We start from the raw sequence: 113,173 nt of genomic DNA, 5'->3' as shown, positions 1-113,173 counted from the left end.
TTTCCGTGACGGCCGCGATGTGAAGGCAACCGACGAAACCCGCTGGCGCGGCGAAGGCGGCGCGCCTGAACCCCAGAACATCCCCGGCAACGAAGGGCATCACCAGCACGGTTTCGTCCTGACCGAGGACAGCCATTACCAGATGCATGACGGCTCGGTGGTGATCGCCTCGATCACCTCCTGCACCAACACCTCGAACCCCTACGTGATGATCGGTGCCGGGCTGGTGGCGCGCAAGGCCCGCGAACTGGGCCTGAACCGCAAGCCCTGGGTCAAGACCTCGCTGGCGCCCGGTTCGCAGGTGGTCAGCGAATATCTCGAAGCCGCCGGCCTGCAGGACGATCTGGACGCCATCGGCTTCAACCTCGTGGGCTATGGCTGCACCACCTGTATCGGCAACTCGGGGCCCTTGGCGCCGGAGATCTCGAAATGTATCAACGAGAATGACCTGATCGGTGTTTCCGTCCTCAGCGGCAACCGCAACTTCGAGGGCCGGATCAGCCCCGATGTGCGCGCCAATTACCTGGCCTCGCCGCCGCTGGTGGTGGCCTACGCGCTGGCCGGTGACATGAATGTCGACATCACCAAGGAACCGCTGGGACAGGACAAGAACGGCAACGATGTCTATCTGAAGGATATCTGGCCCTCGACCAGCGAAATCGCCGATCTGGTACAGAAAACCGTGACCCGCGCGGCGTTTCAGGAGAAATACGCCGACGTCTTCAAGGGTGACGAGAAATGGCAGGCCGTCGAAACCTCGACCGGCGAGACCTATGACTGGCCGCCGCAATCGACCTATGTCCAGAACCCGCCCTATTTCCAGGGCATGTCGAAGGAACCGGGCACGATCGAGAATATCGAAGGGGCCCGCGTCCTGGCCCTGCTGGGCGACATGGTCACCACCGACCACATCAGCCCCGCCGGGTCGTTCAAGGATACCACCCCTGCCGGGCAATACCTGACCGATCGCCAGGTGCCGGTGCGCGAGTTCAACTCGTACGGGTCGCGGCGCGGCAACCACGAGGTGATGATGCGCGGCACCTTCGCCAATATCCGCATCAAGAACGAGATGCTGGATGGCGTCGAGGGCGGCTATACCAAGGGCCCCGACGGCAAGCAGACCTCGATCTACGAGGCGGCGATGGCGCATCAGGCCAACGGCACGCCGCTGGTCGTGTTCGGCGGCGAGCAATATGGCGCGGGATCGTCGCGCGACTGGGCGGCCAAGGGCACGGCCCTGCTGGGCGTCAAGGCCGTAATCGCCGAGAATTTCGAGCGTATCCACCGCTCGAACCTGGTCGGCATGGGGGTGATCCCGTTTGAATTCACCGGCGGCGACACCCGCAAATCGCTGGGGCTGACCGGCGAGGAACAGGTCTCTATCTCGGGGCTCGACACGATCAAGCCGCTGCAGGAAGTGCCCTGCACGATCAAGATGGCCGATGGCTCGGTCAAGGAGATCACGCTGAAATGCCGGATCGATACGGCGATCGAGATCGACTACATCAAGCATGGCGGCGTGTTGCATTACGTCTTGCGCAACCTGGCCAAAGCCGCCTGAACCGGCCAGCAGACCTGATGAAAGCCCCGCCGAACGCGGGGCTTTTTAAGTGAACATCTGCGCCCTGCCCGGTCCGTCCGCGCTACGGGCGCTTTGTTTCGCGCCAGAGGGCAACGGCGATCAGCCCCCACCCCATCAGCCCCTTGCCGTGGTTCGACAGGCTGGCTGTATCGGTGAATGTCAGCAGCGACAGCACGTTACTCAAGCCAGGTGGTGTCTTGACCACGTTCTGCCATGGCAGCCCGTCGAAAAGGGTCATGTAGTAGACGTAGTAGATCTGCGGAGAGCACCAGAGGAAGATCCAGAAGGCCGATAGCGCCACACCGGCCCGCAGCGCCCGCGACCGTCCGCGCCCAAGGCGCCTCACCAGCCATGCCAGCCCGAGCGCCAACGCGCCCGACAGCATCAGCAACCCGACACGCCCCACCTGGCCGAGCGTCAGAAATGAATCCCCCTCATACATCAGACATCGCAGTCAAACCTCGTTCAAATGCGCGGGTGTCAGCCTCCCTGACCGCGTTCCGGCATGTCTTTGCCTATGACGCTTTTGTGAGCCAATTGCGCCGATCCAAACCTTTGATCAGCGCCCGAAACCCCCATGTCGTGTCAGAGCACAACGATAAAGAGCAGAAAAATGCGCACGACACTCATAGTCCTTCAGGCCATCGCCCTATCCCTCTTTGCGGTTCTGGGCGCGCAGGGCGACACGGCGGATGCCGCGAAATGCCCCGTCAACACAGCCATCGCCGATCGGAATTGCGGCGACTAGGCCCGCTCAGCGGGCGGCCTCGATCGCCGGTCTGATCGTGGCCTCCAGCGCACGCTGCGTGATCGGCCCGGCAAACCGCAAAACGATGTTGCCGTCACCGTCGATCACATAGGTTTCGGGCACGCCGTAGACACCCCAATTCAGCGCCATGCGGCCGCTCTCATCCGCTCCGATAGCGGCGTAGGGATCGCCCAGCTCTTGCAGAAACCCCAGGGCCTGGGCGGGCTTGTCCTTGTAATTCGCGCCGTAGATGGTGATGCCCTCTTCGGCCAGCGCTTCGAGATTGGGATGCTCGGCCCGGCAGGGCCCGCACCAGCTGGCCCAGTAATTGACCAGTTTCACGCTGCCATCGCGCAGATCCGCGTCGGTGAAGGGCTGCCCGTTGCCAAGCTGGACTAAATTAACCGAGGGCGCAGTCTTTCCCTCCAACACCGATGGTATCGTGTTGTTGGTCTCTCCACGTGAAGTCGTCAGATTATCTTGGTACATTTTGAATCCGAACAAACCAAAAAACACCCCAGCAGCAACGACGGGGATTAACAAAAAATAGTTAAAGCCTGCTTCTCTACTTTCCATTTTTCATTTTCTCTTCAACGTCCTGCAGTTGTTTCTTCACCTGGGCGGCGCGGATCATGCTAAGCGCCACGAGGCCCAGGATCAGCACGATCGACACGCCATAGGCCGAAAGCACCGTCGCGGCGTATTTTCCCAGTTCGGGCATCATCCCATCCTTTCGCGGGCCAGCAGTGCGCGCGTCCGGCGGGCGCGTATCTCGGTGCGGGTGCGCAACAGGACCAGGGCGACAAAAAGCAACACGAACCCGGCGATGCAAATCAAAAGCGGGTGATAAAAGACATCGGCCACGTTTTCCTCCTTGTCGAGGCTCAGCGACGCGCCCTGATGCAGCCCCTGGTTCCAGAAATTCACCGCGTAGCGGCTGAGCAGCGCGAAAACCGACCCCACCAGGCACAGAACGCTGGTCAGATCGGCGGCGGTATCGTCATTTTCGACCGCTGCCCACAGCGCGATGTAGCCCAGATAGAACAGGAACAGGATCAGGAAAGAGGTCAGGCGCGGATCCCAGGCCCACCAGGTGCCCCACATCGGCTGGCCCCAGATTGCGCCGGTCAGCAGGGCAATCAGCGTCATCACCATCCCCACCGGCGCCGCCGCCCGCGCCGCCAGCGCGCTGACATGGTGCCGGCGGACCAGCCAGATCAGCGAGGCCACCAGCATCATCAGCCAGGCATTGATCGCCATCAGGGCGCTTGGCACATGCAGGTAGATGATCTTGACGGTCGATCCCTGCCGGTAATCATCCGGCGTGAAGAAGAACCCCCAGACCAGCCCTACCAGCAGCGCCAGGGCCGCCAGCATCGACAGCCCCGGCAGCACCCTGTCGGTGGTCTGGATGAATTTCTTGGGGTTGGCATATTCCCAGATCGACCTCACCGGGTTTCCTTCCATTGATCGTGGGCCCGTTTCACCGCAGGTTGACCCTGAGCGCCGCGGCCGAGGCAAAGGGCAGCAGGGCGATGGTAGCACAGGTAATCCCTGCCAACATTGCCATTGGCACGCCAATGTCCAGCCCCGCGACACCACGCCGCGCCATTTCCGCCCCGAAGATCAGCGTCGGCACATAAAGCGGAAGCACCAGCAGGCTCAGCAACAGCCCGCCGCGTTTCAGGCCCACGGTCAGGGCCGCCCCGAAAGTGCCGATCACGCTGAGCGCCGGCGTGCCCAGTACCAGCGAGAGGATCAGCGGTTTGAACCCGGCGGCGGGCAGGTTCAGCAGCAGGCCAAAGAGCGGCGACGCCAGAACCAGCGGCAGACCGGTTGTCAGCCAGTGGGCCAGCGCCTTGACGCTGACGATCGCCTCCATCGGCAGGGGCGCGGTGGCCAGCAGGTCCAGGCTGCCATCTTCCCAGTCCAGGGCAAAGATCCGGTCAAGTGACAGCAGGCAGGCCAGAAGCGCCCCCAGCCACAGGATGCCCGGCGCAATTGCGGCCAGCAGCGTGGCCTGCGGCCCCACCCCGAACGGCACCAGCGTCACCACGATCAGGAAAAACGCGAGCCCCAGGCCAAATCCGCCCCCGGCGCGCATCGCCAGTTTTAGGTCGCGGATCAGCAGCGCGATCACAGGAACACCCCGTCGAAATCCTCGGGCGCTGGCGCCTTGGCGCGATAGGCGGCAATGTCGAGGATATCGGCCTCCTCAAGCCCCAGGTCGATATGCGTGGCCATCAGCGCCGAACCGCCCGCGCCCAGATGCGCCCGGACGGCACGGGCGAACATCGCAACCGCCTGGCTGTCAAGCGATACGGTCGGCTCGTCCAGCACCCAGACCGGCCGCCCCGTGACCAGCAGCCGCGCCAGTCCGAGCCGACGCTTTTGCCCCGCCGACAGCTCACCCGCCGGCCGCGCCGCAAGCGCGCCCAGGTCAAAGGCATTCAAGGCGTCCGAGATATCCCTCTTGCCAAATACCTGCGCCCAGAACACCAGGTTCTCGGCAACACTCAGCGTGGGTTTCAGCCCGTCCGCATGGCCGGCATAGACAAGGCAGTCCGGCGTGGCCTCGACCCGGCCGGAAAGGGGCGGCTGCAGCCCCGCAACGGTGCGCAGCAGCGTGGTCTTGCCAATCCCGTTCGGCCCACGCAGGACCAGCGCCTGACCCGCCTCAAGCGCAAAGGAAACCCCGTCGAGCACCCGGACGCCGCCACGGGCCACGGAAAGATCGGAAACACGTATCCCCATGCCCCGTCCTTAGCCTAATCGCAAACGGGGGAAAAGCGCGATAACCCCACCCCGGCAGGCGCGGATCAGACCGGCAACAGCGCGGCGGCCACGCGCCGGCCTTCGGACAGAAGGACATTGAAGGTGCGGCAGGCCGCGGGTGAATTCATCGCCTCGATCCCCACGCCCGCAGCCTCCAGCCCGCTGCGCAGCTCCGCCGGGACATGCGCGGTGTCGGCCCCGGTGCCGACAAAGACCACGTCGATGTCTTCCGCCAGCGCCAGCAAGGTCTCGGCATCCTCATATCCGCCCCAGGATCGCGCGCCCGACGCGGTGACGCAGACCGGCCCCTCGAAGACCTGCCCGCCGACGCGGAAAAACCCGGGGCCGTAGCCATCAATTGGCGTGGCCTGCGAAAAGGTGATCTCGTTCAGCTGCATCCTGTCCGTTCCTAAGCCCAAAGCGGCAAACCGCTGACCACGGCAAGGGCGATCACACCATAGGCCACCCAACGATAGAGTTTCTCATGCCTGGGATCAAACAATGCCTGGCCGATCATCGTGGTGGTGAAATAGGGCACCGCCAGCGTCACGGCCAGGGCGACCTCGTCCCAGCCGACCGCGCCGCCGAAAATCAGGTTGCCCACGATCGCGATGTCCAGCGCCGCCAGGAACAGGATCGTGTTGGCCCTGACCCGCTGCGCCACCGCCTGCCCCGCCAGGTAAAACAGGATCACCACGGGCCCGGTCAGACCGGTCATGCCGCCGATGACCCCTGCCGCCGCGCCGATGGCCAGCAACCCGGGCAGGTTCACCTGCCCCGAAAACCGCCAGCCCGCCACCAGCACGGCCAGGGTGCCGCCGGCGATGACGGCGACGCACCAGCGCACGGTGGTTTCGTCCAGCACGTTCATGATCCACAGGCCCAGTGGCACGGTGACGATGGCCGCCAGCGCCAGCAGGCCCACCTCGGCCCGTGCCGCCTGCCGCCAGGCCCGCGGGATCAGCGCCGCCATGCTGGCGACCCCGGTCATCGTCATCAGCGCGATCACCGTTTCCGGCGGCAGGAAGATACCCGCCACCGGCACAAAGATCAGCGCCGTACCAAACCCGGAGAAGCCGCGCACGATCCCGGCGATGCTGATCACCAGAATCAGCCAGAACAGGCCGGGCGTGGCCCAGACCTGCGCCAGGATGTCAGGCATCTACATTGGCGAACTGGTTGCCGGCATTGGCGTCCGGCTTGCTCCAGTCACGTTTGACGCCCAGCCACAGCAGGATCGAGCTGGCCACGAAAACCGATGAATAGGTCCCCACGATCACGCCCCAGATCATCGCAAAGACGAAGCCCCGGATCACGTCGCCGCCCAGCACGTAAAGCGCCAGCAGCGCCAGGAGCGTCGTGACCGAGGTCATGATCGTCCGGCTGAGGGTCTCGTTGATCGAGATGTTCAGCACCTCCGACAGCGGCTTTTTCTTGTATTTGCGCAGGTTCTCGCGCACCCGGTCAAAGACCACCACCGTGTCGTTCAGCGAATAGCCGACGATGGTCAGCAGTGCCGCGATGATCGCCAGGTCGAACTGGATCTGCAATTCCGAGAAAATGCCGATGGTCAGCACCACGTCATGAACCAGCGCCGCCACCGCGCCCACGGCAAACTGCCATTCGAAGCGCAGCCAGATATAGATCAGCACCGCGGTGATCGCGAGGGTGACGGCAATGATCGCCGCCGTGATCAACTCGCCCGAGACCTTGGGGCCGACACTTTCGACCGCGGTGAATTTCAGGTCTGCGATGGCCGCCTGCAACGTGTCCTCGATCTGCAGGATCACGTCGTTGGATACGCTTTCCTCGCCTTCCTGCGCCTGCACCTTGATCATGGCGACATTTTCATCCGGGCCGAAGGTCGGATCGAACACCTCGGTGATCGACACATCGCCCAGATCAAGCTGCCCGATGGCGTCGCGGTATTGGCCCACATCGACCGGCTGCGTACTTTCGGTCCGGATGGTGGTGCCGCCGCGGAAATCGATGCCGAAATTCAACCCCTGGAAGGCGAAGGAAGCGAAGGAGATCACGATCAGCACCGCCGAGATGCCCAGCGAGACCCGCCAGCGGCGGAAGAAATCCCAATTGGTTTCCTTGGGCACCAGCCGCAGCGCACGGCCCTGCAGCACCGTCTTGGGGCGCTTGCGCTCGTACCAGATCACCACCATCAGCCGGGTCACGAAGATCGCCGTGAAGACCGAGGTGATGATGCCCAGCCCCAGGGTGATGGCAAAGCCGCGCACCGGACCCGATCCCATCGCATAGAGGATCAGCGCGGTGATGAAGGTGGTGATGTTGGCGTCGGTGATGGCGCTCAGCGCCTTTTCATAACCCAGCTCGATGGCGCGGGCCGGGCCCTTGGCGGTCTTGATCTCCTCTCGGATCCGCTCGAAGACCAGCACGTTGGCGTCAACCGCCATCCCGATGGTCAGCACAATGCCGGCGATCCCGGGCAGTGTCAGCGTGGCCCCGATCAGGCTGAGCAGGCCAAAGATCAGGCCCACGTTGACGATGAGCGCGATATTGGCAAAAATCCCGAACGTGCCATAGCTGAGGAACATGAAGACCAGCACCAGCGCGAAGGCCACGATACAGGCAATCTTGCCCGCCTCGATACTGTCCGCACCCAGTTCCGGCCCGATGGTCCGCTCTTCGAGGAATTTAAGCCCCGCCGGCAGCGCACCGGCGCGCAGCAGCACCGCCAGATTGGTCGATTCCTCGACGGTGAACCGCCCGGTGATGATGCCGGATCCGCCGGGAATATGGCTCTGGATCACCGGCGCGCTGATCACCTCGCCATCCAGCACGATGGCAAAGGGATTGCCGATATTCTCGGCGGTGTAATCGCCGAATTTGCGCGCGCCTGTCGGGTTGAACCGGAACGAGACCGCCGGACGGCCGTTCTGGTCGAAATCCGGTTGCGCGTCGACCAGCTCCTCGCCGGTCACGACAGCGGCTTTTTCGAGGATGTAGAACGTTCCCTCCTCGTCCAGCGAGGGCAGGATTTCATTGCTGGCGCCCGGATTCTCATTCTCGTTGGTCGTGCGGCTGACCACGGGTTGAAAGGTCAGCTGCGCTGTGGTGCCGATGATTTCCTTCAACTCCGCCGCGCTGCCCACGCCCGGCACCTGGATCAGGATCCGGTCGGCACCCTGCCGCTGGATCGTCGGTTCACGGGTGCCGACCTCGTCGATCCGGCGGCGGATGATTTCCAGCGCCTGGCGCACGGTGCGCTCATCGGTGGCCAGTTGCTCGGCCTCGCTGAGGCGCACGACCACCTCGTCGCCCTCGGTGGTGACGTCGATATCGCTGGCGCCCACGCCAGTCAGCGTGGTGACCGGGCGGGCAAGGCCGCGCACAAGCGCGGCGGCCTCTTCGACCTGGTCGGGGTTTTCAACCAGCCGGACGCGCAGTTCAGCCGCCTCGGTAGGCTGCAGCCGGATCGGCCCGATGGTGGCACGTTCCTCGCGCAGCAGATCACGCACCTCGGGCCACATCCCCTCGACCCGGGCCTGGTAGACATCCGCCACCTGCACCTCGGCCAACAGATGCGCGCCGCCCCGCAGATCAAGCCCCAGATTGACCAGCCCCGAGGGCATCCAGCCGGGCCAAAGCGCAATGTCCTGCGCCAGGTTGGCGTCATCCTGCCCGGCCTCGAACGCCGCGACGGCGTCGTTATGGGTTTCGACGCGGGTATAGAATCCGTTTGGCAGGGCCAGCAGCAGGCCAAGCGCGACAAGGCCCCAGATCAGAACGCGTTTCCACAGGTCGATTTGAAGCATTTCCGTGCCTTTTCAGCGAGTTGTGATGCGGATTGAAACTCAGCTATCGGCCGGTTCGGTTTTCGACAGAACCTGCGCGATGGTCGACCGAACCAGGCGCACCTTGACGCCCGTGGCGATCTCGACCTCGACCTCATCCGCGTCCTTCACCCGGGTGATCTTGCCGATCAGCCCGCCTTGGGTGATCACCTGGTCGCCCTTGCGTACCGCATCGACCATTGCCTTGTGTTCCTTGATCTTTTTCTGCTGCGGCCGGATCAGCAGGAACCACATGATGGCAAAAATCAGAATCAGGGGAATGAATTGTCCAAGCCCGTCCATGGGATGATTTCCTTCTTGTCAGAGGGCGGGGACGCCCCCGCGAATTTTGACGGAACCTATGGCCGGAACCACCCATTTGCAAGGCGAGAAACCTTGTATGGCCGACGTATGGCTTTGGTATGGCTTTCGGCCATACGCTCATGAGAATTGGCACCGCAGCCAATTCGCGGTTAGGTTGCCGAAAGAGGCAGATTTCGGGCAAGGCATTTTCAATGAGCACAAACAACAAAACTGACCTGCTGGACTGGTTGGGGCTTCGGCGGCGGCCAGAATATAGCAAAGCCCGCTGGCTGGGTCCGATTATCAGCGGCGCAGTCATAGTGATCATTTTAATGCTCGTAGTGCCCACGGCGCTGGAATTTTTTAAGGCGGTAACCGGCATCGACCAATTTGACGATGACGCGGACCAAAGTGCGGCCATTCGAAACACAGGACTCGTTCTGGCTGCCGTCATCGGTGTGCCCTTCGTCGTCTGGCGATCCGTCGTCGCCCAGAAACAGGTAGATGTCGCCGAACAGGGCCACATCACCGACCGGATCAACAAGGCGGTAGAGGGGCTCGGGGCGACAAAGCTCACCAAGACTGTTTACGAAACGCCGCGCTATCAAAAAAAGGCTGGAGAATGGATTCGCGACGATGACGGCAATCCTGTTCCCGCCTTGCGCCCCGATGGTCAGGAGATCATCGAGCGCGAAGTTATTGAGACGTCAGAACCCAATTTGGAAGTGCGCATTGGCGCGATCTACGCGCTGGAACGGATCGCGCAGGACAGCGACCGGGACCATATACAGATCATGGAGATTCTCTGCGCCTATATTCGCGGAAACGCACCGGCACATCTGTCAGTAATAGTCCCCACCGATTGGGATAACTTTGTAGGTTTCTTAAGGCAATTCGCTGAAATAACTCCAGGTGCTTTCGTAGACCTGAATACTGCTGTAAAAATTGCAATCAATAGAGCAGTGACACCGCGACCAGACATCCAAGTAGCAATTGATGTAATTGGCAGAAGAACTCAAGAACAAATTGAAATTGAGCGGAACTACAAAAAAGAACCAAGCCACATTGGCTATAGACTCAATCTAATGGATTGCAATCTGCAGGGCATCGAAATGCTACAGGGCAACTTTGACTTTGCTTTATTCGAGAACTCCCATCTTGAGTTTTGCGGAATGAGGTGCGGGAGCTTTGAGAGTGCGTCATTTAACGGCGCAAGATTACAGGGCGCGCAAGCACAAGAAGCAAAATTCGGCGGAGCTTTCCTAAGGCAATCTAACTTGATAGCTGCTGATTTCAGTAAATCTGAATTCTCCTCACCGAGAACTACCATCCTACATCTGTGCCAAACAAACGAGAGTATCTTCTCAGGCTGTCTAGTCGAGAATGCGCGGATTTTGTTTCTTTCTGGAAATGTACCGCCGTTACTGGATTTCGCTGCGTTTCGGAATCTTAGTCTCTCTAAATCGGGGGTGTCTACCGATATGATCCAAAAATCTTTTGCGGACGCTTCGGTTACTTTGCCGAATGGGAATGGGCCGGATCATCCAGACTGGCCGTCTCACTGGCCAAAATTTGACCTCGGTTTCGATTTCTATAGCGAATGGCGCAAGTGGCAGGCGGATCCGGAGGGGTATGTGCCGCCGGAGCCTCCGGACGATCCGGGGTGAGCCGCGCCGGGGATGGTGGGTTGGCACCCACCCTACGCGACGGGGAATGCAGCCCTACACCCTGCCGGAAAACTGGGGCATAACACCTCTGCGACTCAAATGATTCAAAGGACGCCCCAAGATGCATGACATCCGCGCCATCCGCGAAAACCCTGCCGCCTTCGATGCCGCCATGGCCCGTCGCGGGGTTGAGGCACCGTCGGGCGAGATTTTGCAGATCGACGAGGCGCGGCGGTCGCATATCCACGCGGCGGAAACCGCGCAGGCTGACCAGAACAGGGCCAGCAAGGAAGTGGGCGCCGCCAAGGCCAAGGGCGACGAGGCCGAGTTTGAACGGCTGCGCGGCCTCGTGGCCGAGAAAAAGGCCGAGGTCGCCGCCATGCAGGCCGAGGCCAAGAAGCTGGACGGGCAACTGACCGAATTGCTGATGGGCCTGCCGAACCTGGCCTATGACGACACGCCCGACGGCGCGGACGAAGACGATAACGTCGAAATCCACCGCTGGGGCACGCCCAGGACATTCGATTTCACGCCGAAAGAGCATTACGATATCGAGGGCGTGAAGCCGGGCATGGATTTCGAGGTGGCCGCCAAGCTGAGCGGGGCGCGCTTTGTGGTCATGTCCGGGGCCGTGGCGCGCATTCACCGGGCGCTGGCGCAATTCATGCTGAACACGCATATCGACGAAAACGGGCTGACCGAGACCTGGACGCCGGTGCTGGTACGCCCCGAGATGATGTTTGGCACCGGGCAATTGCCGAAATTCGGCGAGGACAGCTATGAGACCACCAATGGCTGGTGGCTGGTGCCGACCGCCGAGGTGACGCTGACCAATATCGTGAACGGCCTGACGGTCGAGGAAAGCTACCTGCCGCGCCGCTACGTGGCGCATACCCAGTGCTTCCGCTCCGAGGCTGGCAGCGCGGGCAAGGACACGGCGGGGATGCTGCGCCAGCACCAGTTCGAAAAGGTCGAGATGGTCAGCGTGACCCACCCGGACAAGTCCCGCGAAGAGCTGGACCGGATGACCGGCTGTGCCCAGGGCATCCTGGAGAAGCTGGGCCTGCCCTACCGCACCGTGGTGCTGTGCACCGGCGACATGGGGTTTGGCGCGCGGCGCACCCACGACATCGAGGTCTGGCTGCCCGGGCAGGACAAGTATCGCGAGATCAGTTCGGTCTCGGTCTGCGGCGATTTCCAGGCGCGGCGGATGAACGCGCGGTTCAAGTCCAAGGATGGCGGCAAGCCGCAATTCCTGCACACGCTCAATGGTTCTGGCCTGGCCGTGGGCCGTTGCCTGATCGCGGTGCTGGAAAACGGCCAGCAGGCCGATGGCTCGGTCGCTCTGCCCGAGGTGCTGCACCCCTATCTGGGCGGCAACACCAGCCTGGGGGCGGACGGCGAGCTGCGCTGAGTCTTTCCCCGGCCTTTGCCGGCGGCGCGGGTTATGCCGGCGCCATAGGCGCGGGTGGCAATACCGTCATTGCGGTGTCGATATAGCGACACAGTTCCGGGAAATCGCTGCCGCTGCTGGCCAGGGCGCCGAGCGCCAGCGCCTGGGCCGAGAAAAACGCCGACAATGCGTCAGGATCGGCATCCTGACCCAGCTCTCCTGCGGCTGCTGCGCGGTGAAACCGCTCTGACAGGGCGCGGTTGCGTCTTTCATTCAGCTGGCGGCCAAGCGCCGCGATTTCCGAGGGTTTGTCCGAGTTTTCCACCAGCGTGTTGGTCAGGAAACACCCGCAAGGCGTACCCGCGTCGGTGACGGACCGGGCCACCGCCAGCAGAAATTCCCGCAACGCGTGTTCTAGCGGACCGGCGGAGGCGGCAAGTTCGGCGACCGACACGCCGAATACATTGATATACCGGTCAAGCGCCTTGGCGTACAACGCCTCCTTGTTTCCGAAGCAATTGTAGAGACCTGGCTTGGCCATGCCGGTTTCGGCGGTGATATCGTTCATCGACGTCGCCTCGAACCCGTTTTTCCAAAACAATTTCATCGCCCTGTCGAGCACCGTGTCGATATCGGTTTTCCGGGGCCTGCCGCGGGTCATCGTCGCTCTCTCAGAATAAAGGTACCAATCGGTATTTAAACCTCTTGACTTCACCCGGCAAGCCCGCATTTAAATACCACTCGGTACTATTTTTAATCCCCTGAAAGGAAGTCAGAAAAATGAGCAAGATCGAAGGAAACGTGGCCCTCGTCACCGGTGCGAACCGCGGCATCGGCAAGGCCTTTGTCGAGGAGTTGCTGAACGCCGGCATCGCCAAGGTCTATGCGGCGGCCCGCAACCCCGACAGCCTGGCTGATCTGGTCAAGGCCGGTGCCGGGCGCGTCGTTCCGGTGACGCTGGATGTCACCGACGCGGCGGCAAGCGAAGCCCTGGCAAAGGCCCATCCCGATGTGGGGATCTTGATCAACAATGCCGGTGTCGCAAGCTATGCCGGGATCCTGTCGACCAGCGACACGGCCCCTGCCCGGCACGAGATGGAAACAAACTATTTCGGCGTCATCAACACGATACGGGCGTTTTCCGACGTACTGGCCGGAAATGGCGGCGGCATTATCATCAACATTGCCTCGATCGCCGCGCACGTGAATTTCCCGGTTCTCGGCTCTTACAGCGCGTCAAAGGCCGCGGTTCATTCCCTGACCCAATGCGTCCGGGCGGAACTGGCGGCACAGAAGACACTGGTCGTCGGCGTCTATCCCGGCCCGGTTGATACCGAACTGGCTGAATCGTTCCCGCTGGACAAGACCGCCCCGAACGATGTGGCCCGGCAGGTGCTGGAATCGGTCGATGACGGGCAGGAAGACATCTTTCCCGATCCGGCCGCTGTCCAGATGTTCCAGGGGCTACGTGCCGATCCCAAGGCGGTCGAAAAGGAAGCCGGGCAGATGCTGCCGGCCTAATCGCCGCGCCTGAAATCAAGCGGGTCCGCGCGGCACATGGCGGCGCGGGCCGGTTCAGTCACGCGGCGGCTTTCCCAGGTGTTTGCGCAGGCGTGACGGCGTCGATTTCTTCTTGGCCTTGTAGGGGTTCTTGTCGGACTGGCTGCGCATGTGCAGGCGGATGGGGGTGCCGGGCATGTCGAAGTCCTCGCGCAACCCGTTGACCAGGTAGCGCGAATAGCTGTCGGGCAGCTTGTCGGGATGCGAGCACATCACCACGAATCCCGGCGGCCTCGTCTTGGCCTGGGTCATGTAGCGCAGCTTGATGCGTTTGCCGCCTGGTGCGGGGGGCGGGTGTTGTTCCAGCATGCCGGTCAGCCAGCGGTTCAGCTGCGCGGTCGTGACCCGGCGGTTCCAGACCTCGTTGGCCTTTTCCACCGCCGCGCGCAACCGGTCGAGCCCCTTGCCCGTTTTCGCCGAGACCGTCACCAGAGGCGCGCCGCGAAGCTGCGGCAGAAGGCGTTCGAACGCCTCGCGCAGATCGCGCAGTTTCTGCTGCTTCTCCGGCTCCACGTCCCATTTGTTGACCGCCACCACCACCGCGCGGCCCTCGCGCTCGGCCAGGTCGGCGATGCGCAGATCCTGCTGCTCGAACGGGATCGCAGCATCCAGCAGGACCACCACCACCTCGGCGAACTTGACCGCGCGCAGCCCGTCCCCGACCGACAGCTTTTCGAGCTTGTCCTGCACCTTGGCCTTCTTGCGCATCCCGGCGGTGTCGAAGATGCGCACCGGCATCCCGTCCCAGTCAAGCTGCAGGGAAATCGCATCGCGGGTGATCCCGGCCTCGGGGCCGGTCAGCAGGCGATCCTCGCCCAGTATCTTGTTGATAAGGGTTGATTTTCCGGCGTTCGGGCGCCCCACCACAGCCACCTGCAGGGGTCGTGCCTTGGTCGGGACGCGGATACCGCCATCGCCATCCTCATCCAGCGCCACATCGGTTTCAGGGGCCTCGGCGCGGGCGCGCTCCTCGTACCTGTCGGCCAGCGGCATCAGCTGCGCATAGAGGTCGTTCAGCCCCTCGCCATGCTCGGCCGACAGGCGAATGGGCTCGCCCAGTCCCAGGCCATAGGCCTCGATCACCCCGGCATCCGCCGCCGCCCCTTCGGCCTTGTTGGCGGCCAGGATCACATGCTCGGATCGTTTGCGCAGTATATCGGTGAACATCTCGTCCGTGGGGGTCACCCCGGCACGGGCATCAATCATGAAGAGGCACACATCCGCCATGTCCACCGCCCGTTCGGTCAGCTTGCGCATCCGGCCCTGCAGTGATTCATCCGTGGCCTCTTCAAGCCCGGCGGTGTCGACCACTGTAAAGCGCAGATCGCCCAGGCGCGCCTCGCCCTCGCGCAGGTCACGCGTCACGCCGGGCTGGTCATCGACCAGCGCCAGGCGCTTACCGACAAGGCGGTTGAACAGCGTGGATTTGCCCACGTTCGGGCGTCCCACGATGGCAAGGGTGAAACTCATGACCTAGAGGCTCCGGCAAGGATCAGGCCGCCCTGTTACAGCATTCAACGCCTAACGGAAAGCGGCCAATTGCCCCTTGGTCGTCACGACATAGAGCGTGCGCCCGGCCACTACCGGGTTGGTGGTGGCGCCACCCGGCATCGACACACTCCGCCGCAGCGCGCCCGAGGCCGGATCAAACAGTCTCAGTTGCCCGTCGCTGGAGGCCACGATCAGGTTGCCACCGGCAATGATCGGCCCGTGATGGGCAAAGATCTCGGCCTGGCGCCGCGGGCGGTCCTTGGTAAAGAACGGCAGTTCCTCGCCCCAGATCTTGGTGCCGTCCTCGGCGCTGAGCCGCATCAGCTCGTTCCGGTCGGATATCATGAACACGGAATCGCCCGCCGGCCAGACCGGATTGAGCGCACCGTCGCGCGCGGTCCAGATGCGTTTGCCATTGCCGATATTCATCGCCACCGTGCGGCCGGAATGGCTACCGACATAAAGCCTGTCACCGTCGACGACCGGATCGCCGGTGATGTCGCCGATCCGCGCGGCGGCATAGCCGGGGCGCTGCCCCGCCACCTGCGCATCCCACAGACGCAGCCCCCCCTTGCGGAACGCCCCCTGCAATTCACCCGAGCCGAAGGCGAAAATCGCGTATTTTTCGGTGATCGCCGGGGCCGGGCCGCCCAGTACGTTGTTGATGTCGGGGGTTGCCGACAATTGCCAGCGAATGCGCCCTTCCTTGGTATCAAGCGCCCAGGCGATCTCGTCCCCGGCCACCAGATAGACCAGATCGCCAACAACCGTTGGCGCGCCCGACCCGGTTGCGCGCAGGTTCTGCTGCCATAGCTGCGCGCCGGTTGCCGCATCAAGCGCCGTCATCAGTCCGAACCCGGACGACACGTATAGCGCGCCGTTGGCATAGGCGAGGCCGCCGCCGGTGGCATCCTTGGCGGAATCATTGGCGGGCACCAGATCGGTTGACCACAGCACCTGGCCGCTGGTGGACACGGCGGTTACCCGCGCCTCGGCGTCCAGGGTATAGATCCGGCCATCCCCCACCACCGGATCGGCGGTGATGCGATTCTTCTTGCCGTCACCGGCGCCGATCGAAACCGACCAGGCCAGCGCGGGCGCGGCGGAAAGCGCCGGATGCGCCGTGCGCGTCGCCGGTGTGCTGATGCTCTGGGTCCAGTTGGCATTCGCGGTCGCCGGCGGCAGCGACAGCGGCAAATTGCGGTTCTGGGCGACCTCTGCGGCCGGCAGCTCGGCCGGGTCGGCGATCACGTCGCGAATGGCCTCGCGCTTGCCCGGCAGGATCGGCTCTTTCTTGGTACAGGCTGCAAGGGCAACGGCGCCCGCAAGCGCCAGCAAGATACCATTTTGTTTCAACACGTTACGCCCCCACTTGTCCCCTGTTTCCATTGCGTCCGGCCACCTGGCGGCGCAATGACAGCGTCTATTCGTTCGCCGGTTCCCCCGAAGGATTGCCCGGCATTTCACCACCAAGTGCCACAATCACCTGCGACGCGCGCGTGCGCAAGCCTGTCGTGGCTTCGGCATCGACAACAAGCTGCTGCAACCGTTCGATCGCAGCCCCCGTGTCGCCCAGTTCGACCTCGATCATCGCCAGCTGCTCCTCGGCCAGCAGACGCGCAACCCCGCTGCCGAGGGCAAGGCCCTCCATCCGGTTGCGGCGTTCATCAATCGACAGGCCTGAGCCGGGAATGCTGACCGCCTTGAGCATGGCGATCTGGCGGTAGACAGTGTCGATCCCTTCGCGATCCGCCAACGCCAGAAGGCGTTCTGCCGCCTCGGCGGGCGCATCGGCAGAGAGTTCCCCCGCGGCCAGAAGGTCAATCATCGCCTGGCTTGCATCACCGGGCGCCTCGACATCGCTAAGTGCAGCGACACGCATCCCCCCGTCGGGGGCCGAAAGCGCCGCCAGCATGTCGTCGCCAAAGGCTTCTGCCGACGCGCGCGCCTGCGCCTTGGTCCATTCGTTCCAAGCCGCGCCGCCGACAATCGCGATCACCGCCAGGACGGCGATCCAGCCATAGCGCCGCATCGCCTTGAACAGGCGGTCCCGGCGCACTTCTTCGGTGACCTCATCAATAAAACTGTCGGTATCGCTCACGCTGCTTGCCTCTTTGACATTCCGACCCCTCTTACCCTGTCGATCAGGCCCTGCCAAGAGGCCCAGGTTGTGACCGCAATGCACCACCTTGCAGGGGGGACACGAAAAGTTTAAATTGAACCGGATAGTTTAGTGTATAGGCCAATTGAAACTTCTGCCCGGGACTACATCTCTTTACGAGTGGTAGTCTTTCAAGACCCGTGCGCAATGGAACTTAGAAGGCTTTGAGATGCGATTTTTCCCGATTCTGGTGGCCGTTCTGGTATCCGCGCTGATCTATGTGTTCATCTTTCAGCGTGATGCACTGACCACCCAGGATGAACAGGCTGCGCAGGATACCGCCGACGCTGGGACCGCCAGCGGCGACGACAGCAATGCCGACGGGATCGGCGTGGTTGCCATACGTTCCGTCGCCCGCACGATCGACAGCGCCGTGGTGCTGCGCGGCCAGACCGAAGCCGACCGGCAGGTGGTGCTGCGCGCCGAAACCTCTGGACAGGTAATTTCGGACCCGCTGCGCAAGGGCGCGTTCGTGGAAAAAGGTCAGCTTCTGTGCCGGCTTGACCCCGCCGCGCGCGAGGCGACGCTGGCCGAGGCCCGCGCCCGCCTGCAAGAGGCCAGATCACGCATCCCCGAGGCGCAGGCGCGCCTGGACGAGGCCATCGCGCGCCTGGAGGAGGCCCGGATCAACGATAATGCCGCCGCCCGCCTGTCCGAGGGTGGCTTCGCCTCGGAAACGCGCGTGGCCGCGACCAAGGCCGCCGTCAGCGCCGCAATGGCCGGGGTGGAAACGGCACGCTCGGGCCTTGAAAGCACGCAATCGGGCATCCAGTCCGCCGAGGCCGCCGTGGCGGCGGCCGACACCGAGATCGCGCGCCTGTCGATCAAGGCACCTTTCGCCGGGTTGCTGGAATCCGACACGGCCGAACTGGGCAGCTTGCTGCAGCCGGGCGATCTCTGTGCCACTGTGCTGCAGCTCGATCCGGTGATTCTGGTCGGTTTCGTCCCCGAGACCGAGGTGAACCGTGTCGACCTGGGCGCGCCCGCCAACGGCCGCCTGGCCACGGGTGACAAGATCCAGGGCGAAGTGACCTTCCTGTCACGCGCGGCCGATCCCGAAACCCGCACCTTCCGCGTGGAAATCGAGGTACCGAACCCGGACCTGATCCTGCGCGACGGTCAGACTGCCGAGATCGTGATCGCTGCCGACGGTACCAGCGCGCACCTGCTGCCGCAATCGGCGCTGACGTTGAACGATCACGGGGATCTTGGCGTGCGCCTCGTGACCGAGGAGTTGACCGCGAAATTCACCCCCGTGACCCTGCTGCGCGACACGATCAACGGCGTCTGGCTGGCCGGTTTGCCCGAGCGCGCCGATGTCATCATAATCGGCCAGGAATTTGTCTCTGACGGGGTACGCGTAGCGCCCGCCTACCAGGAGATCGGTCAATGACGGGTCTTGTCGATTGGGCCGCCGCCCGCGCGCGGATGGTCATCGCGTTTATCGTGCTGTCGCTGCTGGCCGGCGGCCTGGCCTATACCGGCCTGCCGAAAGAGGGCGAGCCGGACATTGAAATCCCCGCCCTCTTCGTCTCGGTCCCCTTCCCCGGCATTTCCGCCGAGGACAGTGAAAAGCTGCTGGTCAAGGTCATGGAGACCGAGCTCAGTGACCTCGACGGGCTGAAGAAGATGTCAGGCACCGCGGCCGAGAACTATGCCGGCGTGGCGCTGGAGTTCGAATTCGGCTGGGACAAGACCAAGATCATGGCCGACGTGCGCGACGCCATGAGCACGGCCGAGGCGGATTTCCCCGAAGGGGCCGAGCGATACACGATCAACGAGATCAATTTCAGCGAATTCCCGATCATCATCGTCAACCTTTCGGGCGCCGTGCCGGAACGTACGATGGCGCGCCTGGCCAAGGATCTGCAGGACCGGCTGGAATCGCTGGAGCCGGTGCTGGAGGCCGGGATTGCCGGCAACCGCGACGAGATGGTCGAAGTGGTGATCGATCCGCTGCGGTTGGAGGCCTATAACGTCACCGCGATCGAGCTGATCAACGTGGTGCGCAACAACAACCAGCTGATCGCGGCGGGCGAGGTGGAAACCGAACAGGGCACATTCGCGGTCAAGATCCCCTCGTCATTCGACGAGGCCCGCGACATCTATGACCTGCCGGTCAAGACCAATGGAGACCGCGTGGTGACGCTGGGTGATCTGGCGACGATAAACCTGACCTTCGAGGATCGCCTTGGCACCGCGCGTTTCAACGGTGAAAACACCGTGGCCCTGCAGGTGGTCAAGCGCAAGGGTTACAACGTGATCGACACCGCCCAGCTGGTGCGCGACACCGTGGCCGCGGCGGAAAAGACCTGGCCGGCCGAGCTGCAGGCGGCGGTCAATGTCGGCACGTCGAACGACCAGTCGCGGATCATCGCCTCGATGGTCCGGCAGCTCGAAGGGTCGGTCCTGACGGCGATTGCGCTGGTGATGATCGTGATGCTGGCGACGCTGGGCATCCGTCCCTCGCTGCTGGTGGGTTTCGCGATTCCCACCTCTTTCCTTCTGTGTTTCGCGCTTCTGGCACTGATGGGTGTGGCGGTGTCGAACATGGTGATGTTCGGGCTGATCCTGGCCGTGGGCATGCTGGTGGATGGCGCCATCGTGGTGGTGGAATACGCCGACAAGCGCATCCGCGAAGGATCGGGGCCGATGCACGCCTATGTCGAGGCCGCCAAGCGCATGTTCTGGCCCATCGTCAGTTCCACCGCGACCACGCTCTGCGCCTTTCTGCCGATGCTGTTCTGGCCCGGTGTGCCGGGGCAGTTCATGCGGATGCTGCCGGTGACGCTGATTTTCGTTCTGTCGGCCTCGCTGCTGGTGGCGCTGGTCTATCTGCCGGTGGTGGGCGGGGTGACCGGGCGGACCGAGCGCTGGTTCAACGAGCGTATCGAGCAAATCGCCGGGGCCAAGTGGTATTGGCACCTGCTGCTGTTTCCGCTGGCGATTGTCGCGGGGCTGGGCGCCTCCAGCGTCGTGCCGGTGCTGCTAGAGGCGGTGGGCGGACAGTTCGCCGCCATGGACGGCACCCGCATCCTGGGATCGGTGGTGCCGGCGCTGATCCTCAGCTTTGCCCTGCTGGTCTGCGTTTCGGCCTTCGCGGCGGCCGGGCTTGCCGCGGTCGTCGCCACGCTTCTGGGTCTGCTGGCCCTTGTCCGGCGCGGCCGCAACCTGATCAGCCGGCTGCGTGAACGCTACTTCCCGCACCATCGCGATCGCGTCAAGGCCGGGTACCGGCGCACGCCCTTCGGCTGGTTCATCCACCTGATCGCCGCCAACCCGATCGCGCCGCTTCTGTCCTTCTGCGCGATCTTCGTGCTGGTCGGGTCGGTCATGATGTATTTTATCAACAACAACCGCGGCGTCGAATTCTTCGTCGACAGCCAGCCCGAAAACGCGCTGGTCTATGTCAAGGCGCGCGGCAACCTGTCGCTCGATCAGAAAGACGCGCTGGTGGACCAGGCCGAAGAGATCGTGATGGCCCATCCCAATATCAAGAGCGCCTTTGCCTTCGCGGGTGACGGCGGGCTCAATAACAATACCGGCGGGGCCGAGGCGCCGCTGGATACCGTGGGCCAGATCCAGATCGAGCTTTATCCCTGGGAGGAACGCCCCACCGCCTATGAAACCTGGTTCACCATCCCGATCCTGGGCTACGAGGTTCAGCGACAGATCTCGAGCCCCGAGACCGACGGCAACAAGACCATTGATGAACTGACCGCCGCGCTGAAGAAAATCCCCGGCATCCAGATCGAGATCCTCGCGCTGGAACAGGGCCCAGCCTCGGCCAAGCCCGTGCATCTGCGGATCAAGGGCGATGACTGGAACACACTGACCGCCTTTACCGAGCAAGCCCGCGCCCAGTTCGACAAGACCTACGGGCTGAAACTGGTCGAGGATACCCTGCCCCTGCCCGGCATCGACTGGCAGATCGACGTCGATGTGGAAAAGGCCGGGCGCTATGGCGCGGATGTGGCCACCGTGGGCGCGATGGTGCAGCTGGTCACGCGCGGCATCCTGCTGGACACGATGCGGGTGGACAGCAGCGACGAGGAAATCGACATCCGCATCCGCCTGCCCGAGGAAGACCGCGTGCTGAGCACGCTGGATACGCTGAAACTACGCACCGACAAGGGGCTGGTGCCGCTGTCGAACTTCATCAGCCGCAAACCGGTCCCGCAACTGGCCCAGATCAACCGCGTCGACCAGACCCGTTACTTCGACGTGAAAGCAGGTATCGTTGACGGGCTGATGTCCACCACGAACGACGAGAACGGCAATCAGGTCGAGGTGCCGCTGACGGCGAATGAACGCATCGCGGAGCTGACCAAATGGCTCGATAGCGGTGTGCTGCCTGCCGGGCTGGAATATGAATGGACCGGCGATGCCGAGGACCAGGAGGAATCCGGGGCCTTCCTGCAACAGGCTTTCCTGGGCGCCTTGGGGCTGATGTTCATCATCCTGCTGGCGCAGTTCAACAGCGTCTACAACGCCATCCTCGTGCTGCTGGCGGTGGTGCTGTCAACCACCGGCGTGCTGATCGGGATGCTGGTGATGGATCAGCCATTCTCGATCATCATGACCGGCACCGGGATCGTGGCGCTGGCCGGGATCGTGGTGAACAACAATATCGTTCTTATTGACACCTATCAGGATTTCTCGCGCTACATGCCGCGGATCGAGGCCATCACCCGCACCGCCGAGGCGCGCATCCGCCCTGTCCTGCTGACCACGATCACGACGATGGCGGGCCTGGCACCGATGATGTTCGGCCTCAGCCTGAACTTCGTCGATGGCGGCTATACGTTCAACGCGCCGACCGCGCTCTGGTGGAAGCAACTGGCGACGGCGGTCGTGTTCGGGCTGGGCATCGCCACGGTGCTGACGCTGATCTTCACCCCGTCGATGCTGGCGCTCAGGATCTGGGCCGGGGTCTATGTGAAATGGGTGTCGAAAGGGCTGGCGAAACTATCGCTGGGCCGCGGCAGCCGGGTCGCGCGCGACTGGGCCCTGAACATCGAGGCCCGCCGCGTCAGGGCGCCCGAGATCATCTGGGATATCGACCCCGCACCTGACGCGGCGCCTCGGCCCGACAGGACCGACGAAAAACCGGCCGGCAAGCCGCTGCGCGCGGCGGAATGATCCCGCTTCTACGGTCAACTCAATCCGGCGGCTTCGACGGAAAACGGCCTTAGCTCGAACGCGCGCATCAGTTCGCCGAAAGGGCGGGCGCGCAACTGTACCCGTGATCCGACCTGAAGAGTGCGCCACAGCTTCGGAAAATCCTCACGGTAAGCCACGCATAGCGGCACCTCGCTGAGCACACACCAGATATGCGCAACCCTGCCACCCGGCGAGAAAAACAGAACGACACCTTCGATCATCCTACCTGCTCCAAAATATCGACGTCCCGGCTGGTTCATCCCCAACCGATGCCCGGCGGCCAATTCACCGGGATCACGAAATTAATGTGATGGCATTTGTCATGCCTGCTCCGGGGCCCACTCCTAAGGGGAAAAATTCGCGTGTCATGTCAGATCGCCCGATTTTCACCGGGTCCGCAGGATGACGTCGCGTTACTCTGCCGCCTCGCTGCGGACCCGCTCGCTGGCCTGACGCTCCCACAGGCTGGCGTAGCGGCCCTGCCGCGCCAGCAGCTCGGCATGGGTGCCTTGCTCGGCGATCCGGCCGTCTTCCAGCACCACGATCCGGCCGGCATCGGCCACCGTGCTCAGCCGGTGGGCGATGGTGATCACGGTGCGCCCCTGCCCGGCAAGCGACAGCGCCTCCTGAATGCCCTGCTCGGTTTCACTGTCAAGCGCGCTTGTCGCTTCGTCCAGCAGCAGAATGGGCGGGTTCTTGAGCAAGGTGCGGGCGATCCCCACGCGCTGCTTTTCACCACCCGAAAGCTTCAGGCCACGTTCCCCCACCAGCGTGTCATAGCCTTCGGGCAGACCGGCGATGAAGCCGTGGATCTGCGCGGCGCGCGCGGCGTCTTCGATCTGTTCCTGAGTGGCCCCGTCCAGCCCGTAGCCGATATTGTAGCCGATCGTGTCGTTGAACAGCACCGTGTCCTGCGGCACCACGCCGATGGCCGCGTGCAGGCTGGACTGGGTCACGTCGCGCACATCCTGCCCGTCGATCGTCAGCGCCCCGCCCTGCACGTCGTAGAACCGGAACAGAAGCCGCCCGATGGTGGACTTGCCCGAACCCGACGGCCCGACCACGGCAACGGTCTGCCCCGGGCGGACCGTCAGCGTGACCCCTTTCAGGATCGGGCGGTCGGCCTCGTAGCCGAAATGCACATCCCGCAGGCGCAGCTCTCCGCCCGTGACCTGCAACTGCCGGGCATCGGGCCGGTCCGTCACATCGGGGGCCTGTTCCAGCAGGTCGAACATCTCGCCCATATCCACCAGTGACTGACGGATCTCGCGATAGACCGTCCCGAGGAAATTCAGCGGCATGGTGATCTGGATCATGTAGGCATTGACCATGACGAAATCGCCCACGGTCAATGTACCCGCCTGCACGCCGATGGCCGCCATCACCATGACGATGACCAGCCCGCCGGTGATCAGGAAGGATTGCCCGAAATTCAGCAGCGCCAGCGAGTAGGAAGAATGCAGCGCCGCGTGTTCATAGCCCGCCATAGCGGCGTCATAGCGCGCGGCCTCGCGCCCCTCGGCGTTGAAATACTTGACGGTTTCGAAATTCAACAGGCTGTCGATCGCCTTCTGATTGGCATCGGTATCCTGGTCGTTCATCCGCTTGCGCAGTTTGACCCGCCATTCGGTCACCTTGAAGGTGAACAGCGTATAGGCCGCGATCACGGCCATCACCACGGCCACATAGCGGAAATCGAACAGCGTCCACAGCACTACCGCGATCATCAACAGCTCAAGGATCAGCGGCCCGATGGAGAAAAGCAGGAAACGCAGCAGGAATTCCACCCCCTTGACCCCGCGTTCGATGATCCGGCTCAGCCCGCCGGTCTTGCGGCTGATGTGATAGCGCAGCGACATCGCGTGGATATGGCGAAATGTCTTGAGCGCGAGCGCCCGCAGCGCCCGTTGCCCGACCCGGGCGAAAATCGCATCGCGCAACTGCTGGAAACCCACCACCGTCAGCCGGGCGACGCCATAGGCCACCGTCAGCCCGATCGCACCGAGCGCCAGCATCCAGGCGGCGGTTTCGCCCTCGCCCGCCAGCGCATCGACCGCCGCCTTGTAGAAAAGCGGCGTGCCGACCGCGACCAGCTTGGACAGGAACAGCGCCAGCAGGGCCAGTACCACGCGGCGTTTGACCCATCCCTGGCCCTCGGGCCACAGATACGGGGCCACCCGGCGGATGGTGCGCCACCCGTTCTTGGGCGCGTCGGTGGTGGTCAGGCTGGTTCGGCGCATCTGGACGTTCGTTCGGATATCATCGCCCAGACATAGGCCGCGAACCAGGTGATTGCCAGCCCCGCCGCCCTATTGGGGAATGGTAAAGACCTGACCGGGATAGATAAGATCGGGATCGCGGATGCGGTCCCTGTTGGCCTCGAAAACCCGGACATACAGGATACCTTCGCCGTAGGCCGCGCGCGAGATCGCCCACAGGGTCGACCCCTTGACCACGGTCACGGCGGTGATTTGGGTTTCCTGATCCTCCGATTGCAGTTCGGTCAGGACGATATCCCCCTCGCGCTTGAACGGCGTTTCGACGCGCGAGGTGACGTTGCCCTCGGCGTCCAGCTCGTCGATGCGCAGCGTATAGACACCGGTATCGACCTGGGGCAGGTCGGATTGCCAGTTTCCGTCTTCCGCGACCTGAGAGGTGGTGATCGGCGTATTGTCCAGATAGACCCTTACATGTCCGTCACCCTGCGCCCGGCCTGAAATCTGCACCTGCCCCTCGTCCGAATAGGCGATGGCGTCCAGCGCCACGGTCGACATCAGCGCCGGCCCGCCTTCCTCAGCGGGTTCGGGCGCCTGCAGGACGCGCACCCCGCTTTCGTCGCTCAGCAAGACGGTCTGCGCAGCGCCATCGGTTGCCGTGTCCTGCCCTGTGTCCTGCCCTGTGTCCTGCACGATTTCCTGCACTGCGCCCTGCCCCGTGTCCTGTCCGGTCTCGGCCGCACCGGCCCCGGTTTCCGGAAGCGTTTCGGCCATCTGGGTCGGCGACGGGGCGATGATGATCTCTTCGACCGAGGTAACGACCCTGTCGCCGTCGCGCATCGACAGGCTCAACACGCGCGGCTGATCGCTGGCAACGAGATCGACGAATTCGGCAAACTGGCCCCCCGCATCCGCATCCGCCATATGGATCGCCTCACCGTCCAGCAGGATCGATGTCTCCCACTCGGGGTGGGTCCGGCCCGAGATCAGCATCCGCCCCCCCGCATCCAGGCGGAAGGTGTCGATGGTCGGCGGGTTGGGCAACTCGGCGGCCGCAGGTGCCGCCGGTTCGGTGGTCGCGCCCGCGCTCTCGGCGGCATCGCCCGGCGGCGAGGCGGGCGCGGTCTGCCCGGCCGCGACGCTATCGGAATCGGGCGCTTTCTCAGGGGTCAGGAACCCGCCCAGATAGACGGACGCCACAGCGGCCATCACGACTGCCGCCGCCAGAAACCCCAGGGTTGCCCCTTGGGACAAGCCGTTGCCTTCGCTCATCTTTTCCCTTCCATGATCCGTGCCGGACGTCCTGCACGGTTGTCGGACGATAACAACAAGGGTATCACTGGTCAAAACAACGCTGCGCGAAACAGGGGGTATTTCATGGTAGCACGCTCAGTCTGTGTCTTTTGCGGCGCACGTTCGGGCGTGCAACCGATTTTCGAGGAAGAAGCCAGGGCGGTGGGCCAGATGCTGGCCGATCACGGCTGGCGGCTGGTTTACGGCGCCGGCGATGTCGGGCTGATGGGCGCCACCGCGCGTGCCGCCCAGGAGGCCGGCGGCAAGACCTTTGGCGTCATCCCGGAACATCTGATACAGGCCGAGGCCGGCAACCAGGATCCAAGCGAGCTGATCGTGACCGCCACGATGCACGAACGCAAGGAGCTGATGTTCAAGAATTCCAGCGCCATCGTCGTGCTGCCGGGCGGCGCGGGCACGCTGGACGAATTTTTCGAGGTGCTGACCTGGCGCCAGCTTGGCCTGCATGAAAAACCCATCTTCCTGCTGAATACCGAGGATTTCTGGCAACCCCTCATCCAGATGCTGGGGCATCTGATCGCCGAGGGTTTCGCCGAGGCATCGCTGTTGGACTATGTGCAGGTCGTGGCGTCCGTCAAGGAGCTGTCGGTCGACCTGCGCAAGGCGCTGAAACCGGCCTGAGCCTGCCCGGCCGGGTTTTCCTCCGGATCGCCCGCCCATTTCCAGCAGGACGGATCGTGTCGCCGGTTGACCCTATTCAGTGACAATTACAGCAAGTGTCCCGATTTTTTCGCCTTGGTGGCCAGATACGCGCGGTTATGTGCATTCTCGCCCACCTGTAGCGGCACGCGCTCGGACACGGCAACGCCGCAATCCTCCATCATCGCGATCTTGGAGGGGTTGTTGGTCAGCAGACGCACCTCGGAAAACCCCATCGACCTGAGGATATGGGCGCCGATGCGGAAATCGCGCTCATCATCCTCGAAACCCAGCCGGTGATTGGCATCGACCGTGTCGAACCCCTGATCCTGCAGGGAATAGGCGCGCATCTTGTTGGCCAGGCCGATGCCGCGCCCCTCCTGGTTGAGATACAGCAGCACGCCGGCGCCCTCGGCCCCCATCTGCGCCAGCGCGCCGCGCAGTTGCGGCCCGCAATCGCATTTCAGACTGCCCATCAGATCGCCCGTGAAACAGGCCGAATGCAGCCGCGCCAGAACCGGCCTGTCGCGCGTGGGCCTGCCGATCTCGATCGCGTAATGCTCTTCGCCACCATCCTCCGGGCGAAAAATGTGCAGCCGCCCCGCCTCGCTGACCTCCAGCGGCAGGCGCGCGCTGACGACAGGGTTCAGCGGGCTGGTCTCGTCCAGCAAGGATCCCGCCTGCGCCGCCTCCACGATGGTCAGCCCGTTGCGGACGGCAAAATCAGCCGCATCCGCCAGCGGCAGAACCAGTGCCGCGGGCAGCAGCCGCGCCGCCTTGATCAACCGCAATGCCAGCCGGTGCAGATCGGCCCCGCCGCCGCGCTGCGAAATCAGCGGGCCCTTCATCGGGGTCTTCAGGTCATCGGCCGGATCAGCCACCCCCAAGACCCAGGCCAGCGTGGCGTCGGGCGGCAACTCGACCCGCGCCAGATCACCGTCATAGGCGCGCGCCTTGAGCGTTTCGGCCCGCCGCGCGGTGATCGCCAGGACCGAGCCGCCGCCCAGTGCCCGCACATCCGCCAGCCTTTGCGCATCCAGCGTTTCCGCCGCCAGCACAAGCACCGCTTCGCCATCGCCGGACAATATGACAGGCACGCCCATCCGCAAATCGGCACGGGCGCGGGCAATGATTTCGGTCGTGTCAGGGGCCAGGCTCATAGGGGCGGCGATCCTTGGTAAACTTTCGCCAGATGTACAGGTATTTGAAACGGATTGAAACATTCGCTCGCTAGGTAACACGTGGCCGTGAAAAGACTGTAGCACATCTTGTCGCCGCGGCGCCCCTGCCGCATCTTTCACGAAACAACGCAGGGAATATTCCTATGGGACAACTGAAAAAAATCTTGCTGGTCGATGACGATGACGACCTGCGCGAAGCGCTGAGCGAACAGCTGGTCATGACCGAGGATTTCGACGTGTTCGAGGCCGCCAACGGCGCCGAGGCGATGAGCAAGGCCAAGGACGGCATTTATGATCTGGTTATCCTGGACGTGGGCCTGCCCGACACTGACGGCCGCGAACTGTGCAGGCTGATGCGCAAGCAGGGCGTGAAATCTCCGATCATGATGCTGACCGGCCATGACGGCGATGCCGATACGATCCTGGGCCTGGATGCCGGGGCCAACGATTACGTCACCAAACCGTTCAAGTTCCCTGTCCTGCTGGCCCGTGTCCGCGCGCAGCTTCGCCAGCACGAACAATCCGAGGACGCGGTGTTCCAGTTGGGGCCCTACACGTTCAAGCCGGCGATGAAGATGCTGGAGACACAGGACGACAAGAAGGTCCGCCTGACCGAGAAGGAAACCAACATTCTCAAGTTCCTCTACCGCTCGACCGAGGGCGTGGTGCCGCGCGATGTGCTGCTGCACGAGGTCTGGGGATATAACGCCGGCGTGACCACCCACACGCTGGAGACCCATATCTATCGCCTGCGCCAGAAGATCGAGCCCGACCCGTCGAACGCCCGCCTGCTGGTCACCGAATCCGGTGGATACCGCCTGCTGGCGTAAGGAAAACCTGACTGTTCAGGTCATTGTCTGAACGGTAGATTGATTGCACTACCCGTCGCATATGCGGGCACTCATATGTACCTCCCTGTTGGACTGACCCCGGCATTGTCCGGGGTCTTTTTTTCGTGGGTTGGCAGCGCCGCTGCAAGCGCAGGGCGCAACCTACGGGCAACCTCCCGTCGTGCCTTAGACCGGCGCGAAACTACCGGCAAAGGCGGTCAGCAATGGGGATCCGGTGGCGATCAGGGCCTGGATCGCCTCTGTCATGCTGATCTGAAGCCCGTGCGTGGCCTTCCATTTCTCCAGCCGTGTCACCGTCGGCGCCAGGTCATCGGCCGCCGCTTCGGGCAGGCTTTCCTCTTTCACCAGGCTCTCCATCGCCAGTTCGTCCGACCGGCGCGAGGCCAGATACATCACCGGCCCGAACCCGGTGACAATCAGCAGCGTGTAGAACACACCATAGTAGAACAGCGTCGCGTTGATCGTCTCGCCATAGCTCGGATGCGTCGCCGTATCGACCAGCGGCATCGGCCATTGCATCCACGACATCTGCTGGAACATCCCGGCGCTCAGCATCAGCCCCGCCAGGTACAGGAATCGCCGCGCCGCCCGCTGGTTGCGCCCATGATCGAAGGCGCGGACCTCAAGCGGCGTGGACGCGGGCGGACAGGCAAGCGAGAGGATCATCCCCAGCACCAGCGCCGCCACCCCGAACCCCGACATAACCGAGGTGTAATCCAGCAATATCCGCAACAGCGCAAGGGTGGGGTTTTCCGTGCAGGGCCGGCCCAGCAACAAGGTCTTTTCGGGGATCGTTCGATAGGCCGGCACCCCGCCTTCCCAGACCAGTTCCTGACAGCGGCGCACCTCGCCGCGGGCCAGCACCTGTTGCATCACGTCGCTGCCCAGCTGGTGATAGGAACGCCAGCTCCAGATCGCCTCTTCCTGATGGCCCAGCACGCTCGCCAGCACCGGCAGCTGCACCAGCAGCAGTACGGCGATGGCCAGAACCCGTGCCTGAACGGTCAGCGGCTTGGCCAGTTCCCCCAGGAACATCACCATCGCAATGACCACGAGCACGCTGTAGAACAGCAAAGCCCCCAGATAGCGGTTGCGCCCCCCGGCCTCCAGATATCCCTTGCCGTCGATCAACAGCTCGTCGGCGGTGATGTCCAGCATTGGCACGCCCAGATTGGGCACCAGCCAGTCACTCAGCAGGAAAATCAGCACCGGCAACGCCAGGATCAGGAAACAGGCTGGCGGTACCCGCCGCTTCTCGGTCAGGAAATTGCGCATGTCTCAATCCGTCAGGTCGCGGAGGCCGCGGGTAATACCGGCACTCTACCACATCGCCTTAAACGCGCAAATCTGCCTGGTTTATTCCCGTGGCAGTACGCCCGAGGCCATGAAACCACCATCGACGTTCAGGATGTGGCCGTTGATGAACCCCGCCTCCCCGGAGGCCAGGTAACATACGGCCGAAGCCACCTCTTCGGGTTCGGCATAGCGCTGGATCGGGGTCTGCGCGTACCACAATTCGCGATCCTTGGGGCCGTGCACCTGCCGGATCATCGGTGTGTTCACCGGAATCGGCGCAACCGCATTGGCGGTCACCCCGCTGCCGCCCAGTTCCGCCGCCAGAAGCCGCGTCAGCATGTCCACTCCGCCCTTCGAACAGGAGTAGGCGCCGCGCCCCGTATTGGCGATCTGACCGTTGACCGAGCTCAGCGTTATGATCCGGCCCCAGCCCTTTGCCACCATCTGGCGCCCGGCCAACTGGCAGCAGTGGAATGTCCCGTTAAGGTTCACGTCGATGATCCGGGCCCAGTCATCGGGGTCAAAATCCAGCAGGCGCGCGGCCTTCACAATGGCCGCACAGGTCACCAGGATATCCACGCCGCCCCGCTCTTCGAGCGTTGCGAACCCGGCCTCCACCGCCGCCCGGTCGCTCACGTCAAAGGCAAGCCACTCCGCGCCCGCCGGCAGCGCCGCCACGGCGCGTTCGCAGGCCGCCTCGGTAACGTCGGTGATCGTCACCTGCGCGCCTGCCTTCAGCAGCCCCTCGGCACAGGCCATGCCGATCCCCCCGGCCCCGCCGGTGACCAGCGCCCTTTTCCCGGCCAGATCACGCACGTTGCCGCCCCCCTACCGGGAAGATGAAACACCGGTCGCGGCGGATCATCAGCCATAGCGGCTTGCCGCGCGCGGGCAGAAAGACATTGGGCACGGTGGCCTTCAGGATCGACCCGTCATGATCCATCCTGAATTCCACCAGGCTTTCGCTGCCCATGAACCGTGCTCGCTGCACGATCCCGCGCGCCGCGGCCCCGTCCGTGATCGTGGGGTGTGGCCCGCGGCCGTTGCGGTCAAAGTCGATCTTGATGTGCTGCGGACGAATAACGATCTCGACGGCCTGGCCCTCCATCGCGCCGGGCGCCAGGAACTGACCAAATGGCGTTTCCACCAAAGCCCCTTGAACCGTGCCTCGTATCACGTTGATATCGCTGAAAAATGCAACGGAGTCCCGATCTGCGGGCGCATTGTAGATATTATAGGGCGCGCCCTGCTGCACAATTCGCCCGTCGCGCATCAGCGCGATCTCGTCGGCCATGCGCATCGCCTCTTCGGGCTCGTGGGTGACCAGCAGCACGGCGGTATCCTGTTCGCGCAGGATGTCCAGGGTTTCATCCCGGATACCATCGCGCAAACGGTTATCGAGACCCGAGAACGGCTCGTCCATCAGCATGATCCGGGGGCGCGGCGCCAGCGCGCGGGCCAGCGCCACCCGCTGCTGCTCGCCGCCCGATAGCTCGTGCGGATAGGCATCGACATACCGCCCCATACCTACACGGTTGAGCAATTTCTCGATCCGGGCGGCTTTCTGCGCCTTGTCGCCTTCAAGCCCGAAGGCCACGTTCTCGCCCACCCGCAAATGCGGAAACAGGGCGAAATCCTGGAACATCAGGCCGATATGGCGCCGTTCGGGCGGAACACGGGTGACGGTGTCGCAAACCAGATTGCCATCCACCCAGATCTCACCCGCGTCCTGCATCTCGACGCCGGCAATCATCCGCAGGGTTGTCGATTTGCCGCATCCGGACGGCCCCAGCAGGCAGGTCACCTGCCCCGGCATGACCCTGAGCGAGACATCGTCCACCACGACGCGGCCATCATAGCAGCGCCGAAGGTTCCGGATTTCAAGTCTTGGGGGGGTCTCGTCCACGGGGCCTCACGTTTTTCCGATCAAATTGATCGGACATTCAACAGGCCAGATAACAACCAAGCTGCCCCGAGGCAATAGAAACCGCGTGTGCGCCTTACCCGCGCCGGCGCGCCCCCGACAGGACAGCCGCGAATCCGACGGCCAGGACGACCAGGCAAATCACCAGCAATTGCTCGTATTTGTGGGCGTCGGGCAGCAGGGCCGCAAACCAGTCGTCACGGGCGAAATAGGCAATCGCGCCGGTCAGTGCCGCCCCGAAGGCCACAACATAGGACCAGAGCGCGATCTTGCGCCCCAGGATCAGCCCGACAAACAACACAGGGGTCAGGAACATGCTTGCGGTACCGCTGACCGCCACCGCGTCGAACAGGGTCTGGTTGCCCCACAGCGTCAGCAGCGCGCCGAACAGCATGAACACCGTCATGGCAAGACGGCCACCGTTCAGGGTGCGCGGGCTGAGCCCAAGCTCGTCCACCACCAGCCGCGCGGCGCTGGCCAGGGCCGAATCCAAGGTGCTGAGCGCCGAGATCAGCAACGACAGCAGCAGCGCGACAAAAAGCCAGGTTGGGAACATATCCATCCAGGTGCCGATCAGTTGGTTCTCGTATCCGGCGCCCTGAAGCCCCGCCTGAATGCCGAAGAAACCGAAACCGATGATGCAGAGCGTCGAAATCCAGAACGCGTGCAGAAAGGACCGGCGCGTGGTTTCCGGGTCGGCGATGAAACCGCGGTCCATCATCACCGGATCATGCGCCGGGTAGGAAAACACCTGAAGCAGGGCCACCAGCAACAGCACCTGTCCGTTCCAGGCGCCGCTTGTGCCCGTTGCCGTCAGCACCGCGCCCAGATCGAACCCAGGGCTGGTCACCAGCGCGCCGAAGGCAAGGCCGAATATCATCAGGAAAACCATCATCTGAAGCACATCCGTGCGCAACGCGGCGCTGAGCCCGCCCCAGGCGCTGTAGCCCAGCCCCAGGACCGCCACCAGCACAATGGAATATTCGCGCGCCATGGCCACCTCTGGCAGGGCCGCGGCAAAGATCAGCCCGACGACAAGCAGATTGGCAAAAACCTCCGACAGCAGGCGCAACGCGATCACCATGTTATAGCAACCCGCGCCCACGGCGCCGAACCGCATCTTCAGCCAGTCCTGCATCGAGCCCGCCCCGCTGGCGCGCAGCCGTCCGACGATAAACCCGCCGGTCAGGAAAGACCCGTAATAGGCCGCATAGGCCAATGTGCCCCAGATGCCGTAGTAATACCCCAGAATGGCGGAATTCATCAGCGACCGGGCAAAGATCCATGTCGTGACCTGGCTCAGCACCAGCACCCACAGCCCCGGCGCACGCCCGGCCGGGTTGGCACCGCTGAAAAACCCGTCGATCGTGGCGCGGCGCGGCGCCACGGCGACGCTTGCACAGATAACGAGCCCGAATAGGGCAATGATGGTCGTTGCTTGCATGTCGGGAATTCCTGTTTCCGCTTGGGGGTTTACACCGGCCTAGCAGCCGCAATCGCCCCTGGCCAGAACCTGTTACAGGGACCGACGCGAATGTGATACCTGTTCAGATCACCGTGCCGGCGCCGCCTGCAGATCGAACGTCGCTTCGGCCACGATCCGGCCGTTCACCTGAAGCTCGATCCGGTGCGGTCCGGGATGCAGGGTGAAGGTGGTGGCGTTGCCTTTCAGCAGGTGTTTCTTGCGCAGCGCAAGCGGCCTGCCCGCCTGTGTCCGCCCCTGTTTCAGCTTGAAGACCTTGCGGCCAGCCCGCCCGGTGGGCCGGTGCAGATGCAGGACATAGTCAATCAGCACATTCGCCGGCTCTTGCGTCTGGACAGAGCCCGTGAACTCCACCGCGTCGCCGATGCGAACCGGCCCCGGCATGATCGTGATGCCCGCAATCATCTCGAGATCATCGCGGTACCCCAGCATGCGCAACGCATCCGGATGTCCGTTCTTGACCAGCGTCCGTAGCGCGTGGCGGGTCATCCAATCCAGCTCCTTGCTGGCCTGGCGGCCCTCGTTTTGCCAGGCCTCCAGCCGGCCGATGACCACAGACGGATCAATCTTGGCGAGATCATTAAGATGGTTGGCCACCGATCTTGTCACGTAACGCGTCGGATCGGCGTGAAGCCTGTCCAACAGGGGCAGCGGCATCATCGGGTCGGTTGCAAGCTTTGCCGCCCAAGGCAGTTTCGGCCGCGTCCCCTCGCTGACCAGCCGCCGGACATGATAGTTCTGGTCCTCGGCCCATGCCGTCAGCCGCGCCATGGTTTCCGCGGGCCAGCGGTTCAGAAACGGGCGGATGTAGAACTCCATCGAAAACCGTTTGGTCGCCTCGTACAGCAGGTCCAGGGCCCTCTCGCGATGATTTTCCAGGCCGTGGCGCACCGCCAGAATACCCGGCACCGCATGGATGAACCGGCCGAAATCATCATCCTGCAAACCGGGATCCAGCGGCGGCGGCATGCAGGCTTCCAGCTGATCGGCCATCGTGGCGAAATCCGGGGCCAGGTACGGCTCAAGGCAATCAGCGATCCAGTCGAGCCGCGCCAGCAATTCACGCGGCGCCAGACCGGCCATCACCGCTGCGTGGAACCGCGCCGCATCGAAGCCCGGCAAGATGGCGAATTCACCGGCCAGATCACCGATACTGTCCGCGTTAAACAGCTGATCTTTCAGCGAAAAACCCTGAGCCACGGCTACATTGTCGAATTCGTGGCACCGCCATCCAGCAGGATGTTCTGCCCGATCATGTAGCCTGCATATTGCGAACACATGAAGGCGCAAGTGGCGCCAAATTCCTCGATCGTGCCATAGCGGCCCGCCGGGATGGTGGCGTTGCGGTTGGCCTTGGCCTCCTCGACCGAGATACCGGCCGCCTTGGCCGCGCCCTCATCCAGCGAAACGGCCCGGTCAGTTGCGTGAATACCCGGCTGCAAGTTGTTGATAACAACACCAGAACCGGCCACCTGCCGCGAGGTTCCAGCGACATAGCCCGTCAGGCCCGCGCGGGCCGAATTGCTGAGACCCAGCACCGGCACCGGCGCCTTGACGCTGACCGAGGTGACGTTGACCACCCGGCCCCAGCCGCGTTCCATCATCCCCGGCAGCAGTGCTTTCATCAGCGCAATCGGCGTCAGCATGTTGGCATCGAGCGCCTTGATGAAATCATCCCGGTCCCAGTCGCTCCACAAGCCCGGAGGCGGGCCACCGGCATTGGTCACAAGGATGTCCGCGCCCTCTGCCGCCGCCAGCACCTGCGCCTGTCCCTCGGGCGTGGTCACATCGCAGGCCACGGTCGTGACCTTGACCCCGAACTCGTCGCGAATCGCGGCGGCGGACGCCTCCAGCGCCTCGGCCCCCCGGGCATTCATCACCAGATCGACACCGGCCTCGGCGAGGGCACGCGCGCACCCCAGCCCCAGCCCCTTGGACGACGCACAGACCAGCGCCCGTTTTCCCTTGATTCCCAGATCCATGAGTTCAGTCCTCCGATTTTCCCCATGACGCATAGCATCCATGCGCGCAGGATTGCCAGCAAAAGCCCCGCGGATTGACCCCCTGACCGCACAATTCTAGTCTGACCCACCAGCCGCCCGGCTGAGCGTATCCGGTGAGCCGAAACAGTATGACCAAATCTCCGTCGAAACCCACGCAATCCATCCCGGTTTACCGGTCCGGAGACGTGACCGTGGTCAATGGCGCCAACCTGGGCGACCCGGTATCCTTCGCCGCCGAACTTGACCTTGACGACACCTACGAACTGCGCCGCGACGCGACACCGCATCTGCTGACGCTGCACACCGATCGCAAGGATGGGTTCACCATCGCCGACATGTCCGAGGTCGGCACACCGGGGGCCACGCTCTATCTGGACAGCTGCCTGACACTGATGTCCGGCAACGGCGTGACGACCGAGGTTCTGGTTCTTGTCGAGGTCGATGATGAATGCGATGTCGAGGCCGTCTATGCCCTGCCGCTGGCGCCGCTGACACCGCGCCTCGGCTATGCGCTGGTGGGAATCAGCCACGACGATGCCCGCACCAAATTCGCCGAGGTCGCCTGCGTGTCCTTTACCCGTGGCACGCATATCACCATGGCCTCGGGCGCGCAGCGCAAGATCGAGGAACTGCAGATTGGCGATACGGTTCTGACCCGCGATGACGGGCCGCAGAAGATCCGCTGGATCGGGCACGCCACCGTGCGCGCACTGGGGGATTTCGCCCCGGTGCGCATCAAGGCCGGAACGCTGCACAACGAAAACGATCTGTTGGTCAGCCCCGACCACCGTCTGTTCATCTACCAGCGGTCCGATGCGCTTGGCGCCGGGCGCAAGGAGGTGCTGGTGCGCGCCCGCCACCTGCTGAACGGCGACACGGTCGTGCGGCAGGATGGCGGGTTTGTCGATTACTACCAGTTGCTGTTCGACGATCACCAGATCATCTATGCCGAGGGGATCGCCGCCGAGACCCTGCTGGTCGACACCCGCACAAGCCCGGTCCTGCCCCCGGAGCTGAGCCGGCAGATGGCGCAATCGCTGGCCAGCCACGATTCCCGCGACCACCAGAAATTCGAGGTCAGTGAAAAGCTGCTGAAACACCCGGACATGGCCAAGCTGTTGAAACGCGCGTCGACCCGGTGACGGGTGCCGGTTAGGCACCCTCCATCGCATAGAAGAATTCCTCCCGGACGATCTTGCCGCCGACGACGGAATAGAGCGCCACCTCCTCCATATCCATCATCTTGCCGCTGCCTTTCTCGCCCGCCCGCATGCGAAAGATCACCGCAAAACGGTCATCGCCATGGGGCATCGGGTCCGAGACTTGTGCCTCTTCCACCTCCATCGTGCTCTCCCACCAGTCGTGCTTGGCCTTGATCGCCTCGATGCCCCGGACCTCGCGCCCCTGCCCCATATCCACGGCCTCGACGGATACGGCGTCGGAAGCATAGAGCTTGTCCAGGTTGTCGCGGGCACGGTTCTGACGGCATCCGGCAACGAGTTCATCTGCAATTTCATTCAAGTCCATAGTCAGGTCCTCCGGGCGTTCACTAAATGTTCCCAACACTTCGTTGAAATCAGACACCAAGTCTACTGACAATTTCGGGAGGTGGCACGATCGTGCTGAAGCCGAGCCAAGAAGGCCGCGGTCGCGTACTGGCAGCGGCCTCCTTGAACTTATGGTGTTGACCTATTTCTTGTGATTCTTGGCCAGTTCATCGGTCACGTCATCGTCGGCGCCCCCGAATGAGGGCTTGCGCGCTTTCATCGCGATCGCCTCACGCGACCACGCGTTGTCTTTTTTCGGCGCACCGAACGGATCTTTTGCGGCCACGTCATTGCCTGGCTTGGCGTTTTCGCCGGGTTCGCGTTCGGCGGCGGGTTTTCCCGGTTCGCGCTGACTGTCGAGGACGCGTGTTTCCGAGATTTTCTTCTTGGATGTCATCATGTTCCTCCTTTTGTGCTGACAGATCAACGCGTGACCATCGCCTCAGTTCCTGAGAATATCGGGATATTGCACAGCAACTCGGTGCACTCTATACGGCGGCTATGCTCGACACCGCCCATAACCGCCCCGATCTGCCGCCCGAAATCGCGCGCCGCCGCACCTTTGCGATCATCTCGCATCCGGATGCGGGCAAGACGACGCTGACTGAGAAATTCCTGCTGTTCGGTGGCGCGATCCAGATGGCCGGCCAGGTCCGCGCCAAGGGCGAGGCGCGGCGCACGCGGTCGGATTTCATGCAGATGGAAAAAGATCGCGGCATCTCCGTATCGGCCTCTGCAATGTCGTTTGATTTCAAGACATTCCGGTTCAATCTTGTTGACACGCCGGGCCACTCTGATTTCTCCGAGGACACCTATCGCACGCTGACGGCGGTCGATGCTGCCGTCATGGTGATCGACGGCGCCAAGGGCGTCGAATCCCAGACCCAGAAACTGTTCGAGGTCTGCCGGTTGCGCGACCTGCCGATCCTGACTTTTTGCAACAAGATGGACCGTGAAAGCCGCGACACGTTCGACATCATCGACGAGATCCAGGAAAACCTGGCCATCGACGTGACCCCCGCGAGCTGGCCCATCGGGGTCGGGGCCGATTTCCTGGGCTGCTACGACATGCTCAATGACCGTCTGGAACTGATGGACCGCGCTGATCGCAACCGGGTCGCGGAAAGCATTCAGATCAACGGGCTGGACGATCCGGCACTGGCCGATCACGTGCCCGCCAACCTGCTCGAAAAGCTGCGCGAAGAGGTCGAGATGGCCCGCGAATTGCTGCCCCAGCTGAACCCGCAATCGGTGCTTGAAGGGCACATGACGCCGATCTGGTTCGGATCTGCGATCAACTCTTTCGGGGTCAAGGAACTGATGGATGGGATCGGCACCTACGGGCCGGAACCACAGCCGCAACGGGCAGAGCCGCGCCAGATTTCCCCTGACGAATCAAAGGTTTCCGGCTTTGTTTTCAAGGTGCAGGCCAACATGGACCCCAAGCATCGCGACCGCGTGGCCTTTGTCCGCATGGCCTCGGGGCATTTCAAGCGCGGCATGAAGCTGACTCATGTGCGCACGAAAAAGCCGATGGCAGTCAGCAACCCGGTGCTGTTCCTGGCTTCCGACCGCGAGCTGGCCGAGGAAGCCTGGGCCGGTGACATCATCGGCATCCCGAACCACGGGCAGCTCAGGATCGGCGATACCCTGACCGAGGGAGAGGCCCTGCGCGTGACCGGCATCCCCTCTTTCGCACCGGAACTGCTGCAGCAGGCCCGCGCCGGCGACCCGATGAAGGCCAAACACCTGGAAAAGGCACTGATGCAATTTGCCGAGGAAGGCGCCGCCAAGGTGTTCAAACCCGCCTTCGGCTCGGGTTTTATCGTCGGCGTCGTCGGTGCGCTGCAATTCGAGGTTCTGGGATCCCGGATCGAGTTGGAATACGGCCTGCCCGTGCGCTTCGAGGCCAGCCAGTTCACCTCGGCCAGATGGGTGAAGGGCGACAGGCAGGCAATTGACAAATTCACCGAATCCAACAAGCAGCACATCGCCCATGACCATGACGGCGATGTTGTCTACCTGACCCGCCTGCAGTGGGATATCGACCGGGTGGAACGCGACTATCCGGAAGTGACGCTGACAGCCACCAAGGAAATGATGGTTTAGCGAACCGGCCGCGGTTCCGGGCGGCGGCGACTAGACCGCCTTCAGGCCGTCCCTGAACCTGCGCATCCGCGCCTGGTAGTGCAGTGCGCTTTTCTTCAGGCCCTCGATGGCCTCGGCATCCAGTTCACGCACCACCTTGCCCGGCACGCCCATCACCAGCGATCCGTCGGGGATTTCCTTGCCTTCGGTGATCAGCGCGCCCGCGCCGATCAGGCAGTTATTGCCGATCCTGGCACCGTTCAGGACGGTGGCCCCCATGCCGATCAGGGTGTTATCGCCCAGAACGCAGCCATGCAGCATCGCCTTGTGTCCGATGGTGCAACCCTGCCCAATGACCAGCGGATAGCCCATATCGGTGTGCATCACCGTGTTTTCCTGTACATTGGTACCGGCGCCGATATGGATAACCTCGTTATCGCCGCGCAGGGTGCTGCCGAACCAGACCGATGTGGCGCTTTCCAGAACCACGTGGCCGATCACATGCGCGCCGGGCGCCACCCAGAAATCACCATCCTCGGGGGTCTCGGGGGACCGGCCTTCCAGCGTGTATAACGTCATTGCATCGCCTCGAATTCACTGTGCAGCATCTTGACATGGGCGTTCAGCCCCGGCTGCTGGATGCGCTTGAGCCGGGCCGCTTCGACGATGCTTTTCAGCCGGGCGCCGGTCTGGTCCAGATCGTCATTGATCAGCACATAGTCATATTCCGCCCAGTGGCTGATCTCATCCCAGCTCTTGCGCATCCGCTTGGCGATCACCTCGGGGCTGTCTTTGCCGCGTGTCTCAAGCCGGCGGTGCAGTTCCCTGATCGACGGCGGCAGGATGAAGATCGACAGCGTATGCTGCCCCAACACCGAGTTCTGGATCTGCTGCGCGCCCTGCCAGTCGATGTCGAACAGCACGTCGCGCCCGGTGTCGATGGCCGCCTGCACCGGTCCGCGCGGCGAGCCGTAGAAATTGCCGAAGACATGCGCGTGCTCCAGCATCTCGCCATTGGCCACATCGCGCTGAAACGCCTGTTCGGTCAGGAAATGATAGTCCTCGCCATCCACCTCGCCTTCGCGCGGGGTCCGTGTCGTGGCCGAGACGGAAAAGGCGATCGTCGGATCCCAGTCTCGCAACTGTCGCGACAGGGTGGATTTGCCGGCCCCGGACGGGGACGAGAGAATGATGAGAAGTCCGCGTCGTTTGGTCATTGCCGTCCCTTATTCCACATTCTGCACCTGTTCGCGCATCTGATCGATCACCGTCTTCAGCTCCAGCCCAACGCCCGTCAGCGCCACTGACTGTGCCTTGGAACAGATGGTGTTGGCCTCGCGGTTGAATTCCTGGCTGAGGAAGTCCAGCTTGCGGCCGATGGGCGACCCGGCAGCCAGCAGATCCCGCGCCGCGGCGACATGGGCGCCCAAGCGGTCGATCTCTTCGGTGACATCGGCCTTGACCGCCAGCATCGCCAGTTCCTGCGCCACCCGCGTTTCGTCCGCGCCATCGCTGTTTTCTAGCACCCGTGCCAGCTGCGTACGCAGGTTTTCGGCCACCTCGTTCTTGCGTTCCTCGGCGATTTCCGCGGCCCTGGCGGTCAGATCCTCGATCACCGCCAGCTGATCCGTCAGCACGGTTTCAAGCGCGCGCCCCTCGGCACCGCGCATGTCCAGGAAACTTTCGACCAGCGGGTCCAGGTCGGCCAGCAGCGCCTTGCACAGCGCCGCGGTATCCTGATCGTTATTGCCCGCTTCCAGCACGCCGCGAATGCCCAGGATTTCGGCGGCATTGGCCGGTGCCAGCGACAGACCCACATCCATCGCGCGGGATTCGACATGCGCCATGGCCCGCAGCACATCCTCGAGCTGCGCGGGATTGACCGACAGCCCCCCGGCCTGATCTTCGGACAACACGCGCAGCGAGAGGGCCAGGTTCCCACGGGAAACCGCCTTGCCCAGACGCGCACGTATGCCGGCCTCAAGCCCCTCGATCCAGTCCGGCACACGCAGCCGAACGTCCAGACCCTTGCCGTTCACGCTGCGCAGTTCCCATGTCCAGGAATAGGTCTCGAACGCTCCCTTCCCGGAAGCGAAAGACGTCATCGAGTATATCACCGCGCTCTCCACTTGACTGTCCGCCCGTCCTAGCCATTCAGCCTGAGGCTGGCAAGCGGCCCGGCGCGGCAGCAGCGCACACACGGTTAACCAAGTGCATAATTTTTGTAAGCAATAACCCTAAAAATGAGTCATAATTGTACCGAACCGGGCGACAGGGCCCAACGGGCGACTGAACCGAGCGCCGTATTCCAGGATTAGGTGAACCATGCAGGAAGACATCAACCACGTGAAGACAACGCTGATCCACAGCGGTATGCGCGGGAAAGAGAAGAACCTTGCGGCCTTCATCACCTACTGGTCAAGCATGCGCAAAGGTCAGGTCGTGCCCCGCCGGACCGATATCGACCCGCGCGGGATCGAGGCACTGCTGGAAAACGCCTTCATCGCGGAAAAGATCGCACCGGGTCTGGCCCGGCTCAGGATCGCCGGCACGCATCTGAGCGATCTGATGGGCATGGAAGTCCGTGGAATGCCGATCAGCGCCTTCATCGCGCCGGAACATCGCACGACGCTGTCGGAACTGCTGGTCGAGGTGTTCGACCGCCCGGCCATCGTCAAGATCAACGTCGAATCCCCGGCGGGTATCGGCCACCGGGCGCTGAAGGGTACGCTGCTGATGCTGCCGCTGCGTAGCGATCTGGGCGATACATCCCGTGCCCTGGGCTGTTTCCTGACCGATGGGCTGATCGGGCGCACCCCGCGCCGGTTCAACATCGTCAGCCACAGCGTCGAAAACCTGGCCGCGCCCGCGGAGACCGCCCCGGCGCCCACCGTTGAAAAAGCACCCGAGGCAGGCTTTGCCGATCCGGCCACACCTTATGACGCAACCCCGCAGAAACACCCCAGCGAGAGGCCGTATCTGCGCCTTGTACAGAATTCAGAACAAAGTGATTGAAGCCACGGCGCCCCAACGGGCGCCGCTTTTTTTAGACCGCCTGTGCCTCGGCGCGGGCTTCACGCAGCGCCGATAGCTCCTGTGCCACGAGGAAGGCAAGCTCAAGCGACTGGCTGGCGTTCAGCCGCGGGTCGCAGGCGGTGTGGTAGCGATCCGACAGATCCTCTTCGCTGACCGCGCGGACGCCGCCGGTGCATTCGGTCACGTCCTGGCCGGTCATCTCGAAATGCACACCGCCGGGGATCGTGCCCTCGGCCTTGTGCACACCGAAGAATTCGCGCACCTCGCGCAGCACGCTTTCGAACGGCCGCGTCTTGTAGCCGGTGGCCGACTTGATCGTGTTGCCGTGCATCGCGTCGCAGACCCAGACCACGTTGGCGCCCTCTTCCCGCACGGTCTTGATCAGGCGCGGCAGATGTTCCGCCACGTTGCCCGCACCGAAACGCGCGATCAGCGTCAGGCGGCCGGCCTCGTTATTCGGGTTCAGCGTCGCCATCAGCCGCTTGAGGTCATCCGAGGTCATCGACGGGCCGCATTTCAGCCCGATCGGGTTCAGCACGCCACGGCAGAATTCCACATGCGCCCCGTCCGGTTGGCGGGTACGGTCGCCGATCCAGATCATGTGACCGGAGCCCGCCAGCCATTTTCCGGAGGTGGAATCAAGCCGCGTCAGCGCCTCTTCGTATTCCAGAAGCAGGCTTTCATGGCTGGTGTAGAAATCCACCGTCTGCAGGGTATGCGCGCGATCGCTGTCGACGCCGGCGGCGGTCATGAAATCCAGCGCCGCACTGATATTGTTCGCCATGTCGCGGTACCGCGCGGCCTTTTCCCCTTCGGTGAATCCCAGCGTCCAGGAATGCACCTGATGCACGTCGGCATAGCCGCCGGTCGAAAACGCCCTGAGCAGGTTCAGCGTGGCCGCGGCCTGCGTATAGGCCTGCAGCATCTTCTCCGGGTCGGGAATGCGCGCCTCGGGGGTGAAGGCCAGGTCATTGATGATGTCGCCGCGGTAGCTGGGCAGCTCGACGCCATTCACGGTCTCGGTGGGCGCGCTACGGGGCTTGGCGAATTGCCCGGCCATCCGGCCCACTTTCACCACCGGCACCTTGGCGCCATAGGTCAAGACCATCGCCATCTGCAACATCACCTTGAACGTGTCACGGATCGCATCGGCGCTGAACTGCTCGAAGCTTTCGGCGCAGTCGCCGCCCTGCAGCAGGAAGGCCTCGCCCCGGGATGCAGCGCCAAGTGCGGCCTTCAAGCGCCGAGCCTCGCCTGCAAAAACCAGCGGAGGATACTGCGAGAGTTTCGATTCAACCCGGTTCAGTGCCGCGCCGTCGGTATACTCGGGCATCTGAACCCGCGGTTTCGCACGCCAGTCAGATTTTTGCCACTCAGTCATCGTCTTTCTCCGCTTTCAGACTTCGAGACCCGTCTATACTAAACGGGCTCCCGGGACGCCATATATGTATTCAACGAAACTACGCAATTTTGCCCTCTGCCTATTGCCATTTGCAACAGTTTCCTAAAAGAGGCCAGAATGGCCCAAACCTGCAAGGGATTCGAGCGCAATGAACTGGGGTACCACCGGCAAGCCTGACGCTGCTGCGGGAAAGCCGCGGCGGTTCGTGTTCGTCTTGCTGGACAACTTCACTCTGCTCTGCTTCGCGGCAGCCGTCGAAAGCCTGCGGATCGCCAACCGCATGGCCGATGAAACGCTCTATGATTGGGTGCTGGCCGGCGAAGGCGGCGAGGCGGTTTCCTGCTCGGCGGGTGCCACGTTCAACGTCGATATCGACCTGGAAGAGCTCAGGCGCGACGACGTGGTGATGATCTGCGGCGGCATATTCGTTCAGGAAGCGACCACCAAGAAAGTGCTCAACTGGCTGCGCCGCGAGGCACGGCGCGGGCTGACCGTGGGCGGATTGTGCACGGCCGCCTACACGGTCGCCAAGGCGGGTCTACTGGATGGCAAGCGCGCCACGATCCACTGGGAAAACCACGACAGTTTCCTGGAGGAATTCGAAGAGGTCAACCTGACCAAATCCGTCTTTGTCATTGACGGCAACCGGATGACCACCGCCGGTGGCACCTCGTCGATTGACCTGATGCTCAAGATCATCGCCGAGGACCACGGCGAGAAGCTGGCCAATGCGGTGGCCGATCAGCTGATCTATTCCACCATCCGCACCGACCAGGACACGCAGCGGCTGAGCGTGCCCACGCGCATCGGGGTCCGCCATCCCAAGCTGAGCCAGGTGATCCAGATGATGGAAGGCAATATCGAGGAACCGATCAGCCCCTCTGTCCTGGCCAAGGATGTGGGCATGTCCACCCGCCAGCTTGAACGCCTGTTCCGCCGCTATCTGAACCGCAGCCCGAAACGCTATTACATGGAACTGCGCCTGCAGAAGGCCCGCAACCTGCTGATGCAGACCGACATGACGGTGATCAACGTGGCGCTTGCCTGCGGTTTTGCCTCGCCCTCGCATTTCTCGAAATGCTATCGGTCGCATTACAACACCACCCCCTATCGCGAGCGCGGCGCGCAATCGGCACGGCTGTCATTCTGACGCGGCGGGTCAGCCGCCCACGCCCGATCATTCATACGTTGCGGTGCGCCCGGTTGGCCAACTGACCCGAAAGTGATGGCGTGACGACTGGACCTTCGGGCAGGGCGCGATAAACTGCCGGGATGCCGCTTCAGAACCGCGTCCTGCCCACTGGTGAAATCGCCGCGCAACCGTGGCGCGGCACGCTGATGGGCAATCGCGGCATTCTGCATGACGACCGGCAGCACCTGAAATCCGCACGTTGGACGCATCCGCATTGGGTCACCTGCGTCCTGAAATACAAGGACTGGCACCGCCCGGTGATGTCCCCGCGCCGTTATACCGAGCTGTTTTTCCCGGATGAATCCTGCGCCCTTGCCGCCGGGCACCGTCCCTGTGGCCTGTGCCGCCGCCCGGATTACGAGGCGTTTCGCGCCGCCTGGGCAGAGGCGCATGGGGATAACCCGCTGGATCACGACGACCGGTTGCTGCATGCCGCCCGCGTCACCCGCAATCGCCACCACCGACGCCATGAGGCCCAGATTGCAACCCTGCCCGATGGTACCTTCCTGTGGGTCGACGGGGCGGCGCATCTGCTCTGGTCACGGCAGTTGCTCAGATACCAGGCGGGCGGCTATATCGCCGCCCTGCCCCGCCCGCCATCGGGCGCCGTCACGGTCCTGACGCCGGAACCCACCGTCGCAGCGCTGGCCCAGGGCTACCGGCCCATGATTCACCCATCTGCACGGGCGTTTCTGGACGCTGCCACGATGCCCTGAGCACCCACTTGCGTCACGCCGGCAGGGCCGCACCGAACGTGCCCCTACCGCAGCAGAGGCGCGCACCACACCGCTGATTTCCGCTTGATCCACAGCCTGCATTGACCACACCCCCCATCTTCCGGTAAACGCTTGCAAACCGGATCATTCTTGTGGATGGCCACGGGCCCGTTCGGGGTCCGATCCGGATATCAGACGCGCGGGCCAAGGCAGTGTCCGCAAAAGACGGACACATATGACCAAGTTTTCCGAGTTGAAGCTGAACCCCAAGGTTCTGAAAGCCATTGACGAAGCCGGGTACGAAACCCCGACCCCGATCCAGGCAGGTGCGATTCCACCCGCGCTGGAAGGGCGTGACGTTCTGGGCATCGCCCAGACCGGTACCGGCAAGACCGCCAGCTTTACGCTGCCCATGCTGTCGCTGCTGGCCCGTGGACGGGCCCGGGCGCGGATGCCGCGTTCACTGGTGCTGTGCCCCACGCGGGAACTGGCCGCGCAGGTGGCCGAGAATTTCGACACCTATTCCAAGCACCTGAAGCTGACCAAGGCGCTGCTGATCGGCGGTGTCAGTTTCAAGGAACAGGACCAGCTGATTGACAAGGGCGTCGACGTGCTAATCGCCACTCCGGGCCGCCTGCTGGATCATTTCGAACGCGGCAAGCTGATCCTGAGCGACGTGAAGGTCATGGTCGTGGACGAGGCCGACCGGATGCTGGACATGGGGTTCATTCCCGATATCGAGCGGATCTTCGGCCTGACCCCCTTTACCCGCCAGACGCTCTTTTTCTCCGCCACCATGGCGCCCGAGATCGAGCGGATCACCAACATGTTCCTCAGCAACCCCGAGCGGATAGAGGTAGCGCGGCAGGCCACCGCGTCCGAGACCATCGAACAGGGCGTGGTGATGTTCAAGGCCAGCCGGCGTGACCGCGAAGGCACCGAGAAGCGCAAGCTCTTGCGCGCGCTGATCGACGGTGAAGGCGAGAAATGCACCAACGCAATCATCTTCTGCAACCGCAAGACGGATGTGGATATCGTCGCCAAATCGCTCAAGAAATACGGCTATGACGCCGCGCCCATTCATGGCGACCTGGACCAGTCGCAGCGCACCCGCACCTTGGACGGGTTCCGCGAAGGCACGCTGCGGTTCCTCTGCGCGTCCGACGTGGCCGCCCGCGGTCTGGATGTGCCTTCGGTCAGCCACGTGTTCAATTTCGACGTGCCCGGCCATGCCGAGGATTACGTGCACCGCATCGGCCGCACCGGCCGCGCGGGCCGTGACGGCAAGGCGATGATGATCTGTATCCCCCGGGACGAAAAGAACCTGGATGCAATCGAACGCCTGATCCAGAAGGAAATCCCCCGGATCGACAATCCGCTGAAATCCGATGATGCCCCGGCAGCGGACACTGACGAGGTCAAAGCCGACAAACCGAAACGCACCCGCTCGCGCAAAAAGCCCGAGGACAAGACCGAGACCAAAGATACGGCGCAGGCGCAGAAGCAGCAGGACGACACGCCCAAAACCCGCAGCCGCGCAGGCCGGGACAAATCGGATGGCGGCAAATCCGATCGTGGCGGGCGCAGCGGCAACAAGGTTGTCGGCATGGGCGATCACCTGCCCAGCTTCATCGCGCTCAGCTTCGACGACCGGCGGACAGGCTGATCCGCGTCAGCGCACCGGCACGGAAAAGAGGATGTACCCTTGCACCCGCGCGACCTCTTGCGCGCCCGTTTCGGTGACAAAAACCCCGACACCTTCGTAATCTTCCGGGCAGCCCACCAGATCGGCGGCATCATCCAGGTAATTGACCGTGGCCGCGCTCTCTCCGACCAACTGGCACTGATCGGCCGGGGCGCGATAGCCGCGCACAAAGGGCAGGTCCGCTTCGGGCCGGGGCTCGGGCGCGCAGGCCGCCACCAGCAGTGCCCCTGAAAACATCAGTTTACGCATCCCCCAATCTCCTCCTCTGAATTGGCTTCGGCATCGACAGAACGACAGATTATCCCGCGAATTGCAATCACAGGGAATCGGGACGGGCAAAGTTCGACCGCAACCGCACAAACCCATTTTCCTTGACCTAAGGGAAACTTCTCCTCAAAGTTGTTTTATTTTCAAACAACTATTGGAGGTATTCATGTTGCGATCCGTCAGAATTTGTTTCATCGCCGCCCTGTTGGCCCCGATCCCCGCCATCGCCCAGCAGACCCTCGGCGACAGCTACGGCACCCATGATTACCCGATCACCCGGGGCGACAATGCGCAGATCGGCCTGCCCTTCGATACGGTCACCAGCCAGTTCAAGGGCCCCGAACCCTGTATCGAGGGCTTCACCTCGTTCACCAGCGAGGGCGACAAGGGCCCCTATGACAAACGCCTGATGCAGGTGTCGAACACGCTGGGGTTGATGCGCACGCTGAACATCGACGTTTCGGCCAGCGGCAAGGTTTTCGGCGGGGAAGTTACCGGGAAAATGGGCTTTGCCCATGACAGCAAGCTGAACCAGACCAGCCTGAACTATGCGCTCTATGCCCATTACCAGGGGGCCCCGGAAAAGATAAAGGTCAAGGAGGGCGCCAGTATCCGTCTGACCAAACCGGCCAGGAATATCCTCAAGAACAAGGGCGAGGCCGCGTTCCGCGAGAAATGCGGCGATTCCTTTGTCAGCATGATCTATACCGGCGCGCAGGGCTATGCGATCCTGTCCTTCCACAGCGTTGACCAATCCACCCGCAATAGCATTTCCTCGTCGATGCAGGCCAAGGGCGCCGGCTGGAGTGTCGACAGCAAGGTCAACGCCACGGTCAACCAGCAGAAAGCCAGCGGCAAACTGCAAATCACCTACAGCCAGACCGGCGGCAAACCCGTTTCGGGCGTGTCCGAGAGCGGCACCCCCGTCGATGCCGAATGGGCATCCGTCAAGACCGCGATCGACGGGCTGAACCAGACGCCCAACACCGTCAATGTCGGCTATCAGGTGCAATCCTACGATGCGCTTGTCAGCTGGAATCACAAGAAGCTGACACCAAGCCCCGACCTGCTGAGGCTGGCCTATTACCGGGCCGCCTATAACACGATGCTGAACACGGTCGAGCCACTGGTCAACAAACCAGGCGCGGCAGAATTCACCCATGTTCTGGGCCGCAACCAGAACGCGGGTGCCGGCGATCAGGACAGCCTGAGCAAGCTGCAAAACGATCTGCTGGCGAACCGCGCGACGGTCGAACAGCTCTACAAGGACTGTAACGACTGGCGGGTCAAGAACGCGCCGGCCAAATGCGCCGATGACCACGCCCTGACCGCCTCGCTCGACGATGAGGCGACCGACCCGTACCTGCTGATGGCGCGCCTGCCGCTGCAGATGGCCAACCCGGCCCAACCGGCCGAGGCGTTCCTGGGCAAACCCGACCTTGTGGACGCGATCTTTGACCAGGATCATGTCGCGGCGCGCAACAGCTATTGCCAGTTCGAGCAGAACCTGGGCTTCAAGCATCCCGGCTGCATGGACATCCCGCAGCTGCGCGCGGCCTATAAGCACAAGGTCGAAGATGCCGTCAGCGACATCTGGTATCCGGCCCCCGGGCTTTACCAGATGAAATCGCTCTATCGCCATGACGCGACCTGCCTGACGGCCCAGACCGCCAAAAGCTCGGATCAGAAACTATACATGAAGACCTGCGCCTCGGACGCACCCAAGGCCCTGCAGCGGTTCCGCTGGCTGCCCACCGGCCAGCTGCAGATCCGCGAAAAGGCCTGTATCGCCGCCCCGGTCAAGAACGGTGCCCATCTTTCCCCGCATGCCTGCCACAGCAAGGAAGGCGTGCAGCAATGGCGGTTTATCCCGGTGAAACGCGATGCCAATGCACGCAAACCCGGTGCCGCGGGCGTCCTGCAAGAGGCGGGATATGGCCGCTGCTTGCTGTTCGGCACACCGAAGCAGGGCGAGAAAACCTATGTGGTGACGAACCATTGCAATCTCGACAGCGGAAACCAGCACTGGAGCTATATTCCGAAATAGCGGCACAACCGGTCACGCGAACACCCGGGCGGGCTCAGTCCAGGTAATCATCGGCCCGCTGCCCGGCCCGCTGGTGGTGAATCGGCAAGGTCCGGCCATATAGCTGTTGCGTACGCTCGGGCGCGCCGACCATACCCGGCTCTTCCACATAGGAGAAAATCGCCACATAGCGCGGGCGTGCGCCCTTCAGCGGCGCCACCCGATGCAGCGAATAACGCCCACGGAATAGTTGCAGATCGCCGGGTTCCAGCTCCAGCACCGTCACCTTGTCCGAGGTGCCGTTCAGCACCCGCGCCACCTCTTCGAAGTTTTCGTTGCCTTCGCGAATGCCCGGCGCATATTCGAATGCGCCCCCCTCCTCGGCGTTCTGGATCGCCAGCGTCACCGTGAAATTGTTGGTGTCGAAATGCCAGGGGAACCCGTTGCCCTCTTCGGCCACGTTGACGATCACATCCGCCAGCGGGTCGGCATAGCGGTAGAACTTCTCTTCCTGCAGGCAGTCGCGGATGAAATCATCGAACCCCGGCGTGTCATAGACGCTGCGCAGCGGGCCGTTCGCGGGGAAATTGTCGGCGGGCACAAACGCGTTCGACCGGTCATAGAACTGTCGGCGCGGGTCATCATCTGGCAGGCTGGGATCATCCTTGGTAAAATAGGCGTTGGTCCGGCTTTTCGACCAGTGCCCCTTGGCGGCAACGCTGTCCGCCTCGGCCGCCAGCGCGGCAATACCCTCCGGGGTCAGAAACCCCTTGAGCACCGCGCAACCGTCGCCGTCCAGGTCGGCTCGCACCTGCGCCAGCACCCGATCACGCGCGGGGCCATCCCGGTTGATCGGATAGCGGGCCAGGTCGATCAGTCGGGTTGCGTCGGCAGTCATCGAGGTCGGCTCCGTTTCATGGATCCATGAAACGCCCCGCGCGCCGGACCGGTCTGCGCTGTTTTCGACATTTCCGGCGTCGCAAACGCGAAAACGGCGGCGTTTCCCCCCGACAAGGCGCCGGACTGCCGGGGACCGCCTGTTTCGGCCCCGATGACCGATCCCCTACGAGGACAACCGGCTGATGATGATCGACACCTCGGGTTTCTTGCCGATCTCGCCCTGGGCGCTTTGCCGCGTGACCCGGCGCAGGCCCTCTTCCAGCTTGTCGTCGTCGATCAGCGTCTTCGACCCGGCGCGGCCCATGAACTGGCTCAAGTCTTCCTCTAGCACGTCGACCAGCGGCGCGCGGCTCAGCCCGGTTTCCGGCAGGCCCTTGATTTCACACCAGGGCTCGCCCAAAGGCTCGTCATCCTCGTCCAGGATCACGTTCACCATCACATGCCCGTTCAGCGCCATGCGGATGCGGTCGCGCACCACCCCGTCCAGCGCGCCGATCTTGACCGACCCGTCCAGATAGGTTCGCCCGGTCTCGATATATTCGGCCACTACCGGCGGGCTCTGGCTGAGGTCGATCATCATGCCATTCACCGCAAGTACGCCGTATAGGCGGTTGTTCTTCGCCAGTTTTACATGTTCGCGCAGATGCCGGTGTTCGCCATGCATCGGGATCACCATCTGCGGATGGATCAGCTTGTGCATCCGGTCCAGGTCCGGCCGGTTGGCATGGCCCGATACGTGGTAAAGCCCGCTGCTGTCATCGACCACGTCAACGCCCATCTCGCTGAACTGGTTGACGATCCGGATGACACCGCGCTCATTGCCGGGGATGGTCTTGGACGAGAACAGGAACGTGTCGCCCTCGGTCAGGGTGATACCGTTATACTTGCCCTGCGCCAGCTGCGCGCTGGCCGCGCGGCGTTCCCCCTGTGATCCGGTGACGATCAGCATCAGGCTTTCGCGCGGTATCTGCTTGGCGTCCTCCGGGCTGACAACTTTGGGAAAGCCCTTCAGCACGCCGGTTTCCACGCTGGCCTCGATCATCCGCCGCATCGCCCGGCCCATCAGGCAGACCGACCGACCGGCGCGCACCCCGGCCTCGGCCAGCGTCTTGACCCGTGCCACGTTACTGGCGAAGGTGGTGCAGACGAACATGCCTTTTGCCCCGGCAACCAGCTTTTCGATCTCGGGGCCGATGCTCGATTCCGACCGCCCCTCGGCAGGGCTGAAAACATTGGTGGAATCGCAGATCAGCGCCTTGACACCGGGTTTGGCGATCTCTTGCCACTGGCCGGGGTCGAACGGCTCGCCCACCACCGGGTCGGCATCCATCTTGAAATCGCCGGTATGCACCAGGCGCCCCTCGGGCGTGTCGATCACCAGACCCGAGCTTTCGGGGATCGAATGGGAAAGCGGTACGAACCCCACCGTGAACGGCCCCGCCTCTGTGGTCTCGGGCCAGGGCGAGACGGTGCGCACGGCAGTATCGGGGTGGCCGTGTTCCTCCATCTTGCGCCGCGCGATATTGGCGGTGAAAGCGCGCGCATAGATCGGTGCGCCCAGTTGGTCGTAATAATGCGCAACCGCGCCCACGTGATCCTCGTGCGCATGGGTGATGAACACCGCCTCCAGCTGATTTCGGCGCTCGGCCAGCCACTGAATGTCCGGCAGGATCAGATCGACACCGGGGCTGCCATCCATATCCGGGAAGGTCACGCCCAGATCCACCAGGATCAGCCGTTCCTCGCCGGGTTTGCCATAGCCGTAGACATAGGCGTTCATGCCGATTTCGCCCGCCCCGCCAAGCGGCAGGTAAATCAGTCTTTCGCTGCTCATCGGGCTTCAGCCTTCCTTGTTGTAGTCATGGATCACGGTCAGCCCATGCATTGTCAGATCATCCTCGAACACGTCGAACATCGCGTGCCCCTGCTCGAACAGCGGCGCCAGACCACCGGTCGATATCACCTGCATCGGGCGGCCGAACTCGGCCTTAACTCTTTCGCATATCCCGTTGATAAGCCCAACATATCCCCAGAAGACACCGGATTGCATGCAATCGACGGTATTGGTGCCGATCACATGGGACGGCTTGGTCACGTCGATATGCGGCAGGGCCGCGGCGGCGGTGTGCAGCGCCTCCAGCGACAGGTTCACCCCCGGCGCAATCACGCCGCCGACATAGGCACCGTCATGATCGATCACGTCAAAGGTGGTCGCGGTGCCGAAATCCACCACGATCAGGTCGCCGCCATGCCGGTCATAGGCCCCTGCGGTATTGACCAGCCGGTCCGGGCCCACCTGCGTGCCCTCATCCACCCGCGGTTCCACCGGCAGACGGCATTCCGGCTTGCCCACCACCAGCGGCCGGCAGCCAAAAAACCGGTCGGCAAAGACGCGCAGGTTGAAAACCACGCGCGGGACCGTGGAGGAAATGATGACATCGGTAATCTCGACATCGATCCCGAAATGTTTGACCAGCGTGGAATACCAGGTGAAATAGGCATCCGCCGTGCGCGCATGATGGGTCGAGGTGCGCAGGGTGCACAGGAATTTCTTGCCATCCCAGATCGAGAAGACGGTATTGGTGTTGCCGCAATCTATCGCCAGAAGCATTTCTTCTTTATCTCGTCTCAGGTTACAGCGCGTTCGAGAGCCGCCATCAGCATGTACTCCAACTCATGAAATTTCGCATCAAAAATAGCGAACTCTTGTTCAAGAGCCTCACTGATAACTTCCTCAACTATATCGGGAGCCGTTCTTGCTGTGTTTTGCCAGCGCAGTATCGCCTGCATCAAATTGTCGGCCAGCGTTTCCTGCTGCAACTCGCGGGCAGTTCTCGCTGCCAGCGACCACTCTTCCTGATGCGTTCTGTTGAGAAAGTACTGGAAATGACCACCGTTATTGACTTCCGATTGATACCAAAACAGGGCGTAAAATCCTGTTTCCTCGCGGCGCGGTGGGGCCTGTTCCGTTGCACGAAGGCAGAAATTATTCCAAGGGTGTTCGGACAAATTCATCAAAAGAACACGTCCGCAGCCGGGACCGCCACGCGGGATTTGGCCGTAGATAGTACAAGATTGCCGGCCGCGTCCACCGTTTCAAAAGTACCTGTCAACTCGTCACGCGATGTCCGGGCGGTCACCACCTCGCCCAGGCGGGCGGCGCGATCCAGCCAGGCGGTGCGGATGGGTTCGAACCCGTAGGTGGCGAACTGATCCTCGTATTTGGCATAGGCCGGGGCCAGCAGATCGAGGAACTCTTCGGGCGACACATCGGCGCCGGTTTCGGACAGCAGCGAAACCGGCCGCGTGGCCGTCTGCTCGACCTGCACGGCGGCTGGCGCCTCTTTCAGGTTCACCCCGATCCCGATGGCAAAATGCGTCAGCCGCCCGCCGCTGCCCGCGCTTTCCAGCAGGATGCCCGCCAGCTTGCCGCCGTTCAGCAGAACGTCATTGGGCCATTTCAGCGAAAACGGCTCGGACCTGCCGGTGGCCGCCACCAGCGCATCGTAAAGCGCAAGGGCCGCCACGAAGGACCGAAGCGCAACCTTGTCCGGTGTCTCTGCCGGATGCATGACCAGCGTGGCGGCGAAATTGCCCGCCGGATTGACCCAGCCGCGTCCGCGTCGGCCGCGGGCGGCCGTCTGCTCCAGCGCCAGGATCCATTCCGGCCCGCTCAGGCCGGGCGCGATCCGCGCGGCCTCGGCATTGGTGCTGTCGACGCTTGCCAGGACCCGCTTGCCATATCCCTCGGGCCAGCCGGTCATGGGTGCAGGCCCGGATCAGTTGACAAGGGTTGCCGCCGCCGCCTCGGCAATGGTTTCGACACCGAACATGTTGATGATGCCCACAAGCATGACCGTGGCCGACACCATCAGCAGGCTCCAGAGGATCGGCGACCGGGTTGTTTCCAGGCCCTCCCGCTCTTCGCCGAAATACATGAAAAAGACGATCCGCAGGTAGTAATACGCGCCGATGACCGAGGCGATCACGCCCGCCACCGCCAGCCAGGCCAGCCCGCCGTCATAGGCCGCACGCAGCACGTAGAACTTGCCGAAGAATCCCAGGAGCGGCGGCACGCCGGCCAGGCTGAACAGCAGTACCAGCATCGCCATCGCACGGGCCGGATGGGCCTTGGAATACATGTTCAGGCTGGCGATATCCGTCACCGGCTGGCCGTCGCGCTCCATGCTGAGGATGAAGGCGAAGGTGCCCACATTCATCGTCACGTAAATCGCCATGTAGATCAGCATCGCCTGCACCCCGAACGCATTGCCTGCGGCAAGGCCCATCAGGGCAAAGCCCATATGCGCGATCGAGGAATAGGCCATCAGGCGCTTGATGTCGGTCTGGCCGATGGCGGCAACCGCACCCAGGAACATCGACAACACGCTCAGGAGCGCGATCACCTGCTGCCAGTCACCGACGACCCCGCCATAGGCATCATGCACGACCCGCGCAAAAAGGCCCATTGCCGCCATCTTGGGGGCGGTGGCAAAGAAGGCCGTGATCGGGGTGGGCGAGCCTTCGTAGACATCCGGCGTCCACATGTGGAACGGCACTGCGCTGACCTTGAAGGCCATGCCCGAGATGACGAAGACGATCCCGAAGAGCAGCCCCAGCGGTGCCTGACCGTCGGCCGCCGCGATGATGCCCGAAAAGAGCGTCGTGCCGGCATAGCCATAGGTCAGCGATGCACCGTAAAGCAGCAGGCCCGAGCTGAGCGCGCCAAGCACGAAGTATTTCAACCCGGCCTCGGTCGAACGGGCCGAGTCGCGGCGCAGCGAGGCCACGACATAGAGCGCCAGCGATTGCAGCTCGAGCCCCATATAGAGCGCCATCAGGTCGCCGGCGCTGACCATCACCATCATGCCCACGACCGACAGCGCGATCAGCAGCGGATATTCGAACCGCAGGATATTGCGCCGGGCCATGTATTCCTGCCCCATCACCAGCACTGCCGCGGCGCTGAGCAGGATCGTGACCTTGGCAAAGCGGGCAAAGCCGTCATCGACGAACATGCCGCCAAATGCCTCGCGCGTGCCGCCCGTGGTCGCGCCGATAAACAGGGCCATCGCCACGAACAGCGCCGCCGTCAGCCAGACCAGCAATCCGGCCATCCTGTCCTTGCCGCTATAGACCGTGAAGAGGAGCGCCGCCATCGCGTAGACCGACAGCACGATCTCGGGGACGATAATGTTCAGATCAGCCTGGATCATCTCTCGGGCCTCCGGTTAATGCGAAACGGCTGCGGTCTGGCTGGCGGCGTGGCCGTCTGCCAGGGCAGTGTCATAGTTTACGATCAGCGCCTCGACCGAGGGGCCGATGATGTCGGTCACCAGGCTGGGATAGACCCCCAACAGGATGGTCATCACCACCAGCGGCGCAAAGATCGCGCGTTCACGGCGGCTCATGTCGGTGATCGACTTCAGGCTTTCCTTGATCAGATCGCCCATCACCACGCGGCGATAGAGCCAGAGCGCGTAGGCCGCGCTGAGGATCACGCCCGAGGTCGCCACAAGCGCCACCCAGGTATTGACCTGGAAGATGCCCATCAGGGTCAGGAATTCGCCGATGAACCCGGACGTGCCCGGCAGCCCGACATTGGCCATGGTGAACAGCATGAAGATCAGCGCATAGGCGGGCATCCGGTTGACCAGACCGCCATAGGCGTCGATCTCGCGCGTGTGCATCCGGTCATAGATCACGCCCACGCAGAGGAAGAGCGCGCCCGAGATGAACCCGTGGCTGAGCATCTGGAAAATGGCGCCATCAATGCCCTGCTGGTTGGCGGCAAAGATGCCCATCGTGACGTAGCCCATGTGGGCAACCGAGGAATAGGCGATGAGCTTCTTCATGTCCTCCTGCGCCAGGGCGACGAGCGAGGTGTAGACGATGGCGATGGCCGACATCCACAGAACCAGCGGCGTCATCACCTCGGACCCGATGGGGAACATCGGCAGGCTGAAGCGCAGGAAGCCGTAGCCGCCCATCTTCAGCAGGATCGCCGCCAGCACGACCGAGCCCGCCGTCGGCGCCTGCACGTGCGCATCCGGCAGCCAGGTATGGACCGGCCACATCGGCATCTTGACCGCGAAGCTGGCAAAGAAGGCGATGAACATCAGCGTCTGTGCCCCGCCCAGGATGTAGATGCCCAGGATGCTGAAGCTTTCGGACGAGAACTGGTGGTTCATCAGCGTCGGAATGTCGGTGGTGCCCGCATCGGCGAACATCGCCACCATCGCCACCAGCATCAGCACCGAGCCGAGGAAGGTGTAGAGGAAGAACTTGAAGCTGGCATAGATGCGGTCCTTGCCGCCCCAGATGCCGATGATCAGGAACATCGGGATCAGCCCCGCCTCGAAGAACAGGTAGAACAGCACCAGGTCGAGCGCCATGAACACGCCCAGCATCAGCGTTTCCAGCACCAGGAAGGCAATCATGTATTCCTTGACCCGCGTGGTGACGTTCCACGAGGCGGCGATGGTCAGCGGCATAATGAAGGTGGTCAGCAGCACGAAGAGCACGCTGATCCCATCGACGCCCATCTTGTATTTCAGACCCAGAAGCCAGCTGCGTTCTTCCACGAACTGGAATCCGGTGTCGTTCGGGTCGAAACCGGCCAGGATGAAGAGCGACACGATGAAGGTCAGCGAAGTCGCGATCAGCGCCACCCATTTGGCATTGCGCTGCGCCGCCTCATCCTCGCCCCGCAGAAAGATCAGCAGGATCGCCGCCGCGATGGTCGGGATGAAGGTGGTGATGGAAAGCAGGTTATCCATTAGCGTGCCCCCCCGCTAAAACTCATCCAGGTGACAAGCACCGCGATGCCGATGACCATCCAGAAGGCATAGGTGAAGATGTAACCCGATTGCGCCCGCCCGGCGAGGCGGGTGAAGAAGGGGATGATCCCCATCGCAACCCCGTTGATCGTACCGTCGATCACGCTGCCATCGCCGCGTTTCCAGAAGAACGAGCCGAGCGATTTTGCCGGCCGCACGAGGATCGCGTCGAAGATCTCGTCGAAATACCACTTGTTCAGCAGGAACAGGTACAGGGGACGCTGGTTTTCGGCCAGTTTCCGGGGCATCTCGGGATTGGCGATATAGAACCAGAACGCCACCGCGAAACCGATCAGCATAGCGATGAACGGGCTGACCTTGACCCATTTGGGCGCATGGTGCGCGTCGTCCATCACGTGGTTGTCCGGCGCCATGAAGATCGCACCCTTGGGTGCTTCGCCACTATGGGCCACCTCAGCATGGGCATCGTCTTTCGCCGTCGCGCCATGCCCGTCATCGGCCACTTCGCCATGACCCTCGTCTGCGGCATGGGTGTCCGCTGCGCCGTGGCCGTCATCCGCCGCGCCGTGGCCATCCTCTGCGCCATGCTCTGACGCCTCGGCGTGGTGGTTCGGAATGCCGAAGAAACTGTTCACCTGCTCGTGCTTGCCGAAGAAGCTGCCATACCAGATCATGCCCGCAAAGACCGAGCCAAGCGCCAGCACGCCAAGCGGCGCCAGCATGGTCATCGGGCTTTCATGGGCATGCTCGTGGGTATGCTTGTCGCCCCGCGGTGCGCCGTAGAAGGTCATGAAGATAAGCCGCCAGCTGTAGAAGCTGGTGAACAGCGCCGCGATGACCAGCGCCCAGAAGGCATAGCCCCCCGCCGTGCCCGCATAGGCGCTTTCGATCACGGCGTCCTTGCTGAGGAACCCGGCGAAACCGATCGTGGTCAGCGGGATGCCGACGCCGGTGATCGCCAGCGTACCGATCATCATCGCCCAGAAAGTATAGGGCAGCTTGTCCTTCAGCCCGCCATAGTTCCGCATGTCCTGTTCGTGGTGCATCCCGTGGATGACCGAGCCCGCGCCAAGGAAAAGCATCGCCTTGAAGAAGGCATGGGTGAAGAGATGGAACATCGCCACCGAATAGACCCCGACGCCCGCGGCCACGAACATGTAGCCCAGCTGCGAGCAGGTCGAATAGGCGATGACGCGCTTGATGTCGTTCTGCACCAGGCCCACGGTTGCCGCGAAGAACGCGGTCGAGGCGCCGATGAAGGTCACGACCATCTTGGCCTCGGGCGCATATTCAAACAGCGGCGACATCCGGCACACCAGGAATACGCCCGCCGTCACCATCGTCGCCGCGTGGATCAGCGCGCTTACCGGTGTCGGGCCTTCCATCGCGTCCGGCAGCCAGGTGTGCAGGAACAGCTGCGCCGATTTCCCCATCGCCCCCACGAACAGCAGGAAGGCGATCAGGTTGGCCGCGTTCCATTCGGTCCACAGGAAGGTCAGCTGCGTCTGCGCCAGCTCGGGCGCGGCGGCGAAAACATCATCGAACCTGATGCTGTCGGTCAGGAAATACAGCGCCATGATCCCAAGCGCAAAGCCGAAATCCCCCACCCGGTTGACGACGAAAGCCTTGATCGCCGCGGCGTTGGCCGACGGCTTGCGGAAATAGAAACCGATCAGCAGGTACGAGGCGAGGCCCACCCCCTCCCAGCCGAAGAACATCTGTGCCAGGTTGTCGGCCGTCACCAGCATCAGCATGGCAAAGGTGAAGAAGCTCAGATAGGCAAAGAAGCGCGGGCGGTAGCTTTCGTTTTCCTCGTCGAAATTCTCGTCATGGGCCATGTAGCCCATCGAATAGAGATGCACGAGCGCCGAAACGGTCGTGACCACGATCAGCATGATCGCCGTCAGCCGGTCCAGCCGGATCGCCCAGGCGGTATCCAGCGTGCCGGACTGGATCCAGTCCAGCACATGGATGTAGCGGGTTTCGCCATCATGCGCGAAGAACACGATCCAGCTGAGCAGACAGGCCAGGAACAACAGACCCGTGGTCAGCCATTGCGCGCCCTTGTCGCCGATGATCCGCCAGCCGAAACCGCCGATGATGGCCCCGATGAGCGGCGCGAAGAGGATGATCTTTTCCATGTCGTCAGCCCTTCATCACGTTGACATCTTCGACCGCGATGGTGCCGCGGTTGCGGAAGAAGCAGACCAGGATCGCAAGTCCGATGGCGGCCTCGGCCGCCGCCACGGTCAGGACGAAGAGGGCAAAGACCTGCCCCACCAGATCACCCGCAAAGGACGAGAAGGCGACAAGGTTGATGTTGACCGACAGCAGCATCAGCTCGATCGACATCAAGAGGATGATGACGTTCTTCCGGTTCAGGAAGAGGCCGAAAATGCCGATGACGAACAAGGCCGCCGCCACCGTCAGATAATGTTCCAAACCAATCATGTCGTCCCTCGGTTTTTCTTTTTTGCCTGGGTCAGACGGGTCACAGCCCCTGCCCCGGTTTCACGTCTTTCAGTTCCATCACCTTGGCCGGATCGCGGTACATCTGGGCCAGCACATCCTGGCGTTTGACATCCGCGCGGTGGCGCAGGGTCAGGACAATTGCCCCGATCATCGCCACCAGCAGAATGAGCCCCGCCAGCTGGAAAAGCAGGAAGTACTTGTCATAGAGCAGCAGGCCCAGGGCGGCGGTGTTATGGGTGCCCTCGGGCGGCAGGGCGGCGCGGGCGGCCTCGGCCCCGTCTGAGGTTTCCCAGACGCCGTATGCCAGACCGAACTGCATCAGCAGGATCATCCCGATCAGGATCGCCAGCGGCATGTATTTGGCCATCTCCGCCTTCAGCTCGGCGAAATCCACGTCCAGCATCATCACCACGAACAGGAACAGCACCGCGACCGCGCCCACGTAAACGATCACCAGCAGCATGGCGACGAATTCCGCCCCCAGCAGCACGAAAAGCCCCGCCGCGCTGATGAATGACAGGATCAGCCACAGCACCGAATGCACCGGGTTACGGCTGATCACGGTGAACAGCCCCCCGGTCAGCACGGAAATCGCGAACAGATAGAAGCACAGCGTTGCGATGGTCATGTCTCTTTTCCCTCTTCCTCGTGCCCGTCCAGCACCTCGCGCGCGGTTTCCATCGCGCGGGTCATCGACGGCAGGCCCGCGAATACCGACATCATGCCGATGGTCTCGGCGATCTCATCCCTGGTGGCCCCGGCCTCGAGCGCGTGGCGCACGGTCATCCGGATCTGCGTATCGCTCTGGGCGCCCAGCATCGTCAACCCCGCCAGCGTGATCAGCAGCCGCGTCTTGGCGTCCAGCCCGTCCTTGCTGATGCCCTTGCCAAAGGTCATCTCCATGAATTCCTTGGGCATGGTCGGCCACAGGTTTTCAAGGTCTTTCGGCGTGAAAGATTCCAGCGCCGGGTTGAAGGCCTTGGCCATCTCCTGCGCCTGCTGCATCATCACCGCAAAGGGGTTGGTGGTATCAGCCATTCTCCGCCCCCTCGGCCTCGAAGACCTCCAAGGCGGCGTTGAGCGCGTTGATCATCGCCGGAAACCCGCCATAAAGCGCCATCTGGTTGATCACTTCGGCCACTTCCCGCTGTGTCGCCCCCGACCGCAGCGCATTGCGGATATGAACCTGCAATTGCGGGCGTGTCTGCCCTCCCAAAGCCGCCAAGGCGGCCACCGTGGCCAGGTAGCGGGTTTTGTCATCCAGCCCGTCGCGGGTGTAGTAATGACCGAACGCGACCTCCATCATCGAGCTCGAAAACCCTGGCAGGATCGCGTCGTAACGCGCCGCCAGAGAATCCTCTATCCCGGGATTTGTGGCCTCGGCCATCGCCTTGCCACGGATATAGGCGTCAGAATGGCTCATCTGTAGGGCGCGTCCAGTTCGAGGTTGCGGGCGATCTCGGCTTCCCAGCGTTCGCCATTCTCCAGGAGTTTCGCCTTGTCATAGAACAGCTCTTCGCGGGTTTCGGTGGCAAACTCGAAATTCGGCCCCTCGACAATGGCATCCACCGGGCAGGCCTCCTGGCAGAAGCCGCAATAGATGCATTTGGTCATGTCGATGTCATAGCGCGTGGTGCGGCGCGACCCGTCATCGCGCGGCTCGGCGTCGATGGTGATCGCCTGCGCCGGACAGATCGCCTCGCAAAGCTTGCAGGCAATGCAGCGTTCCTCACCATTGGGATACCGGCGCAGGGCGTGTTCCCCACGGAACCGCGGGGACAGCGGCCCCTTTTCATGCGGGTAGTTCACCGTGGCCTTGGGCGCAAAAAAGTATTTCAGCCCCAGCTTGAAGCCCTTGATGAAGTCGGTCAGCAGGAAATACCCCGCCGCGCGTCCGTAATCGATATTCGCCATCGCCTCAGCCTCTCGCTTCGTCCAGCCGGATTTCCCCGGCATTGGTGTGGCCTTGCCACGTCGCTTCGTAATCGCTCTGCAGGGCATAGTCCGGCAGATGCGATTCCTTCGTCTTCTCGACCTCGTAATACAGGTATGTCCGCCCCGGCCCGATCTTGTTCTTCAGCCGTAGCCGGTGCCCGGTCAGCGCCGGATCCTCGAACACCACATGCCCGAATTCCAGCCCCGGCTCGATCGGCACGGCGCGGCAGTCGATCACGTTGCAATTGCAGGCGCGTTTCCAGAAGGTCCAGACCAGTTCGGGATTGAACTGGTACATGCCATGCCCGTACCAGCCGTTCAGCCCGTTGGCCGAGATAAACCGCCCGCCGGGTTTCAGCATCCGGTACACGCATTCCAGCGCATTGGGCACGTTGAAGACATGCTCAATCGTACCGCCGTCGAAAATCAGGTCGAATTTCTTTTCAAGCGTCTTGGGGGGCAGGTTGTTCAGATCATGGATGATCGTGGCGCCCTCGTAATCCGAGAAATCCATCGTCTCCATCGCGCCGAAACCCAGCTTGGCCATCAGCGTTTCGCAATAGCCATCCTCCTGCAGAAAATCGAACCGTTTGCCCTCGACCCCGCAGCGCCGCAGAGACGCCTCGTATTCCCGGCGGAAACTGGTCTGAATCCTGAACCCCTGACGCCCCAGCATCAGGGTCCGGCCTTTCGGCTGGAACCGGGTCGAAAGCTCGACCAGACGTTCAAAAAGGACGCAGTCAATTGCCAAGGGTCAGCCTCCTACGGCCCAGCGGGCCCAGGCACCGCCGAGGACTTCGAATTTTGCCAGGAACGACACGATCACCACCCAGGCAAGGCTCAGCGGCAGGAACACCTTCCAGCCGATACGCATCAGCTGGTCATAGCGGTAGCGCGGGGTGATCGCCTTGACCATCGCGAAGATAAAGAAGAAGAACGCCATCTTGGCAACCATCCACAGCACGCCGTCCGGCAGGCCCGGGATGGGCGAGAGCCAACCGCCGAAGAACAGCAGCGAGGTCAGCGCGCACATCAGGAAGATGGCGATATATTCACCGGCCATGAAGAGAAGGAACGGCGTCGAGGAATATTCGACCTGGTAGCCCGCCACCAGTTCCGATTCCGCCTCCGGCAGGTCAAACGGCGGCCGGTTGGTTTCGGCCAGCGCCGAGATGAAGAACAGGAACACCATCGGGAAATGCGGGAGCCAGTACCAGCTGAAAAACCCGTATTTGCCATCCTGCGCAGCGACGATATCGCCGAAATTCATCGAGCCCGTAGAGATGATGACACCGATGATGATGAGGCCGATCGACACCTCGTAGGAAATCATCTGCGCGGCTGAGCGGAGCGATCCCAGGAACGGGTATTTCGAGTTCGAGGCCCAGCCCCCCATGATCACGCCGTAAACCTCCAGCGAGGAGACCGCGAAGACAAAGAGGATGGCCACGTTGATATCGCTCAGCACCCAGCCATCGTTGAACGGAATGACCGCCCAGGCCAGGATCGCCAGCACGAAGCTGGTCATCGGTGCCAGCATGAACACCGCCTTGTCGGCACCGGCGGGCACGACGACCTCCTTGACGACATATTTCAGCGCGTCGGCCACCGACTGTAGAAGCCCGAAAGTGCCCACCACGTTGGGCCCGCGCCGCATCTGCACCGCGGCCCAGATCTTGCGGTCGCCGTAGACCAGGAACAGCAGCGAGATCATGACGAAGGCGACGACGGCCAGACATTGCGCCACGATCAGCACCGCGATCCCGAGCGGGGTTGTAAAGAATTCAGCCATCAGGTCCTCACACCATCGGTATTCCGTTTTCCGCGCAATGCGCGGCGACGACTTCTGCGTCGATTGTCTTGAGCCCACGGGGCAGCGCCGGCGAAATCGTATAAACCGCATCGCCGCGCCAGACGCCACCCTGTTCGACCACATTCGTGCGCACATGGCGGGCAAAACCGTAGCCGCGGATCAGCGCATATTGTGCGGCGGCGCATTGGGCGTATTGATCCACGTCATCGGCCAGGTCATCACCGACCATGGCAACGTGGAAATTCACCAGATCGCCATCCAGCAGCCGGGTATCGATGCCCTGATAGACCGGCATGTCGCGGGTCACCTCGCCGGTCTGTTTTTCACAACCCGACACCCCCGCCGCAAGGGCAAGGACAAGAGGGGGTATGAAAAACCGGCGGCGCATTACTCGGCCGCCATGGGCTTCTTGCCGCGCGCGCTGGCATTGGCGCTGAGTTCGGCCATCAGCTGGCTGGCGCGGGCAATCGGGTTGGTCAGGTAGAAATCGGCAATTGCGCCGCGGAAATCCGCCTTGCCCAGTTGGCCGGCCGGCAGCGGCTGCCAGTCGTTTTCCGGCACCGCGTCGATCTGCGCCAGATGCGGGGCGGTCTCGACCATGGCCTGGCGCAACTGCGCGATGCTGTCATAGGGCAACGCCGCGCCCATCTCGCCACTGAGCGCCCGCAGGATCGCCCAGTTTTCCTTGGCCTCACCGGGGGCAAACCCCGCGCGCAACGCCAGTTGCGGACGGCCTTCGGTATTGACGAACAGGCCCTGTTCCTCGGTATAGGCGGCACCCGGCAGGATCACGTCGGCGCGGTGCGCACCACGATCACCGTGGCTGCCCTGGTAGATCACGAAGGCGCCCTCGGCGATCTCGACCTCATCCGCGCCCAGGTTATAGATCACCTCGGCGCCGTCGATAGCGGCGTCCATCCCGCCCTCGGTGGTACAGCCCACATCCATCGCGCCAACCCGGCCGGCCGCGGTGTGCAGAACCAGAAGTTTGGCGCCGGACTTGTCACAGATCGCCTGTGCCGTTGCCAGAACCGCCGCGCCATCCGCCTCGGCAAGGGCACCCTGGCCGATGATCGCGATGCAGTTCTTGTCGTGAAGCCCGGTCATGTCGAGACCGGCAACATGTTCAAGCGCGGCACGGTCGGTGCCCATATGCTCGTATTCGTAGGTCAGATCGACCCGCTCGCCGACCAGAACAACATCCGCGCCATGTGACCATGCCTTGCGTATGCGCGCATTCAGCACCGGGGCCTCGACCCGGGGGTTGGTGCCGATCAGCAGGATCTTGTCGGCACTGTCGATATCCTCGATCGCCGCCGTGCCCACATAGGCCGAACGGTTGCCCGCAGGCAGTTTCGCGCCATCGGTCCGGCATTCGACACGGCCGCCCTGCCCTTCGATCAGCTGTTTGAGCGCAAAGGCCGCCTCGACCGGTGCCAGATCACCCACCAGACCGGTGACTTTCTTGCCCTTCATCGCCGCCGCGGCGGCGCCAAGCGCCTCACCCCAGCTGGCCGGGCGCAGTTTGCCGCCCTCGCGGATGTAAGGTTTGTCCAGCCGTTGGCGGCGCAGCCCGTCCCAGACAAAGCGCGACTTGTCGGAAATCCATTCCTCGTTCACGCCATCATGGTTGCGCGGCAGGATGCGCATCACTTCGCGGCCCTTGCAATCCACCCGGATGCTGGAGCCAAGCGCATCCATCACGTCGACGGTTTCGGTCTTGGTCAGCTCCCACGGCCGCGCGGTGAAGGCGTAGGGTTTCGACACCAGCGCACCCACCGGGCACAGGTCGATGATGTTGCCCTGCATGTTGCTGTCGAGCGTCTCGCCCAGATAGGCGGTGATCTCGGCATCTTCGCCACGTCCGGTCTGGCCCATCTGGGTAATGCCCGCGACCTCGGTCGTGAAGCGCACGCAACGGGTACAGGAGATGCAGCGCGTCATGTGGGTTTCGACAAGCGGTCCCAGGTCCAGGTCGTCTACCGCGCGCTTGGCCTCGCGGAAACGGCTGAAATCCACGCCATAAGCCATTGCCTGGTCTTGCAAATCACATTCCCCGCCCTGATCGCAGATCGGGCAATCCAGCGGGTGGTTGATGAGCAGGAACTCCATCACCCCCTCGCGGGCCTTCTTGACCATCGGACTGTTGGTCCTGACGACCGGCGGCTGTCCTTCGGGCCCGGGGCGCAGGTCGCGCACCTGCATGGCGCAGCTGGCCGCCGGTTTGGGCGGGCCGCCGACGACCTCGACAAGGCACATCCGGCAGTTCCCGGCAATCGACAGGCGTTCATGATAACAGAAGCGCGGCACTTCGACCCCGGCCTGCTCACAGGCCTGGATCAGGGTCATCGCACCATCCACCTCGATCTCGTTATCGTCGATTATGATCTTGCGTAGGTCAGACATCCGTTCTCACTTTGCTCTGAGCAGCGTGCCGATCCGGCTCTGCTGCTTGATTTCGGCATGGCCCAGCACGCACAGGCTCTGCGGGTCAAGATTGCTGGCACCCTTGGAGTTGAAATAGGCGTTGCGGCGTTTGCGCATCTCGGCCCGGTTGGCCTTGTTTTCGATATAGCTGTTCACTTCCTGGCGGCTGTATCCAAGCGATGTGGCATCCGATTTGAGATCGTTCACGAAACGCTGTGCCTTGAAGAATTTCACCCCGATACTGTCACATCCCCGGTTGATCTTATCGACCACCGACACGATCAGCAGCCTGTCGTTGATGTCGGTCTCGTTGTGCAGACCGGATTGCGCCGATACGCCGCCCGATACGGCAAGCAGGCCCACGGTCAGCGAGGCAAGGGAAGTCATACGCATAACATGTCTCCTTTCATGCGAGGCACGGCTTCCCCCAAGATGGGCTCACCGCGCATCGCAAGACTGGAGCCGCCAATGCCTGATATGCAATAGCAGGCACCGCAACATGTTGATATGGCGCGCTTTATTCCCATACGCGACAACGCCCTTTCAGAACGAGGTTTCCCCTGGATTGCGTGGCATCGGCTGTCGCGGCGTCATCCGGGCCGACGATCCAGTCAATCTCGGAATAGCCGAAGGTCTCGATGCAGTATTTGATCCCGCCGTGCCGACCCGCCTCGCGCGCGCCCGCGATACCCTGCGACGCCCGGCGGACATTCACCACGAAACTTTCCCGGTCACCCTTCACCCTCTTGGCCTTGGTGGGGTAATACTTGCCGTCGAAATAGACGCGCTTGTCCCGGTCCGCGCAGGCACCAAGCATCAGCGTCATTGCCGCCAGAACTGCCAGCATCCTCATGCGCAACCCTCCGCTGCCAGTCGATGATATGTGTTCATCGTACTCATCCTAGAAAACCGCCACGATGGCCATGATCGCCAACAGCAGACAAGCCAGCCAGCCGGCGACATAGATAAACGATCGTGCGCCCATATGCGGCTTGCCGATACCGTTGATATGCACCACCGCCAAGACGATGCGGCTGAGGAAAAACACCGACGCCAGCAGGTTGACCCAGAACGGGCTGGCCCCGGCCAGGATGGCCGCCAGGGTGCAGGCCACGAAAAACCCCATCGTCTCGGCCAGATTGCAGTAGGCGCGGTGCCAGCGATAGACCGAACTGGTGTAGTCAGGTTCGGGCTGACAGCCCGGAGAAAGCCCGACCCTTGACTTGCGCAAGGCCGACAGCGGGCTGATCAGCAGCCCGAAGACCGCCGTTCCCGCCATCGCGACAATCGCATGTCCATATGCTGCGAACTGCTCCATTCCCTACTCCGCCGCCACGGCGCTGACCGCGCCGGTGCGTTTTGCCTTGATCCGGTCCTCGATCTCGTCCCGGAAGTTGCGGATCAGGCCCTGGATCGGCCAGGCCGCCGCGTCGCCAAGCGCGCAGATCGTGTGGCCCTCGACCTGTTTGGTCACGTCCAGCAGCATGTCGATTTCCTCGGGTTCCGCATCGCCCGTCACAAGCCGGTCCATCACCCGCATCATCCAGCCCGTGCCTTCGCGACAGGGCGTGCACTGACCGCAGCTTTCGTGCTTGTAGAATTTCGAAAGCCGCCAGATCGCCTTGATGATGTCGGTGGAGTTGTCCATCACGATCACCGCCGCCGTGCCCAGGCCCGAGCGTTGCTCACGCAGGTAGTCGAAATCCATGATCGCCTCGCGCATGTGCTCGCCGCGAATGCAGGGCACGGAGGATCCGCCGGGAATGACCGCCTTGAGGTTGTCCCAGCCGCCGCGAATGCCGCCGCAATGCTTGTCGATCAGCTCCTCGAAAGTGATCGACATCGCCTCTTCGACGACACACGGGTTGTTCACATGGCCGGACACCGCGAAAAGCTTGGTGCCGGCGTTGTTCGCCCGGCCAAACCCGGCAAACCAGTCCGGGCCGCGCCGCAGGATCGTGGGCACCACGGCGATGGATTCGACGTTGTTCACCGTGGTCGGGCAGCCATAGAGGCCCGCCCCCGCCGGGAAGGGCGGCTTCATCCGGGGCATCCCCTTCTTGCCCTCAAGGCTTTCCAGAAGTGCTGTTTCCTCGCCGCAGATATAGGCCCCGGCACCGTGGGCGAGGTAGAGGTCGAAATCGAACCCCGACTTGCAGGCGTTCCGGCCGATCAGCCCGGCCTCGTAGGCCTCGTCGATCGCGGCCTGCAGCGCCTCGCGCTCGCGGATATATTCGCCGCGGATATAGATATAGCAGGCATGGGCGTTCATCGCGAAACTGGCGATCAGGCAGCCTTCGATCAGCGTGTGCGGATCGTGGCGCATGATTTCGCGGTCCTTGCAGGTGCCCGGTTCGGATTCATCGGCATTGACCACCAGATAGGCCGGGCGGCCATCGCTTTCCTTGGGCATGAAGGACCATTTCAGCCCGGTCGGGAAGCCGGCACCGCCGCGCCCGCGCAACCCGCTGGCCTTCATCTGCTCGACGATCCAGTCGCGCCCGTTCTGCAGGATTTTCGCCGTGCCATCCCAATGGCCGCGCGCCTGCGCACCCTTGAGCGTGCGGTCGTGCATCCCGTAGAGATTGGTAAAGATACGGTCCTGGTCTTTCAGCATCCGTGACTACCCCTGGTTATCCTGACGCGCACGCCAGATTTGAAAGATCATCCACAGGGCCCAGATGAACCCTGCCCCGGCGATCATGGTCAGCAGCGCCCGGATCCGGTTGCTCCATCCCATCTGCGCACCGATCAACTCGGACAAAATCCAGAAGACCGCCGTTCCGGCGATGACAAGCGCCACCCGGCGCCCCTTTCTGCTTTCGTCCTCTTGTGCGCTCATCACCCATCATCCGTCAGTACACGTCGCCATCTTCGACGCGTTTCGAAAATTCGGTTTCGCCGCCCGCCGCCAGGATCCCGGCCTGTTCGACCCAGTTGTCACGGCTGACGCGCCCCTTGAACCCCTTGAGGTTCTGATCGACCCAGGCAACCTCGTCCCCCGTCCAGTTCGCGATCTGGTCGAAGTGATAGAAGCCAAGCGAATTCAGAAGCTTTTCAAGCTTTGGCCCGACGCCCTTGATCTGCTTCAGATCATCGGCACCGCCGTCGCGCGGCGCGCTCAGCGCCTCGGGCTTCGTGCCCGGCCCGGCATCCGCCGCTGCCGCCGTTACCGCGCCACTCTCGTCCGAGGTCTTGTCCGCCGCTTTCGGCTTGGCCTTCGACTTGGCCTCGTTCCCCTCGGTCGCTTCCGGCTCGGGGATATGATGTTCTTTGGCCGCGATTTCCTGCGGGGTTTCGTTGATGTCGACGCTGGGCGCCTCTGGCCGATGGTTGGCGCCATGTTCGCGCCAGGGCGTCAGCAGCGGCACCTCGGAGCCATCGATGCGCTTGACCGTCTCGCCAAGATCCGTCGCCAACTGGACGCTGGCGTTATACTTGGTGTGGCCGCTGTCGAAATCCTTCAGGCTGGTCAGCCCGCTCAGCGGTTCGGCGGCATAGCGGCCGTTCTGCGGGCCCGGCGTGGGCACCTTGCCGGCGGCCAACTCGTCGATGATCTCGGCCAGCCGTGCCGCGGTCAGATCCTCGTAGTAATCCTTGCCGATCTGCGCCATCGGTGCGTTCGCACAGGCACCGAGGCATTCGACCTCTTCCCAGCTGAACTTGCCATCGGCGCTCAGCATATGCGGCTTGTCGGCGATCTTTTCGCGGCAGACCGCAACCAGGTCCTCGGCCCCGCAGATCATGCAGGACGTGGTGCCGCAAACCTGGATATTCGCCACGGAACCAACCGGTTGCAGCTGGAACATGAAGTAGAAGCTGGCCACCTCGAGCGCGCGGATATAGGCCATGCCCAGCATATCCGCCACCGCTTCGATGGCCGGCCTGGTCAGCCAGCCCTCCTGCTCCTGTGCGCGCCACAACAGCGGGATGATGGCGCTGGCCTGGCGCCCCTCGGGATATTTGGTGATCTGCGCTTCGGCCCAGGCCCGGTTGGCCGGGGTGAAGGCAAAGCTGTCAGGCTGCTCGTGATGAAGACGGCGTAGCATTATCCGGCACAGGCTCCTGTGGTCAGTTTCACACCACCGTCAGCCAGGTTGACGGCACGGTCGGCGGCGAGTTCGTATTTGGTGATGGCAAGCGTCTGCTCGCGGGTCAGGCCGGCCTGCAATTCGACCGGCAGATAATCCGATTCGTGCTTGAGGACGCAGCCGATACTGGCCACGGCGGCCTCGTATTCAGCGATCTTCTCTCGGCTCACCCCGTCCGGCGGCAGGGCACAACCAGCCGGCACGAGGCCGGCGACGATCAGGCAAAGGGTACGGTTCAGCGTCATTCACAACATCCAATCGCATATTCTGTCAATTCTCAGGCCTCCTGCTGCAGCGCAAGCAGGGCCACACCCACCACGATCAGCGCGGCAAAGCCCGCCGCCGCGTGTTTGGCAACCGGGTGCTTGCCCCGGGCATAGATCCAGGCATCGGCAAACCCCATGAAGGCGAAAGTGGCAAAGAGCACGGCAATCACCTTGAGATCGCCATAGAGCGTCGCCCCAAGCGCCAGAATCGTGAAGGCGACATAGCGGTCCGCCATGACCTGGGGCAGTTTCTCGGGCAGATGCGATGTCTGCGTCATGCCCGCCACCGGATCACGCAGGAACAAGAGCGCCAGCGCCCCCGTCACCAGGATCCCGATGCCCGAAAGGGTTATGGCAACCGCGTGAAGCGTCATTACCGGTCGATCTCCCCGAACACCACGTCCATCGTGCCGATGATCGCGGCCACATCGGCCAGCTGATGGCCACCGGCCACGTGATCCATCGCCTGCAGGTGCAGGTATCCCGGCGCGCGGATCTTGGCCTTGTAGGGCCGGTTGGTACCGTCCGCCACGAGATAGACGCCAAATTCACCCTTGGGCGCCTCGACCGCGGCATAGACCTCGCCTTCGGGCACGCGGAAGCCCTCGGTATAAAGCTTGAAATGGTGGATCAGCGCCTCCATCGAGGTCTTCATGTCGGTGCGCGTCGGCGGGGTCAGCTTGCCCCGCGCCAGCACGTCGCCCTGCCCCTCGGGCTCGCGCAGCTTGGCGATCGCCTGATGGATGATGCTGAGCGATTGGCGCATTTCCTCCATGCGGCAAAGGTAGCGGTCATAGCAATCGCCGTTCTTGCCGACGGGGATCTGGAATTCGAACTCGTCATAGCATTCATAGGGCTGGGCGCGGCGCAGATCCCAGGCCATGCCCGAGCCGCGCACCATCACGCCCGAAAAGCCCCAATCCAGCGCGTCCTGTTCGCTGACCACACCGATATCGGCATTGCGCTGCTTGAAGATGCGGTTTTCAGTCAGCAGCCCGTCGATATCGTCGATCACCTTGGGGAATTCATTGGCCCAGGTCTCGATATCGTCGATCAGCTCGGGCGGCAGGTCCTGATGCACCCCGCCGGGGCGGAAATAGGCGGCATGGAGCCGCGCCCCGCAGGCGCGCTCGTAGAACACCATCAGCTTTTCGCGTTCCTCGAAGCCCCAGAGCGGCGGTGTCAGCGCGCCCACGTCCATCGCCTGCGTCGTCACGTTCAGCAGGTGGTTCAGGATGCGGCCGATTTCCGAATAAAGCACCCGGATCAGGCTGCCCCGGCGCGGCACAACCGTGCCGGTCAGCTTCTCGATGGCCAGGCACCAGGCATGTTCCTGGTTCATCGGCGCCACGTAATCCAGCCGGTCGAAATAGGGCAGGTTCTGCAGGTAGGTGCGGCTTTCCATCAGCTTTTCGGTGCCGCGGTGCAAAAGGCCGATATGCGGGTCGCACCGCTCGACGATCTCACCGTCCAGTTCCAGCACCAGCCGCAGCACGCCATGCGCCGCCGGGTGCTGAGGCCCGAAATTGATGTTGAAATTGCGGATCTGCTGCTCGCCGGTCTGGGCGTCTTCATAGCCGCGTGCGCTGGTGGAGCCGTCCATCATTGAGCAGCCTCCCTTGTCTTACTGGATTTGCGGTGTCTCTTGTTTTGAATTGCTTTTTTCGCAACCTGTCCAACAAACGCCCAGATCATTGCGGAAATAGTTTTAAAGGCAGTGTTCAATGTCGCACTAACTATCAGCCACGTTCCCAAATTGGGATTAGCAGAGTTCGTTGTCGAAACATCTGGGAGCGCGAGCCGGGCAGAGGCATAAATCAAAACGCCACTGAGTAGAAAGACACCGCCTGCAAGCAAAATTCCTTTGTAGCTGGCGACAAGCCAACCGAGAACCAGCCCAGAAATAACGACCTCCGGCCACAGGAACTGCTGAACAAACATATCTAGCAAAGGGGCGTTCACTGTTTTGCCTCCTCCTGCTTTTCATCACCGGGCAGGATGTATTCAGCCCCCTCCCAGGGAGACATGAAATCGAACTGGCGGTATTCCTGAACAAGCGAGACCGGCTCGTAGACGACGCGTTTCTGCACCTCGTCATAGCGCACCTCGGTATAGCCGGTGGTCGGGAAGTCCTTGCGCAGCGGAAAACCGCGAAAGCCGTAATCGGTCAGGATACGGCGCAGGTCCGGGTGGCCCGAGAACAGGATGCCGTACATGTCAAAGACTTCGCGCTCGAACCAGTTGGCCGAGGGATGCACCTCGACAATCGACGGCACCATATCCTCCTCGCGGATCGCCACACGCAGGCGGATACGCTGGTTCTGGTACATCGAGAGGAAGTGATAAACCACATCGAACCGCTTGGCCCGTTCCGGGTAATCGACAGCGGTGATGTCCACGAGGGTCGAGAACTTGCAGGTCTGGTCGACCTTCAGGAACTCCACCAGCCCGACGATATTGCTGAGCGCCACATCGACGGTCAGCTCGTCATGGGCCACTTCCCAGGACAACACGCAATCGGTGCGTTTCATCTCGATATGGGTGCCAAGCTCGTTCAGCGCTTCAGTCATTTGTCCGTCCTTTCACGCCCGGGTCAGCGAACGATCGTCCCGGTGCGGCGGATTTTGCGTTGCAGGGCCATGATGCCGTAAACCAGCGCCTCGGCGGTGGGCGGGCAGCCGGGCACGTAGATGTCCACGGGCACCACGCGGTCACAGCCGCGCACCACGGAATAGCTGTAGTGGTAATAGCCGCCGCCGTTGGCGCAGGAGCCCATCGAGATCACGTAACGCGGTTCGGGCATCTGGTCATAGACCTTGCGCAGCGCGGGCGCCATCTTGTTGGTCAGCGTGCCCGCCACGATCATCACGTCGGACTGGCGCGGGCTGGCGCGCGGGGCAAACCCGAAGCGTTCCACGTCATAGCGCGGCATCGCGGTGTGCATCATCTCGACCGCGCAGCAGGCCAGGCCAAAGGTCATCCAGTGCAAAGATCCGGTGCGCGCCCAGTTGATGATGTCCTCGGACGTGGTCAGCAGGAAACCCTTGTCCTGCAGGTCGCGGTTCAGCTCCTGCGTGGCATAGTCGCGGTCGCCGCCCGCGGTATTGGCACCGGTTGCTAATCCCATTCCATCGCTCCCTTGCGCCATTCATAGGCAAACCCGGCGGTCAGCACACCCAGGAACACCATCATCGACCAGAAACCCACCATGCTGATATCCTTGAAGGCCACGGCCCAGGGAAACAGCATCGCGATCTCCAGATCGAAGATGATGAACAGGATGCAGACCAGGTAGAACCGCACGTCGAATTTCATCCGCGCGTCGTCGAACGCGTTGAAACCGCATTCATAGGCACTTACCTTTTCCGGGTCGGGGTTGCGGACGGCGATCACGACAGCGGCAAGGATCAGGACGAGTCCAAGACCGATGGCGATGGCCAGAAACACGAGAATGGGAAGGTATTCCCTCAGCATCTCTTCCACGTGGTGGCTCCTTTCATGCGCTTGAATCGGCGCGCATTCAGATGGCTGTAATCACTCCATTCGGGTTTACCCCTGCCCCTTGGTGGGGTCAACCTGACCGCGTCATTTTAACACCGCCGCGTCACAAGCGATTGCGGCAGATAGGTCGCCGGCAAACGCTCAGACGGATTTGGCCGCCGCGCACATGTTTTTAAGCTTTTTCATCGCCAGGTCGCGCCCCAGAAAGCCCAACCCGCAATCCGGCGCAGCAATCAGGCGATCGGCCGGGAGGTGCTGCAGCACCTCGATCATCCGCCCGCGAATTTCCTCGACCGGCTCCACCCGGCTGGAGGCGACGGTCACGAATCCCACGATCAGGCTTGATTTCTCGAACCGGGGAAAGAGATGCGCGGGGTTGTGCCGGTGTGCGTCCTCGATCGAGATCTGGTCGGCAAGGCCGTCCACCGCGTCGGCAATCTGCAGGTAAGCGCCCGGATCGGCCTTGGGATAATCGTCCTGATCCAGGTAGGACGGATAGCCGCAGCACATATGGACGACGCGGTTCACCCCCGCGGGCACCCCGTGAAAGCAGCGCTCCAGCGTCTCGGTCCCATAGGCCAGCGCGGCGTCGGGTTTGCGGGCAAAGATCGGCTCGTCTACCTGGATGTTGCAGCACCCGGCCCCGGCCAGCGCGCGAATCTGCCCGTTGAGCGCATCCGCCAGGTCACGGGCCAGCTTCGGCGCGTCGTGGTAAAACGCATCCGCCGTGGTGTCGGAAATCGTCATCGGGCCCGGTACGGTAATTTTCACCGGCCGGCCGGCGGCCTTTTCCGCCACCTGCCAGTCGCGCACCAGGGTTGAATTGTCGGTGGCGCGGATCGGTCCGCGGATCGTCGGCAGTTCGGATTTGTAGGCGCCGTTGCGCTGAACCGTCTCGGTCAGGTTCTCAAAGTCGAAGCCTTCGAAATGGCGGCACTGGTAATGCACGTAATTCTCGCGCCGCTGCTCGCCATCGGTGGGCAGGTCGATGCCGCATTCGATCTGGTCGGCGACCGCCTCGGCGGTGGCCCGGTCCAGCAGTGCCTCAATGTCCTTCTCGCTGTATTCGGTCCATTTGCGCAATACCTTGTCACCATAGTCCACATCATCGCACCGGACCTGGAACCAGTCCGATATCGGCACGTAACCGGGCTTGGGATAAGCCCCGATGCAGGTTGTGGGCAACGGCATGGCAGCGTCCTGTTGATCGGGTCCGAACTGGTGCGATGCTAGCCAGGCGATCCAGGCGTGGCAAGGAAACAGGCAGATGTCAGGCGGCGGCCACCTGCGCCCGGTACCGCGCCGGCGGCAGACCCTTTTCCTTCTTGAAGACCCGCGAAAACCCCGATTCCGAGCTGTATCCGACCTGTGCCGCGACATCGGCGATCGACCGGCCAGAATCGCGCAGTGCCCGGCAGGCCAGCTGCATCCGCCAATAGGTCACATATTGCAGCGGCGGCATCCCGATCCTGTCGGCAAATCGCACGGCAAACCCGGTGCGCGACATTCCTGCCTCGCGCGCCAGCATCTCCAATGTCCAGCCATGCGACGGGTTGGAATGGATCATCGTCAGCGCCCGCGCCAGCTGCGGATCGGAAAAACCCGACAGGCCGGCATCCTCGGCCTCGGTGCTGGACAGAAAGGCGCGGATGGCCTGGGCAAAGATCGCCTCGGAAAGTTTCAGCGCGATCAGGTCACCGCCCATCGCCCGACCGCCGGTTTCGGCGCCGATCATCCGCAGCGTGGCCTCCATCCACTGCCCGGCCTGGGCGCCGTAATCCCGGATATGCACGAATGGCGGAAGACGGTCGAAGATCGGGTGTTCCTGGCCGTCCGCGATTGAAAAATGCCCGCAGATCAACTGCGTCTCCCGATCCTCCACATTGTCATCCCCGGGATAGACCAGAACGCCCTCGCCCCGGTATCCCGCGCGTTCCAGAACCGTCTCAAGCGGCAGCGCATCCGGTTCCGTTTCCGGCTGACAATAAAGCGCATGACCTGCCCCGCCGGGCACGATCACCAGATCACCCTGCGCCAGCCGCACCGGCTCGCCGCCCTGCTCGTGCCGGATCAGACACTCGCCCCGGTGGGCGTAGTGAAACCGCGCCACATTCGAATAGCTGGGCACCCGAACACCCCAGGGCGGCCGGAACGAAGCGCGGAAATACAACGTCCCCTTCATGGAGAGCTGCATCAGGATATCGCTGAGAAGGTCACTCATGAGCGTAGTTTTGCAGATCGTTTGCCGCGCGTCCATCCATCTGAACGATCGGTCACGAATTCTGAACGTGGCGGCATTCTAAATTCAGACGCAGCGGCGTTGATTGGGGTCATCCGATACTGAACCAAAGGAGAGATAGATGAGACCCCTTATGACCGCCATCCTGGCTGCCGCCCTTGCCACCCCGGCGCTGGCAGGCGACCCGGCCAAGCTCAGCGATACGGAAATGGCCCACGTGGCCTATGTCGCCGACAATATCGACATTCGTTATGCGCATCTGGCGCTGGCCCTCAGCACGACGCCGGAAATCCAGGAATTTGCCCGGACCATGATCCGCGACCACGAGGCGGTGAACGAGGCGGCGCTGGCGCTGCTCGACAAGCTGGGCGCCGAGGCACAGGACAATTTCCTGTCACAGAAGCTGGCAGCCAATGCCGAAGGTATCGTGGATCGCCTGTCGCAACTGCGCGGGGCCGAATTCGACCGCGCCTATGCGGAAAACGAGCTGGGGTATCACCAGGCCGTCAACAACCTTGTCGAAAGCACTTTCATCCCCAATATCGACCACCCCGAAGTCAGGGCGCTGTTCGAACAGGGGCTGGAGATATTCAAGGTGCATGAAGGCCATGCCGAAATGATGGTCAAAGCGGTTCAATGACATTGAACCGCCGCAGCGTGATGGCCGGCGGGCTGGGGTTGTTGATCGCCCCGGCCCTTGGCACCCCGAGCCGCGCACAGGGTGTGGCGCACGAGGTTGCCATCCGCGATTTTGTGTTTGACCCCGGTCACCTGCGTGTCGCGGTCGGGGATCGCATCCGCTTTACCAATCACGACCTGGTACCGCACACCGCGACGGCGCAGGATGGCAGCTGGGATACCGGTACCCTGGAACAGGACCAAAGCGCCGAGTTGCTGGTCACGCCCGAGTGGACGGGCAGCTATTTCTGCGCCTATCACCCGTCGATGATCGCCGATCTCGAAATCACCGGTTAGTGCCCGCCATCGCCGCGGCGATCAGAAGGTCAGTTCCGCACCAAGAATGAACGTATGTGATTCAACGCTGCGGTCGCCCGTGACCGTGGGCAGGATCAGCGGCACGAAACCGTTATTGTACATGTATTCGGCGCCAAGCTTCAGGTGCGGGACCGGCTCGACCTCTAGCCCCAGGATGACCTGCTCCATCCTTTCCCATTCGGTGCCGCCTGCCCCCTGCACGCCACGGCTGGCGCTCAGCGAATAGACCGCCGGACGACCGAACAGGCTGGATCTGTAGCGCCCCTGCAGCGTGGTCGCCGTGACCTTGTGGCCGGTGGCCGGCCAGATGTCATCGGTGGTTGTAAACTCGGCCATCACGTCGAAATTCGATCCGCTGAAGGTGGTGTTGAAGTTATAGGCCCCGTTCCACGACCGGAAAGTGCCCTGCCCCGGCGGGTGGTGTGCAATGGCGCTGTCATAGATCGTGCCGCGCAGATAACCGCCGCCCACGGTCAGGCTGTTGCCGCCCTGCAGATCGAACCGGTGCGATCCGTTCAGCGCGAAATTCGACAGGCCGCCATTGTTTTCGGGGCTGCTGATCACGCGCAACCCGCGATGTTCAGGGATCAGCGACAGCGCCAGGTGGGTCCGATCGGTGACATAGCCCAGCTCGATCACCGGATCATCGGACTGGGCCCAGAAATAATGGCTGCTATGGCTGTGGGTGAACGGCGCATAGGACGCGAAATTGCCGAAATTCACCGTCTTGCGCCCAACCGCCGCGTAGACCGGGAACCGATCCAGATCACCGACCGCCACCCAGTATTTGCGCAGCTGCAGGGATTCCTGGCCGGGATATTCGACCTCGGTATATTCGCCCTGTGCAAAGGCGGTGACCCAGGGCAGTGTGATCGTCGTGTTCAGCGATGCCTCGTTCACCACGCCATAGGAATCCGACTTGCCCGAGGTATGGGTGGGCGGCAGCCGCGACAGGATCGGGAACTTGCCCGCCGTGTTGGTCTCTTCGAAGATGTAGGTCAGGACAAGACGCCCGCCCAGATAGAAGCTCAGCGGTTCCAGAGCACCGGATTGCCGGGCCCGCAATGCCACGGCGACCTTGTCGGTGACGTGGTCCTGACGGTCGAACATCTGTTCCGAATATCGCAGGTCGGTCTTCACCACCCCGTCCAGATCATAGGCGCCGGTACGGCCATCCGGCCCGGCGGCGGCGGGCTGGGAAACGCCCAGAACGAATGCGATGAGGAGAAAAGAAGGTATCAGGCGCTGCAACATCACGACTCCGTGAGTAATCGTTACTATTGCGTGACTGGTAATCTGCCCTTGCTCTGACTGTCAACCGATTTTGAGTTAAATAACAGTTAATTACCGGAGGCCCATGCCGGCGCGCGCTTGTCGAAGAAAGCACCGATGCCCTCGGGTGCCTCATCGCCGGCCCAACAGGCGCTGAGTTCGTCGATGGTATGGGCGATCACCTCCTGATCTATGCGCGGTCCCAAAGAGCGCAGCAGCGCCTTGGCGCGGGCCACCGCCCCGGGCGCACAGGCCAGGTAGGGCGCCACTTCGGCCTCGACCGCGGCATCCAGATCATCCAAGGGTACGGCGCGGGCCAGAATGTTCAGCTCGACGCCCTCCGCGGCACCGAAAAGACGCGCCGACATGAAGACGCGCCGCGCCTTGGCCTCGCCCATCCGGGCGCAGACATAGGGGCCTATCGTGGCGGGGATCAGGCCCAGCTTGGTCTCGGTCAGACCCAGCTTGACATGATCGGCCCCGATCACGACGTCGCAGATGCTGGCCATGCCGATGCCACCGCCAAAGGCATTGCCATGCACCCGGCCGATCAGGGGCTTTGGCAGCGTGTTCAGCGCGTTCAGCATCATCGCCAGTTTCCGGGCCTCGGTGGCACGCAACTCGGGCGTGGCATCGAACTGCGCGCGCATCCAACCCAGGTCACCGCCCGCGCAAAACGATTTGCCCCGGCCCGCCAGCACCACCACCCGCACCGCATCATCCGCGGCCAGCTGCGCCGCGGCGGCGGTCAGATCGGCGATCATCTGCGCCGACAGGGCATTGTGCTTTTCAGGCCGGTTGAGCCACAGTGTCGCAACCCCGCGTTCGTCCTGTTCGATCTCAAGCGTTTCAAACATCTTCGTGTCCTTTCATCCCTGCCGCATGGCGCGCGCCATGTCCGCGGCCTGTCCCAGAACCCGGGCATCCAGCCCGGTATCGTACCCCAGGGCGGTCAGTCGGTCATGCACCGCCTCGGTTGCCACGTTGCCCGCCGCGCCGGGCGCGTAGGGACACCCGCCAAGCCCGCCCACCGCCGCGTCGAACACCCTGATACCCTGCGCCAGCGAGACTTCGATATTGGCCAGTGCGCGGCCCGCGGTGTCATGGTAGTGGCCGGCCAGCTGCGCCACCGGTATGGCATCCTTGACCGCCGCCAGCATCGCGTCGATCCGTTCCGGCGTTCCCTGCCCGATCGTGTCGCCCAGCGAAACCTCGTAGCACCCCATGGCAAAGAGCTCGCCCGCCACGCGCGCCACCTGCCCCGGATCCGTCGGCCCGTCATAGGGGCAATCGCTGACGCAGGAGACATAGCCCCTGACCGGGATGCCCGCCGTCTGCGCGGCCTCGGCCACCGGCCTGAACCGCTCCAGGCTCTCGGCGATGGTCGCGTTGATATTGGCCCTGGAAAATCCTTCCGATGCGGATCCGAATATGGCCACTTCATCCGCCCTCGCCGCCAGCGCGCCCTCGAATCCGCGCATGTTCGGCGTCAGCGCCGCATAGCGAATGCCCGCCGCCCGCGCGATCCCGGCCAGCACCTCGGCGGAATCCGCCATCTGCGGCACCCATTTCGGGCTGACGAAGCTTGCCACCTCGATCCGGCGAACCCCGGCGCGGCTCAGGCAATCGACCAGCTCGATTTTCTCGGCCGTCGGTATCTGGCGCTTTTCGTTCTGCAGCCCGTCACGCGGACCAACCTCGAATATCTCGACCTGTTCGGCCATCTCAACGCTCCGGAAGGGGAAGGAAATCCCGGGGGTATATGTCCTGCTCGCCCTCCCGGGCGCGCGCGGTCTTGTAGGCCTCTCGCGCCTCCAGCCGGGCGCGATAGGCTTCCAGCCCGGGGAAACGCGACAGGTCCACATAGTAGGGTGCGGCGAAGAGGTTGAACCCCATCATCGCATCCGCCGCTGAAAATCCCGATGGCAACAGGTAATCCTGATCGCCAAGCAGGGTTTCCATCGCGCCAAGCGTGGACCTGAGGCGCGCGGTAATCAGTTTCAGCACGACGGGCGAGGCCTGCGACGGGTCGCGCAGAAACAGGTGCTGCATGTTCAGGTTCTCGATCAGGCTGGCCATCGTCTCGGCGAACCCGATGATTTCCAAAAAGCGGGCGCGATCCGGCGCACCGGGTGCCGGCGCCAGGCCCGCCTGCGGATGCCTTTCGCACAGGATCTGCAGGATCGCCGCGCTCTCGAAGATTACTTCACCATCTATTTCCAGCGCGGGCACCCGGCCGGCGGGCGACTTGGCCAAGTAGGCAGGATCGCGCAGGCTGCCGTCGCGGATGGAATAGCGGATCAGCTCACAATCCAGACCAAGTTCCTCCAGCAGCCACAGCACCCGGAACGAGCGCGAAAACGGTACGTGATGCAGTCGGATCATGCCGCGCCTCCCCTGGTTTCAAGCTCGGGGCGCGTAAGGGCCGCCGCGCGCCGTCGCCCGGCCGCATAGACCCACCCGCTGAGCGCATCGCGTTGCGCCAACAGCTCCCGCCCCTCGGGCAGCATCGCAAAATAGTCCAGCATCGGAAAGAGGTGACAACAGGCCAGGCTGGCGCTCTCGGGGCGCAGGACCAGCCCCTCGGCGGCGATTTCCTCCAGCGCGTCCAGAACCCGCGGCGCGGCCTCCAGCCCGTCCTGCATGCGGGCCATATCCGCGGCCTCGCCGACAAGGGGCCGATAGACGCCGTGCGAAAACGCCTGCCGCACCAGTGGCCAGTAGACGTAATTGTCGACCATCGAAATCACCTGCCGCATCCGGGCCGCCGCCTGTGGATCGCCGGGCACAAGCGCGGGGCCATCGAAGGCCGCGTTGATGTAATCCAGAATGGCCGCGGTCTCGTAAAGGCGAAACCCGCGATGCTCCAGCACCGGCACCCGCCCGAAAGGATGCGCCTGCAGCAATGTCAGCGCATCCGCCGGATCGAACGGGTTGCACTCGGCATAGTCGCAGGTAACGCCCTTCTCGGCCAGCGCCATCCGCGCCGACCTTGTATAGACGCTCAGCGCGTAGCCCGTCAGAACAACCCCGGCGCCGGCAGCAGGCATCACGATTCCCCGGCCTCGTCTTCCAGCCGGACCAGCGCGGCGCCCGCCGTCACCTGAGCACCCTCTGAAACCAGCACTTCGGCCACCACGCCGTCACGCGCGGCCAGCAGGCTGTGTTCCATCTTCATCGCCTCCAGCACCGCCAGCCGGTCGCCTTTCGACACGGCCTGGCCGGCCTTGGCGTGAACGGACTTGACCAGGCCCGGCATCGGCGCCTCGATCACGGCGGCATCGCCCGTGGCGGTACTGTCGCGCTCCAGCGGGTCGATGATGTCAAAGCTCATCCCGTATTGAGAGAACACCGTCACCACGCCATCGGCGGCCGCCACGTCCGGGGCAACCTGACCGTCCAGTTGCCAGCGCCCGCCAATCCGGCGCGCGGCGACAACCGTGTCGCCAATCACCACGTCATGGGCATCCCGCGACAGCGTTCTGATCCGCAACTCATGGGTGTCATCACCACGCCGCAGCCCCTGGACCCGGCCCACCGGCGACCAGAGCGCAAAGCCCGATTCTTCGCCGGCCAGATCCATCACCCCCGAGGCCGCCATTCCGGCCAGCGCAAGCTCGCGCGGTCCCGGCTCCGGCGCAACCACCAGCATGTCGATGTCGCGGGCGATAAGGCCGGTATCCACATCCCCCGCTGCAAAGCCCTTATGCGCGGCCAGCGCCCCCAGAAAGCCCAGATTGGTCACCGTGCCGGCCACCTGGCATTCGGCCAGCGCGGTGGACAGGCGGCGCAGCGCCACCGCGCGGGTCGGCCCGTGGGTGGTCAGCTTGGCGATCATCGGGTCGTAGAAAGGGCTGATCTCATCACCCGCGCGCACCCCGCTATCGGCGCGCGCATCGGCGGGGAACCGCAAATGCGACAGCGTGCCGGTTGCGGGCAGGAAACCCTTGGGCACATCCTCGGCATAAAGCCGCGCCTCGAAGGAATGCCCGTTGATCGACAGATCCTCCTGCCGCGCGGGCAGCCCCTCGCCGCTGGCCACGCGCAGTTGCCATTCCACCAGGTCGACCCCGGTGATCGCCTCGGTCACCGGATGCTCCACCTGAAGGCGCGTGTTCATCTCCATGAACCAGAACCCGTCCGTGCGCAGCCCGCTTGAGCCATCGACGATGAATTCCACCGTGCCCGCACCCGCGTATCCGATCGCCTCTGCCGCGCGCACGCCGGCCTGTCCCATGGCCGCGCGCATCTGGTCGGTCATGCCCGGCGCCGGGGCTTCCTCGATCACCTTCTGATGGCGGCGCTGCAGGGAACAGTCGCGCTCGAACAGATGCACGGCTTTGGAGCCGTCGCCAAAGACCTGCACCTCGATATGGCGCGGTTTTTCGACGAATTTCTCGATCAGCACCGCATCGTTGCCAAAGGCCTTGGCGGCCTCGCTGCGGGCACTTTCCAGGGCGTCAGAGAAATCCTTGGGCTGCTCGACAAGGCGCATCCCCTTGCCACCGCCGCCGGCCACCGCCTTGATCAGGACCGGATAGCCGATCTTGTCAGCCTCGGCCGCCAGATGCGCGCTATCCTGGTTGTCACCGTGATAGCCGGGCACCACCGGCACACCGGCCTCTTCCATCAGTTTCTTGGCGGCATCCTTCAACCCCATCGCCCGGATGGCGCTGGCCGACGGGCCGATAAAGACCAGCCCGGCCTTTTCGACCGCCTCGACGAAATCCGGGTTCTCGGACAGGAACCCATAGCCCGGATGGATCGCCTGCGCGCCGGTATCCAGCGCCGCCTGGATGATCACGTCGCCCTTCAGATAGCTCTCTGCCGGGGCGGATCCGCCGATATGCACCGCCTCATCAGCCTGCGCCACATGCCTGGCCGCGCGGTCCGCATCGGAAAACACCGCAACCGAGCGCACCCCCATCTTGCGCGCCGTTTCCATCACCCGGCAGGCAATCTCGCCCCGGTTGGCAATCAGGATCTTGTCAAACATCTCGACCTCTTTTCCTCAACACCGCATCAAGCCGGTATTCTATTGCGCCGACCTGTCCAAGACTCCCTGCCCGTGCAGGGCGGCGGGTGGGTGGGTGGGGCCGTCCTGCACGGGCAGCCTGGTTACATGCGGAATACGCCAAAGCGTGTCTCCTCGATCGGCGCGCAAAGCGCGGCACTCAACGACAGCGCCAGCACGTCGCGCGACTTGCGCGGGTCCACGATACCGTCATCCCAGAGCCGCGCGCTGGCATAGAGTGGGTGCGATTGCGTCTCGAACATCTCGATCGTGGGGCGCTTGAACTCGGCCTCCTCCTCGGCGGACCATGTCCCGCCCTTGCGCTCGATCGCGTCGCGACGAACCGTGGCCAGCACACCTGCCGCCTGCTCCCCACCCATGACCGAGATACGTGAATTGGGCCATGTCCACATGAAGCGCGGCTGATAGGCACGGCCCGACATGCCGTAGTTCCCCGCCCCGAAAGACCCGCCCACGACCATCGTGATCTTGGGGACGTTCGTGGTCGCCACCGCCGTCACCATCTTGGCCCCGTGCCGGGCGATGCCCTCGTTTTCATATTTCCGTCCGACCATGAAACCGGTGATGTTCTGCAGAAACAGCAGCGGGATGTTGCGCTGGCTGCACAGCTCGACGAAATGCGCGCCCTTCTGCGCCGCCTCGGAAAACAGCACGCCATTATTGGCGATGATCCCCACCGGGCAGCCCTTGAGATGCGCGAAGCCGCAGACCAGCGTTTCTCCGAACCGGGCCTTGAACTCGTCAAAGCGCGACCCGTCCACCAGCCGTGCGATCACCTCGCGGATGTCATATGGCGTGCGCAGATCCGTGGGCACGACGCCCAGCAGCTCGTCGGGGTCATAGGCAGGTTCCTCGGGCGTGGCCCAGTTCACCGTCTGCGGTTTCGTGCGGTTCAGACTGGCCACCGCCCGCCGTGCCAGCGCCAGCGCATGGGCATCATCTTCGGCCAGGTAATCGGCCACGCCGGAAAGCCGCGTATGCACGTCCCCGCCGCCCAGATCCTCGGCGGTGACCTCCTCGCCCGTCGCGGCCTTGACCAGCGGCGGCCCGGCCAGAAAGATCGTGCCCTGATCCTTGACGATGATCGTCACGTCGGACATGGCCGGTACATAGGCCCCACCCGCGGTGCACGAGCCCATCACCACGGCGATCTGCGGGATGCCCTTGGCGCTCATCCGCGCCTGGTTGTAGAAAATCCGCCCGAAATGATCACGGTCGGGAAACACCTCGTCCTGGTTGGGCAGGTTCGCGCCGCCGCTGTCGACCAGATAGATGCAGGGCAGATGGCATTCCTCGGCGATCTCCTGCGCGCGCAGGTGCTTCTTGACCGTCATCGGGTAATATGTGCCGCCTTTCACGGTGGCGTCATTGCAGACGATCATGCACTCGACCCCCTGCACACGGCCGATCCCGGCAACGACCCCGGCACAGGGTGCTGCGTCGTCATACATGCCATGCGCCGCCGTCGCGCCCACCTCCAGGAAGGCCGAGCCGGGATCGAGCAGCCCCGCCACCCGGTTGCGCGGCAGCATCTTGCCGCGGCTCAGATGCCGCTCGCGCGCGGTCTCACCGCCGCCAGTGGCCGCCCATCGGGCCGCCTCCTCGATGACGGAAAGCGCCTCCAGATGACCCTTCCGGTTGGATTGGAACGCCTCGGATGACGGGATCGCCTGCGAAATGAGTTTCATGTTTCCTCGCACGATGTGGACGGCACGTTGCTGCGATGCAGAATCCTACCGCCAATTGAAAACCTGTTCTTTTTGACCTGCATCAAAGCATGTTGCTGCGACGCGGCGTAATCGCGGGTCATTCGATAAGGAATGGAAAGATGACCAACAAACTCACAACTCTGACCCTCGCCGCCCTTCTCGGCACCGCTGCCGTTCCGGCAATGGCCCAGTCCAAGGGCGACTTTACCCTTGGTTTCGGCGTCCACTCGGTCACCCCCGACAGCAGCGACAGCGTGACGGCCGTGGGCCGCATCGACGTCGATGCGAATATCCGCCCGACGCTGACGGCGGAATATTTCCTGGCCGACAATCTGGGTGTCGAATTGCTGGTGGCATGGCCGTTCGAACATGACATCAACCTTGTCGGCACCGGCGAGGTCGCCAAGACCAAGCACCTGCCGCCGACATTGTCCCTGCAATACCATTTTGCGAACCGGTCCAGCTTCACGCCCTTCGTCGGCGCCGGTGTAAACTACACCTATTTCTTTGACGACCGCGGCGTTGGTCCGCTGGCGGGAACGGCGGTTGACCTGGACAATTCCTGGGGCTTTGCCCTGCATGCCGGGCTGGATTATGCGATCAGCGAACGCGGGTCTCTGCGTGTCGACATGCGCTATATCGACATCGAGACCGACGTGAAGATCGGCGGCGCGCCCGTGGGCAAGGTCAAGATCGACCCCTGGGTCTTTGGCGTGGCCTACGTGCACAAGTTCTAGCCTCAGTTTGATTGGAGCGGGCTTTGTGCTTGCCCGCTCCGTCACGCCGGCGAAGGACGGATACATCATGGCTGCCTCTCCGCTTCGCGCGCGGCACGCGCCTTCAGCTCACGCCGGATCACCTTGCCGGTCACGGTCATCGGCAAGGCGTCCAGAAACCCGATCTCACGGGGATAGGAGTATTTTGCCAACCGGTCCTTGACGAAAGCCTGCAGCTCTTCCGCGAGGGCATCCGAGGCGGTAGCTCCGGGTTTCGGCACCACGTAGGCTTTGACGATCTCGGTCCTGAGCGCATCGGGTTTGCCGACCACGCCCACCGTCGCCACCGCCGGGTGCTGGAGCAGGCAATCCTCTACCTCCGCCGGGCCGATGCGATAGCCCGCAGAGGTGATCACGTCATCCTCACGCCCGACAAAGCGCAGATATTCGCCGTCCCAGACGCCGCGGTCCCCGGTCAGCATCCAGTCACCTCTGAACTTTTCCGCCGTCTGCTCGGGCCGGTTCCAGTATTCCAGCATCATCGAGGCCGAGCCGCGCCTGACCGCCACATCGCCCTCGTCCCTGGTCGGCTTCCCTTCGGCATCCAGCACCGCCACGTCATGGCCGGGCACCGTGCGCCCGATGCAGCCCGGTTTCGGTTCGAACAACTGCTGGCAGGAACAGGCCACCAGATTGCATTCGGTCTGGCCGTAGAATTCGTTGATCGTCAGCCCGAAGGCGTCACGCCCCCAGTCCAACATCTCGGCGCCCAACGGCTCGCCCCCGCTAGCCACCGTGCGCAGCCCGCCGATCCGCGCATCCGCCGCCTTGAGCATCCTCAGCGCGGTCGGCGGAAAGAAGATATTGCGCACCCCGGCTTCGCTGATGATCCGCTGACATTCCTCGACATTAAATTTTGCCATCCGCGCGGCCACCACCGGCACCCCCAGCGCCAGCCCCGGCATCAGGATGTTAAAGAGCCCGCCGATCCAGGCCCAGTCCGCCGGGGTCCACAGGCAATCGCCCGCCTGCCCCAGGAAATCATGCGGCAGTTCGGCGCCCGGCAGGTGCCCGGTCAGCACCCGATGTCCGTGCAGCGCCCCCTTGGCCGAACCTGTCGTGCCGCTGGTGTAGATCAGCACGCCGGGTGTCTCCGGCCCGGTCTCGGCGGTTTCGAACGGCGCGTCGCTCAGCTCCAGTTCCTCGGGCAAGATCGGCGTTTGACCATCCAGCATCCGCGCGCCCTCGGGATCGGTGATGACGAATTCGGCGCCCGCATCATTGACCCGACTCAGGAGCGCCTCGCGCATGAAAAGCTTGAAGAGCGGGATCGAAATCGCGCCCAGCTTCCAGACCGCAATATGCGCCGCCGCTGTCCACACGCCCTGCGAGCGCAGCACGCCCACCCGGTCGCCGGGCTTTACGCCCCGCGCCACGAGATCATGCGCTAGGCTATCCGCGAGCTTGCGCAACTCGCCATAGGTCACATCGCGCCGCCCATCCGTCAGATCAATGATCGCCACCCGGCCCGGATCGCGCGCCGCCCAGTCATCGCAGACCTGCGCCGCCATGTTCAGCCGCGCGGGCAGGTTCCAGCGGAAGCCGTCGCACAACGCGTCATATGTCGCGGCGCGTTCCAGCATTCAGCGTCCCAACCCCGAATTTTCCAGATAAAGTGTCTGTTCGCCGGTTTCGTTCATTAAACAGGCCGTGATCGCCGGGCCGCCGCCGGTACCGCCGCCCCATTGCGAATACTCAAAGCCGCACTTGCCATCGCGGAACGGGATCCAAGCCCGCTGCATTTCGCGCAAGGCGTCGGCCTGACTGGAAACCGTTGCACCCAGTTCGGCCATCTCGGCATCAACCGCTTTCGCCTGCGCCATTCTTGATTGATAGGCGGCGTTAAGGCGATTGTCCCAATATTGCCTCTCGGCATCGAGGCAGCCCGCCATGCCAACCGTCGTATGCCCGCCCGGTGTCGCGCTCATGCAGGCCTGCGCCGACAGCCCAAAGCAAAGGCGCTGCTGTTCAGGGGCCGATGAGGCAAGACAACTTTCAGTCTGCGCGGGCGAAAACACCAGATCCTGTGCCGAAGCACTGCCCGCCAGGAACACGAGGGCAAGGGTCAGCAGCTTCATGACATCGCCGCCATCAATTCGCGGCCTACCAGCATCCGGCGAATCTCGGACGTGCCGGCGCCGATTTCCATCAGCTTGGCATCGCGGAAGATGCGCGCGACGGGCGCGTCGTTCAGGAAGCCCGCGCCGCCCATCGCCTGCACCGCCTGATGCGCCTGCACCATCGCTTGCTCGGAGGCATAGAGGCAACAAGCCGCGGCGTCCTGCCGGGTGACATCGCCCCGGTCACAGGCCTTGGCAACCTCGTACACATAGGACCGGGCCGAGTTCATTGCGGTATACATGTCGGCGATCTTGCCCTGCATCAGCTGGAAATTCCCGATCGGCTGACCGAACTGCTTGCGCTCGGCCATATACGGCATGACCTCGTCCAGACAGGCGGCCATAATCCCAAGGCCAATCCCCGCCAGCACCACGCGTTCATAGTCCAGCCCCGACATCAGCACGCGCACGCCCTTGCCTTCCTCGCCCAATACATTCTCGAACGGCACTTCCACGTCTTCGAAAATCAGCTCGGCGGTGTTCGATCCGCGCATCCCCAGCTTGTCGAAATGCGGGCTGGTCGAGAAACCTGTCATGGATTTCTCGATGATGAAGGCGGTGATGCCCTTCGATCCGGCCTCGGGGTCGGTCTTGGCGTAGACCACCAGCGTCGTCGCATCCGGGGCGTTGGTAATCCAGTACTTGTTGCCGTTCAGGCGATAGTGATCGTTGCGCTTTTCGGCCCGCAGCTTCATGCTGACCACATCGCTGCCCGCGCCCGCCTCGGACATGGCCAGCGCGCCCACATGTTCGCCCGAGATCAGTTTGGGCAGGTATTTGTGCCGCTGCTCATCGGTCCCGTTCAGCTTGATCTGGTTGACGCAAAGGTTGGAATGCGCGCCATAGCTGAGCGAGACACTGGCCGAGGCGCGCGCGACCTCTTCGACCGCGACCACATGCGCCAGGTAAGACATGCCCGCACCGCCGAATTCTTCCGGAACGGTGATGCCCAGCAGGCCCAGCTCGCCCATCTCGGTCCAGAGCGCGTTCGGGAAACTGTTCGAGGCATCGACCTCCGCCGCCAGCGGCTTGACCCGCTCCTGTGCCCAGCGATGCACCATCTCGCGCAGCGCGTTCACGTCCTCACCCAGATCGAATTGCATCACGGCATTGAACATCTTGTCCCATCTCCGGCGCTTATTGAACAGTTGTTCATTTATAGCGCGCGGAAGTGAGTCGGGTCAATCCCGCAAATCAATGCCTCGGCAAGGACGTGGTCAGGTCGCCTGCCAGACCGCGCCCACCTCGGCGCGGATGATCCGGGCGATCAGGGCGCAATCCTCCAGGCTGAAAGTCAGCGGCAGGCGCATGTCGATGATCCCGCGCAGGATCCGGTCGGTTTCCGGCATCGGCTCGGACGGGGCATAGCGCCAGCTGTCATAGCGGCTGGTAAAACCGGTGGGTTCCGCCCCGCCGAACCATTTCAGCTCGACCCCGCGTTTCCGGCAGCGCGTCAGGACATCTGCAATCGCTTCGCTGGTCCAGTCGAGCAACAGGAACTGGATCGACGAGCCCACGTATTTTTCCTCGGTGGGGCGGTCGATCACGGTCAGCCCGGGCGTGCCGCGCAGCCCCTGTTCGACACATTCATACCGTGCGTTCCACGCCGCGCACTGGCTGTCGAGCATCTGCAACTGAGGCCGCAGGATGGCCGCCCGCAGATGATCCATGCGGCCCGAGACATTGGGCGTGTCGTATTTCACCCGTTCGAACATGTCGGGCGGCGGCACGGTGCCGTTGCGTTCATAAAGCATGTAGGAACCCGACAGGATGGTCGCCCGGGCCATCACCTCGTCATCGTCGGTCACGAGGAAACCGCCCTCGCCCGAGTTCATGTGCTTGTAGGTCTGGGTGGAATAGCAGCCGATCAGCCCGTCCCGCCCCGAGGCGCGCCCGTTCCACGCCGCGCCCATCGTATGCGCGCAATCCTCGATCACGGTGATCCCGGCCTGCCCGCAGATCGCCATCAGCCGGTCCATGTCGCACAGGTGGCCGCGCATGTGGCTCAGCATCAGCACCTTGGCCTGATCCGCCTTGGCCGCCAGATCGTCAAGGTCGATGGTCAGCCCCGCCGTCACCCCCACAAAGACCGGCACCGCGCCGATGCTGGCGATGGAACCCGGCACCGGGGCCAGGGTAAAGGCATTGGTCAGCACCTTGTCGCCCGGCCCGACCCCGACCGCCCGCAGCGCCGTGGCCAGCGCATAGCCGCCCGAAGCCACGGCCAGCGCGTATTTCGCGCCAAGGTAAGCGGCGAATTCACGCTCCAGCAGACCGGTTTCGCCGATCTCCCCCTCGGCCAGATTGTAGCGATGCAGCCTGCCGCTGCGCATCACTTCGAGCGCGGCCGCGATCCCGTCATCGGGGATCGGCTCCTGTTGGGTGAAACTGCCTTTGAAAATTTCCGTCATGCTCCGGTTTTGGGGCCGCGCGGCGCGCAGGTCAATGCCCGATACCCGCCCCGCCCGCTTCATCGGGAAACCCGCAACCCGCCTGCGCCTTTCCCGAACCTGACCCGTTCGAAGCCGTCAAAATGCCCGGCGCGGGGTGGGCGGGTGGGCGCGACGGGCATTTTGACCGGGATCAGATCACCCGATCAATGCCTTCACGACCCCCGGCAATTCATCGAAATGATCAATCGTGGCCTCGGGGGCCAGCGCGATCACATCGCCGCCATTGGGACCAAAAGTCACCAGCACCGACGGAACCCCCGCCCGGCGCGAGGTTTCGCGATCGGTCTCGGTATCGCCCACCAGCACACAGCGCGTCCTGTCGCCGCCGGCCCGGCGCACCGTCTCGAACAGGGGGGCGGGGTCCGGTTTGCGCACCGTCAGGCTGTCCGCCCCGATCAGCGCGTCAAACAGGTCTAGCGCCCCCAGGCGTGTCATCAGCAGCCGCGCCAGGTATTCGGGCTTGTTGGTGCAGATCGCCACCGCGTAACCGTCGCGGCGCATGTCTTCGACGCATTTGATCGCGTTGGGATAGAATACCGTATGGGCATCAATGGCCCCTTCATAGGCCTCCAGCAGCAGCGGGTAATAGCGATCGATCACCGCCTCCTCGACACCATTTCCCAGACGCTCCAGCCCCAGCCGCAACATCGCCCTTGCGCCGCGCAGCGCGGTGCCTGCATCGCGCCCGGGCTCCAGCTGATCCTTCTCGCCCATCTGGCGGAAACAGGCATTCGCGGCGGCAATCAGATCGCCGCTGGTATCCGCCAACGTCCCGTCCAGATCGAAAACCACGGTTCTCATCCCGCCTGATTCTCCCTTGTTTCAATGGGATAGGCGGTTTTTCGCTACCACCTGTCACATCCCGCAATCTTGTTTGATCCCGCACCACCTTGCGCCGGACCGCGTTCCGGATAAAACGGGCCGGGCGTAATTACAAAGAGAAACCGCATGAGCACCGCGCTGATCATCCTGGCCGCAGGCAAGGGCACCCGCATGAAATCCGACCAGGCGAAAGTGCTGCACCAGATCGCCGCGGCGCCAATGCTGGTCCATGCCATGCGCGCCGGCCAGGCACTGGAACCCGACGCCACGGTGGTTGTCGTGGGACATGATGGCGAGGCCGTCGCCAGCGCGGCAAAGGCCCATGACCCCGGCGTCCAGATCGCCCGGCAGACCAAGCAGCGTGGCACCGCGCACGCGGTGGCCCAGGCCGCCCCGGCGCTGGCGGATCACGCGGGCGATGCCATCGTGCTCTATGGTGATACACCGTTCATCAGCCAGGACACGCTCTTGCGCATGGCCGAGGCGCGCAAATCGCATGATGTGGTTGTCCTCGGCTTCAACGCCGCCGATCCCGGCCGATATGGGCGGCTGGTGATGAACGGCGACACCCTGGAGCGCATCACCGAGTTCAAGGATGCCGACGAGGCCACCCGCGCCATCACCTTCTGCAATTCCGGCGTGGTCGCGGCCAGCACGAAACACCTTTTCGACCTGATCGACGCGGTCGGCAATGACAATGCCTCGGGCGAATATTACCTGACCGATATCGTTGAAATCGCCCGCGAAAAAGGCCTCGGCGCCACCGCCATCGCCTGTGACGAATCCGAGACGATGGGCATCAACTCGCGCGCGGAACTGGCCCTGGCCGAAGCCGCCTTTCAGGCCAATGCGCGGGCGCGTGCGCTGGATGACGGCGTCACCCTGCCCGCCCCTGACAGCGTGCATTTCGCCTTTGACACGGTGATCGGACGCGATGCCATCATCGAGCAGAATGTCGTCTTCGGCCCCGGCGTGACGGTCGAATCCGGCGCCCGTATCCGCGCGTTTTCGCACCTGGAGGGCTGCCATGTCTCACGCGGCGCGACCGTGGGCCCCTATGCACGCCTGCGCCCCGGCACCGAACTGGCCGAGGACACCCGCATCGGCAATTTCGTCGAGGTGAAGAACGCCATCATCGACGAGGGCGCCAAGGTCAATCACCTCAGCTATATCGGCGATGCGCATCTGGGCGAGGCGACAAATGTGGGCGCGGGTACGATCACCTGCAACTACGACGGGGTGATGAAGCACCACACCGAGGTCGGCAGGAATGCGTTCATCGGCTCCAACACGATGCTGGTGGCGCCGGTCTCGGTCGGCGATGACGCCATGACGGCCAGCGGATCGGTCATCACCAGGAATGTGCCCGACGGTGCCCTGGCCATCGCCCGCGCGGCGCAGGAAAACAAACCGGGCTTTGCACGCAAGCTGTTTGAAATGCTGAAGAAAAAGAAACTAAAACGCGATGAGAGGGCGGGATAATGTGTGGAATTGTCGGGGTTCTGGGCCATCACGAGGCCGCGCCGACCCTTGTCGAGGCGCTCAAGCGGCTGGAATATCGCGGGTATGACAGCGCCGGGATCGCCACAATCAACCTGGGCAAGCTGGACCGCCGCCGCGCGGTGGGCAAGCTGGTCAATCTCAGCGACCTGCTGGTGCATGAACCGCTGGCTGGCAAATCCGGTATCGGCCACACCCGCTGGGCCACGCATGGCGCGCCCAACGTGTGCAACGCCCACCCGCACCGCGCCGGCCGGGTGGCCGTGGTGCATAACGGGATCATCGAGAATTACCGCGAGCTGCGCAAGGAACTGGCGGATCAAGGTATCGGTTTCGAGACCGATACCGACACCGAAACCGTGGCCCTGACAGTGCAACGCTACCTGTCCGAAGGGGATACCCCGGTCGAGGCCGCACGCAAGACCATCGCCAAGCTTGACGGCGCCTATGCGCTCTGTTTCCTGTTCGACGGCGAGGCCGATCTGCTGATTGCCGCCCGCAAGGGCAGCCCGCTGGCGGTGGGGCATGGCGATGGCGAGATGTTCGTCGGTTCGGACGCCATCGCGCTGGCACCCCTGACCGACCGGATCACCTATCTGGAAGAGGGTGACATGGCGGTGATCACCCGCGCCAGCCTGGAGATCACCGATGCAGGCGGCAACATCGCCAACCGCGAAATCCGCAAGGTCCAGATCGACAGCGCGCGGGTGGACAAGGCCGGGCACAAGCATTTCATGGCCAAGGAAATCTCGGAACAGCCCACGGTGATCTCGAATGCGCTGAATTTCTACCTCAACAAAGAGGGCAACGACATCACCCTGCCCGGCGAAGGCGTGGATTTCACCAGCATCGACCGCCTCGTCATGGTCGCCTGCGGCACCGCCTATTATGCCTGCCTGACCGCCAAATACTGGTTCGAGCAGCTGGCCCGGATGCCGGTCGAGGTCGATATCGCCTCGGAATTCCGCTATCGCGAGCCGCCGGTCATCCCCGGAACCGCCGCGCTATTCGTCAGCCAATCGGGCGAGACCGCCGATACGCTTGCCGCCCTGCGCTATTGCGAGGACAAGGCCGACAAGATCCTCTCTGTCGTCAATGTCGCCGAAAGCTCGATCGCGCGCGAAAGCAACCTGGCGCTGCCAATTCATGCCGGAACCGAAATCGGCGTTGCCTCAACCAAGGCCTTTACCTGCCAGCTGACGGTGTTGCTGTTGCTGGCGCTCAAGGCCGCGCGGGCGCGCGGCACCATCAGCACGGATGAATTTGCCGACAAGCTTTCCGCCCTGCGTGCCCTGCCGGGTACGTTCAACCATGCCTTCGACCAGAACCCGCAGTTCAAGAAATCCGCCCGCCGGCTGGCCGAATCCGAGAACGCGCTGTTCCTGGGCCGTGGGGTGATGTATCCGCTGGCCCTTGAGGGGGCGTTAAAATTGAAAGAAATCAGCTATATACATGCCGAAGCTTATGCGTCAGGAGAATTGAAGCACGGCCCCATCGCGCTCATCGACAAGAAAATGCCCGTTGTCGTCATGGCACCGCGGGACAGCCTGTTCGACAAGACCGTGTCGAACATGCAGGAGGTGATGGCGCGGGGCGGCAAGGTGATGCTGGTCACCGATGCGGCAGGCGCGAAAGAGGCGGGTGAGGGCGTCTGGCAAACGCTTGTCATGCCGCAGGTCGATCCCGTCCTGACCCCGATCCTCTATGCCCTGCCCGCGCAGTTGCTGGCCTATCACACCGCCGTGGCCAAGGGCACGGACGTGGACCAACCGCGCAACCTGGCGAAATCGGTGACCGTCGAATGACACCCGACCAGGCACTTGCCGCGATGACGGCCCTGATCGAGCCGGGCCGGGCCGAGGGCATGGCCGCCTATCACAAGGTGCCGCGCCGCTATCTGGGCATCGCCAACCCGGCGCTCAACGAACTGACCAAGGAATGGCGCGGGCGGCTTTCGGTCGATGAACGCGTCGCGCTGGCGGATACCCTGTGGCAGACCGATATCTTCGAGGCCCGCCTTGCCGCGGCCAAGCTGCTGACCCAGGCGCGTATCCGCCCGGATGACGCGGTGTGGGCGCTGATCACGTCCTGGGTGCCGGATTTCGACAGCTGGGCGATCGCCGATCACGCCTGCATGGCCGGTCAGAAACGCCTGATCGCCGATCCGTCCCGCCTGGACGAGGTCGAGGCCTGGACCCGCGCGGACAGCCACTGGACCCGCCGCGCGGCGATGGTCATCACCCTGCCCTGGACCAAGCAAAACCACCCGAAACCCGCCGATGCCGCCATTCGCGAGCGCGTTCTGGGCTGGGCTGCGGGCTATGTCCGGGACGAAAACTGGTTCATCCAGAAATCCGTCGGCTGGTGGCTGCGCGATCTGGGCAAGCACGATCCCGACCGTGTCCGCGCCTTCATGTCCGAGAATGGCAGCCGGATGAAACCGTTCGCCCGGCGCGAAGCGGAAAAGAACCTGCCAACGCTCTGACGGCAAGGGGTTTCGTCAGAGCGCGTCCACGTCGATCACCTCGGCAAAGACCAGGCGTTCTTCGATGATGCGGCGCGGATAGGTGCCGGTGCCGACCTTCTGGTTGACGATGTTGTCCGAGTAGAACCGCTCAAACTCCCGCACCACGACGCGGCGGGGACCGTCGCCTGCGGTTACCTTGGCCTCACCTTCCCAGAAAGCCGGGTCAATGACGAAGGGATCGAACACGCCCAGCGTGCCCGCCACCGCCATCTGACCGGCCTGGGTGGCCAGCGCACTGGCCATCGGCTGACGGGTGTTCAACCCCAGGACTCCGACATTGACCGAGCTTGCCAGCCTGACCGTTCCGCCAGAGCGCGGCCGCACGATCCGGCCCGGCCCGAAGGGGTCACGTTCGGGAACGCGGCCCGAGACTCCGCCGGGAATACGCCCGGGGGTCACGACGGGCGGCCTGCCCGGCGGCTCTTCGGGTATCGGTTCGGGGACGCGGTCGGTGATACGCCCGGTGTCGATGATCGACGGGTCCAGATCGGGCCGGACGGTGATCACCGGGCCGCCGTCTTCCTCCTCCTCCTCCTCCTCGCCCACGACATGCTGGGCAAGGATGGATACATCCTCCCAGCCAAGGTCACTATCCATTCCCGGCTGCTGCTCCTGCAAGACCATCTCGACCCGGTTGCGCCCGGTCTCGAACGGGCCGTTGAGGAAGGAAAGACCCTGATAGGCCGAGTCGCGGGTGTAATGCAGCGGGCCGCTCAGCGGATCGGGACCATGCAGCGACACCGACAGGGTGTTCCCGTCCTTGCGCGCGATCAGCTTGCGCCGTGGCAGGATCTGGCTGAACTCGGCCAGCACCACCTTGGAAATCTTGGCGCCGGTCAGCGCATTCGGCTGGTATCGGACCAGTGCCAGGCGCACGAAGGGCATGTAGGTGGCGCCGGGGCTGAGCTCGATGTCGCAATACCAAAGGCCACGATCGCCATCCCAATGCACCCGATGCCCGACGATCCGCGCTGCGGGCGCGCCCGGTTTCTCCTGCAGCTTGATGCTTTCGGCGGTGACACGGGCGGGAAAATCCTGATCCCGGATGGTCTGTTTGGGTGTCGCCGTTTCCCACAGCGGATCGGTGCCCCATTGCGTGACCAGCTTTTCCATATCCTCGGAAATACTGCTGAAATTGGCGTTGTTGGAATGCAGGACCACGCCCAGCAACTCTCCGTCCCCAGAGGAGAACCAGGGCCGGTCCAGCCAGACGCGCAGCCCGTTGCCGTATCTGGTGGCGTCATGCCTGCCCTCGGAATTGGAGCGGGTCCATTTGAACGTCGGCACCACGTAAAGCAGCTTCGGATCCTTGGGCGCCGCGGTGGACGGCACATAGCTTTGCGCCTCTGATCCGCCCGCCTGACGCAGCACGGGCGCGCCGGGGTCATCCTCGGCCGGCAGTGCCACGGCCGGGCCCTCGGCAACCGGCCCCAGGCGCGAGATCAGCTCGGGCTGGTCATACATGGACGGCGGCAGATATTCGCGGAACCGGGTGGTGGCACGGGTGCGGTATTCGATCAGCCGGAAACGGCTGTCGCCCAGCTCGTGCACATCACCGCGCACCGCCTCGGGATCGGCCAGCTGGTTGTCAACCGCGCTATCAAGCGGGAACTGGTTGGCGTGATTGTCGGCCAGGCGCACTTCGCCCAGCTGCCCGCTGAAGGCCACCCGCTCCGGGCCGGGCCGGTTGATGTCATCCACCCATTCGTGCCAGCGCGCCTCGATCTCGAACTTGCCGGTCGAGGGGCCGTGCAGCCGCACCAGGTCGCAATGCAGCGTCACGTTATGCTCGCCCGGGCCGCGCGCCGGGGTCATCTTGATGAGCTCGGGCTGGCAGACCGGCTGCTGCGTGGCATGGACCATCGTCAACCCGCGATAGGGCGTCATCAGCCAGTTCGCCCCCATCGCGGCGGCCTTCATGCAGTTTTCGCCCGCATGTTTGGTCTGCGTCCAGCGGGGAATGCCGAAATGATGCAGATAGTCGGGATGAACGAAGCTGGCATAGCGCAGGTGCAGGATCTGCCCCTTGGCCAGGTAAAGCGTCAGAACGCGGTTTTGCGCGTCCCAATCCGGCCTGCCGTCATCGGCAAAACTGACCTTGCAGGGCAGATCGGTATCGTTTTCTGCACGCTCGGCCAGGACCAGGCGGAAACCGCGGCTGTCGGGCCAGTCATGGCGATGTCTGACCAGCAGGATCAGTTCGTTGGTCTCGTCACTCTGCACCACGCGGCATTCCTCGCCCAGCTCCAGCCCCGCGTGGATGCCGGGGATGTGATGGCCGGGAACGGCGCGGATCGCGACACCGGCGGCGGCCCCGTCGGGCAGGTAGGGCGTGGCCAGATCGGCCTCGCGATGAAGGATATATTGCCCGCCCGCCATCCGGTCGCCCACCGGGTTATCGGCGCCGGGCAGCTCGGGCGGCACCGCGGAGGTGGTCGCGACATCGGCCACCGCCTGCGGGGTTATCAGCTCGATCTGGCTGCCGGGCACGGGGTCATAGAGCGAGCCTTCCTCGCGCGCGGCAATCTCGTAGCCCTGTTTGGCCGCCTGCCAGCCGCCGCCAAGATAAGGGTCGAAAAGGCCGTGAACCTCGCATTGCTGCTGTGAGGATTTCGGCGGCACCACGTGGCGTTCGTTTTCCTCCACATACGCGAAATCGGCCGAGGCCGGCAGCGCGATCGCGTCCTTGAAATCCTTGGTCTGAAGATAGCCCGCCGTGCCCACGTCCCAGTTCGAACGGATCACCATCCGCTCCAGCTGCTCTCCTTCGCTGACCCGCTCCCGGTGGATCAGAACCGGCGGATCGACCGGCTCGAACCGCCAGTAGCCAACCGCGTCGCTGGCCTGCTCCAGCGGTTCGATGGACGGGTCGTCAATTGCCAGCGAGTTGCCCGCCAGGTCCACGTCCCGCGCCCGCACGCGGTACAGCGAGCCAAAGCGCAGACGCGGCAGCGATCCCTTCAGCGCCTTGAAGGTCGCCGCCAGCCCGTTGCCGTTCTCGGCGGTGTCGGTCACATCGGCGGGCACCTCGGCCTGAAGGTTGTTATCCTCGTTGGTCTCGGACCTGATCACCTTGCCGGGGCGCGGCGCCACCAGCGACCAGCCCGACCAGCGAAACAGGCTTTCGTGCATGTAATGCTCGTCAGCATCGTTCACATCACCGCTGAGCGACGCGCCCGAGACATAGCCCTCATCCGGCGGGAAGTTCAGCTGGACATCGTTTTTCAACGCCCGGTAGCTGCCCTCGCGGGCGCAAAGCGGCTGCCATTTGCCGGGCTGGATGAAATCCGGCACCCGCGCGATGTCCACCCGATGCCCGCGATGGACGTCTTCGGCGAACAGCACAACGTTTTGCGCGTTTCCGTTGACGATCTCGGTGTTCTTCAGGTCCGAAGCCGCCGCCAGCTTGGCCAGTTTCCCGGCGCGGCCGTGCTGCGAGATACCGATACCGCAGCTGCGCAGCGCCGCCATCGCCTGACGGTCGCCGGTGGTATAGGTCACCTCGCCGTGCTTTTGCCTGATCGACAGGCTCTTGGTCAGCAAATTCTGTGCCGTGAGTGTGAAATTTACCGTTTTCAGCGCGGCGCCGTCCGGATCGACCTGGTAGAGGTCGAACAGCCCCTCCTTCTCGTCCTTGCGATGCGCACCCCAGCCATCGTCGGAACCTTCCAGCCGCAGGAAACCGTCGGCGTGATCGTCGGTGCGCGGGCGGGCAACGAAACGGTCGCGCTGCGCCTGCCAGGCGGTGCGCGGGCGGGCATCCTTTCCGGGGGGATCGCCGTCCCACTTGATGCCCAGCTGCATCTGCCCAACCCCGGTGCCGCCGCCCAGCTGGATGCGGTCCCTGATCGTACCCTTGTCGGCAAAGACGAGGTCGATCACCAACCCCAGGCCGCGCAGCAGCGCGCCGTGGTCCGCATAGGATGCCACCATCTGGTGAAAATCGTATTCCGGGGCCTCGGGGGGCGGGGCGATATCCTGGAAATCCGGGCGCAGCTTGGCCTTTTCCGCAGCGGTGGGCCGGTTGCGGCGATAGAACCTGTCCGCCTGGTAGAAGGTATATTCGTCCTTGCTGGCGAAGTTGCTCATCAGCCCCGCATCGGCCCCGGCAAAGGCCGGATCCTGCCAGTCGGGCTTCATCACCCGCAGGGATTTCTTGGAATGGGTGTGCGGCGTGTCGGTATCCACCTCGACGCCGGGGGCAACCACATCCATGTCATAGACCGGTTTGCGGCCAAAGACGCGGGCTGTCACTTCTTCCTCGAATCCGTCGGCGTGGAACCGCGAGAAACCCGGCAGCGGCACCTCGATTTCGCGGTCGCCGAGGGTCACCTTGTAGGTCCGCGTGCCGATCCCGGTCAGCATGTCCTTGACCCCCGCGTCGGCATCGGACCAGGGCAGCAGCCTGGGATGTTCCGCGCCGTTGTCGGCCGCCAGCCGGCCATAGTGATCGCGGGCAAAGGACAGCACGTTCTTGACCGGGTAGGAATGCAGGTTGACCGTGCTCATGTCCTTGTAGACAAAGCCCGCCACGGGCGTGTTGTCGTCGAAGAATTCTTTCCACAGCCCCGTGTCAGGCTTGCTGATCCGTTCCAGCGGCACCTTGTCCATGCCCACACGCAACGAAAACTGCGCGCGCTCCAGCGTGCCGGGCCAGTCCAGCCATTCGCCGAACGCCGCAAGGGTCTGTTCATTTGCGGCCTCTGGTGTCAGCCGCGGCGAAACCACCACCGAGATCCGCCATTTGCCCTTGTGTTCCCCCTCGCGCACCCGGCCATAGGGAAGAGCGGTCCAGACGATCAGTTGTTGTGCCATCTTCTCCCCCTCCTCACGCAAAGGCCTCGGCATATTCGCGCCAGCCATATTCCACTTCGGGCCCCGTGATCGCGGCCAGTTCCTGTTCCAGCGGCAGCTCGGGCAGATGGCCCATCATCACACGCAGGCTGGGATCGCCGTTCGATCCGGCGAATTTCTTCTCGCAGCTGATCGTGACGCTGCCCGAAAACACCAGGACCGACACCTCGATGGTCAGCGACGCGCGGCCGGTGCATTTGCCGGATGAAAATTCGTATTCCAGCTCCAGGTACAGCTCGAGCGAGGCCGAAATCAGCCCCAGCACATCGACATGCCCGCCCAGGCGGAAATAACCGGTCAGCGATGCCTCGTCCTGCTCCATGCGGAAATAGATGCCGGCCATCACCTCGACCCCGCCGGAGGCAACGCCGAAATCGACCGAGATCGAGGCGCCGAACTCGAACGCGGCCTCAAGTATCTGAACGCCCTGCGGGTCGATGGTGACACCAAAGAACCCGCCGCCGCCGAACATGTAGACGGTCAGGCAGAAGGGCTGTTCACGGCTGCAGAAATTGAACGACACCGACAGCGGCTGGCCGATGAAGGGCACGGTGAATCCCGCGCCAAGGCTGAGGTTCGAGATATTGAGAACGCCCACCGCCACCGTCGGCAGCGCGATGTCGAACCCGGCGCTGATCCCTTCGGTCGATATATCCAGGTAGGGCGGATCCGAGAAACCATCGAGCGGGATCAGGTCGCGCAGGGTTTCGACAAAACTCAGCGGGCCGACGAATTTGATGTCCTGCAGCAGCACATCCACGTCCATCTTGGCCGCGCTGTCGATGGAAAAGCTGATGCGGTCGAAATTCAGCTCAAGGAATGCAGCGGGCGCGATCAGCACCAGATCGAAACTGCGCAGCGAACAGGTCACCGAAATCTGCGGGCTTGAGGCGCCGTTCTTCTTGACCTTGCCCTCGACCGAAACGATCAGCCCCTTGGTGTCATTGGCGCGGAACAGCGGGTCAGAGGCGGGCCAGCTGGCAATTTCAGGGTTCCAGTCGAACCGGATGGTCAGCTCGTCGCCGGTGAGCATCTCCAGCAGATCGGCCAGTTGCCCGGCGATGCCCAGTGCATCCTCGAAATCATCTAGTGCCGAGGTCAGCGGATCCTTGATCGCCTCGGGCAACAGATCGAAATCGGCAATCGCCGTGCGGAAGGGCGCGATGGTGGCCTCAAGCGCGCCCAGCTTGTTGCCGAACTCCCCCGGATCGTCAAAAAGATCGGCCAGACCCTGCGGATCACCGACGATGGCATCAAGCTTCTCGAACACATCCTTGCCGGTGGTGAACAGGGTCTGCACATCGCTGATGGCCTCCAGCACCGTCTTGAGCCCGTTGGCGAAGGCCACGATCTGCTGGCGGATATTGGCAGGGATCAGGTTGCCGTTCGGCGGCGTCACCAGCGCCAGCAGTTCGGTGATCTTGGTCTGCAGCGCCGGCAGATCCGCCAACGCGCCGGTGAAATTCGGATCAGTGTCGATCGCATCAACCGCGGTTTCGACCGCGTTCTCGATCTTTTGCTGCAGCGCATCCACCAGCGCCACCATCTCGTTCAGCTTGTCGATGACCTGCTGCATCTCCTGCTGCACGGCCTGGCCCTGCTGGATCAGGTCATCAATCTTCGCGAAATATTGCGCAAGCGCCCCCTGTATCACGCCCAGCGGCGCCCGCGGCAGATCCACCGCAAGTGCAAAAAGGCGCGTGAGCGTCGCGATGAAGGTTTCGAACTGCGTGCCCGCCTCGGACGCGAATTTCGGCACTTTTTCGGGCGCGCCGGTGATATCGCTGACAAGCTGGATCAGCTCACCCAGCGGGATGCAGCCGAACAGCAGCGGCAGCGGCAGATCGCTCAGCGACGGTTCGGTCGGGAAACCCGCTCCGCCTTCCAGCTCGCCCTTGGCGAATTTCACCGGATCGCTCATCACCGGACCTGCCATGCGCGACAATGCCTGCGGTTTCAGGTTGGGCTGCATGAACCCGCCGGACTTGTCCCCCTGGGATGAGAAATCGAGCTGCCCCATCGTGCTCCCGGTCTGGACGATATCGGCAAAGACCTCGCCGATATTGCGGTCCGGCGCGGGCGCGCCCATGTCGGTATTGAAACCCACCCGAAGGTATTGGGCATTCCATTGCAGCTTGTTGGTCTTGGTCGACCCGGTCAGATGCACGACCGGGCCCAGCCGGGCCTCGACCTCGAACAGTTTGGGCACAAATAGCGGGCGGGTCAGATCATTGCTGTAGGTCCGCAGGCTGGGGTTCGAGGTGGCGGGCCCGCCATCGACGATCCGTTCAGGGGCTTCGATGTTGAAGGTGACCGATTTGGCCTCGACCGCGCTGTCGCCCGGTTTGTTGGGGGTGGCCATCGCGATCCGCTGCAGGTCCATCTCGGCATCATGCAGGAAACTGGCATTGTATTCCTGCGCCGCCGTCGCCGCATTCGCCTCGGCCTCCTCCCAGGCGGGTACAAGCTTTTCGCTGACATTGTTGCGCGGACAGGCAATGGTGTTGTCCATGAAGATCATCGGCAGTTCGAACAGTATGCGGCGATCATCCAGATCGGTCGCGGCGCATTGGAACATGAACGGATTGCCGCCGACATAGGGCCAGAAGAACCGCTGCCCGCCATTCATCCCCTGGATGACCATGTCCGTATCGCCGGGGTCATCCAGATCCGGGGTCTCGTCGGTCAGGATCTCGACCTTCGAGAAGGGAAATTGCCGCCCGTAATTGACCTGCCCGTCATTCGATCCCGTCGCGTGAAAGGCGCTGTCGTCGAAATGGCGGATATGTTCGCGGATCACGATAAAGAAGCGCTGACGCAGATAGGCGTGCTGACGCAGGTCCTGATCGGAGCTGTTCTTGGATTTGTGGAATTTCCGCTCGGTCACCTTGATCAGCGATACCCGGTGACCGAAGGGCACGAGGAAGCCGCGGTAGACGACCTTGACGTAGTGGTCGCGCGCCATCGCCGCCCGATGCACCCATTCCTCGACCGACAGCCCGACGGGTTCCCACGCGCCGCGGCTATCCAGCCAGCCCCCCAGGGTCGACAGCATCATCAGCTTGGTGTCGATCGGTTCGGGTTTGTAGTTGCTGGCCCCGAAATTCGAGGACAGGTGCACGATCTGGAACCGGTCGAAATCATCCATCGGCTGCCGGAACGGTACCATGTTGGGCGGCGGCAGTTCGGACGATCCGGGATAGTCGTTCTGCATCTTCGGATGCGCGGCCTCGGTGCCGCTGCCGTCCCGGGCCCAGATCGCACGGATCGTCCGGTTCGAATCCGGGTAAGGCGGCATGATATAGGCGCCGTCGGATCGCGGCGTGACCATGCGCGTATGCCACAACTCGGTGCGCCCGGTGGCCGGTGACAGCACCGGGTCGGCAGCATGGCGCCACGCCGCCCCGGCATGGGGCGATACGATCAGCCGCCACGGCATCTCGATCGAGGTCTGCGACGGGGTCGGGTTCTTGGGTTTCGGGCCGGCGGCCGGCAATGCGATCGAGCCTAGATCAAGGCCGGCATCGTCGGGCACGATGGCCAGGAAATCATTGTTGGACGCCGCCTGCCGCGCCCGGATGGTGGTCATGTCCCCTGCCCCGCGCGCCGCCAACCGGAAGGACGAGGCCACATGTGCCGACAGGGCCGCGCGGCGCTTGGGCGACAGGGTATTGACTGCCGCCATGTTCAGCAAATCGCCCAGCGGAATGAAGATGCCCGGTGTCTTCACCTTCGGCTTGGCGTTGGCGGCGACCACCAGTTTCAGATCGCGCACCGCCTGCAGGATACCTGCAAGCGAATAGGCGATCTCGGCGTCGGCAGGCACCTCGAAGACCAGCCGGGATTCGTTGCCGCTGCGCGCGCGGATCGGCGGGCGGCGCAGGGTTTCGTCCTGTGTCGGATCGGCAGGTTCCGGCTTGGGCTGTCCCCCGTTCTGGTTGGCCGGATGCTCCGGGTCCGTTGTCGGATCGGAAATATCGTCCGGCGGCGGCTCATAAAATGTCTCTTCGGTGATCGTCTGGGGCGGGAAATGCAGGATCAGCAGCCCCTTGCCGCGACCGGTCTTGCGAATGGTCGGGGGCGATCCCGGCGTGATGTTGCAATTGCGCAATTCCACCCGCATCGCCACCAGATCGTCGACCCGAAGCACCGGCGTGCCGGGTCGGCTCTTTTCAAAGATGTTCTTGATCGTGTCGGGGGATGTCGGGATCAGCACCAGGTCGCTCAGATCGGCCTGTTCAGCCGAAACGACCGCGCCCGAAGAGGTCAGAGCACTGACCGTGTTGGTCGCACCAAGGGAAAGACCGGAAAGCGAATATGCCGTGGGGCGGATTGGCATCGCAACCCCCAAGAAATGAAATTATCTATATCTCAACCCTAGCACGAAACGCGCGGCCCGGCCGATTCGACCGGTCAGACCGTTGCGCTTGTGCGTGTTTCCGCTCATTGGCGGCGTTCCTCGATCGCGCGAACGACAAAAGGCCCCGGCGTGGAAACCGGGGCCCTTGCCGCAGAAACTTGGCGAGACGCGTGCCTAGTTGACGGCCTTGGCGTCAACCACGTCCTTTTCGATCTCATCCGCCTTGGCGATCTCGATCCGGCGCGGTTTCAGCGCCTCGGGCACCTCGCGCACCAGGTCGATATGCAACATGCCATCGGCATGGGCCGCACCGGTGACGCGCACGTGATCGGCAAGCTGGAACTTGCGCTCGAACGCGCGGGTGGCGATACCACGGTGCAGGTAGGTCTTGCTGTCGTCCTCGTCCGATTTACGGGCGGAAACGACAAGCGCGCCTTCCTTCACCTCAACCGACAGATCGGCATCCGAGAAGCCGGCGACCGCGATCGAGATGCGATAGGCATCATCGGCGGTTTTCTCAATGTTATAGGGGGGATAGGTCGGGTGGCTGATGTCGCTGGACAGCACACGGTCCATCATGTCTGCGATCTGATCAAAACCAACGGTGGCCCGGTACAGCGGAGCCAGGTCAAAGTTACGCATGGGTCATCCTCCTTTGAGCGATAACTGATGTAAGCGCCTTCCCAACACGGGACAGGCAGGTTGCGTCCGGCCCTGAACTGGCACCGGAACACCTCTAATGTGGGAAGTGGTTTTGCGGGTTTCAAGCCCCTTCAGGTCGCGAAATTACCGTTTTTTATCAGGGCTTTGCAAATTTTGCGCCCGATGCGCCGCCACCCTGCCCCACCTTGGCCCGCCGTATCCCGGACCCCGCAACCGGAACCGCCGGCATGGCGCGCAGATCGCGTTTCAGGTCGGCCACCAGCGGGGCAAGGGTCATCCCGTAGGCGACAGGCGTGCCATCATTCATGTTGCCACCGCTGACCAGCGACAGGATACGCGCCCGGCTGCCTTCGCGCACGAAGACCGGCGCGCCGCTGGACCCGAAGGTGATGTTGCAGTCAAAGGCGATCAGGTTGCGCCCGCTCCAGAGCTGGCCGCAATCACGCTGCCAGGACAAGGCATCGTCGCGTCCCTGCCCGTAGGAAACGACACTGACCCGCTGCCCGTCACCGGCCCCCTGATGCAGGACAAACGGATCAGCGAGGGCGGTCGGAATCGGCTGCGCCAGTTCCAGCAGCGCGGCGTCGTGGCGGATGTTTTCGGCACCGTAGGGGCGTTGCGGATCATATCCCTTGTGGGCGGCAATCCGGGCGACTTTGCGGTCGGCGATGGACGTACCGTCGCGCAGCCCTGCGCGAAACGTGATGTCAGAGGCGCTGATCGCCTCCTGTTCCCGGTCATAGACGCAATGCGCGGCGGTCAGCACCAGCTTGGGTGAAATCAGAACGCCGGTGCAATAGCCGTCTTGCCCCAGTTCGATCCGGCCGACCGCCTCCCAGCCGAACAGGTCGTCACGGTCGGTCAGGCGGATCAATCCGCTGCCGGCGGGCGCCTGGGTGGCAAGCGCGGCCACCGCCATCACGGCGATATGAAGCCCACGCCGGATCATGGTTTGGCAAATTTCGCGCCGGTCTTGCGGCGCTCGGCCCCGCTGAACATCTTGGGCGCCGGATCCTGAAAGAAACCCTGGCCTGCGTCCAGCGCCGCGCGCAGCACTTCCAGCGGCTTTTCCAACTGCGTGCCCAGCGATACCTTGGTGCCATCCACCTCGGCCATCGCTGACACCACGGAAACGATCCGGGGCTCTTCGCCCTCGAAGCTGAAAACCGGTGCGCCGGAAGAGCCGAAATTGACGTCGCAGGACATGATAAGAACACCCAGCTGGCGCGCGCGCACGTCGCAGACCTCCTGCAACGATGGTGCTTCGGACCGGTCCTTGGCATAGCTGACCACGCCGATCCGCTGCCCCTTGCGCGGGCGGCGATCCGTCAGAAAGGGTGTAATCCGCGTGTTGTTGATCGGGTGCTGCAGCTCCAGCAGCGCCACGTCGTTGCGCACCCGCAATTCGTTGGCCGCCCCGCGGTAGTTGAACTCGGGATGCACGACCGCACGGCGGACCATGCGATAGGCCGAGGCACGGCCATTGCGCCAACCTGCGAGAAATTCGATCTGGGTGTGGTCGATGCGTTTGCCGCTGCGGCGGTTGAACAGGCAATGCGCGGCCGTCAGCACCAGGTCGGGGGCGATCAACGCCCCGGTGCAGAACCCGCGGCCACCGATATCAAGCCGCCCGACGGCCTCCCATGCGCGGCCATCATCACCGGTATCCAGCCGTTGCAGCCTGCTGTCCTGGGCCCCTGCCGTTCCGCAAACAAAGATCAGGGCAATCATAAACGAAAAAACGCGCAATACGGGATCTCCGGTCGTGGGGTCTGGTACTTGGGGGCAGGTCTAGACGGGTTTTGGGGCGAAATTAGGGCGTCATCTCAACATGGCGCGGTTTGCTGATGGTTCGCGGGAATGATCCATTGGCGCAAGGTCAGCGTCACATGATTACGCCTAATTTCATTTAACAACAACTGATTGACAGGTGATCTTAACCCTCCACCCGATACACCCTGATCTCGGGCAGTCCCGTGAAAGGCGCCCCGATCAGGCGCATCGCCGAAAGCGACATCCGACTGCCCGCCGTCTTGGGCCCGTCGATCGGGATCAGATCAACCTGTGCTGACTTGCCCGTGCCGGGATATGTCACCCGCCCCTTTGCAGGCGCGCTGACCAGCGGTGTTTTCAGCCAGAAACCCGGTTCGCTGGGCGCGCCGAGCGATGTGACCGTTAGGCCCAGATCCTGCCCCCCGCCCGAGGCGCCCGCCGAGGCGGCGGCGGCTTTCTGTTCCTCGGTGGTGGTGTCGAATTGCTCGACCGTGCGCGCAGCGGGCGGCACCGGCGCCACACCCTGATCCGGCGGCGCGACTTCGGCGGGATCGCTCACCGCCACGTCGTCCGGGGACGTCCGCAACGTGCCCGGCCATTGCAGCTGCGCACAGCCCGAAATCAAAGCGGTTATCACGAAAAAGGTGGAAAGCTGTCTCATGCTCTCAATCTAACCACGCCGCACAGGTGCTTCAACGGCAAGTTCCACCTTGCCCCCGGACGCGCACACGCCTAAATTTGCGGCATGACTGCCCCACTGATTGATCCCTTCCAGCGCGCGATTTCCTACCTGCGTGTCTCGGTCACCGACCGCTGCGATTTCCGCTGCGTCTACTGCATGTCCGAGAACATGACCTTCCTGCCGAAAAAGGAACTTCTGACGCTCGAGGAACTGGACCGGATGTGTTCGACCTTCATCCACCTGGGCGTTGAAAAGCTGCGGATAACCGGCGGCGAACCCTTGGTACGCAAGGGAATCATGACCTTTTTCCAGACCATGACGCGGCATCTGGACAGCGGCGCGCTGAAAGAGCTGACACTGACCACCAATGGCAGCCAGCTGGAGCGTTTCGCCGATGACCTCTATGCGGCGGGCGTGCGCCGGGTGAACATTTCGCTCGACACGATGGATGAGAAGAAATTTGCCGACATCACCCGCTGGGGCCGCCTGCCGCAGGTCATGCGCGGCATCGACGCGGCGCAAAAGGCGGGACTGCGGGTCAAGATCAACACCGTGGCGCTGAAGGGGTTCAACGAGGATGAGCTTTTCCCGCTGATCGAGTGGTGCAACAGCCGCGACATGGACATCACCTTCATCGAGGTGATGCCGATGGGCGATATCGGCAACGAGGACCGGCTGGACCAATATTGGAAGCTGACCGATCTGCGCGCCCGTCTGGCGACGGAATACACCCTGCGCGACCTGCCTGAACGCACCGGCGGACCGGCGCGCTACGTGGCACTTGAAGAAACCGGCCAGAAGGTCGGGTTCATCACCCCGCTCAGCCACAATTTCTGCGAAAGCTGCAACCGCGTGCGCCTGACCTGCACCGGAGAGCTGTACATGTGCCTCGGGCAAGAGGATATGGCCGACCTGCGCGCACCGCTGCGCAACAATCCGCAGGATGATGCGCCGCTGGAAGATGCCATTCGCAAGGCCATCGCGCTGAAACCCAAAGGGCATGATTTCGACTATTCCCGGCAGGTTGTGGACGGGAAGATGTCGCGCCACATGAGCCATACCGGCGGCTGATGCCCCCCCTTCCCATCCGTCTGTACGCGGCAGCCGCAAACCTGATCGCGCCGATTGCCTATCGCCGGGTGAAGGCCAAGCTGCGCGCACATGGCACCGACCCGGCCCGGTTTCGCGAGCGGATGGGCAAGCCGACCGCCAAACGCCCCGATGGCACGCTGATCTGGTTTCATGCGGCCTCGGTCGGGGAAAGCCTGTCGGTGCTGCGCCTGATCGCCCATATGGGCGAGGTTAACCCCGGCTGGCATTTCCTGCTGACCTCGGGCACCGCCACCTCTGCCGAGATCGTCGGCCGCAGGCTGCCGCCGCGCTGCATCCATCAATTCGCCCCACTGGACGCCCGCCGGGCGATGCGCCGGTTTCTCGGTCACTGGCATCCTTCTGCGGCGATCTTTGTCGAAAGCGAACTGTGGCCGCAGATGTTGCAGGAAACCCGCGCGGCGGACATTCCGCTGGCGCTGCTCAACGCGCGTATTTCCGACCGCTCCGCCCGCAACTGGAAGCGGTTCCCGGCCACGTCGCGGCACCTGATGGGCCATTTCAACCTGATCCACACGCAGGATGCGCGCACCACGGCGCATCTGCATGACCTGGGGCTGCGCCACGCCTATACCGGGCAGAACCTGAAATCGGTTTCCGGGCCGCTGCCCTTCGACGCCGATGACCTGGCCCGCATGAAAGCGGCCATCGGACAGCGGCCGCTCTGGGTCGCCAGTTCGACCCATCCCGGCGAGGATGAGGTGATGATCGCCGCGCACAAATCCCTGCTGGCAGATCACCCCGACCTGTTGCTGATCCTGGTGCCGCGCCACCCTGACCGCGCCACGGCGATTGCCGCCCTGATTGCCGCCGCGGGCCTGGCCGCCGCGCAGCGCAGCACCGGCCAGGAACTGACTGCGGACACGGCCATCTACCTGGCCGATACCCTGGGCGAAACCGGGCTCTGGTACGCGCTGAGCCCGATCACCTGCCTGTGCGGTTCGTTCACCCCCGTGGGCGGGCACAACCCCTACGAGCCCGCCTATGCGGGTTCGGCCGTTCTGCACGGGCCGCTTTTTGCGAACTTTGCCCAGACCTATGCCGATTTCGATGCAGGCGGCGGCGCGCGTCGGGTTGCCAACGCGGCCGACCTTGCGGAACAGCTGCACGGCCTGCTGACCGACGGCGACGCGCTGGCGGTCATGCAGGAGAGATCCCGCGCCTTCGCCGCCGCGCAAGAGGATATGCTGGACGAGATCACTGAAACGCTCACCACGTCGCTAAGCCTGCCGGGACACACCAATGGCTGAGCTGATCGTCACCAATTTCAACCGCAACTTCACCGGCGTCTCGGCCACCGCGGCGGGCGTGATCCGCAAGCAGATGGGCCGCTATGACATGGCGCTGGCGGGCGTGGCCCTGCCCGGCTGCCCCGATCCAGTGACCACGGCCCAGGCCCGTGCGCTGACACGGCGGGTGCCGGTGCACCGGCCCTTCGCCATCTGGCATGTGCGCCGCAATACCGAGATGCGCGCCGCCCTCTGGGCCCGCGACGTGTTGCGCCTGCCGATCAGGATCGTCTTTACCTCTGCCGCGATTCGCCGGCATTCGGCGTTTCCCCGCTGGCTGATCTCGCGCATGGACGCGGTCATCGCCACCACCGAGGCGGCGGCGGGTTTCGTCCCGCATGTGCGCGGTATCGTGCCGCATGGCGTTGATACGGAACGGTTTTCCCCCGCCGAAGATCGGGCTGCCGCCTGGGCTGCCACCGGTTTTCCCGGCGCATGCGGCATCGCCACCATCGGGCGCATCCGCCCCGAAAAGGGAAGCGAGCGTTTCGTCGAGGCGATGCTGCGGCTTCTGCCGGACCACCCGGGGCTGACCGCGCTGCTGATCGGCCGTGCCGGGCGATCGCATCAGGCCTTTCTGGACGGGTTGAGGTCGCAGGTTGCGGCGGCGGGCCTGTCCGACCGTATCCTTTTCCCCGGCGAGATTGCGCCCGACGCCCTGCCCGCCCTGATGCGCGGCCTGTCGGCGGTCGTGCAGCTGCCCCGCTACGAGGGATACGGCATGGCGCCGCTCGAAGGCATGGCCTCGGGCGTACCGTTCGTCGCCACCGACCAGGGCTATTACCGCAGCTTTTCCGGCCAGGGCAGCGCCGGGATCATCGTCGCCGAGGACGACCCGAAGGCCACCGCGCAGGCCCTGGCAGATCTGTTGTCCGACCCCGACCGGCACCGAAGAATGGCACGGACGGCCCACGAGGCCGCCGCGTCCCATTTCAGCATCCAGGCAGAGGCCGACGGCATCGACGCCGTCTACCAGCAACTCTGGCGCGAGGGTTAGACACGACCACCACCAAAACATGAAGGGCCGTGCGAAACGCCAGGCAGCCATATGCCCATCCAGACATTCTGCGGGCGGTCACGATAGCGCGGCGGATGCGCACCAAATCCTGAACCACCGCATTACCTGCTGTGCCAAAGATGAGGCTGGGCATCAATCACATCTTGAGCACATCCCGTTTCCCAGGGGAAAAGTCCCTGTCGCGCACCTGGCCACACCAACTGGTAGACTTGTGGATTGCCGCTATGCCCGGTTTCGCGCCAGTACCAGTCTGCTGATACCGCATAGTCGGAATAAAGTGTCTCGTGCACGGCCTTCCGGCTGATGCAATCAAACCCCTCCAACACGCCTTGCCAACGCATGTTGTCTTCCGGGAACGCACCATTCTTGATCTGGTTGTGAACTTCCCACAGCATGCGCTGCATCAACCCCCGCTCAAGACCAAAAACAATGAATTCCGGCGCGTTAAGTGATTTGGTAAAACCAACCGAGTATCCAAAGCCCGGTGCCTGGCCGTCAGGGTCGAAGACATAGGTAAACTGCCAACCATGTTGCTCGATAACCGAGAGCAACCTCTGTTCGTAATCCGAATATTCTGACATTTTCAGATGCTACCCACTCTGTCTTTCATTGCCAAATGCGAATGATTGCTGCGCCCACGGAACGGCCTTCAATGCACCCGCTTCTGGATCCGCCGGATCATCCACCAGACAAGGGCAATCACCGGCAGGGTGACGAGCGCCGTCAACATACCCTTGCTGATCCCTAGCGCACCGCTCAGCGGATAAAGCAGATACGCCGCCAGCGACACCGCGTAATAGCTGATCGCCACCACGCTCAACCCCTCGACCGTGCGCTGCAGACGCAGTTGCGCGTCGGCGCGGCGGTTCATGCTTTCCAGCAGTCTTTGATTCTGCGCGCTGCGTTCCACATCGACCTGCGTCCTCAGCAGGTTGCCGGCCCTGAGCGCCCGGTCCGACATGTTGCGCAGCCGCTCCTTGGTCGATTCCACGGTCCGCATCGCCGGTGAATATCGCCGCATCATGAACTCGGAAAACGTCTGCCGCCCCTCGAACCGTTCCTCGCGCAACACCTCGATTCGCTGATCGACGATCCGGCAATAGGCCTCGGTCGCACCGAAGCGGAAGGATGAGCGCGCCACCATCATCTCCAGCTCCGCCGACACCTCCAGCAGATTGCCCAGCGTCCTATCGGCCGGGGTGCTGCCATCGGTCATCTCGGCCATCAGGCGCCCCAGACGGCCGTCGATATCACCCATCCGCGCGCCCATGTCGCGCACCCGGGCAAAGCCCAGCATCGACATGGTCTTGTAGGTCTCGATCTCGCACAGGCGCTGAACGATCCGCCCGATGCGCCGCACCCCGGTCCCCGGTGCGACGCTGACCAGAAATCGCAGATGGCCCGCTTCGTCGATCCGGAAATCCCCGGCGACGACGGCGGAATTGTCCAGCACCCGGGCCACGGCCACGCTTTCGGGCACGAACCAGCTGGTGATGTCGCGGCGCAGCGCCTCGTCGCTGTCCATTGCCACCACCCGGATCACGGCCGAGGTCATCCGCTGACCCGGCGCATTGTCCAGCCAATCCTGCGGGAAGACACTGAATTCATCCGGATCAAACGGCTTGTCGGCAGCGCCGTCCGACAGCATCATGTAGGTCACGAATTCCGTATGGCTTTCCCATTTCAGCATATGCCGCCCGACCTGCCCGAAATAATGCGTGGCATCGGGCTGCGGATGCGGCGCGCCGTAGCGGTCCAGCAGGGCAATCAGATGGGCGCGATCCGCGGCCCGGTCACGCTTGGCCGCGTCCACCGGCTGCTTGATCGCCAGAAACACGGCCGTTGCCGGCACGCCCAGCGATGGGAACGGCCGGGCATGGAGCTCGTTTGCCAGGGCATAGCGCAGCGGATGGTCGTCTATCGGGGGCATCATCGCATTCCTCGGTTCCCCGCACACCCTAGCCGGACCTGCCAGCGAAAGGAACGGATTCTTTTGTCACACCAAGGGCTTAGCGGCACACGATGGCATACAGGCCCGGATCCCGCATTCATCGTTCTCAAAATACTCAATACCCCCCCCGGACAAAAGCAAAGGGCGCCCGAACCGGACGCCCCTGGCCTTTTTTTCATTCGGCCTGGGTCAGTTGATCTTGCTGAGCAGGCTGTTGACGCTGTCTTTTGCGTCGCCGTAGAACATGCGGGTGTTTTCCTTGTAGAAGAGCGGGTTTTCGATGC

The 113,173-nt window shown here is 63.2% G+C and carries 108 protein-coding genes (1 of these 108 cut by a window edge); 25 read left to right on the top strand and 83 right to left on the bottom strand.

From position 1 onward, the window contains the following. On the top strand, window positions 1-1,561 hold the 3' portion of the coding sequence (gene acnA / locus AAFO92_RS04470) for an aconitate hydratase AcnA (protein WP_347533462.1). 1,214 nt of this gene lie to the left of the window's left edge; 1,561 of the gene's 2,775 nt are visible here — the last part of the coding sequence; the start codon falls outside the window, past its left edge; it ends in the stop codon at window positions 1,559-1,561. A gap of 82 nt (window positions 1,562-1,643) precedes the next feature. Here acnA and AAFO92_RS04465 read toward each other — a convergent pair whose 3' ends face one another. After that, window positions 1,644-2,024 (bottom strand): hypothetical protein, encoded by a 381-nt coding sequence (locus AAFO92_RS04465; protein WP_347533461.1) that lies wholly within the window; start codon window positions 2,022-2,024, stop codon window positions 1,644-1,646. Between the two features lie 171 nt (window positions 2,025-2,195). Between AAFO92_RS04465 and AAFO92_RS04460 the strand changes: the two genes are divergently transcribed. Continuing rightward, a complete protein-coding gene (locus AAFO92_RS04460; RefSeq protein WP_347533460.1) occupies window positions 2,196-2,330 on the top strand; it encodes a hypothetical protein in 135 nt (44 codons plus the stop codon). Between the two features lie 6 nt (window positions 2,331-2,336). Here AAFO92_RS04460 and AAFO92_RS04455 read toward each other — a convergent pair whose 3' ends face one another. From AAFO92_RS04455 to yajC, 9 genes are all read right to left on the bottom strand, one after another. Beyond that, window positions 2,337-2,906, bottom strand: coding sequence for a DsbE family thiol:disulfide interchange protein (locus tag AAFO92_RS04455; protein WP_347533459.1), 570 nt, complete (start codon window positions 2,904-2,906; stop codon window positions 2,337-2,339). Beyond that, on the bottom strand, window positions 2,896-3,054 hold the full coding sequence (gene ccmD / locus AAFO92_RS04450) for a heme exporter protein CcmD (RefSeq protein ID WP_347533458.1): 159 nt from the start codon (window positions 3,052-3,054) through the stop codon (window positions 2,896-2,898). The genes AAFO92_RS04455 and ccmD overlap by 11 nt, the downstream gene beginning before the upstream one ends. Next, a complete protein-coding gene (locus AAFO92_RS04445; protein WP_347533457.1) occupies window positions 3,051-3,797 on the bottom strand; it encodes a heme ABC transporter permease in 747 nt (248 codons plus the stop codon). The genes ccmD and AAFO92_RS04445 overlap by 4 nt, the downstream gene beginning before the upstream one ends. Before the next feature lie 16 nt (window positions 3,798-3,813). Beyond that, the gene (gene ccmB, locus AAFO92_RS04440) at window positions 3,814-4,470 is read right to left on the bottom strand and encodes a heme exporter protein CcmB (RefSeq protein WP_347533456.1); all 657 of its coding nucleotides are present in this window, start codon (window positions 4,468-4,470) and stop codon (window positions 3,814-3,816) included. Beyond that, the gene (gene ccmA / locus AAFO92_RS04435; protein WP_347533455.1) at window positions 4,467-5,084 is read right to left on the bottom strand and encodes a heme ABC exporter ATP-binding protein CcmA; all 618 of its coding nucleotides are present in this window, start codon (window positions 5,082-5,084) and stop codon (window positions 4,467-4,469) included. The genes ccmB and ccmA overlap by 4 nt, the downstream gene beginning before the upstream one ends. A gap of 65 nt (window positions 5,085-5,149) precedes the next feature. Next, window positions 5,150-5,503 (bottom strand): Mth938-like domain-containing protein, encoded by a 354-nt coding sequence (locus AAFO92_RS04430; RefSeq protein WP_347533454.1) that lies wholly within the window; start codon window positions 5,501-5,503, stop codon window positions 5,150-5,152. Between the two features lie 11 nt (window positions 5,504-5,514). Then, on the bottom strand, window positions 5,515-6,267 hold the full coding sequence (locus tag AAFO92_RS04425; protein ID WP_347533453.1) for a sulfite exporter TauE/SafE family protein: 753 nt from the start codon (window positions 6,265-6,267) through the stop codon (window positions 5,515-5,517). Further along, window positions 6,260-8,893: a protein translocase subunit SecD gene (gene secD, locus AAFO92_RS04420; RefSeq protein ID WP_347533452.1), complete on the bottom strand. Its 2,634-nt coding sequence runs from the start codon at window positions 8,891-8,893 to the stop codon at window positions 6,260-6,262. Before secD ends, AAFO92_RS04425 begins: the two co-directional genes overlap by 8 nt. A 39-nt stretch (window positions 8,894-8,932) precedes the next feature. Further along, window positions 8,933-9,214, bottom strand: a complete 282-nt coding sequence (yajC, locus tag AAFO92_RS04415; protein ID WP_347533451.1) for a preprotein translocase subunit YajC — start codon at window positions 9,212-9,214, stop codon at window positions 8,933-8,935. 212 nt (window positions 9,215-9,426) lie between these two features. On the opposite strand from yajC, the gene AAFO92_RS04410 reads away from it, so the two are divergent. Next, complete coding sequence (locus tag AAFO92_RS04410; RefSeq protein ID WP_347533450.1) at window positions 9,427-10,881, top strand: pentapeptide repeat-containing protein; 1,455 nt, start codon at window positions 9,427-9,429, stop codon at window positions 10,879-10,881. A gap of 121 nt (window positions 10,882-11,002) precedes the next feature. Beyond that, window positions 11,003-12,295, top strand: a complete 1,293-nt coding sequence (gene serS / locus AAFO92_RS04405) for a serine--tRNA ligase (RefSeq protein WP_347533449.1) — start codon at window positions 11,003-11,005, stop codon at window positions 12,293-12,295. Window positions 12,296-12,326: 31 nt separating this feature from the next. On the opposite strand, the gene AAFO92_RS04400 is transcribed toward serS, so the two are convergent. Continuing rightward, a complete protein-coding gene (locus tag AAFO92_RS04400; RefSeq protein WP_347533448.1) occupies window positions 12,327-12,935 on the bottom strand; it encodes a TetR/AcrR family transcriptional regulator in 609 nt (202 codons plus the stop codon). 119 nt (window positions 12,936-13,054) lie between these two features. Between AAFO92_RS04400 and AAFO92_RS04395 the strand changes: the two genes are divergently transcribed. Continuing rightward, window positions 13,055-13,795: an SDR family oxidoreductase gene (locus AAFO92_RS04395; RefSeq protein WP_347533447.1), complete on the top strand. Its 741-nt coding sequence runs from the start codon at window positions 13,055-13,057 to the stop codon at window positions 13,793-13,795. Between the two features lie 54 nt (window positions 13,796-13,849). On the opposite strand, the gene der is transcribed toward AAFO92_RS04395, so the two are convergent. The 3 genes from der to AAFO92_RS04380 all read right to left on the bottom strand — a co-directional run bounded on the left by der (window position 13,850) and on the right by AAFO92_RS04380 (window position 17,426). Next, window positions 13,850-15,304, bottom strand: a complete 1,455-nt coding sequence (gene der, locus AAFO92_RS04390; protein WP_347533446.1) for a ribosome biogenesis GTPase Der — start codon at window positions 15,302-15,304, stop codon at window positions 13,850-13,852. A 51-nt stretch (window positions 15,305-15,355) separates the two neighbouring features. Beyond that, window positions 15,356-16,681 (bottom strand): PQQ-binding-like beta-propeller repeat protein, encoded by a 1,326-nt coding sequence (locus AAFO92_RS04385; protein ID WP_347533856.1) that lies wholly within the window; start codon window positions 16,679-16,681, stop codon window positions 15,356-15,358. 67 nt (window positions 16,682-16,748) lie between these two features. Then, complete coding sequence (locus tag AAFO92_RS04380) at window positions 16,749-17,426, bottom strand: tetratricopeptide repeat protein (RefSeq protein ID WP_347533445.1); 678 nt, start codon at window positions 17,424-17,426, stop codon at window positions 16,749-16,751. A 229-nt stretch (window positions 17,427-17,655) separates the two neighbouring features. Between AAFO92_RS04380 and AAFO92_RS04375 the strand changes: the two genes are divergently transcribed. Both AAFO92_RS04375 and AAFO92_RS04370 read left to right on the top strand, forming a co-directional pair. Further along, window positions 17,656-18,879 carry an efflux RND transporter periplasmic adaptor subunit gene (locus AAFO92_RS04375; protein WP_347533444.1) on the top strand — a complete coding sequence of 408 codons (1,224 nt, stop codon included), beginning with the start codon at window positions 17,656-17,658 and terminating at the stop codon, window positions 18,877-18,879. Next, entirely contained in the window at window positions 18,876-22,628 is a 3,753-nt protein-coding gene (locus AAFO92_RS04370; RefSeq protein WP_347533443.1) for an efflux RND transporter permease subunit, read from the top strand. The genes AAFO92_RS04375 and AAFO92_RS04370 overlap by 4 nt, the downstream gene beginning before the upstream one ends. Before the next feature lie 14 nt (window positions 22,629-22,642). Here the strand turns inward: AAFO92_RS04370 and AAFO92_RS04365 are convergent, their stop codons facing one another. From AAFO92_RS04365 to AAFO92_RS04355, 3 genes are all read right to left on the bottom strand, one after another. Continuing rightward, a complete protein-coding gene (locus AAFO92_RS04365; protein WP_347533442.1) occupies window positions 22,643-22,870 on the bottom strand; it encodes a hypothetical protein in 228 nt (75 codons plus the stop codon). Window positions 22,871-23,062: 192 nt separating this feature from the next. Then, complete coding sequence (locus AAFO92_RS04360; RefSeq protein ID WP_347533441.1) at window positions 23,063-24,889, bottom strand: ABC transporter ATP-binding protein/permease; 1,827 nt, start codon at window positions 24,887-24,889, stop codon at window positions 23,063-23,065. A gap of 69 nt (window positions 24,890-24,958) precedes the next feature. Beyond that, the gene (locus AAFO92_RS04355) at window positions 24,959-26,137 is read right to left on the bottom strand and encodes a LysM peptidoglycan-binding domain-containing protein (protein ID WP_347533440.1); all 1,179 of its coding nucleotides are present in this window, start codon (window positions 26,135-26,137) and stop codon (window positions 24,959-24,961) included. 105 nt (window positions 26,138-26,242) lie between these two features. On the opposite strand from AAFO92_RS04355, the gene AAFO92_RS04350 reads away from it, so the two are divergent. After that, complete coding sequence (locus tag AAFO92_RS04350) at window positions 26,243-26,800, top strand: TIGR00730 family Rossman fold protein (RefSeq protein WP_347533439.1); 558 nt, start codon at window positions 26,243-26,245, stop codon at window positions 26,798-26,800. 86 nt (window positions 26,801-26,886) lie between these two features. On the opposite strand, the gene ribA is transcribed toward AAFO92_RS04350, so the two are convergent. Continuing rightward, a complete protein-coding gene (ribA, locus tag AAFO92_RS04345) occupies window positions 26,887-27,978 on the bottom strand; it encodes a GTP cyclohydrolase II (protein ID WP_347533438.1) in 1,092 nt (363 codons plus the stop codon). A 164-nt stretch (window positions 27,979-28,142) separates the two neighbouring features. Here ribA and AAFO92_RS04340 point away from each other — a divergent pair, with 164 nt between their 5' ends. Continuing rightward, window positions 28,143-28,829, top strand: coding sequence for a response regulator transcription factor (locus AAFO92_RS04340; RefSeq protein ID WP_347533437.1), 687 nt, complete (start codon window positions 28,143-28,145; stop codon window positions 28,827-28,829). Window positions 28,830-29,015: 186 nt separating this feature from the next. Here AAFO92_RS04340 and AAFO92_RS04335 read toward each other — a convergent pair whose 3' ends face one another. The 6 genes from AAFO92_RS04335 to AAFO92_RS04310 all read right to left on the bottom strand — a co-directional run bounded on the left by AAFO92_RS04335 (window position 29,016) and on the right by AAFO92_RS04310 (window position 35,535). Beyond that, complete coding sequence (locus AAFO92_RS04335) at window positions 29,016-30,125, bottom strand: hypothetical protein (protein WP_347533436.1); 1,110 nt, start codon at window positions 30,123-30,125, stop codon at window positions 29,016-29,018. An 81-nt stretch (window positions 30,126-30,206) separates the two neighbouring features. Beyond that, window positions 30,207-30,962, bottom strand: a complete 756-nt coding sequence (locus AAFO92_RS04330) for an SDR family NAD(P)-dependent oxidoreductase (protein WP_347533435.1) — start codon at window positions 30,960-30,962, stop codon at window positions 30,207-30,209. Next, a complete protein-coding gene (locus AAFO92_RS04325) occupies window positions 30,955-32,052 on the bottom strand; it encodes an ABC transporter ATP-binding protein (protein WP_347533434.1) in 1,098 nt (365 codons plus the stop codon). The genes AAFO92_RS04330 and AAFO92_RS04325 overlap by 8 nt, the downstream gene beginning before the upstream one ends. A gap of 94 nt (window positions 32,053-32,146) precedes the next feature. Further along, a complete protein-coding gene (locus AAFO92_RS04320; protein ID WP_347533433.1) occupies window positions 32,147-33,514 on the bottom strand; it encodes a sodium:proline symporter in 1,368 nt (455 codons plus the stop codon). A 108-nt stretch (window positions 33,515-33,622) separates the two neighbouring features. Beyond that, complete coding sequence (locus AAFO92_RS04315; protein WP_347533432.1) at window positions 33,623-34,753, bottom strand: hypothetical protein; 1,131 nt, start codon at window positions 34,751-34,753, stop codon at window positions 33,623-33,625. A 2-nt stretch (window positions 34,754-34,755) separates the two neighbouring features. Then, window positions 34,756-35,535, bottom strand: a complete 780-nt coding sequence (locus tag AAFO92_RS04310; protein WP_347533431.1) for an SDR family oxidoreductase — start codon at window positions 35,533-35,535, stop codon at window positions 34,756-34,758. Between the two features lie 149 nt (window positions 35,536-35,684). On the opposite strand from AAFO92_RS04310, the gene AAFO92_RS04305 reads away from it, so the two are divergent. Then, entirely contained in the window at window positions 35,685-36,698 is a 1,014-nt protein-coding gene (locus tag AAFO92_RS04305; RefSeq protein WP_347533430.1) for a Hint domain-containing protein, read from the top strand. A 10-nt stretch (window positions 36,699-36,708) separates the two neighbouring features. Here AAFO92_RS04305 and AAFO92_RS04300 read toward each other — a convergent pair whose 3' ends face one another. Both AAFO92_RS04300 and AAFO92_RS04295 read right to left on the bottom strand, forming a co-directional pair. Further along, window positions 36,709-37,083 carry a nuclear transport factor 2 family protein gene (locus AAFO92_RS04300; RefSeq protein ID WP_347533429.1) on the bottom strand — a complete coding sequence of 125 codons (375 nt, stop codon included), beginning with the start codon at window positions 37,081-37,083 and terminating at the stop codon, window positions 36,709-36,711. Window positions 37,084-37,245: 162 nt separating this feature from the next. After that, on the bottom strand, window positions 37,246-37,503 hold the full coding sequence (locus tag AAFO92_RS04295) for a hypothetical protein (protein WP_347533428.1): 258 nt from the start codon (window positions 37,501-37,503) through the stop codon (window positions 37,246-37,248). Between the two features lie 101 nt (window positions 37,504-37,604). Here AAFO92_RS04295 and AAFO92_RS04290 point away from each other — a divergent pair, with 101 nt between their 5' ends. Then, on the top strand, window positions 37,605-39,212 hold the full coding sequence (locus AAFO92_RS04290) for a peptide chain release factor 3 (RefSeq protein ID WP_347533427.1): 1,608 nt from the start codon (window positions 37,605-37,607) through the stop codon (window positions 39,210-39,212). Between the two features lie 30 nt (window positions 39,213-39,242). Here AAFO92_RS04290 and AAFO92_RS04285 read toward each other — a convergent pair whose 3' ends face one another. From AAFO92_RS04285 to AAFO92_RS04275, 3 genes are read right to left on the bottom strand one after another with little or no spacing between them, the layout of a single operon-like run. Next, a complete protein-coding gene (locus AAFO92_RS04285; protein ID WP_347533426.1) occupies window positions 39,243-39,770 on the bottom strand; it encodes a gamma carbonic anhydrase family protein in 528 nt (175 codons plus the stop codon). Beyond that, complete coding sequence (gmk, locus tag AAFO92_RS04280; RefSeq protein ID WP_347533425.1) at window positions 39,767-40,408, bottom strand: guanylate kinase; 642 nt, start codon at window positions 40,406-40,408, stop codon at window positions 39,767-39,769. Before gmk ends, AAFO92_RS04285 begins: the two co-directional genes overlap by 4 nt. Before the next feature lie 9 nt (window positions 40,409-40,417). Beyond that, window positions 40,418-41,296, bottom strand: a complete 879-nt coding sequence (locus AAFO92_RS04275; protein WP_347533424.1) for a YicC/YloC family endoribonuclease — start codon at window positions 41,294-41,296, stop codon at window positions 40,418-40,420. Between the two features lie 220 nt (window positions 41,297-41,516). Between AAFO92_RS04275 and AAFO92_RS04270 the strand changes: the two genes are divergently transcribed. Beyond that, on the top strand, window positions 41,517-42,206 hold the full coding sequence (locus tag AAFO92_RS04270) for a PAS domain-containing protein (protein WP_347533423.1): 690 nt from the start codon (window positions 41,517-41,519) through the stop codon (window positions 42,204-42,206). Window positions 42,207-42,237: 31 nt separating this feature from the next. On the opposite strand, the gene AAFO92_RS04265 is transcribed toward AAFO92_RS04270, so the two are convergent. After that, window positions 42,238-43,608 carry a 3-deoxy-7-phosphoheptulonate synthase class II gene (locus AAFO92_RS04265; RefSeq protein ID WP_347533422.1) on the bottom strand — a complete coding sequence of 457 codons (1,371 nt, stop codon included), beginning with the start codon at window positions 43,606-43,608 and terminating at the stop codon, window positions 42,238-42,240. 169 nt (window positions 43,609-43,777) lie between these two features. On the opposite strand from AAFO92_RS04265, the gene AAFO92_RS04260 reads away from it, so the two are divergent. From AAFO92_RS04260 to AAFO92_RS04250, 3 genes are all read left to right on the top strand, one after another. Beyond that, complete coding sequence (locus tag AAFO92_RS04260; RefSeq protein WP_347533421.1) at window positions 43,778-44,779, top strand: GlxA family transcriptional regulator; 1,002 nt, start codon at window positions 43,778-43,780, stop codon at window positions 44,777-44,779. 122 nt (window positions 44,780-44,901) lie between these two features. After that, the gene (locus AAFO92_RS04255; protein WP_347533420.1) at window positions 44,902-45,537 is read left to right on the top strand and encodes a hypothetical protein; all 636 of its coding nucleotides are present in this window, start codon (window positions 44,902-44,904) and stop codon (window positions 45,535-45,537) included. Window positions 45,538-45,772: 235 nt separating this feature from the next. Then, entirely contained in the window at window positions 45,773-47,203 is a 1,431-nt protein-coding gene (locus AAFO92_RS04250; protein WP_347533419.1) for a DEAD/DEAH box helicase, read from the top strand. 6 nt (window positions 47,204-47,209) lie between these two features. Here AAFO92_RS04250 and AAFO92_RS04245 read toward each other — a convergent pair whose 3' ends face one another. Next, window positions 47,210-47,491 carry a hypothetical protein gene (locus AAFO92_RS04245; protein ID WP_347533418.1) on the bottom strand — a complete coding sequence of 94 codons (282 nt, stop codon included), beginning with the start codon at window positions 47,489-47,491 and terminating at the stop codon, window positions 47,210-47,212. A gap of 184 nt (window positions 47,492-47,675) precedes the next feature. Between AAFO92_RS04245 and AAFO92_RS04240 the strand changes: the two genes are divergently transcribed. Then, a complete protein-coding gene (locus AAFO92_RS04240; RefSeq protein ID WP_347533417.1) occupies window positions 47,676-49,556 on the top strand; it encodes a ricin-type beta-trefoil lectin domain protein in 1,881 nt (626 codons plus the stop codon). Between the two features lie 34 nt (window positions 49,557-49,590). Here AAFO92_RS04240 and AAFO92_RS04235 read toward each other — a convergent pair whose 3' ends face one another. The 32 genes from AAFO92_RS04235 to AAFO92_RS04080 form a co-directional block, all read right to left on the bottom strand. Continuing rightward, window positions 49,591-50,433 carry a hypothetical protein gene (locus AAFO92_RS04235; protein WP_347533416.1) on the bottom strand — a complete coding sequence of 281 codons (843 nt, stop codon included), beginning with the start codon at window positions 50,431-50,433 and terminating at the stop codon, window positions 49,591-49,593. A gap of 165 nt (window positions 50,434-50,598) precedes the next feature. Next, window positions 50,599-52,269 (bottom strand): ribonuclease J, encoded by a 1,671-nt coding sequence (locus AAFO92_RS04230; RefSeq protein WP_347533415.1) that lies wholly within the window; start codon window positions 52,267-52,269, stop codon window positions 50,599-50,601. Between the two features lie 6 nt (window positions 52,270-52,275). Beyond that, on the bottom strand, window positions 52,276-53,046 hold the full coding sequence (locus AAFO92_RS04225) for a type III pantothenate kinase (RefSeq protein ID WP_347533414.1): 771 nt from the start codon (window positions 53,044-53,046) through the stop codon (window positions 52,276-52,278). A 17-nt stretch (window positions 53,047-53,063) separates the two neighbouring features. Beyond that, window positions 53,064-53,450, bottom strand: a complete 387-nt coding sequence (locus AAFO92_RS04220) for a DUF4375 domain-containing protein (RefSeq protein WP_347533413.1) — start codon at window positions 53,448-53,450, stop codon at window positions 53,064-53,066. Next, entirely contained in the window at window positions 53,450-54,199 is a 750-nt protein-coding gene (locus AAFO92_RS04215; RefSeq protein WP_347533412.1) for a biotin--[acetyl-CoA-carboxylase] ligase, read from the bottom strand. Before AAFO92_RS04215 ends, AAFO92_RS04220 begins: the two co-directional genes overlap by 1 nt. Window positions 54,200-54,214: 15 nt before the next feature. Beyond that, window positions 54,215-55,651: an NADH-quinone oxidoreductase subunit NuoN gene (nuoN, locus tag AAFO92_RS04210; protein ID WP_347533411.1), complete on the bottom strand. Its 1,437-nt coding sequence runs from the start codon at window positions 55,649-55,651 to the stop codon at window positions 54,215-54,217. Window positions 55,652-55,666: 15 nt separating this feature from the next. Further along, window positions 55,667-57,214 carry an NADH-quinone oxidoreductase subunit M gene (locus tag AAFO92_RS04205; protein WP_347533410.1) on the bottom strand — a complete coding sequence of 516 codons (1,548 nt, stop codon included), beginning with the start codon at window positions 57,212-57,214 and terminating at the stop codon, window positions 55,667-55,669. After that, window positions 57,214-59,376 (bottom strand): NADH-quinone oxidoreductase subunit L, encoded by a 2,163-nt coding sequence (gene nuoL / locus AAFO92_RS04200; RefSeq protein WP_347533409.1) that lies wholly within the window; start codon window positions 59,374-59,376, stop codon window positions 57,214-57,216. The genes AAFO92_RS04205 and nuoL overlap by 1 nt, the downstream gene beginning before the upstream one ends. Before the next feature lie 4 nt (window positions 59,377-59,380). After that, window positions 59,381-59,686, bottom strand: a complete 306-nt coding sequence (gene nuoK, locus AAFO92_RS04195) for an NADH-quinone oxidoreductase subunit NuoK (protein WP_347533408.1) — start codon at window positions 59,684-59,686, stop codon at window positions 59,381-59,383. A 40-nt stretch (window positions 59,687-59,726) separates the two neighbouring features. Continuing rightward, on the bottom strand, window positions 59,727-60,335 hold the full coding sequence (locus AAFO92_RS04190) for an NADH-quinone oxidoreductase subunit J (protein WP_347533407.1): 609 nt from the start codon (window positions 60,333-60,335) through the stop codon (window positions 59,727-59,729). Continuing rightward, window positions 60,332-60,745, bottom strand: a complete 414-nt coding sequence (locus AAFO92_RS04185) for a carboxymuconolactone decarboxylase family protein (RefSeq protein ID WP_347533406.1) — start codon at window positions 60,743-60,745, stop codon at window positions 60,332-60,334. The genes AAFO92_RS04190 and AAFO92_RS04185 overlap by 4 nt, the downstream gene beginning before the upstream one ends. Further along, window positions 60,738-61,130, bottom strand: a complete 393-nt coding sequence (locus tag AAFO92_RS04180) for a carboxymuconolactone decarboxylase family protein (RefSeq protein WP_347533405.1) — start codon at window positions 61,128-61,130, stop codon at window positions 60,738-60,740. The genes AAFO92_RS04185 and AAFO92_RS04180 overlap by 8 nt, the downstream gene beginning before the upstream one ends. Next, complete coding sequence (nuoI, locus tag AAFO92_RS04175; protein ID WP_347533854.1) at window positions 61,127-61,621, bottom strand: NADH-quinone oxidoreductase subunit NuoI; 495 nt, start codon at window positions 61,619-61,621, stop codon at window positions 61,127-61,129. Before nuoI ends, AAFO92_RS04180 begins: the two co-directional genes overlap by 4 nt. 4 nt (window positions 61,622-61,625) lie before the next feature. Beyond that, on the bottom strand, window positions 61,626-62,393 hold the full coding sequence (locus AAFO92_RS04170) for a methyltransferase domain-containing protein (protein ID WP_347533404.1): 768 nt from the start codon (window positions 62,391-62,393) through the stop codon (window positions 61,626-61,628). Between the two features lie 3 nt (window positions 62,394-62,396). Continuing rightward, window positions 62,397-63,434, bottom strand: a complete 1,038-nt coding sequence (gene nuoH, locus AAFO92_RS04165) for an NADH-quinone oxidoreductase subunit NuoH (RefSeq protein ID WP_347533403.1) — start codon at window positions 63,432-63,434, stop codon at window positions 62,397-62,399. A gap of 7 nt (window positions 63,435-63,441) precedes the next feature. Further along, complete coding sequence (locus AAFO92_RS04160) at window positions 63,442-63,843, bottom strand: hypothetical protein (RefSeq protein ID WP_347533402.1); 402 nt, start codon at window positions 63,841-63,843, stop codon at window positions 63,442-63,444. Continuing rightward, the gene (nuoG, locus tag AAFO92_RS04155; RefSeq protein ID WP_347533401.1) at window positions 63,843-65,861 is read right to left on the bottom strand and encodes an NADH-quinone oxidoreductase subunit NuoG; all 2,019 of its coding nucleotides are present in this window, start codon (window positions 65,859-65,861) and stop codon (window positions 63,843-63,845) included. Before nuoG ends, AAFO92_RS04160 begins: the two co-directional genes overlap by 1 nt. Before the next feature lie 6 nt (window positions 65,862-65,867). Beyond that, on the bottom strand, window positions 65,868-66,275 hold the full coding sequence (locus AAFO92_RS04150) for a DUF5333 domain-containing protein (RefSeq protein ID WP_347533400.1): 408 nt from the start codon (window positions 66,273-66,275) through the stop codon (window positions 65,868-65,870). A 124-nt stretch (window positions 66,276-66,399) separates the two neighbouring features. Further along, window positions 66,400-66,735, bottom strand: coding sequence for a hypothetical protein (locus tag AAFO92_RS04145; protein ID WP_347533399.1), 336 nt, complete (start codon window positions 66,733-66,735; stop codon window positions 66,400-66,402). Between the two features lie 48 nt (window positions 66,736-66,783). Then, window positions 66,784-67,200 carry an MAPEG family protein gene (locus AAFO92_RS04140; protein ID WP_347533398.1) on the bottom strand — a complete coding sequence of 139 codons (417 nt, stop codon included), beginning with the start codon at window positions 67,198-67,200 and terminating at the stop codon, window positions 66,784-66,786. 3 nt (window positions 67,201-67,203) lie between these two features. Further along, window positions 67,204-68,499, bottom strand: coding sequence for an NADH-quinone oxidoreductase subunit NuoF (gene nuoF / locus AAFO92_RS04135; protein ID WP_347533397.1), 1,296 nt, complete (start codon window positions 68,497-68,499; stop codon window positions 67,204-67,206). Between the two features lie 6 nt (window positions 68,500-68,505). Continuing rightward, on the bottom strand, window positions 68,506-68,724 hold the full coding sequence (locus tag AAFO92_RS04130; RefSeq protein WP_347533396.1) for a DUF5337 domain-containing protein: 219 nt from the start codon (window positions 68,722-68,724) through the stop codon (window positions 68,506-68,508). Window positions 68,725-68,737: 13 nt separating this feature from the next. Then, window positions 68,738-69,931 (bottom strand): NADH-quinone oxidoreductase subunit E, encoded by a 1,194-nt coding sequence (locus AAFO92_RS04125; RefSeq protein ID WP_347533395.1) that lies wholly within the window; start codon window positions 69,929-69,931, stop codon window positions 68,738-68,740. Further along, on the bottom strand, window positions 69,931-70,218 hold the full coding sequence (locus AAFO92_RS04120; RefSeq protein WP_347533394.1) for a hypothetical protein: 288 nt from the start codon (window positions 70,216-70,218) through the stop codon (window positions 69,931-69,933). The genes AAFO92_RS04125 and AAFO92_RS04120 overlap by 1 nt, the downstream gene beginning before the upstream one ends. 32 nt (window positions 70,219-70,250) lie before the next feature. Beyond that, window positions 70,251-70,613, bottom strand: coding sequence for a hypothetical protein (locus AAFO92_RS04115; RefSeq protein WP_347533393.1), 363 nt, complete (start codon window positions 70,611-70,613; stop codon window positions 70,251-70,253). Next, window positions 70,613-71,842 carry an NADH-quinone oxidoreductase subunit D gene (locus AAFO92_RS04110; RefSeq protein ID WP_347533852.1) on the bottom strand — a complete coding sequence of 410 codons (1,230 nt, stop codon included), beginning with the start codon at window positions 71,840-71,842 and terminating at the stop codon, window positions 70,613-70,615. The genes AAFO92_RS04115 and AAFO92_RS04110 overlap by 1 nt, the downstream gene beginning before the upstream one ends. Next, window positions 71,842-72,201: a hypothetical protein gene (locus tag AAFO92_RS04105; protein WP_347533392.1), complete on the bottom strand. Its 360-nt coding sequence runs from the start codon at window positions 72,199-72,201 to the stop codon at window positions 71,842-71,844. Before AAFO92_RS04105 ends, AAFO92_RS04110 begins: the two co-directional genes overlap by 1 nt. Then, window positions 72,198-72,809 (bottom strand): NADH-quinone oxidoreductase subunit C, encoded by a 612-nt coding sequence (locus tag AAFO92_RS04100; RefSeq protein WP_347533391.1) that lies wholly within the window; start codon window positions 72,807-72,809, stop codon window positions 72,198-72,200. The genes AAFO92_RS04105 and AAFO92_RS04100 overlap by 4 nt, the downstream gene beginning before the upstream one ends. Before the next feature lie 23 nt (window positions 72,810-72,832). Beyond that, window positions 72,833-73,366 (bottom strand): NADH-quinone oxidoreductase subunit B family protein, encoded by a 534-nt coding sequence (locus AAFO92_RS04095; RefSeq protein ID WP_347533390.1) that lies wholly within the window; start codon window positions 73,364-73,366, stop codon window positions 72,833-72,835. Continuing rightward, window positions 73,357-73,722: an NADH-quinone oxidoreductase subunit A gene (locus AAFO92_RS04090; RefSeq protein WP_347533389.1), complete on the bottom strand. Its 366-nt coding sequence runs from the start codon at window positions 73,720-73,722 to the stop codon at window positions 73,357-73,359. The genes AAFO92_RS04095 and AAFO92_RS04090 overlap by 10 nt, the downstream gene beginning before the upstream one ends. Window positions 73,723-73,881: 159 nt before the next feature. Beyond that, on the bottom strand, window positions 73,882-74,931 hold the full coding sequence (locus AAFO92_RS04085) for a cobalamin-independent methionine synthase II family protein (protein ID WP_347533388.1): 1,050 nt from the start codon (window positions 74,929-74,931) through the stop codon (window positions 73,882-73,884). Between the two features lie 79 nt (window positions 74,932-75,010). Further along, a complete protein-coding gene (locus AAFO92_RS04080) occupies window positions 75,011-75,961 on the bottom strand; it encodes an AraC family transcriptional regulator (protein WP_347533387.1) in 951 nt (316 codons plus the stop codon). A 139-nt stretch (window positions 75,962-76,100) separates the two neighbouring features. Here AAFO92_RS04080 and AAFO92_RS04075 point away from each other — a divergent pair, with 139 nt between their 5' ends. Both AAFO92_RS04075 and AAFO92_RS04070 read left to right on the top strand, forming a co-directional pair. Then, on the top strand, window positions 76,101-76,619 hold the full coding sequence (locus tag AAFO92_RS04075; protein WP_347533386.1) for a DUF4142 domain-containing protein: 519 nt from the start codon (window positions 76,101-76,103) through the stop codon (window positions 76,617-76,619). Continuing rightward, window positions 76,616-76,954, top strand: a complete 339-nt coding sequence (locus AAFO92_RS04070) for a copper-binding protein (protein ID WP_347533385.1) — start codon at window positions 76,616-76,618, stop codon at window positions 76,952-76,954. Before AAFO92_RS04075 ends, AAFO92_RS04070 begins: the two co-directional genes overlap by 4 nt. Window positions 76,955-76,975: 21 nt before the next feature. On the opposite strand, the gene AAFO92_RS04065 is transcribed toward AAFO92_RS04070, so the two are convergent. The 7 genes from AAFO92_RS04065 to AAFO92_RS04035 form a co-directional block, all read right to left on the bottom strand. After that, window positions 76,976-78,229 (bottom strand): hypothetical protein, encoded by a 1,254-nt coding sequence (locus AAFO92_RS04065; protein WP_347533384.1) that lies wholly within the window; start codon window positions 78,227-78,229, stop codon window positions 76,976-76,978. A gap of 86 nt (window positions 78,230-78,315) precedes the next feature. Further along, entirely contained in the window at window positions 78,316-79,104 is a 789-nt protein-coding gene (locus tag AAFO92_RS04060; protein WP_347533383.1) for a crotonase/enoyl-CoA hydratase family protein, read from the bottom strand. Between the two features lie 12 nt (window positions 79,105-79,116). Next, entirely contained in the window at window positions 79,117-79,971 is an 855-nt protein-coding gene (locus AAFO92_RS04055) for a hydroxymethylglutaryl-CoA lyase (RefSeq protein WP_347533382.1), read from the bottom strand. Between the two features lies 1 nt (window position 79,972). Further along, complete coding sequence (locus tag AAFO92_RS04050) at window positions 79,973-80,632, bottom strand: glutathione S-transferase (protein WP_347533381.1); 660 nt, start codon at window positions 80,630-80,632, stop codon at window positions 79,973-79,975. After that, window positions 80,629-81,297 (bottom strand): glutathione S-transferase family protein, encoded by a 669-nt coding sequence (locus AAFO92_RS04045; RefSeq protein ID WP_347533380.1) that lies wholly within the window; start codon window positions 81,295-81,297, stop codon window positions 80,629-80,631. The genes AAFO92_RS04050 and AAFO92_RS04045 overlap by 4 nt, the downstream gene beginning before the upstream one ends. Then, entirely contained in the window at window positions 81,297-83,243 is a 1,947-nt protein-coding gene (locus tag AAFO92_RS04040) for an acetyl/propionyl/methylcrotonyl-CoA carboxylase subunit alpha (protein ID WP_347533379.1), read from the bottom strand. The genes AAFO92_RS04045 and AAFO92_RS04040 overlap by 1 nt, the downstream gene beginning before the upstream one ends. Window positions 83,244-83,365: 122 nt before the next feature. Further along, on the bottom strand, window positions 83,366-84,970 hold the full coding sequence (locus AAFO92_RS04035) for a carboxyl transferase domain-containing protein (protein ID WP_347533378.1): 1,605 nt from the start codon (window positions 84,968-84,970) through the stop codon (window positions 83,366-83,368). A 140-nt stretch (window positions 84,971-85,110) separates the two neighbouring features. On the opposite strand from AAFO92_RS04035, the gene AAFO92_RS04030 reads away from it, so the two are divergent. Then, window positions 85,111-85,728 (top strand): OmpW family outer membrane protein, encoded by a 618-nt coding sequence (locus AAFO92_RS04030; protein WP_347533377.1) that lies wholly within the window; start codon window positions 85,111-85,113, stop codon window positions 85,726-85,728. A gap of 65 nt (window positions 85,729-85,793) precedes the next feature. Here AAFO92_RS04030 and AAFO92_RS04025 read toward each other — a convergent pair whose 3' ends face one another. The 5 genes from AAFO92_RS04025 to AAFO92_RS04005 all read right to left on the bottom strand — a co-directional run bounded on the left by AAFO92_RS04025 (window position 85,794) and on the right by AAFO92_RS04005 (window position 91,141). Then, window positions 85,794-87,350: an AMP-binding protein gene (locus AAFO92_RS04025; protein WP_347533376.1), complete on the bottom strand. Its 1,557-nt coding sequence runs from the start codon at window positions 87,348-87,350 to the stop codon at window positions 85,794-85,796. Continuing rightward, entirely contained in the window at window positions 87,351-87,845 is a 495-nt protein-coding gene (locus tag AAFO92_RS04020) for a lysozyme inhibitor LprI family protein (RefSeq protein WP_347533375.1), read from the bottom strand. Beyond that, on the bottom strand, window positions 87,842-89,005 hold the full coding sequence (locus tag AAFO92_RS04015; RefSeq protein WP_347533374.1) for an isovaleryl-CoA dehydrogenase: 1,164 nt from the start codon (window positions 89,003-89,005) through the stop codon (window positions 87,842-87,844). The genes AAFO92_RS04020 and AAFO92_RS04015 overlap by 4 nt, the downstream gene beginning before the upstream one ends. A gap of 99 nt (window positions 89,006-89,104) precedes the next feature. Next, complete coding sequence (locus tag AAFO92_RS04010) at window positions 89,105-90,298, bottom strand: DegT/DnrJ/EryC1/StrS family aminotransferase (RefSeq protein ID WP_347533373.1); 1,194 nt, start codon at window positions 90,296-90,298, stop codon at window positions 89,105-89,107. Between the two features lie 177 nt (window positions 90,299-90,475). After that, a complete protein-coding gene (locus AAFO92_RS04005; protein ID WP_347533372.1) occupies window positions 90,476-91,141 on the bottom strand; it encodes an HAD-IA family hydrolase in 666 nt (221 codons plus the stop codon). A 147-nt stretch (window positions 91,142-91,288) separates the two neighbouring features. Between AAFO92_RS04005 and glmU the strand changes: the two genes are divergently transcribed. The 3 genes from glmU to AAFO92_RS03990 are packed head-to-tail and all read left to right on the top strand — an operon-like array spanning window position 91,289 to window position 95,147. Further along, complete coding sequence (gene glmU, locus AAFO92_RS04000) at window positions 91,289-92,644, top strand: bifunctional UDP-N-acetylglucosamine diphosphorylase/glucosamine-1-phosphate N-acetyltransferase GlmU (protein WP_347533371.1); 1,356 nt, start codon at window positions 91,289-91,291, stop codon at window positions 92,642-92,644. Beyond that, window positions 92,644-94,467 (top strand): glutamine--fructose-6-phosphate transaminase (isomerizing), encoded by a 1,824-nt coding sequence (gene glmS / locus AAFO92_RS03995; protein ID WP_347533370.1) that lies wholly within the window; start codon window positions 92,644-92,646, stop codon window positions 94,465-94,467. Before glmU ends, glmS begins: the two co-directional genes overlap by 1 nt. Continuing rightward, complete coding sequence (locus AAFO92_RS03990) at window positions 94,464-95,147, top strand: DNA alkylation repair protein (protein WP_347533369.1); 684 nt, start codon at window positions 94,464-94,466, stop codon at window positions 95,145-95,147. Before glmS ends, AAFO92_RS03990 begins: the two co-directional genes overlap by 4 nt. A 15-nt stretch (window positions 95,148-95,162) precedes the next feature. Here AAFO92_RS03990 and AAFO92_RS03985 read toward each other — a convergent pair whose 3' ends face one another. The 6 genes from AAFO92_RS03985 to AAFO92_RS03960 form a co-directional block, all read right to left on the bottom strand. Beyond that, entirely contained in the window at window positions 95,163-100,004 is a 4,842-nt protein-coding gene (locus AAFO92_RS03985) for a hypothetical protein (RefSeq protein WP_347533368.1), read from the bottom strand. A gap of 13 nt (window positions 100,005-100,017) precedes the next feature. Next, on the bottom strand, window positions 100,018-104,382 hold the full coding sequence (locus AAFO92_RS03980) for a hypothetical protein (protein ID WP_347533367.1): 4,365 nt from the start codon (window positions 104,380-104,382) through the stop codon (window positions 100,018-100,020). Window positions 104,383-104,577: 195 nt separating this feature from the next. Then, entirely contained in the window at window positions 104,578-105,045 is a 468-nt protein-coding gene (locus AAFO92_RS03975; RefSeq protein ID WP_347533366.1) for an Hsp20 family protein, read from the bottom strand. A gap of 157 nt (window positions 105,046-105,202) precedes the next feature. Beyond that, on the bottom strand, window positions 105,203-106,015 hold the full coding sequence (locus tag AAFO92_RS03970) for a trypsin-like serine protease (RefSeq protein ID WP_347533365.1): 813 nt from the start codon (window positions 106,013-106,015) through the stop codon (window positions 105,203-105,205). After that, complete coding sequence (locus AAFO92_RS03965; protein WP_347533851.1) at window positions 106,012-106,797, bottom strand: trypsin-like serine protease; 786 nt, start codon at window positions 106,795-106,797, stop codon at window positions 106,012-106,014. Before AAFO92_RS03965 ends, AAFO92_RS03970 begins: the two co-directional genes overlap by 4 nt. A gap of 205 nt (window positions 106,798-107,002) precedes the next feature. Continuing rightward, window positions 107,003-107,500, bottom strand: a complete 498-nt coding sequence (locus tag AAFO92_RS03960; protein ID WP_347533364.1) for a hypothetical protein — start codon at window positions 107,498-107,500, stop codon at window positions 107,003-107,005. Between the two features lie 84 nt (window positions 107,501-107,584). Here AAFO92_RS03960 and moaA point away from each other — a divergent pair, with 84 nt between their 5' ends. Genes moaA through AAFO92_RS03945 form a run of 3 tightly spaced genes read left to right on the top strand, consistent with a single transcriptional unit; the run spans window position 107,585 to window position 110,917 of the window. After that, window positions 107,585-108,592 (top strand): GTP 3',8-cyclase MoaA, encoded by a 1,008-nt coding sequence (moaA, locus tag AAFO92_RS03955; RefSeq protein ID WP_347533363.1) that lies wholly within the window; start codon window positions 107,585-107,587, stop codon window positions 108,590-108,592. After that, entirely contained in the window at window positions 108,592-109,881 is a 1,290-nt protein-coding gene (locus tag AAFO92_RS03950; RefSeq protein WP_347533362.1) for a 3-deoxy-D-manno-octulosonic acid transferase, read from the top strand. The genes moaA and AAFO92_RS03950 overlap by 1 nt, the downstream gene beginning before the upstream one ends. Beyond that, window positions 109,874-110,917, top strand: coding sequence for a glycosyltransferase family 4 protein (locus AAFO92_RS03945; RefSeq protein WP_347533361.1), 1,044 nt, complete (start codon window positions 109,874-109,876; stop codon window positions 110,915-110,917). The genes AAFO92_RS03950 and AAFO92_RS03945 overlap by 8 nt, the downstream gene beginning before the upstream one ends. A 122-nt stretch (window positions 110,918-111,039) precedes the next feature. Here AAFO92_RS03945 and AAFO92_RS03940 read toward each other — a convergent pair whose 3' ends face one another. Together AAFO92_RS03940 and AAFO92_RS03935 are read right to left on the bottom strand one after the other, a co-directional pair. Further along, window positions 111,040-111,519 carry a DUF4262 domain-containing protein gene (locus tag AAFO92_RS03940; protein ID WP_347533360.1) on the bottom strand — a complete coding sequence of 160 codons (480 nt, stop codon included), beginning with the start codon at window positions 111,517-111,519 and terminating at the stop codon, window positions 111,040-111,042. A 68-nt stretch (window positions 111,520-111,587) separates the two neighbouring features. Then, a complete protein-coding gene (locus AAFO92_RS03935) occupies window positions 111,588-112,868 on the bottom strand; it encodes a DUF3422 domain-containing protein (RefSeq protein ID WP_347533849.1) in 1,281 nt (426 codons plus the stop codon). Window positions 112,869-113,173 lie beyond the last annotated feature (305 nt).

This window comes from Roseovarius sp. CAU 1744 (genome assembly GCF_039839345.1).
In the GTDB taxonomy this organism is placed as follows: Bacteria; Pseudomonadota; Alphaproteobacteria; order Rhodobacterales; family Rhodobacteraceae; genus Roseovarius.
Note: the sequence above shows the minus strand (reverse complement) of the source record. Positions and strands in the feature narration are given on the sequence as shown.

Excerpts from the sequence above, each read along its gene's own strand:
- AAFO92_RS04465 (WP_347533461.1), bottom strand. The coding sequence starts at position 2,024 with ATGTATGAGGGGGATTCATTTCTGACGCTCGGCCAGGTGGGGCGTGTC.
- AAFO92_RS04460 (WP_347533460.1), top strand. The coding sequence starts at position 2,196 with ATGCGCACGACACTCATAGTCCTTCAGGCCATCGCCCTATCCCTCTTT.
- AAFO92_RS04455 (WP_347533459.1), bottom strand. The coding sequence starts at position 2,906 with ATGGAAAGTAGAGAAGCAGGCTTTAACTATTTTTTGTTAATCCCCGTC.
- ccmD (WP_347533458.1), bottom strand. The coding sequence starts at position 3,054 with ATGATGCCCGAACTGGGAAAATACGCCGCGACGGTGCTTTCGGCCTAT.
- AAFO92_RS04445 (WP_347533457.1), bottom strand. The coding sequence starts at position 3,797 with ATGGAAGGAAACCCGGTGAGGTCGATCTGGGAATATGCCAACCCCAAG.
- ccmA (WP_347533455.1), bottom strand. The coding sequence starts at position 5,084 with ATGGGGATACGTGTTTCCGATCTTTCCGTGGCCCGTGGCGGCGTCCGG.
- AAFO92_RS04430 (WP_347533454.1), bottom strand. The coding sequence starts at position 5,503 with ATGCAGCTGAACGAGATCACCTTTTCGCAGGCCACGCCAATTGATGGC.
- AAFO92_RS04425 (WP_347533453.1), bottom strand. The coding sequence starts at position 6,267 with ATGCCTGACATCCTGGCGCAGGTCTGGGCCACGCCCGGCCTGTTCTGG.
- secD (WP_347533452.1), bottom strand. The coding sequence starts at position 8,893 with ATGCTTCAAATCGACCTGTGGAAACGCGTTCTGATCTGGGGCCTTGTC.
- yajC (WP_347533451.1), bottom strand. The coding sequence starts at position 9,214 with ATGGACGGGCTTGGACAATTCATTCCCCTGATTCTGATTTTTGCCATC.
- AAFO92_RS04410 (WP_347533450.1), top strand. The coding sequence starts at position 9,427 with ATGAGCACAAACAACAAAACTGACCTGCTGGACTGGTTGGGGCTTCGG.
- serS (WP_347533449.1), top strand. The coding sequence starts at position 11,003 with ATGCATGACATCCGCGCCATCCGCGAAAACCCTGCCGCCTTCGATGCC.
- AAFO92_RS04400 (WP_347533448.1), bottom strand. The coding sequence starts at position 12,935 with ATGACCCGCGGCAGGCCCCGGAAAACCGATATCGACACGGTGCTCGAC.
- AAFO92_RS04395 (WP_347533447.1), top strand. The coding sequence starts at position 13,055 with ATGAGCAAGATCGAAGGAAACGTGGCCCTCGTCACCGGTGCGAACCGC.
- der (WP_347533446.1), bottom strand. The coding sequence starts at position 15,304 with ATGAGTTTCACCCTTGCCATCGTGGGACGCCCGAACGTGGGCAAATCC.
- AAFO92_RS04375 (WP_347533444.1), top strand. The coding sequence starts at position 17,656 with ATGCGATTTTTCCCGATTCTGGTGGCCGTTCTGGTATCCGCGCTGATC.
- AAFO92_RS04370 (WP_347533443.1), top strand. The coding sequence starts at position 18,876 with ATGACGGGTCTTGTCGATTGGGCCGCCGCCCGCGCGCGGATGGTCATC.
- AAFO92_RS04365 (WP_347533442.1), bottom strand. The coding sequence starts at position 22,870 with ATGATCGAAGGTGTCGTTCTGTTTTTCTCGCCGGGTGGCAGGGTTGCG.
- AAFO92_RS04360 (WP_347533441.1), bottom strand. The coding sequence starts at position 24,889 with ATGCGCCGAACCAGCCTGACCACCACCGACGCGCCCAAGAACGGGTGG.
- AAFO92_RS04355 (WP_347533440.1), bottom strand. The coding sequence starts at position 26,137 with ATGAGCGAAGGCAACGGCTTGTCCCAAGGGGCAACCCTGGGGTTTCTG.
- AAFO92_RS04350 (WP_347533439.1), top strand. The coding sequence starts at position 26,243 with ATGGTAGCACGCTCAGTCTGTGTCTTTTGCGGCGCACGTTCGGGCGTG.
- ribA (WP_347533438.1), bottom strand. The coding sequence starts at position 27,978 with ATGAGCCTGGCCCCTGACACGACCGAAATCATTGCCCGCGCCCGTGCC.
- AAFO92_RS04340 (WP_347533437.1), top strand. The coding sequence starts at position 28,143 with ATGGGACAACTGAAAAAAATCTTGCTGGTCGATGACGATGACGACCTG.
- AAFO92_RS04335 (WP_347533436.1), bottom strand. The coding sequence starts at position 30,125 with ATGCGCAATTTCCTGACCGAGAAGCGGCGGGTACCGCCAGCCTGTTTC.
- AAFO92_RS04320 (WP_347533433.1), bottom strand. The coding sequence starts at position 33,514 with ATGCAAGCAACGACCATCATTGCCCTATTCGGGCTCGTTATCTGTGCA.
- AAFO92_RS04310 (WP_347533431.1), bottom strand. The coding sequence starts at position 35,535 with ATGGATCTGGGAATCAAGGGAAAACGGGCGCTGGTCTGTGCGTCGTCC.
- AAFO92_RS04305 (WP_347533430.1), top strand. The coding sequence starts at position 35,685 with ATGACCAAATCTCCGTCGAAACCCACGCAATCCATCCCGGTTTACCGG.
- AAFO92_RS04300 (WP_347533429.1), bottom strand. The coding sequence starts at position 37,083 with ATGGACTTGAATGAAATTGCAGATGAACTCGTTGCCGGATGCCGTCAG.
- AAFO92_RS04295 (WP_347533428.1), bottom strand. The coding sequence starts at position 37,503 with ATGATGACATCCAAGAAGAAAATCTCGGAAACACGCGTCCTCGACAGT.
- AAFO92_RS04290 (WP_347533427.1), top strand. The coding sequence starts at position 37,605 with ATGCTCGACACCGCCCATAACCGCCCCGATCTGCCGCCCGAAATCGCG.
- AAFO92_RS04285 (WP_347533426.1), bottom strand. The coding sequence starts at position 39,770 with ATGACGTTATACACGCTGGAAGGCCGGTCCCCCGAGACCCCCGAGGAT.
- gmk (WP_347533425.1), bottom strand. The coding sequence starts at position 40,408 with ATGACCAAACGACGCGGACTTCTCATCATTCTCTCGTCCCCGTCCGGG.
- AAFO92_RS04275 (WP_347533424.1), bottom strand. The coding sequence starts at position 41,296 with ATGACGTCTTTCGCTTCCGGGAAGGGAGCGTTCGAGACCTATTCCTGG.
- AAFO92_RS04270 (WP_347533423.1), top strand. The coding sequence starts at position 41,517 with ATGCAGGAAGACATCAACCACGTGAAGACAACGCTGATCCACAGCGGT.
- AAFO92_RS04265 (WP_347533422.1), bottom strand. The coding sequence starts at position 43,608 with ATGACTGAGTGGCAAAAATCTGACTGGCGTGCGAAACCGCGGGTTCAG.
- AAFO92_RS04260 (WP_347533421.1), top strand. The coding sequence starts at position 43,778 with ATGAACTGGGGTACCACCGGCAAGCCTGACGCTGCTGCGGGAAAGCCG.
- AAFO92_RS04255 (WP_347533420.1), top strand. The coding sequence starts at position 44,902 with ATGCCGCTTCAGAACCGCGTCCTGCCCACTGGTGAAATCGCCGCGCAA.
- AAFO92_RS04250 (WP_347533419.1), top strand. The coding sequence starts at position 45,773 with ATGACCAAGTTTTCCGAGTTGAAGCTGAACCCCAAGGTTCTGAAAGCC.
- AAFO92_RS04245 (WP_347533418.1), bottom strand. The coding sequence starts at position 47,491 with ATGCGTAAACTGATGTTTTCAGGGGCACTGCTGGTGGCGGCCTGCGCG.
- AAFO92_RS04240 (WP_347533417.1), top strand. The coding sequence starts at position 47,676 with ATGTTGCGATCCGTCAGAATTTGTTTCATCGCCGCCCTGTTGGCCCCG.
- AAFO92_RS04235 (WP_347533416.1), bottom strand. The coding sequence starts at position 50,433 with ATGACTGCCGACGCAACCCGACTGATCGACCTGGCCCGCTATCCGATC.
- AAFO92_RS04230 (WP_347533415.1), bottom strand. The coding sequence starts at position 52,269 with ATGAGCAGCGAAAGACTGATTTACCTGCCGCTTGGCGGGGCGGGCGAA.
- AAFO92_RS04225 (WP_347533414.1), bottom strand. The coding sequence starts at position 53,046 with ATGCTTCTGGCGATAGATTGCGGCAACACCAATACCGTCTTCTCGATC.
- AAFO92_RS04220 (WP_347533413.1), bottom strand. The coding sequence starts at position 53,450 with ATGAATTTGTCCGAACACCCTTGGAATAATTTCTGCCTTCGTGCAACG.
- AAFO92_RS04215 (WP_347533412.1), bottom strand. The coding sequence starts at position 54,199 with ATGACCGGCTGGCCCGAGGGATATGGCAAGCGGGTCCTGGCAAGCGTC.
- nuoN (WP_347533411.1), bottom strand. The coding sequence starts at position 55,651 with ATGATCCAGGCTGATCTGAACATTATCGTCCCCGAGATCGTGCTGTCG.
- AAFO92_RS04205 (WP_347533410.1), bottom strand. The coding sequence starts at position 57,214 with ATGGATAACCTGCTTTCCATCACCACCTTCATCCCGACCATCGCGGCG.
- nuoL (WP_347533409.1), bottom strand. The coding sequence starts at position 59,376 with ATGGAAAAGATCATCCTCTTCGCGCCGCTCATCGGGGCCATCATCGGC.
- nuoK (WP_347533408.1), bottom strand. The coding sequence starts at position 59,686 with ATGATTGGTTTGGAACATTATCTGACGGTGGCGGCGGCCTTGTTCGTC.
- AAFO92_RS04190 (WP_347533407.1), bottom strand. The coding sequence starts at position 60,335 with ATGACCATCGCAACGCTGTGCTTCTATCTGTTCGCGATTTCCGTGCTG.
- AAFO92_RS04185 (WP_347533406.1), bottom strand. The coding sequence starts at position 60,745 with ATGGCTGATACCACCAACCCCTTTGCGGTGATGATGCAGCAGGCGCAG.
- AAFO92_RS04180 (WP_347533405.1), bottom strand. The coding sequence starts at position 61,130 with ATGAGCCATTCTGACGCCTATATCCGTGGCAAGGCGATGGCCGAGGCC.
- nuoI (WP_347533854.1), bottom strand. The coding sequence starts at position 61,621 with ATGGCGAATATCGATTACGGACGCGCGGCGGGGTATTTCCTGCTGACC.
- nuoH (WP_347533403.1), bottom strand. The coding sequence starts at position 63,434 with ATGGCTGAATTCTTTACAACCCCGCTCGGGATCGCGGTGCTGATCGTG.
- AAFO92_RS04160 (WP_347533402.1), bottom strand. The coding sequence starts at position 63,843 with ATGCGCCGCCGGTTTTTCATACCCCCTCTTGTCCTTGCCCTTGCGGCG.
- nuoG (WP_347533401.1), bottom strand. The coding sequence starts at position 65,861 with ATGTCTGACCTACGCAAGATCATAATCGACGATAACGAGATCGAGGTG.
- AAFO92_RS04150 (WP_347533400.1), bottom strand. The coding sequence starts at position 66,275 with ATGCGTATGACTTCCCTTGCCTCGCTGACCGTGGGCCTGCTTGCCGTA.
- AAFO92_RS04145 (WP_347533399.1), bottom strand. The coding sequence starts at position 66,735 with ATGAGGATGCTGGCAGTTCTGGCGGCAATGACGCTGATGCTTGGTGCC.
- AAFO92_RS04140 (WP_347533398.1), bottom strand. The coding sequence starts at position 67,200 with ATGGAGCAGTTCGCAGCATATGGACATGCGATTGTCGCGATGGCGGGA.
- nuoF (WP_347533397.1), bottom strand. The coding sequence starts at position 68,499 with ATGCTGAAAGACCAGGACCGTATCTTTACCAATCTCTACGGGATGCAC.
- AAFO92_RS04130 (WP_347533396.1), bottom strand. The coding sequence starts at position 68,724 with ATGAGCGCACAAGAGGACGAAAGCAGAAAGGGGCGCCGGGTGGCGCTT.
- AAFO92_RS04125 (WP_347533395.1), bottom strand. The coding sequence starts at position 69,931 with ATGCTACGCCGTCTTCATCACGAGCAGCCTGACAGCTTTGCCTTCACC.
- AAFO92_RS04120 (WP_347533394.1), bottom strand. The coding sequence starts at position 70,218 with ATGACGCTGAACCGTACCCTTTGCCTGATCGTCGCCGGCCTCGTGCCG.
- AAFO92_RS04115 (WP_347533393.1), bottom strand. The coding sequence starts at position 70,613 with ATGACGCTTCACGCGGTTGCCATAACCCTTTCGGGCATCGGGATCCTG.
- AAFO92_RS04110 (WP_347533852.1), bottom strand. The coding sequence starts at position 71,842 with ATGGACGGCTCCACCAGCGCACGCGGCTATGAAGACGCCCAGACCGGC.
- AAFO92_RS04100 (WP_347533391.1), bottom strand. The coding sequence starts at position 72,809 with ATGACTGAAGCGCTGAACGAGCTTGGCACCCATATCGAGATGAAACGC.
- AAFO92_RS04095 (WP_347533390.1), bottom strand. The coding sequence starts at position 73,366 with ATGGGATTAGCAACCGGTGCCAATACCGCGGGCGGCGACCGCGACTAT.
- AAFO92_RS04085 (WP_347533388.1), bottom strand. The coding sequence starts at position 74,931 with ATGCCGTTGCCCACAACCTGCATCGGGGCTTATCCCAAGCCCGGTTAC.
- AAFO92_RS04080 (WP_347533387.1), bottom strand. The coding sequence starts at position 75,961 with ATGAGTGACCTTCTCAGCGATATCCTGATGCAGCTCTCCATGAAGGGG.
- AAFO92_RS04075 (WP_347533386.1), top strand. The coding sequence starts at position 76,101 with ATGAGACCCCTTATGACCGCCATCCTGGCTGCCGCCCTTGCCACCCCG.
- AAFO92_RS04070 (WP_347533385.1), top strand. The coding sequence starts at position 76,616 with ATGACATTGAACCGCCGCAGCGTGATGGCCGGCGGGCTGGGGTTGTTG.
- AAFO92_RS04065 (WP_347533384.1), bottom strand. The coding sequence starts at position 78,229 with ATGTTGCAGCGCCTGATACCTTCTTTTCTCCTCATCGCATTCGTTCTG.
- AAFO92_RS04060 (WP_347533383.1), bottom strand. The coding sequence starts at position 79,104 with ATGTTTGAAACGCTTGAGATCGAACAGGACGAACGCGGGGTTGCGACA.
- AAFO92_RS04055 (WP_347533382.1), bottom strand. The coding sequence starts at position 79,971 with ATGGCCGAACAGGTCGAGATATTCGAGGTTGGTCCGCGTGACGGGCTG.
- AAFO92_RS04050 (WP_347533381.1), bottom strand. The coding sequence starts at position 80,632 with ATGATCCGACTGCATCACGTACCGTTTTCGCGCTCGTTCCGGGTGCTG.
- AAFO92_RS04045 (WP_347533380.1), bottom strand. The coding sequence starts at position 81,297 with ATGCCTGCTGCCGGCGCCGGGGTTGTTCTGACGGGCTACGCGCTGAGC.
- AAFO92_RS04040 (WP_347533379.1), bottom strand. The coding sequence starts at position 83,243 with ATGTTTGACAAGATCCTGATTGCCAACCGGGGCGAGATTGCCTGCCGG.
- AAFO92_RS04035 (WP_347533378.1), bottom strand. The coding sequence starts at position 84,970 with ATGAAACTCATTTCGCAGGCGATCCCGTCATCCGAGGCGTTCCAATCC.
- AAFO92_RS04030 (WP_347533377.1), top strand. The coding sequence starts at position 85,111 with ATGACCAACAAACTCACAACTCTGACCCTCGCCGCCCTTCTCGGCACC.
- AAFO92_RS04025 (WP_347533376.1), bottom strand. The coding sequence starts at position 87,350 with ATGCTGGAACGCGCCGCGACATATGACGCGTTGTGCGACGGCTTCCGC.
- AAFO92_RS04020 (WP_347533375.1), bottom strand. The coding sequence starts at position 87,845 with ATGAAGCTGCTGACCCTTGCCCTCGTGTTCCTGGCGGGCAGTGCTTCG.
- AAFO92_RS04015 (WP_347533374.1), bottom strand. The coding sequence starts at position 89,005 with ATGTTCAATGCCGTGATGCAATTCGATCTGGGTGAGGACGTGAACGCG.
- AAFO92_RS04010 (WP_347533373.1), bottom strand. The coding sequence starts at position 90,298 with ATGACGGAAATTTTCAAAGGCAGTTTCACCCAACAGGAGCCGATCCCC.
- AAFO92_RS04005 (WP_347533372.1), bottom strand. The coding sequence starts at position 91,141 with ATGAGAACCGTGGTTTTCGATCTGGACGGGACGTTGGCGGATACCAGC.
- glmU (WP_347533371.1), top strand. The coding sequence starts at position 91,289 with ATGAGCACCGCGCTGATCATCCTGGCCGCAGGCAAGGGCACCCGCATG.
- glmS (WP_347533370.1), top strand. The coding sequence starts at position 92,644 with ATGTGTGGAATTGTCGGGGTTCTGGGCCATCACGAGGCCGCGCCGACC.
- AAFO92_RS03990 (WP_347533369.1), top strand. The coding sequence starts at position 94,464 with ATGACACCCGACCAGGCACTTGCCGCGATGACGGCCCTGATCGAGCCG.
- AAFO92_RS03985 (WP_347533368.1), bottom strand. The coding sequence starts at position 100,004 with ATGGCACAACAACTGATCGTCTGGACCGCTCTTCCCTATGGCCGGGTG.
- AAFO92_RS03980 (WP_347533367.1), bottom strand. The coding sequence starts at position 104,382 with ATGCCAATCCGCCCCACGGCATATTCGCTTTCCGGTCTTTCCCTTGGT.
- AAFO92_RS03975 (WP_347533366.1), bottom strand. The coding sequence starts at position 105,045 with ATGCGTAACTTTGACCTGGCTCCGCTGTACCGGGCCACCGTTGGTTTT.
- AAFO92_RS03970 (WP_347533365.1), bottom strand. The coding sequence starts at position 106,015 with ATGATCCGGCGTGGGCTTCATATCGCCGTGATGGCGGTGGCCGCGCTT.
- AAFO92_RS03965 (WP_347533851.1), bottom strand. The coding sequence starts at position 106,797 with ATGATTGCCCTGATCTTTGTTTGCGGAACGGCAGGGGCCCAGGACAGC.
- AAFO92_RS03960 (WP_347533364.1), bottom strand. The coding sequence starts at position 107,500 with ATGAGACAGCTTTCCACCTTTTTCGTGATAACCGCTTTGATTTCGGGC.
- moaA (WP_347533363.1), top strand. The coding sequence starts at position 107,585 with ATGACTGCCCCACTGATTGATCCCTTCCAGCGCGCGATTTCCTACCTG.
- AAFO92_RS03950 (WP_347533362.1), top strand. The coding sequence starts at position 108,592 with ATGCCCCCCCTTCCCATCCGTCTGTACGCGGCAGCCGCAAACCTGATC.
- AAFO92_RS03945 (WP_347533361.1), top strand. The coding sequence starts at position 109,874 with ATGGCTGAGCTGATCGTCACCAATTTCAACCGCAACTTCACCGGCGTC.
- AAFO92_RS03940 (WP_347533360.1), bottom strand. The coding sequence starts at position 111,519 with ATGTCAGAATATTCGGATTACGAACAGAGGTTGCTCTCGGTTATCGAG.
- AAFO92_RS03935 (WP_347533849.1), bottom strand. The coding sequence starts at position 112,868 with ATGCCCCCGATAGACGACCATCCGCTGCGCTATGCCCTGGCAAACGAG.